This window comes from Streptomyces sp. NPDC032198 (genome assembly GCF_040636975.1).
Lineage (GTDB): Bacteria > Actinomycetota > Actinomycetes > Streptomycetales > Streptomycetaceae > Streptomyces.
The window spans coordinates 570,304-662,697 of sequence record NZ_JBEZVL010000003.1 but is presented as its reverse complement, the minus strand read 5'-3'; the positions used below and the strand labels follow the sequence as shown (position 1 = coordinate 662,697).

The 92,394-nt window shown below is 71.2% G+C and carries 58 protein-coding genes; 27 read left to right on the top strand and 31 right to left on the bottom strand.

Annotated features, from left to right (window positions below; translation table 11 throughout):
* Positions 1-3: 3 nt before the first annotated feature.
* Both AB0E78_RS10850 and AB0E78_RS10845 read left to right on the top strand, forming a co-directional pair.
* Positions 4-4,296: an SDR family NAD(P)-dependent oxidoreductase gene (locus AB0E78_RS10850; RefSeq protein WP_361830477.1), complete on the top strand. Its 4,293-nt coding sequence runs from the start codon at positions 4-6 to the stop codon at positions 4,294-4,296.
* Positions 4,293-11,858 carry a type I polyketide synthase gene (locus AB0E78_RS10845; protein ID WP_361830403.1) on the top strand — a complete coding sequence of 2,522 codons (7,566 nt, stop codon included), beginning with the start codon at positions 4,293-4,295 and terminating at the stop codon, positions 11,856-11,858. Before AB0E78_RS10850 ends, AB0E78_RS10845 begins: the two co-directional genes overlap by 4 nt.
* Positions 11,859-12,179: 321 nt before the next feature.
* Here AB0E78_RS10845 and AB0E78_RS10840 read toward each other — a convergent pair whose 3' ends face one another.
* The 4 genes from AB0E78_RS10840 to AB0E78_RS10825 all read right to left on the bottom strand — a co-directional run bounded on the left by AB0E78_RS10840 (position 12,180) and on the right by AB0E78_RS10825 (position 16,292).
* A complete protein-coding gene (locus AB0E78_RS10840; protein ID WP_361830401.1) occupies positions 12,180-13,721 on the bottom strand; it encodes a DHA2 family efflux MFS transporter permease subunit in 1,542 nt (513 codons plus the stop codon).
* A complete protein-coding gene (locus AB0E78_RS10835) occupies positions 13,714-14,250 on the bottom strand; it encodes a transcriptional regulator (protein ID WP_361830399.1) in 537 nt (178 codons plus the stop codon). Before AB0E78_RS10835 ends, AB0E78_RS10840 begins: the two co-directional genes overlap by 8 nt.
* 213 nt (positions 14,251-14,463) lie before the next feature.
* Positions 14,464-15,474: a ketoacyl-ACP synthase III gene (locus AB0E78_RS10830; RefSeq protein WP_361830397.1), complete on the bottom strand. Its 1,011-nt coding sequence runs from the start codon at positions 15,472-15,474 to the stop codon at positions 14,464-14,466.
* A gap of 56 nt (positions 15,475-15,530) precedes the next feature.
* Positions 15,531-16,292, bottom strand: coding sequence for an alpha/beta fold hydrolase (locus AB0E78_RS10825; protein ID WP_361830395.1), 762 nt, complete (start codon positions 16,290-16,292; stop codon positions 15,531-15,533).
* 452 nt (positions 16,293-16,744) lie between these two features.
* Here AB0E78_RS10825 and ccrA (AB0E78_RS10820) point away from each other — a divergent pair, with 452 nt between their 5' ends.
* The 3 genes from ccrA (AB0E78_RS10820) (at position 16,745) to AB0E78_RS10810 (ending at position 20,711) form a co-directional block, all read left to right on the top strand.
* A complete protein-coding gene (ccrA, locus tag AB0E78_RS10820; protein ID WP_361830393.1) occupies positions 16,745-18,088 on the top strand; it encodes a crotonyl-CoA carboxylase/reductase in 1,344 nt (447 codons plus the stop codon).
* An 83-nt stretch (positions 18,089-18,171) separates the two neighbouring features.
* A complete protein-coding gene (locus AB0E78_RS10815; RefSeq protein WP_361830391.1) occupies positions 18,172-19,932 on the top strand; it encodes a 3-hydroxyacyl-CoA dehydrogenase NAD-binding domain-containing protein in 1,761 nt (586 codons plus the stop codon).
* A 50-nt stretch (positions 19,933-19,982) separates the two neighbouring features.
* Positions 19,983-20,711, top strand: coding sequence for a DUF4232 domain-containing protein (locus AB0E78_RS10810; protein ID WP_361830389.1), 729 nt, complete (start codon positions 19,983-19,985; stop codon positions 20,709-20,711).
* Here AB0E78_RS10810 and AB0E78_RS10805 read toward each other — a convergent pair.
* Positions 20,677-21,732, bottom strand: a complete 1,056-nt coding sequence (locus AB0E78_RS10805; protein ID WP_361830387.1) for a biotin/lipoate A/B protein ligase family protein — start codon at positions 21,730-21,732, stop codon at positions 20,677-20,679. The genes AB0E78_RS10810 and AB0E78_RS10805 overlap by 35 nt on opposite strands.
* Before the next feature lie 161 nt (positions 21,733-21,893).
* Here AB0E78_RS10805 and AB0E78_RS10800 point away from each other — a divergent pair, with 161 nt between their 5' ends.
* The gene (locus AB0E78_RS10800) at positions 21,894-23,351 is read left to right on the top strand and encodes a basic amino acid/polyamine antiporter (RefSeq protein WP_361830386.1); all 1,458 of its coding nucleotides are present in this window, start codon (positions 21,894-21,896) and stop codon (positions 23,349-23,351) included.
* A 39-nt stretch (positions 23,352-23,390) separates the two neighbouring features.
* Positions 23,391-24,653, top strand: coding sequence for an arginine deiminase (gene arcA, locus AB0E78_RS10795; RefSeq protein ID WP_361830384.1), 1,263 nt, complete (start codon positions 23,391-23,393; stop codon positions 24,651-24,653).
* A gap of 24 nt (positions 24,654-24,677) precedes the next feature.
* Here arcA and AB0E78_RS10790 read toward each other — a convergent pair whose 3' ends face one another.
* Positions 24,678-25,343, bottom strand: coding sequence for a hypothetical protein (locus tag AB0E78_RS10790; protein ID WP_361830382.1), 666 nt, complete (start codon positions 25,341-25,343; stop codon positions 24,678-24,680).
* A 42-nt stretch (positions 25,344-25,385) separates the two neighbouring features.
* Positions 25,386-26,480 (bottom strand): chemotaxis protein, encoded by a 1,095-nt coding sequence (locus tag AB0E78_RS10785; protein WP_361830380.1) that lies wholly within the window; start codon positions 26,478-26,480, stop codon positions 25,386-25,388.
* Between the two features lie 229 nt (positions 26,481-26,709).
* On the opposite strand from AB0E78_RS10785, the gene AB0E78_RS10780 reads away from it, so the two are divergent.
* The 5 genes from AB0E78_RS10780 (at position 26,710) to AB0E78_RS10760 (ending at position 33,267) form a co-directional block, all read left to right on the top strand.
* The gene (locus AB0E78_RS10780) at positions 26,710-28,491 is read left to right on the top strand and encodes an alpha/beta-hydrolase family protein (RefSeq protein ID WP_361830378.1); all 1,782 of its coding nucleotides are present in this window, start codon (positions 26,710-26,712) and stop codon (positions 28,489-28,491) included.
* Positions 28,492-28,651: 160 nt separating this feature from the next.
* Positions 28,652-29,482 (top strand): inositol monophosphatase family protein, encoded by an 831-nt coding sequence (locus AB0E78_RS10775; RefSeq protein WP_361830376.1) that lies wholly within the window; start codon positions 28,652-28,654, stop codon positions 29,480-29,482.
* A 248-nt stretch (positions 29,483-29,730) separates the two neighbouring features.
* Positions 29,731-31,140 carry an NAD(P)/FAD-dependent oxidoreductase gene (locus AB0E78_RS10770; RefSeq protein WP_361830374.1) on the top strand — a complete coding sequence of 470 codons (1,410 nt, stop codon included), beginning with the start codon at positions 29,731-29,733 and terminating at the stop codon, positions 31,138-31,140.
* A gap of 138 nt (positions 31,141-31,278) precedes the next feature.
* Positions 31,279-32,751 (top strand): AlkA N-terminal domain-containing protein, encoded by a 1,473-nt coding sequence (locus tag AB0E78_RS10765; protein WP_361830475.1) that lies wholly within the window; start codon positions 31,279-31,281, stop codon positions 32,749-32,751.
* A 12-nt stretch (positions 32,752-32,763) separates the two neighbouring features.
* On the top strand, positions 32,764-33,267 hold the full coding sequence (locus AB0E78_RS10760; protein WP_361830372.1) for a methylated-DNA--[protein]-cysteine S-methyltransferase: 504 nt from the start codon (positions 32,764-32,766) through the stop codon (positions 33,265-33,267).
* A 31-nt stretch (positions 33,268-33,298) separates the two neighbouring features.
* Here the strand turns inward: AB0E78_RS10760 and AB0E78_RS10755 are convergent, their stop codons facing one another.
* Positions 33,299-33,790, bottom strand: a complete 492-nt coding sequence (locus AB0E78_RS10755; RefSeq protein WP_361830371.1) for an NUDIX hydrolase — start codon at positions 33,788-33,790, stop codon at positions 33,299-33,301.
* A 42-nt stretch (positions 33,791-33,832) separates the two neighbouring features.
* Positions 33,833-34,894, bottom strand: a complete 1,062-nt coding sequence (locus tag AB0E78_RS10750) for an ADP-ribosylglycohydrolase family protein (protein WP_361830369.1) — start codon at positions 34,892-34,894, stop codon at positions 33,833-33,835.
* 303 nt (positions 34,895-35,197) lie between these two features.
* On the opposite strand from AB0E78_RS10750, the gene AB0E78_RS10745 reads away from it, so the two are divergent.
* Positions 35,198-36,349: a glycerate kinase gene (locus tag AB0E78_RS10745; RefSeq protein WP_361830368.1), complete on the top strand. Its 1,152-nt coding sequence runs from the start codon at positions 35,198-35,200 to the stop codon at positions 36,347-36,349.
* A gap of 102 nt (positions 36,350-36,451) precedes the next feature.
* Here the strand turns inward: AB0E78_RS10745 and AB0E78_RS10740 are convergent, their stop codons facing one another.
* Positions 36,452-37,678 (bottom strand): helix-turn-helix domain-containing protein, encoded by a 1,227-nt coding sequence (locus tag AB0E78_RS10740; protein ID WP_361830366.1) that lies wholly within the window; start codon positions 37,676-37,678, stop codon positions 36,452-36,454.
* A 271-nt stretch (positions 37,679-37,949) separates the two neighbouring features.
* Here AB0E78_RS10740 and AB0E78_RS10735 point away from each other — a divergent pair, with 271 nt between their 5' ends.
* Genes AB0E78_RS10735 through AB0E78_RS10715 form a run of 5 tightly spaced genes read left to right on the top strand, consistent with a single transcriptional unit; the run spans position 37,950 to position 42,834 of the window.
* A complete protein-coding gene (locus AB0E78_RS10735; RefSeq protein ID WP_361830364.1) occupies positions 37,950-38,762 on the top strand; it encodes an ABC transporter ATP-binding protein in 813 nt (270 codons plus the stop codon).
* Positions 38,759-39,577, top strand: coding sequence for an ABC transporter ATP-binding protein (locus AB0E78_RS10730; RefSeq protein WP_361830362.1), 819 nt, complete (start codon positions 38,759-38,761; stop codon positions 39,575-39,577). The genes AB0E78_RS10735 and AB0E78_RS10730 overlap by 4 nt, the downstream gene beginning before the upstream one ends.
* The gene (locus AB0E78_RS10725; protein ID WP_361830360.1) at positions 39,574-40,464 is read left to right on the top strand and encodes a branched-chain amino acid ABC transporter permease; all 891 of its coding nucleotides are present in this window, start codon (positions 39,574-39,576) and stop codon (positions 40,462-40,464) included. The genes AB0E78_RS10730 and AB0E78_RS10725 overlap by 4 nt, the downstream gene beginning before the upstream one ends.
* A gap of 43 nt (positions 40,465-40,507) precedes the next feature.
* Positions 40,508-41,572 carry a branched-chain amino acid ABC transporter permease gene (locus AB0E78_RS10720; protein ID WP_361830473.1) on the top strand — a complete coding sequence of 355 codons (1,065 nt, stop codon included), beginning with the start codon at positions 40,508-40,510 and terminating at the stop codon, positions 41,570-41,572.
* Complete coding sequence (locus tag AB0E78_RS10715; RefSeq protein WP_361830358.1) at positions 41,569-42,834, top strand: ABC transporter substrate-binding protein; 1,266 nt, start codon at positions 41,569-41,571, stop codon at positions 42,832-42,834. The genes AB0E78_RS10720 and AB0E78_RS10715 overlap by 4 nt, the downstream gene beginning before the upstream one ends.
* A gap of 70 nt (positions 42,835-42,904) precedes the next feature.
* Here the strand turns inward: AB0E78_RS10715 and pssA are convergent, their stop codons facing one another.
* The 9 genes from pssA to AB0E78_RS10670 form a co-directional block, all read right to left on the bottom strand.
* The gene (gene pssA, locus AB0E78_RS10710; protein WP_361830357.1) at positions 42,905-43,759 is read right to left on the bottom strand and encodes a CDP-diacylglycerol--serine O-phosphatidyltransferase; all 855 of its coding nucleotides are present in this window, start codon (positions 43,757-43,759) and stop codon (positions 42,905-42,907) included.
* Complete coding sequence (locus tag AB0E78_RS10705; protein ID WP_160508247.1) at positions 43,746-44,402, bottom strand: phosphatidylserine decarboxylase; 657 nt, start codon at positions 44,400-44,402, stop codon at positions 43,746-43,748. The genes pssA and AB0E78_RS10705 overlap by 14 nt, the downstream gene beginning before the upstream one ends.
* Positions 44,403-44,571: 169 nt before the next feature.
* Positions 44,572-45,777: an acyl-CoA dehydrogenase family protein gene (locus tag AB0E78_RS10700; protein ID WP_160508249.1), complete on the bottom strand. Its 1,206-nt coding sequence runs from the start codon at positions 45,775-45,777 to the stop codon at positions 44,572-44,574.
* A 4-nt stretch (positions 45,778-45,781) separates the two neighbouring features.
* The gene (locus AB0E78_RS10695) at positions 45,782-46,294 is read right to left on the bottom strand and encodes a MaoC family dehydratase (protein WP_361830356.1); all 513 of its coding nucleotides are present in this window, start codon (positions 46,292-46,294) and stop codon (positions 45,782-45,784) included.
* Between the two features lies 1 nt (position 46,295).
* Complete coding sequence (locus AB0E78_RS10690) at positions 46,296-47,261, bottom strand: CoA ester lyase (protein ID WP_361830355.1); 966 nt, start codon at positions 47,259-47,261, stop codon at positions 46,296-46,298.
* On the bottom strand, positions 47,258-49,285 hold the full coding sequence (locus tag AB0E78_RS10685) for a protein meaA (RefSeq protein ID WP_361830353.1): 2,028 nt from the start codon (positions 49,283-49,285) through the stop codon (positions 47,258-47,260). The genes AB0E78_RS10690 and AB0E78_RS10685 overlap by 4 nt, the downstream gene beginning before the upstream one ends.
* 17 nt (positions 49,286-49,302) lie before the next feature.
* Positions 49,303-50,640 carry a crotonyl-CoA carboxylase/reductase gene (ccrA, locus tag AB0E78_RS10680; protein ID WP_361830352.1) on the bottom strand — a complete coding sequence of 446 codons (1,338 nt, stop codon included), beginning with the start codon at positions 50,638-50,640 and terminating at the stop codon, positions 49,303-49,305.
* 415 nt (positions 50,641-51,055) lie between these two features.
* Positions 51,056-51,868, bottom strand: a complete 813-nt coding sequence (locus tag AB0E78_RS10675; RefSeq protein WP_361830350.1) for a TetR family transcriptional regulator — start codon at positions 51,866-51,868, stop codon at positions 51,056-51,058.
* 124 nt (positions 51,869-51,992) lie between these two features.
* Positions 51,993-53,783 (bottom strand): 3-hydroxyacyl-CoA dehydrogenase family protein, encoded by a 1,791-nt coding sequence (locus AB0E78_RS10670; RefSeq protein WP_361830348.1) that lies wholly within the window; start codon positions 53,781-53,783, stop codon positions 51,993-51,995.
* Between the two features lie 345 nt (positions 53,784-54,128).
* Between AB0E78_RS10670 and AB0E78_RS10665 the strand changes: the two genes are divergently transcribed.
* The gene (locus AB0E78_RS10665) at positions 54,129-54,698 is read left to right on the top strand and encodes an adenylosuccinate lyase (protein WP_361830347.1); all 570 of its coding nucleotides are present in this window, start codon (positions 54,129-54,131) and stop codon (positions 54,696-54,698) included.
* A 28-nt stretch (positions 54,699-54,726) separates the two neighbouring features.
* Here the strand turns inward: AB0E78_RS10665 and AB0E78_RS10660 are convergent, their stop codons facing one another.
* Positions 54,727-55,119: a RidA family protein gene (locus tag AB0E78_RS10660; protein WP_361830345.1), complete on the bottom strand. Its 393-nt coding sequence runs from the start codon at positions 55,117-55,119 to the stop codon at positions 54,727-54,729.
* Positions 55,120-55,142: 23 nt separating this feature from the next.
* The gene (locus AB0E78_RS10655) at positions 55,143-56,192 is read right to left on the bottom strand and encodes an Rv2578c family radical SAM protein (RefSeq protein WP_361830343.1); all 1,050 of its coding nucleotides are present in this window, start codon (positions 56,190-56,192) and stop codon (positions 55,143-55,145) included.
* Between the two features lie 164 nt (positions 56,193-56,356).
* Here AB0E78_RS10655 and AB0E78_RS10650 point away from each other — a divergent pair, with 164 nt between their 5' ends.
* The 4 genes from AB0E78_RS10650 to AB0E78_RS10635 all read left to right on the top strand — a co-directional run bounded on the left by AB0E78_RS10650 (position 56,357) and on the right by AB0E78_RS10635 (position 62,917).
* The gene (locus AB0E78_RS10650; RefSeq protein ID WP_361830341.1) at positions 56,357-56,800 is read left to right on the top strand and encodes an SRPBCC family protein; all 444 of its coding nucleotides are present in this window, start codon (positions 56,357-56,359) and stop codon (positions 56,798-56,800) included.
* A 280-nt stretch (positions 56,801-57,080) separates the two neighbouring features.
* Complete coding sequence (locus tag AB0E78_RS10645) at positions 57,081-59,423, top strand: MFS transporter (RefSeq protein ID WP_361830472.1); 2,343 nt, start codon at positions 57,081-57,083, stop codon at positions 59,421-59,423.
* 185 nt (positions 59,424-59,608) lie between these two features.
* Positions 59,609-62,035, top strand: coding sequence for a SpoIIE family protein phosphatase (locus AB0E78_RS10640; RefSeq protein WP_361830339.1), 2,427 nt, complete (start codon positions 59,609-59,611; stop codon positions 62,033-62,035).
* Positions 62,036-62,191: 156 nt separating this feature from the next.
* Positions 62,192-62,917, top strand: a complete 726-nt coding sequence (locus tag AB0E78_RS10635; protein ID WP_361830337.1) for a class I SAM-dependent methyltransferase — start codon at positions 62,192-62,194, stop codon at positions 62,915-62,917.
* Positions 62,918-62,919: 2 nt separating this feature from the next.
* Here AB0E78_RS10635 and fdxA read toward each other — a convergent pair whose 3' ends face one another.
* The 3 genes from fdxA to AB0E78_RS10620 are packed head-to-tail and all read right to left on the bottom strand — an operon-like array spanning position 62,920 to position 66,168.
* On the bottom strand, positions 62,920-63,240 hold the full coding sequence (gene fdxA / locus AB0E78_RS10630) for a ferredoxin (protein WP_361830335.1): 321 nt from the start codon (positions 63,238-63,240) through the stop codon (positions 62,920-62,922).
* Entirely contained in the window at positions 63,237-64,310 is a 1,074-nt protein-coding gene (locus AB0E78_RS10625; protein ID WP_361830333.1) for a 2-oxoacid:ferredoxin oxidoreductase subunit beta, read from the bottom strand. The genes fdxA and AB0E78_RS10625 overlap by 4 nt, the downstream gene beginning before the upstream one ends.
* Positions 64,300-66,168 (bottom strand): 2-oxoacid:acceptor oxidoreductase subunit alpha, encoded by a 1,869-nt coding sequence (locus tag AB0E78_RS10620; RefSeq protein WP_361830331.1) that lies wholly within the window; start codon positions 66,166-66,168, stop codon positions 64,300-64,302. The genes AB0E78_RS10625 and AB0E78_RS10620 overlap by 11 nt, the downstream gene beginning before the upstream one ends.
* A 318-nt stretch (positions 66,169-66,486) precedes the next feature.
* Between AB0E78_RS10620 and AB0E78_RS10615 the strand changes: the two genes are divergently transcribed.
* The gene (locus AB0E78_RS10615) at positions 66,487-67,050 is read left to right on the top strand and encodes a TetR/AcrR family transcriptional regulator (RefSeq protein WP_361830329.1); all 564 of its coding nucleotides are present in this window, start codon (positions 66,487-66,489) and stop codon (positions 67,048-67,050) included.
* A gap of 313 nt (positions 67,051-67,363) precedes the next feature.
* Positions 67,364-69,112, top strand: coding sequence for an MFS transporter (locus tag AB0E78_RS10610; RefSeq protein ID WP_361830327.1), 1,749 nt, complete (start codon positions 67,364-67,366; stop codon positions 69,110-69,112).
* A 956-nt stretch (positions 69,113-70,068) separates the two neighbouring features.
* On the opposite strand, the gene AB0E78_RS10605 is transcribed toward AB0E78_RS10610, so the two are convergent.
* From AB0E78_RS10605 to AB0E78_RS10575, 7 genes are all read right to left on the bottom strand, one after another.
* Complete coding sequence (locus AB0E78_RS10605; RefSeq protein WP_361830325.1) at positions 70,069-70,758, bottom strand: TetR family transcriptional regulator; 690 nt, start codon at positions 70,756-70,758, stop codon at positions 70,069-70,071.
* Between the two features lie 189 nt (positions 70,759-70,947).
* Positions 70,948-72,714 (bottom strand): hypothetical protein, encoded by a 1,767-nt coding sequence (locus AB0E78_RS10600; RefSeq protein WP_361830323.1) that lies wholly within the window; start codon positions 72,712-72,714, stop codon positions 70,948-70,950.
* A gap of 27 nt (positions 72,715-72,741) precedes the next feature.
* A complete protein-coding gene (locus AB0E78_RS10595; RefSeq protein WP_361830321.1) occupies positions 72,742-74,406 on the bottom strand; it encodes a tryptophan 7-halogenase in 1,665 nt (554 codons plus the stop codon).
* A gap of 65 nt (positions 74,407-74,471) precedes the next feature.
* Positions 74,472-80,000: an SDR family oxidoreductase gene (locus tag AB0E78_RS10590; RefSeq protein ID WP_361830319.1), complete on the bottom strand. Its 5,529-nt coding sequence runs from the start codon at positions 79,998-80,000 to the stop codon at positions 74,472-74,474.
* A complete protein-coding gene (locus AB0E78_RS10585) occupies positions 80,000-88,714 on the bottom strand; it encodes a beta-ketoacyl synthase N-terminal-like domain-containing protein (RefSeq protein WP_361830317.1) in 8,715 nt (2,904 codons plus the stop codon). The genes AB0E78_RS10590 and AB0E78_RS10585 overlap by 1 nt, the downstream gene beginning before the upstream one ends.
* A gap of 107 nt (positions 88,715-88,821) precedes the next feature.
* Complete coding sequence (locus AB0E78_RS10580) at positions 88,822-90,171, bottom strand: tryptophan 7-halogenase (protein WP_361830315.1); 1,350 nt, start codon at positions 90,169-90,171, stop codon at positions 88,822-88,824.
* Between the two features lie 51 nt (positions 90,172-90,222).
* Positions 90,223-90,492 carry an acyl carrier protein gene (locus tag AB0E78_RS10575; RefSeq protein ID WP_361830313.1) on the bottom strand — a complete coding sequence of 90 codons (270 nt, stop codon included), beginning with the start codon at positions 90,490-90,492 and terminating at the stop codon, positions 90,223-90,225.
* Between the two features lie 204 nt (positions 90,493-90,696).
* Here AB0E78_RS10575 and AB0E78_RS10570 point away from each other — a divergent pair, with 204 nt between their 5' ends.
* Entirely contained in the window at positions 90,697-91,548 is an 852-nt protein-coding gene (locus AB0E78_RS10570; protein WP_361830311.1) for a 4'-phosphopantetheinyl transferase superfamily protein, read from the top strand.
* Positions 91,539-92,285, top strand: coding sequence for an alpha/beta fold hydrolase (locus AB0E78_RS10565; protein ID WP_361830309.1), 747 nt, complete (start codon positions 91,539-91,541; stop codon positions 92,283-92,285). Before AB0E78_RS10570 ends, AB0E78_RS10565 begins: the two co-directional genes overlap by 10 nt.
* Positions 92,286-92,394: the final 109 nt, after the last annotated feature.

The window sequence follows — 92,394 nt, the reverse complement described above, 5'->3', positions numbered from 1 at the left end:
GAGGTGTTGGCCCGGTTTGTGGGTCGGCGTTCGAAGCGGCTTGTGGTCAGTCATGCTTTTCATTCGGCGTTGATGGAGCCGATGCTGGCGGAGTTCCGTGCGGTGGCTTCTGGTATTGCGTATGCCGAGCCGGTTGTTCCGGTGGTGTCGAATGTGTATGGGCGTCTGGCCGGGCCGGGTGAGTTGAGCGCGCCCGAGTACTGGGTGCGGCATGTGCGTGAGGCTGTCCGGTTCGGTGACGGGGTGCGCTCGCTCGTCGGTCAGGGTGCGAATGTGTTCCTTGAGGTGGGTCCTGCCGGGGTGCTGACCGCGATGGCGCAGGACACCCTCGACGAGGTGTCCGCTGAGAGCATCGCCGTCGCGCTGGTCCGCAAGGACCGCGACGAGGTCGACGCGCTGGCCGGTGGCGTGTTGCGTGCCTACGCGCACGGCACCCCGCTCGACTGGGCGGCCCTCCTGCCGGGTGCCCGGCAGGTGGACCTGCCGACGTACGCCTTCCAGCGGCAGCGGTACTGGCTGGACGGGGACGACGCCACGGCCGCCGATGCGGCGGCCCTCGGCCTCGGGGACCCCGAACACCCCCTGCTCGGCGCCGCCGTGCCGCTCGCCGACGGGCAGGGCGCGGTGCTCACCACCCGGCTGAGCCTGCGCACCCACCCGTGGCTGGCCGGGCACGAGATCGGCGGGACGGTGCTGCTGCCCGGCGCCGGCCTGGTCGAGATGGCGCTGCGCGCCGGGCACGAGATCGGCTGCGACCGGGTCGAGGAACTGACCCTGGAAATGCCGGTGATGATTCCCCGCGAGGGGAGCGTGACCCTGCAGATCCGGGTGGGCGCCGAGGACGAGGCGGGCTGGCGCCAGCTGACGGTGCACTCGCAGGCGGGGCCCTACGAGGAGTGGGTCCGGCACGTGAGCGGCGCGCTGAGCGCCGACGCGGCGCAGCCCGAGGCCGACCTGACGGCCTGGCCGCCGCCGGGCGCGGAACAACTCGACCTGGACGTCGACGGGTTCTACGCCGCGTACCAGCGTCTCGGCTACAACTACGGCCCCGCGTTCCGGGGCCTCAAGGCCGCCTGGACGCGGGGCGAGGAGATCTTCGCAGAGGTGGCACTGCCGGACGAGGAGCGGGCCGCGGCGGGCGAGTTCACGCTGCACCCCGCGCTGCTCGACGCCTGCCTGCAGTCCGCCGGGGTCGGGTCGTTCTTCGACAGCGGCGGCTCGATGCGGCTGCCGTTCGCGTGGAGTGGTGTCTCCGTGTACGCGGGCGGCGCCTCCTCCGTGCGAGTGCGGGTGACGTCGTCGGGTCCGGACGCGGTCACCTTCGACCTGGCCGATTCGACGGGCGCGCCGGTGGCCCGGGTGGAGCGGCTGCTGATCCCGGAGATGACCCCGGAGCAGCTTGAGCGGGTCAGCGCGGAGGAGAAGGAGAAGCCGCTACGGCTCGACTGGGTGCCGGTGGTGGCGCAGAGCACACCGGTGTCCGCCGACCGGTGGACCGTTCTCGGCGCGCAGGGCCTCGCGGGCCTGGAGGGCGCGCCCGTACCGGAGTTCGTGGTCATCGAGTGCGCTGCGGACGACGGAGGGGACGACCTGCCGGCCGCCGCGCGGGCGCGGACCGGTGAGGCGCTGACGGCGTTGCGGACCTGGCTGGAAGGGGAACGGTTCGCCGACAGCCGGCTGGTCGTCGTCACGCGCGGCGCGGTCGGAAACGCCGGTGCCGACGCGGGCGACCCGGCCCAGGCCGCCGTATGGGGACTGGGCCGGGTCGCCCAGTCCGAGAACCCGGGCCGATTCCTGCTGCTCGACCTGGAACCCGGCGCCCACCTCACCGAGGTCCTGCCCACCGCACTGGCCACCGGCGAGATGCAGCTCGCCGTCCGCGCCGCCGAACCGCTGGCCCCGCGCCTGATGCGCTCCGCCGCCCGCGGCGCGCTGGTGCCGCCCACCGGCGCCGCGTGGCGGATGGACGTCACCACTCCCGGCACGCTGGACAACCTCGCCCTGCTCCCGGTCACCCGGGCCGATGACCAACTGGGCCCGCAGGAGGTACGTATCTCGGTGCGGGCGGCAGGCGTCAACTTCCGTGACGTACTGATCGCGTTGGGCATGTACCCGGGCCGGGCGTCCATGGGCGGTGAGGGTGCCGGTGTGGTCACCGAGGTCGGCGCCGAGGTAACCGGTCTGCGGGCCGGGGACCGGGTGACGGGCATCCTCTCGGAGGCATTCGGCCCGACGGTGGTGGCGGACAGCCGCTCCGTCGTGCGCTTCCCCGACGAGTGGAGCTTCGAACAGGCCGCTTCGGTACCGGTGGCCTTCGCCACCGCGTACTACGGCCTGCTGGACCTGGCCGGCCTGAAGGCGGGCGAGACGGTGCTCGTGCACTCGGCCGCCGGTGGTGTCGGCATGGCCGCCGTACAACTGGCCCGGCACCTGGGCGCCGAGGTGTTCGGCACCGCGAGCCCCGGCAAGTGGGACACCCTGCGCGCCGGCGGCCTGGCCGATGACCACATCGCCTCCTCCCGCACCACGGACTTCGAGCAGGCTTTCGGGGAGACAACCGGCGGCCGGGGTGTGGACGTCGTCCTCAACAGCCTGACCGGCGAGTTCGTCGACGCCTCGCTGCGGCTGCTGCCGCGTGGCGGCCGGTTCATCGAGATGGGCAAGGCCGACCTGCGGGACGCCGACCGCGTCGCCGAGCAGCACCGGGGCGTCGGATACCGGTTCTTCGATCTGATCGACGCCGGGCTCGACCGGTTCCAGGAGATCCTGGGCACCGTCATCGGGCTGTTCCGGGACGGAGTACTCGACCATCTTCCGCTCAGCACCTGGGACGTACGCCACGGGCCGGACGCCTTCCGGCACATCAGCCAGGCGCGGCACACCGGCAAGGTCGTGCTCACCATGCCCCCGGTCTGGGACCCGGAGGGCACCGTCCTCGTCACCGGTGGCACCGGCACCCTCGGCGCGCTGACCGCCCGTCACCTGGTGGCCGCCCGCGGGATGCGCCACCTGGTGCTGGTCAGTCGGCGTGGCGCCGATGCGCCGGGCGCCGCCGCCCTGCGCGAGGAACTCACCGCCGCGGGCGCCGACGTCACGGTCACCGCGTGCGACCTCGCCGACGCCGACGCGGTGCGGTCCCTGGTGGCCGGCCTGTCCGAGGCGCACCCACTGACCGGCGTGGTGCACACCGCGGGCGTGGTCGACGACGGCGTGCTGTCGTCACTCACCCCGGAGCGCATCGACACCGTGTTCCGCGCCAAGGTCGACGCCGCGGTCAACCTGCGGGCGGCGACCCGCGATCTCGACCTGGCGGGCTTCGTCCTGTTCTCCTCCGCATCCGGTGTCCTCGGCAGCCCCGGGCAGGGCAACTACGCCGCCGCCAACGCCTTCCTGGACGCCTTCGCGCACCGCTGCCGGGCCGAGGGCCTGCCTGCGGTCTCGCTGGCCTGGGGCCTGTGGGTCGAGGCGAGCGGCATGACCGGGCAGCTCGGCGGTGAGGACCGGGCCCGTATCTCCCGCGGCGGCCTGGTGCCGCTCACCAACGAGCAGGGGCTCGAACTCCTCGACGCGGCCATCCTGGAGGATCAGCCGCTGCTCGTACCGGTCCGGCTGGAGCGGTCCGTGCTGCGCAAGCAGGCGGGCGACGGCACCCTGCCGCCGCTGCTGAGCCGCCTGGTGCGGGCACCCGCCCGCAGGGCCGCGGCAGGCCCCGGGCAGAGCGAGGGACCGACCCTGGCCCAGCGGCTGAGCGGGGTGCCCACGACCGAGCACGAACGGCTGGTGGTCGAGCTGGTCCGCGGTGAACTGGCCGCGGTCCTGGGCCACTCATCGCCCGCGGGCGTCGATCCCTCCCGGTCCTTCCAGGAGATGGGCATCGACTCCCTCACCGCCGTCGAGCTGCGCAACCGGCTCAACGGCACGACCGGCCTGCGGCTGCCTGCCTCGCTGGTCTTCGACTACCCGACCCCCGGGGCCCTGGCGCGGCACATCCTCGAGGAGGTGGCACCGAACGGCGCCACCGAGGCCGTGGCCGCCGCGGGCTCCCTGACCGACGCCGAGATCTGGCGGTCCATCACCTCCGTGCCGCTGGACCGCATCCGCGAGGCCGGCGTCCTCGACGCCCTGCTCCGCCTCGCCACCGATGACGGTTCCGGCAACGGCACGACGGAGCACACGGACGAGCCGGAGGGGGCGTCCATCGCCGAGATGGACGTGGACGACCTCGTCCGCGCCGCCCTCGGCGACGCCACTGCCAGTGACACACCGAATGACACCGAAGGGACGTACGCAGAATGAGCAGCGCATCCGCGGACAAGGTGGTCGAGGCGCTGCGCGCGTCACTCACGGAGAACGAGCGCCTGCGCAAGCAGAACCGGGACATGTCCGAGGCATCCCGGGAACCCATCGCCATCGTCAGCATGGCCTGCCGCTACCCGGGCGGGGTCAGAACCCCCGAGGACCTGTGGCAGCTCGTGCTCGACGGCCGCGACGCCGTAGGCCCGCTCCCCGACGACCGTGGCTGGGACCTCGAGTCCCTGTACGACCCGGATCCCGACGCACAGGGCAAGACGTACGTCCGCGAGGGAGCCTTCCTGTACGACGCGGGAGACTTCGACGCCGAGGTCTTCGGTATCTCCCCGCACGAGGCACTGGCAATGGACCCGCAGCAGCGCGTCCTGATGGAAACCTCCTGGGAGCTCCTGGAGCGGGCCCGCATCGCCCCCGACTCACTGCGCGGCAAGCCCGTCGGCGTCTTCACCGGCGGCGTCGGCACCGACTACATCTCCCGGCACTACGCCATGGGTGCGCCCGAGGTGCCGGGCGGCGTCGAGAGCCACGCCATGACCGGCAGCGCCTCCAGCGTCTTCAGCGGCCGCATCGCCTTCACCTACGGGTTCGAGGGACCGGCCGTGACGGTGGACACGGCGTGCTCGTCGTCCCTGGTGGCGATGCACATGGCCGCCCAGTCGCTGCGGCAGGGCGAGTGCAGCCTCGCCTTTGCCGGCGGCGTCGCCGTACTGCCCAACCCCGGCACCTTCGTCGGGTTCAGCCGCCAGCGCGGCCTGTCCCCGGACGGCCGCTGCAAGGCGTTCTCCGCCTCCGCCGACGGTACGGGCTGGGGCGAGGGCGTCGGCCTGGTCCTTCTGGAGCGGCTGTCCGACGCGCGCCGCAACGGCCGACAGGTGCTCGCCGTGCTGCGCGGCTCCGCGATCAACCAGGATGGTGCCAGCAACGGCCTCACCGCCCCCAACGGCCCGTCCCAGCAGCGCGTCATCCGCGCCGCGCTCGCCAACGCCCGCCTGGGGCCGCAGGAGGTGGACGCGGTCGAGGCGCACGGCACCGGCACCCCGCTGGGCGACCCGATCGAGGCACAGGCGCTGCAGGCCACGTACGGCAAGGGACGGGACGCGGACAAGCCGCTGTGGCTCGGCTCCATCAAGTCGAACATCGCCCACCCGCAGGCCGCGGCCGGCGTCGCCAGCGTCATCAAGGCCGTGATGGCGATGCGGCACGGCATCCTGCCGAAGACACTGCACGCGCAGGAGCGGTCCCCGCACATCGACTGGTCCGCGGGCGCCGTCGGGCTGCTCACGCAGCAGCGCGACTGGCCCGAGGAGGGACGCCCGCGCCGGATAGGTGTCTCGTCCTTCGGGATCAGCGGCACCAACGCCCACGCCATTCTGGAGCAGGCCCCCGAGCCCGAAACCGAGCCCGAGCGCACCGCAGGGGTTCCCGAGGGCGGAGCGGTACCGTGGGTGCTGTCGGGTCGCAGCGCCGAGGCGCTGCGCGGACAGGCGGCGCGCCTTGCCGCGTACGTGGCCGACCGGCCGGAGGCGGACCTCGTCGACGTGGGCCACTCGCTGGTGACGACCCGATCCGCGCTGGAGCACCGCGCGGTCGTGGTCGCCGCGGACGGCACGGCGCAGTCGCTGCAGAGCAGGCTTGCCGCGCTGGCCGCCGGCCAGACCACCACCGGTGTGGTGCGCGGCGTGGCCCGCGGCGGAGTGCGCGCGGTGCTGGTGTTCCCGGGGCAGGGCTCGCAGTGGGTCGGCATGGCCGAGGGCCTGCTGGCGGCGTCGCCCGCGTTCGCCCGCCGGATCGCCGAGTGCGAGCAGGCACTGGCCCCGCATGTGGACTGGTCGTTGACCGAGGTCCTGACCGGCGGCGAGGCGACCGCACCGCTCCTGGAACGGGTCGACGTGGTGCAGCCCGTGCTGTGGGCGGTGATGGTGTCGCTGGCCGAGACATGGCGCTCGGTCGGCGTGGTCCCGGCCGCGGTCATCGGGCACTCCCAGGGCGAGATCGCCGCCGCGTGCGTGGCCGGCGGTCTCTCGCTGGAGGACGGGGCACGCGTGGTGGCGCTGCGCGCCCGGGCCCTGGTGGCGTTGCAGGGGCAGGGCGGGATGGCCTCGGTGGCGGCGTCCCGGACGCGCACCGAGGAGATCCTCCAGCCGTACGGGGACCGGCTGTCGGTCGCGGCGGTCAACGGCCCGGAATCGACGGTGGTCTCCGGCGACGCGGATGCGTTGGACGAACTGGTCGGATCTGCCGAGGAGTTGAGTGTGCGCATCCGGCGGGTGCCGGTGTCGTACGCCTCGCACTGCGGCCATGTCGACCGAATCCGGGCGGAGTTGGCGGACGTCCTGGCCGCGATCCGCCCGCGGACCTCCGCGGTGCCGTTCTTCTCCACGGTGACGGGGGACTGGCAGGACACGGCGGGCCTGGACGCGGAGTACTGGTTCCGCAACCTGCGCCGGCCCGTCGAGTTCGAGTCGGCCACACGGTCGCTGCTCGAACAGGGCTACAGCGTGTTCGCGGAGTCCAGTGCGCACCCCGTCCTGGTCAACGGCCTCCTGGAGACCATCGAGGACAGCGGCGTGCCCGGCATGGCCGTCGGTTCGCTGCGGCGCGGTGAGGGCGGCTGGGACCGGTTCCTGACCTCGGCCGCCGAGGTGTACACCCAGGGCGTCGACGTCGACTGGGCCGGGCTGCTGGCCGGCGGCCGCCCGGTCGATCTGCCTACGTACGCCTTCCAGAGCAAGCGGCTGTGGCTGACGACCGAACCGCCCGTGCGTCCTGGCGACGACACCCACGACGAGGCGACCGCGGCATTCTGGGAGGCGGTCGAGCGCGAGGACCTGGAGGGACTCGCCGCCACTCTGCAGCCCGGTGCCGGCGCCGACGTCCGTGCCTCCCTCGGGGCGCTGCTGCCGGTCCTGTCGGCCTGGCGGCGCGAGCGGCGCAAGGAGAACACCGTCGACGCCTGGCGGTACCGGGTCGCCTGGCACCCGCTGGGCGTCTCCGCACCCTCCGCCGACGCGCTCGCCGGCGGTACGTGGCTGGTCGTGCACCCCGCGGAAGGGCCGCGCGATGCCTGGGTCGACGCGGCGGTCCAGGCACTCGCCGCCGCCGGAGCCGATGTCCGCACGGTGGCCCTGGACACCGCGGCCCCCGATCGCGCGGACTGGGCGCAACGCCTGGCCGCCGAGGGAGCCTTGGCCGGCGTACTGTCCCTGCTCGCCCTGGACGACGCGCCGCTCGGCGGCAACCCGGTGCTGACCCGGGGCGCCGCAGCCGTACTCACCCTGTTGCAGGCGGTCGGCGACGCGGGTGTCGAGGGGAGGCTGTGGTGTGCGACGCGCGGCGCGATCGGCGTCAGCGGTGCCGACCGTGCGCAGAACGCGGCACAGGCTCAGGTCTGGGGCTTCGGCCGGGTCGCCGCGCTGGAGCAGCCGGCCCGCTGGGGCGGTCTGATCGACCTGCCGGCCGGCCCGGACACCAGGGCGGCCGGCCGACTGTGCGGCATCCTCGCCGCCGGTGGTGAGGAGGACCAGCTGGCGCTGCGCTCGTCGGGCGTGTTCGTGCGCCGGCTGGTCCGTGCGCCGCTGGCCGAGACGCCGGCCGGCCAGTGGCAGGCGCGGGGGACCGTGCTCGTCACCGGTGGCACCGGCGGTCTGGGCGGGCATGTGGCGCGGTGGCTGGCCGGCCAGGGTGCGGAGCACCTCGTGCTGACCAGCCGTCGGGGGCCTGACGCGCCGGGCGCGGCCGAACTGCGCGCCGAGCTTGAGCAGTCGGGCGTCCGCGTGACGGTCGCCGCCTGCGACGTGGCCGACCGGGAGGCGCTCGCCGACCTCCTGGACGGGCTGCGCGCCGACGGTTCACCGCTGACCGCGGTGGTCCACACGGCCGGTGTGCCCGGCCCGTTCGTGACGCTCGCCGACGCATCGGCCGACGATCTGGCCGAGACGCTCGCCGCGAAGGCGGGCGGCGCCGAGGTGCTGGACGAACTGCTGGCCGACGAGGATCTGGACGCGTTCGTCCTGTTCTCCTCCAACGCGGGCGTCTGGGGCGGCGCGGGCCAGGGCCCGTACGCGGCGGCCAACGCACACCTGGACGCGCTGGCCGAGCGGCGGCGCGCCCGCGGCCGGAAGGCACTGTCGGTGGCGTGGGGCATGTGGGCGGGCGACGGCCTGGCCTCGGACAAGGGGGTGGAAGACGCCCTGCGCCGGACCGGTCTGCTGCCGATGGAGCCGCTGCTCGCCGTCACGGCGTTGCAGCAGGCACTGGAGCGCGACATGACCTTCCTGTCGGTCACCGACATGGACTGGGAGCGCTTCGCCGCCGTCTTCACCGCGAACCGGCCGAGCGCGCTGCTGAGCGAACTGCCCGAGCTGCGCCGCCCGTCCGCCGCCGAGGCGGCCGGTGGCCGGGGCGTCGAGGGTGGCTCGGTCTCCGAACTGGCCGGGCGTCTGGCGGGCATGTCGACGGTGGAACAGCAGCGGGTCCTGCTCGACCTGGTCCGCGCCCATGCGGCGGCCGTCGTCGGGTACGACTCCGCGGACGACGTCGACCGCGAACTGAAGTTCCAGGAGCTCGGCTTCAACTCCGTCACCTCGGTGGAACTGCGCAACAGGCTCGGCGAGGCGACCGGGCTCAAGCTGCCCGCCTCCCTCGTCTTCGATCATCCGACCCCGATCGCGCTGGCCCGTCGGCTGCTCATCGACCTGGTCGGCGCCGAGGAGAGCGAGGTCGGCGAGGACACGGTCGCACCGCTCGCCCTCGTCGAGGACGACCCGATCGCCATCGTCGGCATGAGCTGCCGCCTGCCGGGCGGCGTCGAGTCACCGGAGGACCTGTGGCGGGTCGTCGCCGACGGTCTCGACGTCGTCGGCGCGCTGCCGGAGGACCGCGGCTGGGAGGCCGTCGAGAAGCTCACCGAGATGGGCATCGACATGCCGGGCGGTCGCTGGCTGACCCGGGGCGGGTTCCTGGCCGGTGCCACCGAGTTCGATCCGCAGTTCTTCGGCATCTCCGACGCCGAAGCGGTGGCCATGGACCCGCAGCACCGGCTGCTGCTCCAGCTGTCCTGGGAGGCCGTGGAACACGCCGGCGTGGACCCGCAGACGCTGCGCGGCACCGACACCGGCGTCTACGTCGGTACGTTCTTCCAGCCGTACTGGGCAGGTTCGAACCGCATCGCCGAGGACGTCAAGCCGTACCTGGGCATCGGCATGGTGCCGACCTTCGCCTCGGGCCGCGTCGCGTACCTGATGGGGCTGGAGGGGCCGACGTTCACCGTGGACACCGGCTGCTCCTCGTCCGGTGTCGCCCTGCACCTGGCCTGCCAGGCGCTCGCCCGCGGCGAGTGCTCGACCGCGCTGGTCGGCGGCGCGACCGTGCTCTCCAGCCCGATGGCCGTACCGGACCTCGGCGGGATGGCACCCGACGGCCGGTGCAAGCCGTTCTCCGAGGACGCCGACGGCACCGGCTGGGGGGAGGGTGCCGCGGTGCTGATGGTGGAGCGGTTGTCCGACGCGCGCCGCAACGGGCACGAGGTGCTTGCCGTGATCCGCGGCTCGGCCGTGAACCACAACGGTGAGAGCAACGGCATGGCCCCCAACGGCCCGTCCCAGCAGAAGGTGATCCGCCAGGCGCTGGCCGGTGCCGGGCTCACGGCCGACGACATCGACGTCGTCGAGGGGCACGGTACCGGTACCCCGCTGGGCGACCCGATCGAGGCGCAGGCCCTGCTCGCCACGTACGGCAGGAACCGGCCCGCGGACCGGCCGCTGTGGCTCGGCACGGTGAAGTCCAATATCGGCCACTCGCAGGCGGCTTCCGGCCTGGTCGGTGTGATCAAGACGGTTCTCTCGATGCGGCACGGAGTGCTGCCGAGGACGTTGTTCACGGACACGCCCAGCACGCGGGTCGACTGGGCCGATGGCGGAGTCGCGCTGCTCGCCGAGGACACGTCGTGGCCCGAGACGGGCCGGCCGCGCCGCGCCGGAGTCTCCTCGTTCGGGGCCAGCGGCACCAAGGTCCACCTCATCCTCGAACAGGAGCCGCCCGCTGAGCGCCCCGCCGCACAGGAAGCCGGCGACGGCCCCGCCGTCCTGCCGTTCCTGGTGTCCTCCCGGAGCGCCGAGGACCTGCGGGAGCAGGCGCGGCGGCTGCGGGAATCGGTGGCCGGCCGGCCCGCGACTGAACTCCGCGACCTTGCCTGGTCGCTGGCCACCACGCGTACAGCGTTCGCCCACCGGGCGGCGCTGTTCGCCTCCGGCCGGGACGAACTGCTCGCCGGCCTTGCCGCGCTGGAGAACGGCGGACCGCTCGAACAGGGCGTGCAGGCCGAGGCCGCGACCGGGATCGGCACCGCGTTCGTGTGTGCGGGCGGCATCCAGCCCGGCGTACGCGAGCTGTACGACCGGTTCCCGCTCTTCGCGGACGCCCTCGATGAGGTGTGCGCCCACCTGGACGCCCACCTCCACACCCCGGCGCACCCGGCGGCACTCGTGGCGGAACGCCCCGCGGACACGACCCTCGCGGCAGCGGTGGCCTTCGCTCATGAGGTGGCCCTCGCCCGGCTGGTGCAGGGCATGGGCGTGACGCCCGCCGCGGTCGCCGGGCATGGTCTGGGCGAGGTCGCGGCCGCGTACGTGGCCGGTGCGCTGCCGCTGCCGGACGCGGCGGGCTTGGTCGTCGCGGCGGCCCGGCTCCTGGAGCCGGCTTCGCAGCGGTCCGAGGCCGAGGACCTGTTCCGCCGCACGGTCAAGGGCGTGGCACCGCGGCCCGGTTCGGCGCCGCTGGTGCGAGCGGAGACCGGGGAGACCCTTACGGTCGACGCCTTGCTCGACCCGGCGCACTGGCAGGCGGTGCGGCCGCTGTCCGGGCAACTGCCCACGCCGGCCGGGGCCACCACCCTCGTCCGGCTGGACGTCGCGATGGAACAGGACGGTCGGCCGGCGGCCGAGCAACTCCTGTGCCTGCTGGCCGGGTTGCACGTGACCGGAGTTCCGGTCGCCTGGCGCGACGCGCTGGCCGGCGCCGGTGCCGAAGGGCGGGTCGTGGACCTGCCCACGTACGCGTTCCGGCGGGATACCTACTGGCTCAACGCCAACCCGGTGGCCCTGCTCGGCGAGACCCTGGAAGGCCGCAACGCGGGCAACTGGGCTGCTCTCGAAGGGGAGGAACTGCTCGACGAGGCCGACCGCAAGGCAGTCGTCGAGGAGTACTTCCGCCGGCTCAACGCGGCAGATCTGGAGGGCGCGGTCGAGATGTTCGCGCCGGACATCCGGATGGAGGACCCGGTCGGCAGCGCGCCGCGGGTCGGCGTCGAGGAGGTCGGGGAGTACATCGCCTCGGTCATCAGGGCCAAGTCCGAGATCGAGGTCGGCACCATCGTGGCAGCCCAGGACGGTTCCCGCGTCGCGGTGCCGCTGACGGGCCGCCTCAACCAGCTCGACACGGGTGAGGGCGCACGCATGGAGATCCCGTGCATCGACGTCATCCGCATCGGCGGCGACGGCAAGATCCGCGAGATCCTGGTGTTCTGGGGCATGACGGACATCACGGTGTAAGGCGCCGCTGCGGCAGGGCACTTCGGGCCCCTGCTCCGGTCGATGGCAGATGCCGTTGACCGGGGCAGGGGCCCGTGGCGTGGTGTTCGCCCTGGCCGACCCGTGTGACGAGGGACAGTCGAGTACCCGGGGCACGGGGTGGCTCGCAGGAGGCACCCCTGCGCGGGGCGGGCTCGTAGGAGGCCTCATCACTCTCGCTGTGACCGTCGTGTCACCCCGCGCCGTACGCAAAGGGCCCCGGTGTTGCGTCTTCGGGGGAAGGACGCAACACCGGGGCCCAGGGCGAACCGGTTCCGGCCGGGGGTGGCGGACCGGTTCGGCTCAGTGGGCGGAGAGTGGGAGTGCGGTGTCACTCTCCGGGACTTCGGTCTTGGACTGGGACCGCTTGGGCATGAAGATCAGGGCGAGCAGGGCAGCCGCCACCGCGATCACGCCGCACACGGCCAGCAGGGTCTGCATCGCGGTCATGAAGGAGTCCTGCACCGCGTGCACGACCTGAGTGCTCTGCATCTGCTCGCCCACGCGCATGCCGCCCGAGACGCTGCCCCGTGCCAGTTCGTCCGCCTCCGGCGGTACGTCGGGCAGCTTCAGGTTCGAACGGTACGCCGAGTTGGCGACCGTACCGAGCACGGCCACGCCGACGGAACCGCCGACCTGGCGCAGCGCGGAGACCAGCGCGGAACCGACGCCCGACGACTCCTGGGACAGCGCGTTGACGGAGGCCGCCATGGTGCGGGTCATGGCGAGGCCGAGACCGAGGCCGACCAGGATCAGCCAGACCGACACGTAGCCGTAACCGGAGGAGAGCTCGGTGCGGGTGCCCAGGAACAGGCCGCCCGCGACGAGGAGGAAGCCCAGTGCCGGCACCGCGCGCGGGGCCGCCTCCGGCGCGAGCTTGTTGACCACCGCGGCGCTCACCAGGACGCCGCCGATGAGTGGCAGCAGCCGCAGCCCGGTGCCGAGTGCGTCGGTGCCGTTGAGCGCCTGGAAGTACTGGGGCAGGGCGAACAGCAGGCCGAACATCGCGAAGCTGACGACGGTTCCGAGGATCGAGCCCCACACGAAGCCGCTCAGCCGGAACAGGGACAGGTCGATCAGCGGATTCCCGGTCCGGGTAATCCGCATTTCCCACAGCACGAACAGCACGAGGAGCACTGCGCCGCCGAGTAGCGGGACCAGTGCCGCGGAGTCGCCCCAGCTGGTTTCGCCGGCCTCGATCGCGCCGTAGACGATGCCCACCAGACCGAGCGTGGAGAGCAGGACACCGAAGAAGTCGATGGATTTGCCCTGCGTACCGCGGGAGTCGGGCACCAGGAACGCCACCGCGATGAAGGCGAGGACGATCAGCGGGAGGTTGATCAGGAAGACCGAGCCCCACCAGAAGTGATTGAGCAGGGCGCCACCGATGATCGGGCCGAGCGGGAGCCCGAGTGACTGGGAGACGGCGATGACGCCGATCGCCTTGGCGCGCTCTTCCTTGCTCTCGAAGACGTCGAGGAGGACGGAGGTGCACAGGGGTACGAGGAAGGCGGCGCTGAGGCCGAGCACCGTGCGCGCGGTGATCAGCATGCCCGACGAGTCGGAGTAGGCGCACCATACGGACGCGCCACCGAATAAGGCCAGCGCCGCGAGGAGCAGCCGCTTGCGGCCGAACCGGTCACCGAGCAGCCCTGCGGGCAGGAGCAGTGCGGCCATGGCAAGCGTGAAGGCGTCGGCGAACCACTGAAGGTCGCGTGTGGAGGCCTGCAGGTCGGTGCCGAGGGTCGGCAGTGCCACGTTGAGTACCGTGGCGTCGACGCTGACGGTGAGCAGGCTCAGCCCGATAGCCGCCAGTGCCCACCAGCGGCGCGAGTCCTTAGCCACTTTCTTCGCCCCTTACGTTGCGGTGTTCGTCAGTTGGAGCGTCCCGGTCCTCGATCCAGCGCTTCAACATGGGCTCTGCCTCGTTGTTGAGCCACTCGAAGACCTGGTGCGCCTCACGGAGGCGGTCGGCGTTCTCGGCCCCCGTCGGGAAGAGGGTCAGCCCGTTCTCGGTGATGTCGACGAACGACGCGATGCCCTCCAGGCGCCGTCGGACCATCGTGGCCCAGGCGTCCGGGGCGAGGCGGTAGTACGTGGCGCGGTTCCCGCTGCGGGTAACGGCCTGCACCATCCGGGCCTCGCTGAGCAGGCGCAGCGTGCCGGTGAGCGAGGCCCGGCTGGCATTGATGCCGGCCGCGATCTGCGCCGCGTTCTGCTCCGCTGGATCGCTGACCATGAGCCAGGCCAGGGCGCGGCCCATGATCGGGGGCCAGCCGGACTGCTGCATGAAGTAGGTGGCGACCTGCTCCACCCACGTCTCGACGTCGGATGCGTGGGCGGCCCCGTCGTTGTCCTCGGGCGTCGACGCCATCGCCATCTCACCTTCCGTGCACAGGACTGACTGCTATAGAGAGCAATGCTGTCTCTGTAGAGTGTGCTGAGCTCTACAAATTACAGCACTTACTGTAACAGCTGAATCCAGGTGTGCAACTCACGCCGGCGAACCGGCTCCGGGAGGGCGTTGTCGTACGAGTCCCCGATATGGACGGGCAGGCAATGGCTGCGTGCGAGCCGTGTCGGCCGGTCAGCAACCCCAGGTGAGCAGGGCGGTGGTCATCGTCATTCCGCCACCGAACCCGGCAAGGACGATCAGCTCGTCGTCGGCCAGACGACCGGCTCTGCAGGCGTGGTCCAAGGCCAGCGGGATGGAGGCCGCGCCGGTGTTGCCGTGGAACTCCACCGGCAGATGGGCCTGAGCCCCGCTCAGGCCGAGCAGCTCCCAGACGTCCCTGAGCATGACCCCGTTGGCCTGGTGCGGTACGAAGTGGTCGACCTGCTCCGGCTTTACGTCGAAGTGCTCCAGCAGTCCGGACACAGCTGACGGGAGGTGGCTCGTCACGTAGTCGCGGACGTTGCGGCCCTGCATCTGGAAATAGTGCTGGCCGAGGTCCACGGTCTTCTCCGAGGCGGGAAGCCTGCTGCCGCCGGCGGGAACGCCGATCAGTTCGTGCAGGTGGGCGTCGGTCCTCATGCCCGTGCCGAGGACGCCACGTCCGTCGGGCACCGGGCCGAGGACGACCGCACCGGCCCCGTCGCCGAAGAGCGGCGCGGTCCTGCGGTCTTGCCGGTCGATGATGCGCGAGTAGACCTCGGCCCCGATGACCAGGGCATAGCCGTCCTCCTGGACACCGGCCAGCAGACGGGTCGCCACCTGGAGTGCGGCGACGAATCCGGCACAGACCGCGTTCACATCGAACGCGGCGGCTCCAAAGGCCCCGAGCTGTTCCTGGACGAGGGTTGCGGTGGCCGGTTGCGGGTGGTCAGGGGTGGAGGTGGCGACGATGATCCACCGAACCTGATCGGGGCGTAGGCCGACGGCGTCGAGCGCCCGCCGGGCGGCCGTGGCGGCCAGGTCCGACGACGCCTGGTGATCGGCCGCGTAGCGCCGCTCACGGATGCCGGTTTTGCGTTCGATCCAGTCCGGGGTGACGCCGGCGAGTTCGGCGACGGTCGCATTGGAGACGACGTGCTCGGGCAGACAAGATCCGGTACCGAGGACTCCGACGGGGCTGAGGGCAGGCGAATAGACAGTCACAGTCCACGTCTTTCTGTCGAGGGCGACCGGGTGGCCGAGGCCCTGTTCCGGTGCGGTCAGCCGGCGCCGACACCAAGGAGACGGTCGATGACAACGCGCAGGACACGCGCCTGCTGGTTCGTCAGGTAGAAATGGCCGCCGGGAAAGACCTGAAGGTCGAACCGGCCGGCCGTGTGATCGCCCCAGTGGCGCAGTTCATCGACGGGCACGCGCGGGTCGGCGTCGCCGGCCAGTGCTGTGATCGGGCAGTTCAGCTTCGGCCCGGGCCGGTGGCGGTAGGTCTCCGCCGCGCGGTAGTCACTGCGCAGCACGGGCAGGATGAGGGCGAGGAACTCGGGGTCGTCGTAGATCGGGGTGCCTGTGCCGTCCAGGGCCTTGAGGTCGGCGATGAGGTCGCTGTCGGGGCTCAGATGCCATCCGTCGTTTCGGTTGCGGTGCGGTGCGCGGCGAGCCGAGACGAAGAGGGCATCCGGTGCACGGCCCGCGGCTTCGAGCCCGCGGGCCACCTCGTACGCCAGCGTGGCGCCCATGCTGTGCCCGAACAGGGCGAAAGGCCGGTCGGTCCAAGGCGTCAGCGCCTCGCCGATCCGGTCCGCGAGGTCGGCCAGGTCGGTGGCACACCCCTCCGCACGGCGGTCCTGCCGGCCCGGGTACTGCACGGCCAGCGCCTCCACCAAGGGTGACAACTCTCTTGAAAAGGGGTGGTAGAAACTGGCGGAGCCACCGGCGTGCGGAAAGCAGATCAGCCGAACCTCTGGATCTGCGACGGGGATGAACCGCCGTATCCAGAGTTCGCTGTCATGGTTGCCTTTGTGCATTTTTCCCCATCCAGAACAAGCTGCCCGACATTGCCGGACAGCTTCCCTGTCGCAGAAACAGTGAATTGCGTACCTGGTCGGCCTCATTGCACGCACCGGGCTCGCGACAGGAGAACTCTGTAGGACGCCTGTTGGGCGAGGCAACCCCTAGTCCGCCCCCTACCGTCGCGCGTTCACCGGACGGGACGCAGCGGCGGTTCCAGTAGCAACGCATCCATTCTTTACACGTGTCTGACTCTTCCAGAATTGACTGGCTCTTCATCTTCGGTGCAAACCTGCAGTGCGGCTGGCTAGGGGTAGTGCCGGCAGGTAGGGGGAGTAGTGCCGTGAGGTAGGGGTTTCCTCCGTCAATTCTGCTCCATACGCTGCCGCGACAAGCCCACATTCATCTTCTTCGGCGAACCCGCTGGAGAGGCTTGTTTCCTACGTCCGCGAAACGCAAGGGAAGTTACGTGAAGGACATCATCAACGCCATCCTGTCCGGCGGTGCAACTTCCCAGGACTTCACCGCTCTGCGGCTTCCGGAGAGCTATCGGGCCGTGGTGCTGCGCAAGGACGAGGCAGACATGTTCGAGGGCATGGCCACGGTGGACAAGGACCCCCGCAAGTCGCTCCACGTGGACAACGTGCCGGTGCCGGAACTCGGCCCGGGTGAGGCCCTGGTGGCCGTGATGGCCTCCTCGGTCAACTACAACACCGTATGGTCGTCGATCTTCGAGCCGCTCTCCACGTTCGTTTTCCTGGAGCGCTACGGCCGCACGAACGAGCTGGCCAAGCGTCATGATCTGCCGTATCACGTGATCGGCTCCGACCTGGCGGGCGTCGTCCTGCGCACGGGTCCCGGTGTGAATGCCTGGAATCCGGGCGACGAGGTCGTCGCGCACTGTCTGAGCGTCGAGCTGGAGTCGAGCGACGGCCACAACGACACGATGCTCGATCCCGAGCAGCGGATCTGGGGCTTCGAGACCAACTTCGGCGGCCTCGCCGAGATCGCCCTGGTCAAGTCCAACCAGCTCATGCCCAAGCCGGACCACCTGAGCTGGGAGGAGGCCGCTTCCCCCGGCCTGGTGAACTCCACCGCCTACCGTCAGCTGGTCTCGCGCAACGGCGCCGGGATGAAGCAGGGCGACAACGTCCTGATCTGGGGCGCGAGCGGCGGGCTCGGCTCCTACGCCACTCAGTTCGCGCTGGCCGGCGGCGCCAACCCCATCTGTGTCGTCTCCAGCGAGCAGAAGGCGGACATCTGCCGCGCGATGGGCGCCGACGCGATCATCGACCGCAACGCCGAGGGCTACAAGTTCTGGAAGGACGAGCACACCCAGGACCCCAAGGAGTGGAAGCGCTTGGGCAAGCGCATCCGCGAGCTGACCGGCGGCGAGGACGTGGACATCGTCTTCGAGCACCCGGGCCGCGAGACCTTCGGCGCGAGCGTCTACGTCACGCGCAAGGGCGGCACGATCGTCACCTGCGCCTCGACCTCGGGCTACAACCACGAGTACGACAACCGCTACCTGTGGATGTCCCTGAAGAAGATCGTGGGCTCGCACTTCGCGAACTACCGCGAGGCCTGGGAAGCCAACCGCCTCATCTCCAAGGGCAAGATCCACCCCACCCTCTCCCGCGTCTACTCCCTTGAAGAGACCGGCCAAGCCGCCCGCGACGTGCACCGCAACGCCCATCAGGGCAAGGTCGGGGTGCTGTGTCTCGCCCCCGAAGAAGGCCTGGGCGTGCGCGACCACGCCAAGCGTGCCCAGCACATCGACGCGATCAACCGCTTCCGGGATTCCGGGAACTGAACCCGCCGCATTCATCGATCAGGTCTCGCGGTCACCCCTGCGGATGCCCACGAGCACACACATTCAGGGGAAGGGAACACGTCATGGAGCAGGAGGCGCGCCCCCCGGTCATAGGGGTGGCCGGTCTGGGCAGTGTGGGGGAATCCTTGCTGCGCATGCTGTACAGCGGGGGGTACGAGGTCATCGGGATCGACTCCGATCCCGCTGCGCTGGCCAGGGTCGACGAGAGGCTGAAGGCGATCAGGTCGGCCGCGCCTGTGGCCCGTCCCGCCGACGGTCCGACGCTCAGCGACGACGTCGCTCTGCTGGGCAGAGCGGACCTGGTCGTGGAGGCGGTACCCGAGAACCTCGCCGTCAAGAAGCGGCTGCTGCGGGAGTTCGATGCCGTCTGCGAACCGAGCACAGTGCTGGTCACCACCACGTCGAGCCTGCCGCTCACCCAACTGGCCGTCGCCTCCGGCCGGTCGGCCCGGACGATCGGGCTGCGCCTGCTGGCGCCACCCCGGCCGGGTGGATCCGTGGAAGTGGTCCGGACGGCGATGAGCAGTGCTGCCGCTGTGAGTGCGCTCGACGAAGTGCTGGAGGGCCTGGACCTCGAGCGGACGGCATTCGGCGCGCGTCCCGCGGCCGATGCCACCGAGCTCGTCCACGCGTTCCTCAACCGCGCCGTGGCCTTGCTGGACCTCGGATACGCCGATCAGCACAGCATCGACACCGCCCTGCGGCTGGGCTGCGGCCTGCCCGCCGGCCCCTTCGAGATGTTGGACCGCATCGGTTGGGAGACCATCAGGTCGTCCCTGGCGGAGCTGTACGCGAACACGGGCAATGAGGCGTTCCGTCCCGCCGCCCTGCTGGAGAAGTCGGCGGGCACCGCCTCCGGCGGCCGGGCCACCGGCAGGGGTTTCCACTCCTACGACGAACTCGGTGCGCGCGTCGTTCCCGCACCGCGCAACGGTGACGGCGAGGATGGCGGGCTGAACGATGTGCAGCACATCGGGCGTGTGGGCGTGCTGGGTTCGGGCGCCATGGCCTGCGGCATCGCCGAGGTCATGGTGACCGCCGGCCTCCCCACGGTGCTCGTGGCACGGAGCCGGGCGAAGGCCGACCGCGCGCGGGACGTCGTGGCGGAGTCCCTCGTCAGGGCGGTGCGCAAAGGCAGAATCAGTCCGTCCCGGAAGGACGCGGCGCTCAGCCTGCTGCGCAGTGAGCAGGACCTGACGGCACTCGGCGACTGCGATCTGGTGATCGAGGCCGTCGCGGAGGAGACCGACCTGAAGCGGTCCGTCTTCGCCAGGCTCGGGCAGGTGTGCCAGCAGGGGGCGCTGCTGGCGACCACCACATCCAGTCTGTCCGTCGCGGACTGCGCCGATTCGTCCGGCCGCGGCTCCCAGGTCCTGGGCCTCCACTTCTTCAACCCCGCGCCGATGATGAAGCTGGTGGAGCTCGTGCGGACGCCGGCGACGAGCGAGCAGACCGTGGCGACAGCCCGCGCGTTGTGCGCGCGGCTGAACAAAACGGCCATCGTCTGCCAGGACCGCACCGGCTTCATCGTCAACCATCTGCTCTTCCCGTACCTCGCCGACGCGATCCGGCTGCTGGATCATCCACACGCCGACGTGGAGGAGATCGACGCGGCGGTGGAGCGGGGACACGGTTTCCCGATGGGCCCGTTCCGGCTGCTCGACGTCATCGGCCTGGACGTCTCGCTCGCCATCATGGAGCGCTTGCACAAGGAGTTCGTGACGCCTGACTTCGCCGCGCCGCCGCTGCTGCGCGATCTGGTGGCGGACGGTTGTCTGGGGCGCAAGTCCGGGCAGGGCTTCCGTGCCGTCGCTCCACGCTGACCTGCGTCACGTCACAGAGGGGAAAACCCTGGCCATGGCATGATCTCCGCGTGACCGTCATCCCGTTCAGACATGTCGCCGTCCTCGCCGCCACCGTGGCCCTGCTCGCCACCGGGTGCGGACTTTCGGAGGAGTTGGAGCGGGAGGCGGATCCCGGGCGTACGGCGTCCGCTCAGGGGGGCCGGTCCGGTACGGAGGGCGGCTTGTCGGCTCCGACCGGGCCCGATTCGCCAACGGGGGGTCCCGCCAGGGCGGGGGCGCCGGAGGTGCCTGAAGCGGCTTCTCCCGCCTGCCCCGCGTCCGGGGTCCGCATCGAGGGAGGCGTGGTCAGTGCCGCCATGGGCCTGCGCGCGATGAGCGTCACGCTGACCAACTGCGGCAAGGACACCTACCGCCTGAAGGGCTACCCGAAGCTGCGAGTCCTCGACGAGCACCGCGAGCCCCTCGACGTACAGATCCTCGAAGGTACCGAGCCCATCATGACGAGGGACGACGACCCTGGCGCGCACCACTCCGTCTCGCTCAAACGCGGGCAGCAGGCCTACACCGTCCTCGCCTGGCGCAACACCGTCACCGACACGACGACGACGGCCGTCAGTGGCACCTACCTCAAGGTCACCCCGGCCCCCGGCACCAGCCCGGCAACCGTGACCCCGGAAGGCCGGATCGACCTCGGCAACACCGGCCGCATCGGCACCACCGCCTGGCAGCGGAGCCCGGCGGACGAGACGGACTCCTCCAGGCCTACGGCACCCGCGCCGTCCACTCCGGCGAGCTGAACTTCGTACGGGCCAGCTCCCGCGCCCTGGCCATCTCCTCGTCCGTGGCCTTGCCCGCCGTCAGGCCGTACCGCGTGCGGAAGGAGTCGAGCATCCGCTCGATCACGGCCTCCCGGGGCAGACCCGTCTGGCGGCGCAGCGGGTCCACGCGCTTCTTCGCGCTCCTCGTGCCCTTGTCCGAGAGCTTCTCGCGGCCGATGCGGAGCACCTCGACCATCTTGTCCGCGTCGATGTCGTACGACATCGTCACGTGGTGCAGCACCGCGCCATGCCCGCCCGCGACCCGCTTCTGGGCGGCGCCCGCGACCTTCCCCGCGTCGGTGGCGATGTCGTTCAGCGGTTGGTACCACGCCGTGATGCCCATGTCGCCGAGGGCTTCCAGCACCCAGTCGTCCAGATAGGCGTAACTGTCGGCGAAGGACAGGCCCTGCACGAGGGCGTCGGGGACCGACAGCGAGTACGTGATGGCGTTGCCCGGCTCGCAGAACATGGCGCCGCCGCCGCTGATCCGGCGCACCACCTCGATGCCGTGCCGCTCGGCGCCCGCCGGGTCCACTTCGTTGCGCAGGGACTGGAAGCTGCCGATGACGACCGCCGGGGACGCCCACTCCCACACCCGCAGCGTCGGCGGGCGGCGCCCGGCGGCGACCTCCTCGGTGAGCACCTCGTCCAGGGCCATGAGCAGGGCGGGCGACTCGGGGGCCTCGTGGATCAGCTGCCAGTCGTAGTCGGTCCAGTCGGTGGCGTGCGCGAGGGCGCGGCGCACTGCGACGCCCACCCCCTCCGATGTGAGGCCGTACAGCACCGTGCCCTCGGGGAGCGCCGCGTCGACGCGGGCGGCGAGGCCCGCCGCGTCGGTGTCGGCGGGCGCGCCCTCCAGGGCGTGGCTCAGGGCGTCGAACGCCTCGTCGGGTTCCAGGAAGAAGTCCCCCGCCACCCGCACGTGCCGCAGTGCGCCGTCCTCGACCTCCAGATCCACGACGACGAGCTTGCCGCCGGGGACCTTGTACTCACCGTGCACGCTGCTTCCTCCGGGTGCTGCTGCTGGGTCTGGCCGCATCGCGAACACCGTCGGCCCGCGATTTCATATCAGGACAACTCGGTTCACTGGGGATAGATTCCCGCACAGGGTGGTCAGTCGTTCCCCCGGCGCCCGCCCCGACGGGAGCTGACGAGGAGTCCATGAGCCACGCGGAGACGAGTGACCAGACCACCGCCGGAGCATCACCGGCCGTCAAGCTGACCCTCACCACGCTGACGATGATGGTCGTCGGCTCCATGGTCGGCGCGGGCGTGTTCTCGCTGCCACGGCGGTTCGCGCAGGAAACCGGTGTCGCGGGCGCGCTGATCGCCTGGGCGATCGCCGGTACGGGCATGCTGATGCTCGCGTTCGTCTTCCAGACCCTCGCCGTCCGCAGACCGGACCTCGACGCCGGTGTCTACGCCTACGCGAAGGCCGGGTTCGGCGAGTACCTCGGCTTCTTCTCCGCCTTCGGGTACTGGGCCAGCGCGTGCGTCGGCAACGTCACCTACTGGGTGCTCATCATGTCGACCGTCGGGGCCATCTGGCCGAGCCTCGGCGATGGCGACACCCTGCTCGCCGTCGTCCTGTCCTCGTTCGGGCTGTGGGCGTTCTTCCTGCTGATCCGGCGCGGGGTCAAGGAAGCGGCGGCGATCAACCGGATCGTCACCGTCGCCAAGATCGTGCCGATCATCGTCTTCGTGATCCTGGCGCTCTTCTTCTTCGACGCGTCCGTGTTCGCGGACAACTTCGGCGGCGCCGACTACGCGGGATCACTCTTCAACCAGGTGCGCGGCACCATGCTGGCCACCGTCTTCGTCTTCCTCGGGGTCGAGGGCGCCAGCGTCTACTCCCGGCACGCCAAACGCCGCGAGGACGTCGGCAGGGCCACGATCCTGGGCTTCCTCAGCGTCTTCGCCGTCTTCGCCTCCGTCACCATCGTGTCGTACGGGATCATGCCGATGGCGGAGATCGCCGAGCTGCGCCAGCCCTCCATGGCGGGCGTCCTGGAGGAGGCCGTCGGCACCTGGGGCAAGGTCTTCGTCAGCGTCGGGCTCATCGTCTCCGTGCTCGGCGCCTACCTCGCCTGGACGCTGATGGCCGCGGAAGTGCTCTTCGTCGCCGCGAAGGACGACGACATGCCCCGCTTCCTGAGGAAGGCCACATCGGAGGACGTGCCGGTCCCCGCGCTCCTGATGACGACCGCACTGAGCCAGGTGGTCCTGGTCGTCACGATGTTCTCCGACGACGCGTTCAACTTCGCGCTCGACCTGACCAGCGCGCTCAGCCTCATCCCGTTCCTGCTCGCGGCCGGCTTCGCCGTCAAGATCGCGCTCGGCCCCGCAGGCGAGCAGGTCGCCGGGCGGAGCACCCGCAAGGAACTCGTGGTCGCGGTGATCGCCACGCTGTACACGGCGTTCCTGCTCTACGCCGCCGGGCTCAAGTTCGTCCTGGTCTCCTTCCTCCTCTACGCCCCCGCGACGCTCCTGTTCGTCAAGGCCCGGCGGGAACAGAACCGGCGTCCGTTCTCCCCGCGCGAGGCCGTCATCTGCGCCGTCTCGATCGCGGGCGCCGTCGTGGGAGTGATCGCCCTCGCGGTCGGCTGGATCGAACTCTGACCGTCCCGACCTCTGCCGCCACCGACCGAAAGGCGCCCAGTGACCAGCCACGACACCCCCGCCACCCCGAACTTCGGCGTCCACTCCGAGGTCGGCAGGCTGCGCAAGGTACTGGTCTGCGCGCCCGGACTCGCGCACCGCAGGCTGACCCCCACCAACGCCGACGACCTGCTCTTCGACGACGTCATGTGGGTGGAGAACGCCCAGCGCGACCACGCCGACTTCGTCATCAAGCTGCAGCAGCGCGGCGTCGAGGTCGTCGAACTGCACGACCTGCTCGCCCAGACCATGGCGATCCCCGAGGCGAAGTCCTGGCTCCTCGAACGGAAGATCACCGCGAACGAGGTCGGCCTCGGACTCACCGACGACACCCGCGCCTTCCTGGAGACACTGGAGCCCCGGCGACTCACCGAGTACCTCATCGGCGGCCTGGCCACCGCGGACCTGCCGGACGAGTTCCGCTCCGACTACGTCTCCCTCGTGCGCGAATCCACCGGCGTACGCGAATACCTGATGCCCCCGCTGCCCAACACCCTCTACACCCGCGACACGACGTGCTGGCTGTACGGAGGTGTCACGCTCAACCCGCTGTACTGGCCCGCCCGGCACGACGAGACGCTCCTGATGAAGGCCGTCTACCAGTTCCACCCCGACTTCACCGGCGCCACGGTGTGGTGGGGCGACCCAGAACTCGACTGGGGTCAGGCGACGTTCGAGGGCGGCGACATCATGCCCGTCGGCAACGGCGTCGTCCTGATGGGCATGAGCGAGCGCACCTCACGCCAGGCCATCACCCAGGTCGCCGCCTCGCTGTTCAAGAACGGTGCGGCCGAGCAGGTCATCGTCGCGGGCATGCCCAGGCTGCGCTCCGCCATGCACCTCGACACCGTGTTCACCTTCGCCGACCGCGACATCGTCACGCTCTACCCGAAGATCATGGACGCCGTGCACTCCTTCACGCTGCGCCCGAGCGACAAGGCGGCGGGCGTCGAGATCACGGACGAGGGCTCGCGCCCGTTCGTCGACGTCGTCGCCAGGTCGCTCGGCCTGCGCGAGCTGCGCGTCATCGAGACGGGCGGGGACGTCTACGCCTCCGAGCGGCAGCAGTGGGACAGCGGCAACAACGCCGTCGCCCTGGAGCCCGGCGTGGTCTTCACGTACGACCGCAACACTCAGACCAACACGCTGCTGCGCAAGGCCGGGGTCGAGGTCATCACCATCGTCGGCGCCGAGCTCGGGCGCGGTCGCGGCGGCGGGCACTGCATGACGTGCCCGCTCGTCCGCGACGCCGTGGACTTCTGAACCGGGCCGCGGGGCCGGCCGGGTTCAGTACCGCTGGGCCTTGACCAGCTTCGCGGTGAGCTTCGGCTCCGGGGGCTCGTGGCTGATGGCGTACCGCTGGGCCCGCTTGCCCGGTGAGAGGTCCTGCGTGCCGACGTAGCGGGTCTCCACGGTCTTGCCCGAGGAGTCGACGAAGTCGACCTGCACGGCGAAGTCCGCCTTCTTGTCGGTCCGGTTGGTGAAGGTGACCACGGAGGCGAGCACACCGCCGGTGTCGGCGCGCGGCTTGCCCGTCATGGAGACGTCGGCCGTGGCGTTGCCCCGCCCGTCGACGTCCTTGAGGGCGTCCTTCGCGGCCTGGTTGGCCCGTTCCGTGTCGGCGGACACGGACGCCTCGAACTCGTCCGCGCGCTCCGACGCGGAGGCCTCGGCGGCGGACGCCGAGGCGCGGGCGGACTCGGCCGCCTCCGAGGCCTGCGACTTCAGCGGCGACGCGGTCTTCTCCGAGAAGGACGACGCATCCGGGGCCGTCGGCCGTTCACTGACCGAGCCACTGCTCTCGGCCGAAGGGGAGTCGTCGTCGGAGCCGCACGAGACGAGGGCGGCGGCGGCCGTCACCGTGGCGGCCAGCGTGAGGGCGGCGGACACCGCGGGCCCGCGGCGTGCGCGGCGCGTGGTGCGTCGTTTCCCGAGGGGCGGCAGGGGGTTCATTCGCTGCGGTCCTTTCCCTGATCTCTGAAGCGGGGCCTGGTGTCAGTACCGAAGGACGCAGGCGATCCGGCCCCGGTCGGTGAGCGTGCCCTCGGGTACGAAACGGACTTGTGCGCCGGTGTCCAGGGCCCGCTCGACGATGTCGTCGACCACGTCGTCCACCGCGTCGAGATCGTTGTCGCCGGCCGGGACGAGATGCCCGCCGTCGTCGCGCACGGTCGCCTGGTAGCTGTCCTCCACGGCGAGGAGGCGCACCCGGTCCGTGGTCACGTTCTGCCAGACCTCGTCGAGGCCCGCGGCGTACTGATGCCGTCCCTGCGCCGCGTCCAACTCGTGTACCACGGAGTCGAGTTCGGACTTCTCCCGGGCGGCGAGGAAGGGGCGAACCGCCTGCCGCACCGCGTCCACCGGGCCGTGCGCGAGGCCTCCGTGCGGCACCGCGGTGGCCCCTCTGATGACCGCGCCGACGTCGTCGAGGAGGGAGAGCGCCGCGGCCTCACCGGCCACGAACAGGGGGCGCGGATGCGCGTGCAGCACACGGGCCGCGGCCAGGTCCGCCTCGCGCAGGAACTTGCGGGTGTGTTCGTCGCGGAAGGTGCTCGGCACGTCGCCGATCCGTTCCTTGCGCTCGGCGTCGGGGTCGTCGAGGCTCCGGGTCAGCGGGAATCCGTCCGCCGTGTGCTCGACGACCCGCTCCGGGGTACCGCTCCACAGCGAGACGCGGTCGGCCGAGACGGCGAGGACCCAGTACGGGCGCTCGGCGGCCTGGGCCGCGACGACGTTGCGCGTCAGGAAGGTGTCCGAGAACACCACGCGCGACGGCACCGTCCTGGCCAGCGACCACACCTGGTGCTCCCCGGGGGCGGCGAAGACGGCGAGCCCGTCCTCGGCGTGCACGAGGTCGATCTCCGCCACCGCCCGGTCCAGCTGCGCGGCCACCTCGATCCGCTGCTCCCTGGCCACGGCGGGGTCGGACTTCAGGCGCTCCTTGGCCTCGGCGACGAGGTTGCGCAGCCGCACGGGATCCTGCGCGTTGTCCGGCTCTCTGCGGTGGGTCGGCAGCAGGACCGTGACGGCGGGGTAGGGGCGCGGCCGGCGCAGCCCGGCCAGCGTGGCCGGGTTGAGGGAGGGATGCATGGGTGACCCTTTCGGGGCGGGGCGGCGGGCGAGGAGCCTCCCGGAGGGGCATGCCTCACGCCTCACGGAGGGCGTTACGCCATGAAATGCACCCTATGCCGGTTCTGGGGCTGTGGCATGTCCCCGGGACGCTTCAACCACGTGACGACGGCCCGAAATGAGGCCCTGCGTCGCGTCGTCTACGTATGGTTTGCGAACTATGCGTGGAATTGGCGGGGCGGCGAACAGCATGACCGGGAGAGCGGACACCTGGCGGGAGACCGTGCGGCGGTGCGTGCGGGGCGTCGCGCGGCGGGCCGGGGCGGTCGCCAGGAAGCCGTACTGGGAGCGGCCCGACCCCACCCACCTCGTCCGGCGCTGGCCTGACCTCACCGCCGCCTGCTTCGCCACCGTCTTCTTCTGGCTCTCGCTCACACCGTCCCTCGTGCCCCGCCCCTGGCTGCTCCAGGGCGTCGTCGGAGGGATCACCGCGGCCATCGGCTACGGCCTGGGCTCGGTGGTCGCCACCGCGTGCCGCGCACTGTTCCGGTGGCGGCCGGGCGAGAAGGCGCGGGCCCGCCTCTGGCAGGCGTACTGGGTGCTCGGGCTGGTCCTCACCGTCTGGCTGATCACCGAGAGCGACCACGCGCAGCGCCGGCTGCGCGAGCTCCAGGGGCTGCCGCCGACCATGGCCTGGCACACGCCGGTCATCATGCTGATCGCCGTCCTGCTCTGGGCCCTGCTCCTGCTCGCGGCCCGTGGCGTCCGGCTGGGGTCGCGCAGGCTGATCCGCGCCCTGCACCGGTTCGTGCCGCTGCCCCTGGCCATCGGGCTCGGCCTCGCGCTGAGCGCGCTGATCGTCACGATCGGGCTGCGGGACGTGGTCTTCCAGCGCGGCGTCATCGACCTCGCGGACCGCATCGCGTACGCGACGAACGGCGGCACCGAGAAGGGCGTCCGGCGGCCGGAATCACCGCTGGTCTCGGGCGGGCCCGGCTCGCTCCTGCGCTGGGAGGACCTCGGGTTCCAGGGCCGCAGCTTCGCGGGGTCCACGCCGACGAAGCAGCAGATCACCTCGTACACGGGCCGACCCGCGAAGGACCCCGTCCGTGTCTACGTCAGCGCGTCGGCGCCGGAGGTCTTCAGCAGCCGGGACCCCTTCGAGGCCAAGGCGCACCTCGCCGTGGACGAGCTCGAGCGGACCGGCGCCTTCGACCGGGACGTCCTGGCCATCGCGGGGACGACGGGGACCGGCTGGGTCAACGCCGACATCACCGAACCCCTTGAGTACATGCACGACGGCGACACCGCCGTCGTCGCCGTCCAGTACTCCTACCTGCCCAGCTGGGTCTCCTTCCTCGTCGACAAGGAACGGGCGGCGCAGGCCACCCGCCGGCTCGTCGACGCGGTCCTCGCGATGTGGTCCGCCCTGCCCGCGGACGACCGGCCCAGGCTCGTGGTCACGGGGGAGAGCCTGGGCGGGTTCGCGATCGAGTCGTCGTTCGACGGCGTGGACGACGTGCTCGCGCGGACGGACGGAGCGCTCATCGTCGGCACGCCCAACTTCGCCCCGATGTCGCGGGAGATCCGGGACCACCGGGACGCCGGGAGCCCCGTCTGGCGACCGCTGTACGAGGGCGGCAAGAACGTGCGGTTCGCCCAGTTCCCCGAGCGGGACCTGAGACGGCCGAGTCCCTCCGCCGCCTGGAAGCACCCGCGGGTCGTCTACCTGCAGAACGCGTCCGACCCGGTCGTCTGGTGGTCGCCCGACCTGTTCCTGCACCGCCCGGAGTGGCTCGACAAGCCGCTGGGCCCGGACATCACCCCGGCGATCCGCTGGTTCCCCGTCGTCAGCTTCTGGCAGACGTCGGTGGACATGGCGGTGTCGTACGGGGTGGAGGCCCCCCACGGCCACCGCTACGGGACGGCCCCGGTGGACGGCTGGGCGGCGATCGTCCCCCGGGACGGCTGGACCCCCGAGGACACGCGGCGCCTGCGCACGCACATGCAGACCAGGGAGTCGCCCCACTGACCTCGGGGGTGGGGCCGGCGGGACACGTTCTGCCTGGTGGGACGGCAGAGAAGCGTGAGAAGCAAGGCCCAGGGGTCAGGTCACGTGGGATTCATCTCGAATCCATGCCCCCTTCCCCCGACCCGTACGGATTGTCAGTCCGGCGTGCTCTCATGGATGCATGATCGAAGTGATCGAAGACTTTCTGGTACGTGGCGTTCCCGACGTCGAAGAAGCCCTCCGCAAGGCCGCCGCGGCCGAGGTCATGCCGAGGTTCCGGCAGCTCGCCGAGGGCGATGTCGTCCAGAAGAGCGGCCCGCACGACCTCGTGACGGTGGCCGACCGCCTCGCCGAGGAGCAGCTGACGAAGGCCCTCACCACCCTGCTCCCGGGATCGGTGGTCGTGGGCGAGGAAGCGGTGCACGCGGACCCCTCGATATACGAGGCGATACGCACCGACGCGCCGGTGTGGATCGTCGACCCCGTGGACGGCACACGCCAGTTCGTGCACGGCGACCCCGGATTCTGCATGCTGATCGCCCTGGCATGGCGCGGCGAGGTGATCGCCTCCTGGACGTACGCCCCCGCGCTCGACGAGATGGCGGTTGCCCTGCGCGGCAAGGGCGCCTGGCTCGACGGAGAGCGTCTTGTGGCCGGTTCGCCGCAGGAGGCGATCGAGGTGGCGACCTCGCACCCGGACTTCACCACGCCCGAGCAGAAGCAGGCGCTGCTCGGCCTGCGCACGGAGGGCGTCGTGCCCAGGCCCTGCGGTTCGGCGGGACTGGAGTATCTGGCCATCGCCAAGGGTGAGTTGGACGCGGTCGCCTTCTCCTGGGAGCTCGCCTGGGACCACGCGGCGGGACTGCTCCTCGTGGCCGAGGCCGGCGGCAGCAACCTGACCATCGCCGGTGAGCCCTTCCGCATAGAGGGCGGGAACGCGCTGCCGTTCACGGCCGGCCGGGACGCCGCCACCGTCGACCGGGTGGTGGAGCTGCTGTCGGCCGCAGCCTGATCCGCGGGGTGCTGCCGGAGTCTCGAACTTGCCGTGGGCCCAGGCCGGTTCGTCCGGCGATCCCGTCGTGCCCCGTCTCGGACCAGCCGCCGGTCCGGTCGCTGGTCCGGTCGTCGGAGCCCGCGTCAGCGCGGCGCAGCCGATACGTCACCCGCTGGAGGCCACCCGCGCTCACGGCGCTGTCGGTGGTCCGGCCTATCCTGGCGGCAGAGGCCATCGGCTGACAAAGGAGTCCGAAGGTGCCGTCGATGCTTGATGCCGTCATCGTGGGGGCGGGACCGAACGGTCTGACCGCTGCCGTCGAGCTGGCCCGCCGCGGCTTCTCGGTGGCCGTGTTCGAGGCCAAGGAGACCGTCGGCGGCGGGGCGAGGACCGAGGAGCTGACGCTTCCCGGGTTCCGGCACGACCCCTGTTCCGCCGCACATCCGCTGGGCATCAACTCGCCCGTGTTCCGGACGATGCCCCTCGACCGGTACGGCCTTGACTGGCTCCAGCCGCAGCTGCCCATGGCGCACCCCTTCACGGACGGCACCGCCGCCGTGCTGTCCCGCTCCGTCGCCGAGACCGCCGCCTCGTTCGGGCCGCGTGACGCGGGGGCGTACAGAAGGCTCGTCGACCCCTTCGTCGGCAAGTGGGACGACCTCCTGCGGGACTTCATGGCGCTGCCGTCGACCGCGCTGCCCCGCGACCCCGTGACCCTCGCGCGCTTCGGCCTCACGGGACTGCCGCCCTCCACCTGGCTGATGCGCCGCTTCCGCGACGACCGGGCCCGCGCCCTGTTCTCCGGCCTGGTCGCCCATGTCATCGCACCGCTCGGCGGGCTCGCCACCGGCGCCGTCGGCCTGGTCTTCGCGCTCGCCGCACACGCCCGAGGCTGGCCGGTCGCCCGGGGCGGCTCACAGTCGATCTCGGACGCGCTCACCGCGTATCTGAAGGACCTCGGCGGCACGGTCCACACGGACTACGAGGTCAAGCGGCTCGACGACCTCCCCCCGGCGCGCGCGTACATCTTCGACACCTCGCCCACCGCGCTGGCCCGGATCGCGGGCCTGGGCCGCAGCTATCAGAACTATCGGTACGGCGCGAGCGTCTTCAAGATCGATTACGCCCTCGACGGGCCCGTGCCGTGGACGGCGAAGGAGGCCCGCACGGCGGGCACCGTGCAGGTCGGCGGCGGCAGCGCCGAGATCAGCGCCGCGCTGAACGCCGCGTCGCGCGAGAACCGCGCGCCCGACCCGCCGTTCCTGATCACCGTGCAGCCCAGCCTCGTCGACCCGTCCCGCGCCCCCGAGGGCAAGCAGGTCTTCTGGGCGTACGGCCATGTGCCGAACGGCTGGGACGGCGACCTCACCGACGCGATCGAGCGCCAGCTGGAGCGCTTCGCCCCCGGCTTCCGCGACCGCGTCCTGGCCCGCGCCACCGCGGGCCCGCCCGAGCTGGCCGCCCGCAACGCCAACTACGTGGGCGGCGACATCGCCTGCGGCGCCGCCAGCGGCCTCCAGCTGCTGCTCCGCCCCAAGCTCTCCCTTTTTCCGTACGGCACCGCGCACCCGGCCGTGTTCATCTGCTCCTCCGCGACCCCGCCCGGACCCGGCGTGCACGGCATGTCGGGGCACAACGCGGCGAAGGCAGTGTGGCGCAAGCTCCGCGCGTCCTGACGAGACCCCGGCCGACCGCGGCTCCCGGACGCCCCGCGGGACCCGCGCAGCACCCCAAGGGCCATGTCGGATTCTCGCCAGCCACCCGCACCCCCCATGCCCGATCCTTGAGGCATGACCACCACCCCGCCCCCCTCGATGCACACCGACGCCGACCGTTGCGTACGGGCCGTGCAGTCGAAGGACGCCCGGTTCGACGGATGGTTCTACACGGCGGTCCTGACCACCCGCATCTACTGCCGCCCCAGCTGTCCCGTGGTCCCCCCGAAGCCCGAGAACATGAGCTTCTACCCGAGCGCGGCAGCCTGCCAGCAGGAAGGGTTCCGGGCCTGCAAGCGGTGCCGCCCCGACAGCAGCCCCGGCTCGCCCGAGTGGAACCAGCGCGCCGACCTCGTGGCCCGCGCGATGCGCCTCATCGGGGACGGCGTGGTGGACCGCGAGGGAGTACCCGGCCTCGCCACCCGCCTCGGCTACAGCACCCGCCAGGTGGAACGCCAGCTCCTCGCCGAACTCGGCGCGGGACCCCTCGCCCTGGCCAGGGCCCAGCGCGCCCAGACCGCCCGGCTGCTCATCGAGACGACGCCCCTGCCCATGGCGGAGATCGCCTTCGCCGCAGGCTTCTCCTCGATCCGCACGTTCAACGACACCGTCCGCGAGGTCTTCGCGCTTGCCCCCGGCGAACTGCGGTCCCGCGCCCCGAAGTCCCACCGGAAGGCATCCGCCCCCGGCGCGCTCTCGCTCCGGCTCCCGTTCCGCGCCCCGCTCAACCCCGACAACCTCTTCGGCCACCTCATCGCCACCGCCGTGCCCGGCGTCGAGGAGTGGCGCGACGGCGCGTACCGCCGCACGCTCCGCCTCCCCTACGGCCACGGAGTCGTCGCCCTGACCCCTGCCCCGGACCACATCGCCTGCCGCCTCAGCCTCACCGACCTGCGCGACCTCACGATCGCCATCAGCCGCTGCCGCCGCATGCTCGACCTGGACGCGGACCCGGTCGCGGTGGACGGCCAGCTGAGCACCGACCCGCTGCTCGCACCCCTGGTGGCCAAGGCGCCCGGCCGCCGCGTGCCGCGCACGGTCGACGAGGCGGAGTTCGCCGTACGCGCGGTACTGGGCCAGCAGGTCTCCACCGCCGCCGCCCGCACCCACGCCGCCCGCCTGGTCACCGCGCACGGCGAGCCGGTCGACGACCCCGAGGGCGGCCTCACCCACCTCTTCCCCGCGCCGGAAGCCCTGGCCGCGCTCGACCCCGAGTCGCTCGCGCTGCCGCGCAGCCGCCGCACCACCCTGACCACGCTCGTACGCCACCTCGCCGACGGATCACTCCGGCTCGGCGCGGAGAGCGGCTGGGAGGAGGCCCGCGCCCGGCTCACCGCACTGCCCGGCTTCGGCCCCTGGACGGTCGAGGTCATCGCGATGCGGGCGCTCGGTGACCCCGACGCCTTCCTCCCCACCGACCTCGGGATCCGGCGCGCGGCCCAGGAGCTCGGCCTGCCGCACACCCCGGCGGCGCTCACCGAACGGGCCGCGGCCTGGCGCCCCTGGCGGGCGTACGCGGTCCAGTACCTGTGGGCCACCGACGCCCACCCCATCAACCGCATCCCGGCCTGAGAGGCAGCATCCGTGCACCGCCAACACACCCTCATCGACAGCCCCTACGGCCCCCTGACTCTCGTGGCCACCGACGGCACCCTCAGCGGCCTCTACATGACGGAACAGCGCCACCGCCCGCCCGAGGAATCCTTCGGCGACCGCGACGCCGAACCCTTCGGCGAGACGATCGAGCAGCTCGATGCCTACTTCGCGGGCGAGTTGACGCAGTTCGACCTGCCGATGCGCCTCGACGGCACTCCGTTCCAGCGCACCGTCTGGCAGCAGCTTCAGCTCATCCCGTACGGGGAGACCCGCACGTACGGCGAGCTCGCGACCCTGCTGGGCAAGCCCAACGCGTCACGCGCGGTCGGGCTCGCCAACGGAAAGAACCCGATCGGGGTCATCGTGCCCTGCCACCGGGTGATCGGCGCGGGCGGCTCCCTGACCGGCTACGGCGGCGGACTCGACCGCAAGCAGCGGCTGCTGGCCTTCGAGGGTGCGACGACGCCACGCCAGGAGGATTCCCTCTTCTGATCCGAAGGCAGGGTCGGTCGGTGCGCGGGGGTCAGCCGACCCGCAGCCCGTCCTCCAGCTCGACCGGTCCCGTCCCCGCATCGAGTGCCTCAAGTCCGGCCCGCACGCGCAGCCCCAGCTCGCCCGGCAGGAACGCGGGCAGGTCCTCGCGGGCCACCAGACGCCAGGAGAGCAGCTCGTCCTCCTGGAGCCTGATCGACTTCAGCCGGTCGTCGCCGAGCACCCCGCCGTCGTACAGGTAGGCGACCAGCGGAGGCCGCGACACACCCTGCACCCAGTCCACCGCGAGCAGCGCCCCCAGCTCGACGTCCAGGCCGATCTCCTCGGCGGTCTCGCGGCGCGCCCCCTGCCGCGGCGTCTCGCCCTCGTCCGACTCGACGGTTCCGCCGGGCAGGGCCCACCCCTCGCGGTAGTTGGGCTCGACGAGCAGCACCCGCCCCTCGGTGTCCCGGAAGAGCGCGGCGGCCCCGGCGATGATGCGGGGCAGGCCCGCGATGTACGTGGCGTAGTCCTGATTGGTCACGTGAAAAGGGTAGGGGCGGCGCACCCCCGTCCTCGCCATCCGTCACTCCGCCGCCAACTCCACGGTCCGTGCGGCCAGTTCACTGACCCTGGCCCCGTCGAAGCCGAACACCGCACTCCGTACCCGGTCCTCCAGAGGGTCGCGCCACTGCGAGGGGATCGCCTTGGCCCCGCACAGCACCCCCGCGACGGACCCGGCGGTCGCACCGTTCGAGTCGGTGTCGAGGCCGCCGCGCACCGTCAGGGCGATGGTCCGGGTGAAGTCGCCCTCGCCGTAGAGGAGTCCGGCGGTCAGGACGGCCGAGTTCGGCACCACGTGGATCCAGCTCAGCCCGGAGTTCTCCGACTCGGCGGTGGCCAGCGTCTCCTCCCAGCTGAGCCCGGCCCCATGGAGCGAGACGACCCGGCACACCGTACGGGCGAGCCGGCAGCTCGACGGGATCACGCGGAAGGCGGCGTCGAGCGCGGCGCGGGGCGTGGCCGCGGTGAACGCGGCCGCGACGAGCGCCGCCGCCCACATCGCCCCGTAGACACCGTTGCCGGTGTGCGAGAGCACGGCGTCCCGGCGGGCGAGAGAGGCCGCGCGGCGCGGCGCGCCGGGGTTCGTCCAGCCGAAGATGTCGGCACGGATGAGGGCGCCGATCCACTCCTGGCAGGAGTTCTCGTACGTCGCGGTGAGCGGCGGCTTGAGCCCGTTCACGAGATTCCGGTACGCGGCGCGCTCGGCGGTGAACGTCTGCAGATAGGGAAGGCGCGTCAGCCACAGCTCGCCGACCTGCTCGGTGCTGAACGTGGACCCGTGGGTCTCCAGGAGGTGCAGTCCGAGGATCGCGTAGTCGACGTCGTCGTCCCGGCAACTGCCGTGCACCTTGCCGCGTACGCAACTCTGCCACTCGGGCCGCAGCTGGAACTCCTCCACCCAGGAAGGGGGTTCGGGCAGGTAGTCGGTGAGCGGCAGCGCGTCGGCCTGCCGCAGATAACGCTCGATGCGCTCCCGCGTCCAGTAGTCGCCCCGCTCGATGGGTTTGCCGAGCATGTTGCCCGAGATCCGCCCGATCCAGCCGCCGAGGACACGGTCGGCGAGTTCCGTATGCACTGGGGTCATGCGTCCGGTCTACCGAATTCGGGGCGTTCGTGCGCGGTCAATGTGACCGGTTCGGCGCGGAGCGTGAGAGGTTCGTCTGGTTTTCGTTCCGCGTCCCCTGCTCTGGGGCTCCCTTTGGAGCGCCTGATCGATCATTCCCATGATCACGTTGCGTGCTTATGGGGCGTTTTAGAGTGATTTAAAGGGGAGGGCTGAGGCTCCGATATGCGGACGGCCATGGGCAGGCGGCCCTTCCTGCGGTTATGGTCGCAGCGGCGCGACTGCCTTGACGCGAGCAAGGCCCGGAAAGCAAGGGGATGCAAGGTGGCGGACGCTGCTGGGACGGCGGGGCATGTGCTCATCGCCGCGGACAAGTTCAAGGGCTCACTCACGGCCGTGCAGGTCGCGGAGCGGGTGACGGCCGGGCTTCGCCGTGTCGCCCCACAGGTGAAGGTCGAGGCCCTGCCGGTGGCCGACGGCGGCGACGGCACGGTCGCCGCGGCGGTCGCGGCCGGTTTCGAGCGCCGTGAGGTGCGGGTGACAGGGCCGCTCGGCGAGGAGGTCACCGCGGCCTACGCGCTGCGGGACGGCACCGCGGTGGTGGAGATGGCGGAGGCCTCGGGCCTTCAGCTGCTCCCCGAGGGTGTCTTCGCCCCGCTCACGTCCACGACGTACGGCTCTGGTGAACTGCTGCGCGCCGCGCTCGACGCGGGCGCGCGGACCATCGTCTTCGGCGTCGGAGGCAGCGCGACGACGGACGGCGGCGCCGGGATGCTGGCCGCGCTCGGCGCGGCCTTCCTGGACGCGGCAGGGGAGCCCGTGGCGCCGGGAGGCGGCCCGCTGGCTTCGCTGGCCACGGCGGACCTGTCCGGCCTCGACAAGCGGTTCGCCTCGGTCGACCTGGTCCTGGCCAGCGACGTGGACAACCCGCTGACCGGCCCGAAGGGCGCTCCGGCGGTGTACGGGCCGCAGAAGGGGGCGACCCCGGAGGACGTCGCCGACCTGGACGCGGCCCTCGCGCACTTCGCGCAGGTGCTCTCCGGATCGGTGGGCTCCGCCGCGCTCGAGTACGCGGAGTCCCCGGGCGCCGGAGCGGCGGGCGGCATCGGCTACGGAGCCCTGGTCGGGCTCGGCGCGAGCTTCCGCCCCGGGATCGAGGTCATGCTGGACGTCCTCGGCTTCGCGCCCGCCCTCGCGCGGGCGTCGCTGGTGATCACGGGGGAGGGCTCGCTGGACGAGCAGACCCTCCACGGCAAGGCTCCCGCCGGTGTGGCGGCGGCGGCCCGCGAGGCGGGCGTCGAGGTCGTGGCGGTCTGCGGCCGCCTGGCACTTCCTGCGGAGGCCCTCGGCAAGGCGGGCATCCGCCGCGCGTACGCCCTCACCGACGTGGAGCCGGATGTCGCCCGGTGCATCGCCGAGGCGGGGCCCATCCTGGAAACGGTGGCGGAGGGCATCGCCCGGGACTTCCTGGCCTAGGCGCCGGGCTGGGCTAGCGCCGGGCAGGTGCGGTGACGGACTCGGGCGGGCTGGATCTTCAGCCCGCCCGGCGTTCGAGGAAGAACTCGGCGGAGCCGGTGATCAGCGCGGCGCCCCCGGGACACCGCCCTGGCCCGGCGCCAGCCGATACGCGTCCAGAGCCAGCGTCATCTCCATCAGGTCCCGAGGCCTGGCCAGCGACCGCGAGGTCAGCTGCTCAAGCCGTCGCAAGCGGTTGAACACCGTGTTCCGGTGGCAGTAGAGCCGCCCCGCGGCCCGCCCCGCCGACCCCTCGCACAGCAGCCACACGTCCAGCGTCTCCAGGAGCACCGCCCGGTCCGCCGGTTCCAGCGCGAGCACCTCGCCGAAGACGTCCGACACAAGCCGCCCCGCCAGCTCCGGCTGGCTCACCACCAGGGCCGTCGGCATCCGCTCGTCGAGCCGTACGATCCCGGTCGCGTCCGGCGGACACGTCCGCAGGGCCAGCTCGGCCAGGCGTCGCGCGTGCCCGAGTTCGGAGAGCCCCGCCACCACCGGGCTGATCCCGCCGGGCCCGGGGCACCGACCCTCCAGCGCGGCGGCCAGCTCGTCCAGGCCCTCCTCCGCGCCGAGCGCCACCACACCCACCTCCCGGTCCGTCCGCATACGCCAGACGAAGCGGAACCCGGCCCGCTGGATCTGCCGGTGGAACGCGGCGCGCCCGTCCCGGCGCTCGGCGCGCAGCACCACCACCGCGTACGGCCCGCGCTCCGGCACATCCAGACCCGCGGCCACCTGCGCGACGAGTCCGGGCGCGGACTGGCCTTCGAGGAGGGCGTCCAGCAGCGCCTGCAACTGCTCGTCGGTGCGCTGCCGCAGCTCCAGCTCCGTCGCCCGGTACGCGTCGGACGCGGCCGCCGCCTGCGCGTCGACCGCCGACCACACCATCGTCGCCGACCGCATCAGGACGGCGAGCTTCTCCGGGTCCTGCCCCACCACGCCTTCGAGCAGCGAGTCCCAGACCAGATAGCCCGCGTTGCGGTACGAGTGCACCACCAGGTCGAGCGGCATCCCTTGCTGGGCGCGGCGCCTGCCGGCCTCCTCCGCGTACTCCAGATCGCGGCGCGGTGACGCGCGCGGCGCCGAGATCGTCTCGATGCCGATGCGCATCGCCTCCTCCGCCTCCCGCCACTGCTGGTCGTGCGGCAGCACGCGCGCGTACACCGGCGAGTGCTCGGAGAGCTGCCGCAGATGTTCGTCCACCAGCTCGGGAATGCGGGGCTTCAGCGCCACGCACGCCTCCTCGAGCACCTTCCAGTCGTGGCCCGTCCGAGGCCTGCGCCCGCTCATGGATCCGCCCCCCATCGCCGCCGCCCGCCGTGCCTCCGTGCTGCGGAGGATGCCATCGCCCCGCTGCCCTGGCAGGCCCCTGACACGGGGTGTTGTGCCCGTGCACAACCGGCGGCCGGTCCCGCTGGTCACCCGCAGCGATTCGGAGACAGGCCGTGGACGGGCGGGCGCGGCGGTGCTGGGCTGAGCGCCACGCGGAGGGCCCGGTAGCAGAGGCGCCCCTGCGTGACGAGCAGGACAGGCACAGGACAGACAGGACAGGGGGTCCCAGGTGGGTGGTTCCGGACTGGTCGTACAGGACGCGTCGGTCGGGTACGGGCCGGTGCGCGCGCTGCGCCAGGTGTCGCTCGAAGTACCGGACGGCGCCGTCGTAGCCGTCCTCGGCGGCAACGGCGCGGGCAAGTCGACGCTCCTGCGCGCCATTTCACGCACCCTCGCCTTTCACCGGGGGGCGCTGACCACCGGCTCCATCCACTTCGGGGGGCGGCGCATCGACGGGCTGCACCCGGACCGGGTGGTCGCCGCCGGAGTGTCCCAAGTGCCGGAAGGCAGGCATGTGTTCGCCCGGATGACCGTCGCGGACAACCTGCGGGCGGGGGCTCTGGGATCCGCGGGAAGCCGCGCCGTGAAGAGCACGGCCATGGACCGCGTCCATGAACTCTTCCCCGTGCTCCAGGAGCGCGCGGGCCAGCGGGCCGGGCTCCTCTCGGGCGGCGAGCAGCAGATGCTCGCGGTCGCCAGGGCGCTGATGGCCTCACCGAAACTGCTGCTCCTGGACGAACCCTCCCTGGGGCTCGCCCCGTTGATGGCGGCACGCATCGCCGACACCATCCAGGAGATCAACGCCCAGGGCACCTCGGTCCTCCTCGTCGAGCAGAACGCCGCCCTCGCGCTGCGCCTCGCTTCGAGTGCGTGCGTCCTGGACGTGGGCGAAGTGGCCCTGTCCGGCGCCGCGGACGAACTGGCCGCCTCCGACGAGGTGCGCCGCCGCTACCTCGGCGTGGTCGACGAGACCGCCGCCGACGACGCCTCACGCGGCGTCAGCGCCCATCCACAGCTGAGCCGTTGGGCGGGCAGGCGATGACCGAGAACCCCTCGGCGGCCGACGCGCCGCCCCGCGCATCTGACGTACCCGCCCTGGAGGTCCGGGAGTTGACCGTCCGCTTCGCGGGCCTCACCGCCCTCGACGCCGTCAGTTTCACCGTGAGGCCCGGCACCGTGCACGCCATCATCGGACCCAACGGCGCCGGGAAGTCCACCTGCTTCAACGTCCTGTCCGGCGTGTACCGCGCCACCGGCGGCAGCGTCCGCTTCGGCGAACACGAACTGACGGCGATGCCTCCGCACCGCATCGCCGGCCTCGGCGTCGCGCGGATCTTCCAGAACCTCGCCCTGCCGCCGCGCGCGACGGTCGCCGACAGCCTGATGCTCGGCCGCCACCGGCTGACCCGCACGGGATTCCTCGCCGCGGGACTCCGCCTCCCTTCGGCGGCCCGCGAGGAGAGGCTGCACCGCGAGCGGGTGCGGGAGATCGCCGCGTTCGTCGGCATCGAGCATCAACTCCACGCTCCCGCAGGCTCATTGCCGTACGGGCAGCAGAAACTCGCCGAACTGGCGCGCGCCCTGTGCATGGAGCCCCGGCTGCTCCTGCTCGACGAACCGGTCGCGGGCATGACCGCGGACGAGCGGCAACGCACCGCCGCCGTCATCGCGGGCGTCCGCGACAGCCTCGGAATCTCGATCGTCCTGGTGGAACACGACATGGGGGTGGTGATGCGGCTCGCGGACGCGGTGACCGTACTGGACTTCGGACGCCGGATAGCCGACGGAGCTCCGGCCGACGTACAGAACGACCCGGCGGTCGTCCGCGCGTACCTGGGAGAGGGGGCCACCTCGTGACCACCTTCATCGAGCTCCTCCTCAACGGTCTCTCGATGGGATCCGTCTACGCGCTCATCGCCCTCGGTTTCGTCGTCATCTTCCGGGCCACCGAAGTCGTGAACTTCGCGCACGCCTCGCTGCTCCTGGCCGGCGGCTACTTCACCGCGTCCCTCCACGACGACATCGGCTTCTGGCCGGCGCTGCTCGTCGGCATCGCGGGCGCGGCCGTCGTCGGCGCCGCCATCGAGTTCTTCGTCATGCGGCGCTACCGGGGCTCCGACCACAGTGTCCTGGCCATCGTCACCATCGGCGTCGACATCCTGCTCACCACCGAACTCACCCGCCGCCTGGGCACCGACGTGCTCGCCCTCGGCGACCCCTGGGGCGACTCGGTGCTCACCATCGGGTCGGTCTCCATCGCCCACACGCGGATCGCCGCGTTCGTCGCCGCCGCGCTCCTCATCACCGTCTTCCTGCTCGCCTTCCGCTACACCTCCTGGGGCGTGGCGATGCGGGCCGCCGCGGAGAGCCCGGAGACCGCCGCCCTGATGGGCGTGCGTCTTGGCCGGGTATCGCTCGGCGCCTGGGCGGTGGCGGGAGGCCTCGCCGCCGTGGCCGCGCTCTTCCTGACCGTCTTCCCGACCCCGGGACTCGAACGGGCCACCTCCCTCGCCGCGCTCAAGGCGTTCCCCGCCGCGATCCTCGGGGGCCTCGACTCCACCACGGGCGCGCTCGTCGGCGGACTCGTGGTCGGGGTCACCGAATCCCTCGCCACCGGGTACCAGAGCGAACTCACCTTCCTGGGCAGGGGACTCGGCGACCTCGCGCCCTACCTCGTGATGACCGTCATCCTCCTCGTCCGGCCCGCCGGACTCTTCGGCACGAAGGAGCTCGCCCGTGTCTGAAGTCCTGGCCCGCGGGAGGGAGTTGCGCTCCCGAGTCCGTACGATGCCGACCCGCCCCCGCAGGTACCTCTGGATCGCGGGCGCGGTGCTGCTGCTAGCCCTGCCCTTCTACCTCGACCGGTTCTGGCTCCAGGCGGGTCTCTTCGCCATGGCCGCCGCGATCGGCGCGATCGGCCTCAACCTCCTCACCGGCGCGACCGGCCAGCTCTCCATGGGGCACGCCTTCTTCCTGGCGATCGGCGCGTACGGATACTGCGTCTTCGCGGGGGACGGGAAGGACGGCCTCACCGGCCTCGGCCTGCCCACCTGGATCGCGGCCGCCCTGGCCGTCGGCGTCGCGGGGATCGCGGGCGGCCTCTTCAGCCCCATCGCCGGTCGCCTGCGCGGCGCCTACCTCGGCATCGCGACCCTCGCCCTGATCTTCATCGGGCAGCACGCGCTCTTCAACGCCCACGACCTGACGGGCGGCTCCAACGGACGCGACGTACCGCCCCTGAACGTCTTCGGGATCACCTTCGACGACAGCGAGCTCGTCGTGGCCGCCGTGCCGTTCGGGGCGTCGGAGAAGCTCTGGTACGCGGGGCTCGTCCTCCTCGTCGGCTGCGGGCTCTTCGCCCGGGGTGTGCTGCGCGGGCGCCCCGGGCGCGCCATGAACGCCATCCGGGACCACCGCATCGCCGCCGGAGTCATCGGGGTGCCCGTCGCCCGCTACCGCGCGGGTGTCTTCGTCCTGTCGTCGATGTACGCGGGCCTGGCGGGCGTCCTGCTCGCCCTGGTCTTCCAGCGCACCGTGCCGGACTACTTCGGCATGACGCTGTCCCTCGAATACCTCGCCATGATCGTCATCGGCGGCCTCGGCTCGGTGGCAGGCGCGGTGGCCGGTGCCGCCGTGGTGTCCCTGCTGCCGCAGCTCCTGACCCGGTACAGCGACGCGCTGCCCCTGGTCTCGGCCCCCGGCAGTGGCGGAATCACACCGGGTGAGGCGTCCCGGTATCTGTACGGCGCCGCCGTCGTGGCGGTGGTGCTGTTCCTGCCCGGCGGCCTGGCCAGCATCGCCGCCCGGCGCTCCAGGCCGACGTCCGGCCCAACTCCAGGGGAGGAACGATGAGTTCACGCAGGTCGAAGAGGACCACCGCGACGGCGACGGCGCTCGCCGCGCTGCTGGCGGTGGCCGGTTGCAGCTCCAAGGCGGGGGACGACAAGGCCGACAAGGAGGGTGCGGGCGGGGTCAAGTCCGGCGTCGGTGTCTCCGCCAAGACGATCAACCTCGGTGTGCTCACCGACATGACGGGGGTCTACGCGACCCTCGGCAAGAGCGTCACGCAGGCCCAGCAGCTGTACGTCAAGCAGACCAACGCCGACGGCGGCATCTGCGGCCGCAAGCTGAAGCTGACCGTCCGCGACCACGGCTACGACCCCCAGAAGGCGGTCGCCGCGTACACCGAGCTGGAGCCGGACGTCCTCGGCTTCGCCCAGTTCATCGGCTCCCCGTTCGTCGCCGCGGTCAAGCAGCGGGTCGACGCCGACAAGGCGCTCGTCCTGCCGCAGGCCTGGTCGGCGAACCTCCTGGGCAGCTCGTACGTCCGGGTCGTCGGCTCGACGTACGACCTGGAGACGATCAACGCGATCGACTTCCTGATGAAGAAGAAGGGCCTCAAGAAGGGCGACAAGCTCGGCCACGTCTACTTCGAGGGCGACTACGGCGAGAACGCGCTGAAGGGCTCGCAGTACATGGCCAAGAAGGCGGGCCTCACCGTCGTCGAGCAGAAGATCAAGGCGACCGACAACGACATGACGGCGCAGGTCGCGGCCCTGAAGAAGGCGGGCGTGAAGGGCATCGTCATCAGCGCGGGGCCCCGGCAGGCGGCCTCCCTGGTGGGCGTCGCGGCGGCCGGCAAGTTCGACGTCCCGATCATCGGCAACAACTCGGCGTTCGCCCCCCAGCTCCTGGGCACCCAGGCGGGCCCGGCGCTGGCCAAGAACTACTACGTGGCCTCCCCGACCCTCCCGATCGGCGCGGACACCCCCGCGGCGAAGAAGCTGGTCACCGACTACAAGGCGGCCTACCCGAAGGACTCCCTGGACAACGGCGTGACAGCCGGCTGGACCGCGGCGTCCATCTTCGGCGAGGCGCTGAAGAAGGCCTGCGAGAGCAAGGACCTCACGCGTGACGGCGTCGACAAGGCGCTCCTGACCATCAGCGACTACGACACGGGCTTCGGCGTCTCCCAGGACTTCAGCGACCCCAAGGCCCCGTCGTCGAAGGAGAGCGTGATCCTGCGCCCCGACAAGAGCGCCACGGGCGGCATGAAGGTGGTCCGCGAGCCGGGAGCCGCCGACGCGGTGGAGGGCTACACACCGGGGGCCTGAGATCTCACGGCACGCGAAGGGGGCCCGAACCAAGCGGTTCGGGCCCCCTTCGCATGTCGTACAAGCGCCGCTACGGCAGCTGCGCCGCCCGTGCCTCACGCCGGTTGTCCCGGAAGTTGTTCACCCGGCGGGCCGTGGCGAACAGCGGGATGACCGCGCCGAGCACCAGCTGCAGCGCGCAGCCGGTCTGCAGCAGGAGCTGGCCGCCCGGAGCCTCGAAGGCCCAGGCCGCGAGCAGCCCCATGGCCGCGACGATCCACGCGAGCATGGCCACCGCGAGGGGACCCCGCGGCTTGGGGTACTCGACCCGGCTGACCATGAGCCAGGCCGTACCGATGATCGCGAGGAGCGTCGCCACGAAGGGCAGCTCCAGGAGCACGATCGAGACGACCGTCAGCGCGCCGAACGGTGAGGGCATGCCCTGGAAGGTGCCGTCCTTCACGGTCACGCAGCTGAACCGCGCAAGCCGAAGCACCACCGCCAACAGCACGACGATCGCTCCGACCGCGGCCACTCTCTGGTGCGCGTCGTCGGCGACCATGCCGTAGACGAGCACGAAGTACGCGGGGGCCAGACCGAAGCTGATCAGGTCCGACAGGTTGTCGAGCTCCGCGCCCATCGGCGAGGACCGCAGCTTGCGCGCCACGAGCCCGTCGAAGAGGTCGAAGACGGCCGCGCAGAGCATCAGGATCACGGCGGTCGCGGCGGAGTGCCGCGCCATGCCGCTTTCGTTGCTGCCCTGCAGGTGCGGGATGAGGATGCCCGTGGTCGTGAAGTACACGGCCATGAACCCGCACGTGGCGTTGCCGAGGGTGAGGGTGTCCGCTATCGAGAGGCGGAGTGAGAGAGGCATCTCCTCGTCGGCCTCGTCATCAGCCGCCTCGGGCACCCAGCCCGCCTGTGTCTCAGGATCAACCACGGTCAATTCGAGTCACCCCAGCCACGGTCTTCTGACCGACCTCGACGTCCACGTCGACACCCTCGGGGAGATAGATGTCGACACGGGAGCCGAAGCGGATCAGGCCGATCCGTTCACCTTGCTCCACCTTCGTGCCCTGCGGCACGTAAGGAACGATGCGCCGCGCGACCGCGCCCGCGATCTGGATCATCTCGATGTCGCCGAGCTCGGTGTCGAAGTGCCAGACAACGCGCTCGTTGTTCTCGCTCTCCTTGTTGAACGCCGGGACGAACCCGCCGGGGATGTGCTCCACGGACGTCACCGTGCCTGCGAGGGGCGCGCGGTTGACGTGGACGTTCAGCGGGCTCATGAAGATCGCGACGCGGGTGCGCCCGTCCTTCCACGGCATGATGCTCTGCACCACGCCGTCGGCCGGGGAGATGACCCGGCCCTGGGCGATGTCGCGCTCGGGGTCGCGGAAGAACCACAGCATGCCCGCCGCCAGAGCGGTAGCAGGTACAGCGACGGCCGCGGCGCCCTTGGAGCGACGCGCGCGGACGAGGCTGAGTGCCGCGGTGGCGACAGTCGGCAGGAGCCACGGCGATGCTCCGCGCGCAAGGCGTACGCCAGCGAGGCTGTCGCGTGGTGCAGAGGTTTGGCTGTGGGGCATGGATGACCTTCGTAGCGGATGATGCCGCGCACTAACGGGGGACGGCGGCTTTTTCCGGATGGTATCGGTTGCGAGCCACAACTGGGCAAGCCAGGAAGCGGAGTCGACGGCCGAAGAGTGTTGACAGGGTGTGACCTTCTTCTCGATGAAAACACCCCAAATCGGGCATCTAGCCCTGGAATCGATACTCTTCGAGCAGTCGCCGCCCAATGATCATTTTCTGGATCTCGGCGGTGCCTTCGCCGATCAGCAGCATGGGAGCTTCACGGTACAGGCGCTCGATCTCGTACTCCTTCGAGAAGCCGTAACCGCCATGAATCCGGAACGCGTCCTCTACGACTTCTTTGCAGTATTCGGATGCGAGGTACTTCGCCATCCCGGCTTCGAGGTCGTTTCGTTCCCCGGAGTCCTTTTTGCGTGCGGCATTCACCATCATCGCATGGGCGGCCTCGACCTTGGTAGCCATCTCGGCCAGCTTGAACTGGATCGCCTGGTGCTGAGCGATCGCCTTGCCGAAAGTGTGACGTTGCTGGGCATATGAGACACCGAGCTCAAATGCACGCTGAGCGACTCCGCAGCCACGCGCCGCGACATTGACCCGGCCGACTTCGACGCCGTCCATCATTTGGTAAAAACCGCGTCCGGTGGTCCCGCCGAGCACGCGATTGGCCGGAATTCGTAGCCCGTCCATGATGAGTTCGGTCGTGTCGACGCCCTTGTAACCCATCTTGTCGATCTTGCCGGGGATGGTGAGGCCCGGCCGGACCTCTCCGAAGCCGGGCTCCTTCTCGACGAGGAAGGTCGTCATCGACTTGTGGGGCGCGGTGCCCTCCGGGTGTCCTTCGTCACTTCGGCACAGAACGGCCACCAGCGTGGACGTGCCGCCGTTCGTGAGCCACATCTTCTGACCGTTCAGGACGTACTCGTCGCCGTCCTTGACGCCCTTGGACGTGATCGCCGACACATCGGAGCCGAGCGCGGGCTCCGACATGGAGAACGCGCCGCGCACCTCGCCGGCCGCCATGCGCGGCAGGAAGGTGTCCTTCTGCTCCTGCGTCCCGTGCTGCTTGAGCATGTAGGCGACGATGAAGTGGGTGTTGATGATGCCGGAGACCGACATCCAGCCACGCGCTATTTCCTCGACGCACAGCGCGTACGTGAGCAGCGACTCGCCCAGACCGCCGTACTCCTCCGGGATCATGAGCCCGAAGAGGCCCAACTCCTTGAGACCGTCGACGATCTGCTGCGGGTACTCGTCACGGTGCTCCAGCTCCGTGGCGACCGGAATGATCTCCTTGTCGACGAAGTCCCGGACGGTGGACAGGATCTCCTGCTGGATGTCGGTGAGACCTGCGGTCTGCGCGAGTCGGCTCATGGCGTCACTTCTCCTGGGACTTGAGCTCCGGGCGGCCGGGCTGCTCGCCGCCGCGCTCCTTGATGTACGTCTCGGTGGGGACCATCACCTTGCGGCGGAACACGCAGACCAGCGTGCCGTCCTGCTTATAGCCCTTGGTCTCCACGTAGACGATCCCGCGGTCCGACTTGGACTTCGACGGAGTCTTGTCCAGGACCGTGGTCTCGCCGTAGATCGTGTCGCCGTGGAAGGTCGGCGCCACGTGCTTGAGCGACTCGACCTCCAGGTTGGCGATCGCCTTGCCCGAGACGTCCGGCACGGACATGCCCAGGAGCAGCGAGTAGATGTAGTTCCCCACGACGACGTTCTTCCCGAAGTCCGTCGTCTTCTCCGCATAGTTGCTGTCCATGTGGAGGGGGTGGTGGTTCATCGTCAGGAGGCAGAAGAGGTGGTCGTCGTACTCGGTGACCGTCTTTCCGGGCCAGTGCTTGTAGACGGCGCCGACTTCGAACTCTTCGTAGGTGCGGCCGAACTGCATCTCAGGCCTCCGGGATCTCGAACTTGGAGGTGCGGGTCATGCCGGCGGCACGGCCCTTGCCCGAGATGACGAGCGCCATCTTGCGGCTCGCCTCGTCGATCATCTCGTCGCCGAGCATCGCCGAGCCCTTCTTGCCGCCCGCCTCGGAGGTGCAGTAGTCGTAGGCGTCCAGGATCAGCTCGGCGTGGTCGAAGTCCTCCTGGGAGGGCGAGAAGACCTCGTTGGCGGCGTCGACCTGGCCGGGATGCAGGACCCACTTGCCGTCGAAGCCGAGCGCGGCGGCGCGGCCCGCGACCTCGCGGTAGCCGTCGACGTTCTTGATCTGGAGGTAGGGGCCGTCGATCGCCTGGAGGTTGTTGGCGCGGGCGGCCATCAGGATCTTCATCAGGATGAAGTGGTAGGCGTCCGCGGGGTAGCCGGGCGGCTGCTCGCCGACGACCAGGGACTTCATGTTGATGGAGGCCATGAAGTCGGCCGGGCCGAAGATGATCGTCTCGACGCGCGGCGAGGCCTGCGCGATCGCGTTGACGTTGTTGAGGCCCTGCGCGTTCTCGATCTGCGCCTCGATGCCGATCTTGCCGACCTCGAAGCCCATCGTCTTCTCGATCTGCGTGAGCAGGAAGTCGAGGGCGACGACCTGGTCGGCCGTCTGCACCTTCGGCAGCATGATGCAGTCGAGGTTCTGGCCCGCGCCCTCGACGACCGTGACGACGTCGCGGTACGTCCACTCGGTCGTCCAGTCGTTGACGCGCACCACTCGCGTCTTGCCCGCCCAGTCGCCCTCGTTGAGGAACTTGACGATGGTGTGCCGCGCCTCCGGCTTGGCGAGCGGCGCGCAGGCGTCCTCCAGGTCCAGGAAGACCTGGTCGGCGGGGAGGCCCTGGGCCTTCTCCAGGAAGCGCGGGTTCGAACCCGGTACCGCCAGACATGAGCGGCGGGGGCGCAGGCGGTTGATGGGCGCGGTCATGCGGGGACCTCCAGAGGGTCGAGCTTGTTCGCTTTCCGGATCTCGTCGACGATACGGCCGATGATCTCGGTGATACCGAAGTCCTTGGGGGTGAACACGGCGGCCACACCCGCCGCCTTCAGGTCCTCGGCGTCGCTGTTGGGGATGATGCCGCCCGCGATGACGGGAATGTCGGGCGCCCCTGCCTCGCGCAGGCGCACCAGCACGTCCGGCACGAGCTGCGCGTGGGAGCCGGAGAGGATCGAGAGGCCCACGGCGTGCACGTCCTCGGCGAGCGCGGCGTCGACGATCTGCTCGGGCGTGAGCCTGATGCCCTGGTAGACCACCTCGAAGCCGGCGTCGCGCGCACGCACCGCGATCTGCTCGGCCCCGTTGGAGTGCCCGTCGAGACCCGGCTTGCCGACCAGGAAGCGCAGCTTGCCGGTGCCGAGGTCGGCGGCGGTCCTTGAGACCTTGTCGCGGACCAGGGCGAGCGCCGTACCCGCCTCCGCGGTGACGGCCACCGGAGCGCTGGAGACGCCCGTGGGCGCCCGGAACTCCCCGAAGACCTCCCGCAGGGCGCCGGACCACTCCCCGGTCGTCACACCGGCGCGTGCGCACTCCAGGGTGGCCTCCATGAGGTTGCCCGTGCCCGCGGCGACCTCCTTGAGCTTCTCCAGGGCCTTGCAGGGGCGCGGGTGGTTGAACGGCGGCTGGTAGCGGGTGTCGCGCCAGGCTCCCAGCGCCTTCACGACGCGGTTCTCGACGGCCGGGTCGACCGTCATGATCGCGGTGTCCAGGTCCGCGGTGAGCGGGTTCGGCTCGGTCGACTCGTAGGCGTTGACGCCGACGATCTTCTCCTCGCCCGACTCGATGCGCGCCCTGCGCTCCGCGTGCGAGGAGACCAGCTGCGACTTCAGGTAGCCGGACTCGACGGCGGCCATCGCGCCGCCCATCTGCTCGATGCGGTCCATCTCGGCGAGCGACTCCTCGACGAGGGACTCCACCTTGGCCTCGATGACGTGCGAGCCCTCGAAGATGTCCTCGTACTCCAGGAGATCGCTCTCCAGGGCGAGCACCTGCTGGATGCGCAGCGACCACTGCTGGTCCCACGGCCGGGGGAGGCCCAGGGCCTCGTTCCAGGCGGGAAGCTGCACGGCACGCGCGCGTGCGTCCTTGGAGAGCGTGACGGCCAGCATCTCCAGGACGATGCGCTGGACGTTGTTCTCGGGCTGCGCCTCGGTCAGGCCGAGGGAGTTGACCTGTACGCCGTAGCGGAAGCGGCGCTGCTTGGGGTTGGTGATGCCGTACCGCTCGCGCGTGATCCGGTCCCAGATGCGGCCGAACGCCCGCATCTTGCACATCTCCTCGACGAAGCGGACGCCCGCGTTCACGAAGAAGGAGATACGGGCGACGACGTCACCGAACTTCTCCTCGGGCACCTGGCCGGAGTCGCGCACGGCGTCCAGGACGGCGACGGCGGTGGACATCGCGTACGCGATCTCCTGGACCGGAGTGGCCCCGGCCTCCTGCAGGTGGTAGCTGCAGATGTTGATCGGGTTCCACTTGGGGATGTGGGCCACCGTGTACGTGATCATGTCGGTGGTGAGGCGGAGGGAGGGCACCGGCGGGAAGACGTGCGTCCCGCGCGAGAGGTACTCCTTGACGATGTCGTTCTGCGTCGTCCCCTGGAGCTGCGTGATGTCCACGCCCTGCTCCTCCGCGACCACCTGATAGAGCGCCAGGAGCCACATGGCCGTGGCGTTGATCGTCATCGAGGTGTTCATCTGGTCCAGGGGGATGTCCTGGAACAGCCGCCGCATGTCGCCCACGTGCGAGACGGGGACCCCGACCCGGCCGACCTCGCCGCGGGCGAGGATGTGGTCCGGGTCGTAGCCGGTCTGCGTGGGCAGGTCGAACGCGACCGAGAGGCCCGTCTGACCCTTGGCGAGGTTGCGCCGGTACAACTCGTTGGATGCCTCGGCCGTGGAGTGACCGGCATAGGTCCGCATGAGCCACGGCCGGTCCTTCTGACGCTCTGTCATGTGCGAACCCTCAGCCCTCAGACGTTCCGGAAGCGGTTGATCGCGTCGATGTGCTTGGCCCGCATCTCCGGGTCGCGCACGCCGAGGCCCTCCTGGGGCGCGAGGGCGAGGACGCCGACCTTGCCCTGGTGGAGGTTGCGGTGCACGTCGTAGGCGGCCTGCCCGGTGTCCTCGAGGGAGTAGACGCGGGAGAGGGTGGGGTGGATCTTGCCCTTGGAGATGAGGCGGTTGGCTTCCCAGGCCTCGCGGTAGTTCGCGAAGTGCGAGCCCACGATCTTCTTCAGGGACATCCACAGGTAGCGGTTGTCGTACTCGTGGTTGTAGCCCGAGGTCGAGGCGCAGGTGACGATCGTGCCGCCCTTGCGCGTGACGTAGACGCTCGCGCCGAAGGTCTCGCGGCCCGGGTGCTCGAAGACGATGTCCACGTCCTCGCCGCCGGTCAGCTCGCGGATGCGCTTGCCGAAGCGCTTCCACTCCTTGGGGTCCTGGGTGTGCTCGTCCTTCCAGAACTTGTAGCCCTCGGCGTTGCGGTCGATGATCGCGTCGGCGCCCATCGCGCGGCAGATGTCCGCCTTCTGCTCGCTGGAGACGACACAGATGGGGTTGGCGCCGCCGGCCAGGGCGAACTGGGTGGCGTAGGAGCCGAGCCCGCCGCTCGCGCCCCAGATCAGGACGTTGTCGCCCTGCTTCATGCCGGCGCCGTTGCGCGAGACGAGCTGGCGGTAGGCGGTGGAGTTCACCAGGCCGGGGGACGCGGCCTCCTCCCAGCTCAGGTGGTCCGGCTTGGGCATGAGCTGGTTGGACTTGACCAGGGCGATCTCGGCGAGGCCGCCGAAGTTCGTCTCGAAGCCCCAGATGCGCTGCTCGGGGTCGAGCATCGTGTCGTTGTGGCCGTCGCTCGACTCCAGCTCGACGCTCAGACAGTGCGCGACGACCTCGTCGCCCGGATTCCAGGCATTCACACCGGGACCCGTGCGCAGCACGACACCCGCCAGGTCGGAACCGATCACGTGGTACGGCAGGTCGTGGCGCTTGGTGAGCTCGCTCAGACGGCCGTAGCGCTCCAGGAAGCTGAACGTGGAGACGGGCTCGAAGATCGAGGTCCACACGGAGTTGTAGTTGACCGAGGAGGCCATGACGGCCACCAGGGCCTCGCCCGGGCCGAGTTCGGGGACCGGCACGTCGTCCAGGTGGATCGACTTGCGGGGGTCCTTGTCGCGGGTCTCGAGCCCGGCGAACATCTCCGCCTCGTCCTTGTGCACGGTGATCGCACGGTACGAGTCGGGGAGCGGAAGAGCGGCGAAGTCGGCGGACGTGGAGTCCGGCGACTGGATCGCGTCCAGGATTTCCTTCACGGTGATGCCTCCGGCGAAGTTCGTGCCCCCTTTGAGGGGAACACGCTCTTGAGGGTTACGTCGGGTGCTGCTGGTGCTTGTGAGGGGTTGCCGTCGGTTCGGCGAAGGTGTTGCTCGGCAGCGCTTGGTGTGGCGCGGGAGGTTGCCTGTGACGCAGGCGTCCGGGCGCACGAGCCGTGGCTTGTGGGGACAGCCGGCGTACGGAAGTTCTCTGCACGCCGGCCGCCCGGACAACATCAACGTATGACACCGCGTGCCAGCGAGCAAGACACTGAGTGCCATCAATTTTTGATAGATGATCGATCAGTGCAGGTCAGAGGGTGTGGCGGCATGACGGAAGGGGCGCTACCGGTGGGTAGCGCCCCTTCAAAAGCCCAGGACAAAAGGGCGGAAAACCGGATCTCGATCTAGGAATTCACTGGGAATCCCGCTCCCGCAGCGCCTTCTCGATCGTCCGCATGATCTCGTCGAGCGGTGCGTCCGTCCGGGCCACGGTGACCAGGACATCGCCCCCGGTGCTCACCGAGGCCGCCGGAGCGGTGGTGGTGTCACGCCCCGCCCCGATGCCCGAACCGAAGGTCCTGCGGACGATGGCGAAGGCGTGGTCCAGCTGGGTCTCCACGTCGCCCTGGCCGCCCGCGCGGAGCCAGCGCCGCAGCACGTGGTTGTGTGCCGTCACGACCGCCGACGCCGCGACCTCCGCGAGGAGCGGGTCGTCGTTGCCGTCGTGGTGGGCCTGCTCGTCGAAGTGGCCCAGGAGGTAGCGCGTGAAGAGCCGTTCGTAGCGGGCCACCGAGGCGATCTCGCGCTCGCGCAGCGTGGGCACCTCGCGGGTCAGGCGGTACCGCTCGACGGACACGGCGGGCGAGGCCGCGTACATCTTCATGACTTCCTTGATGCCCCGGCACACCGTGTCGAGCGGGTGCTCGTGCGGCGGCGCCGCGTTCAGGACCGCCTCGGCCCGGATCAACGTGTCGTCGTGGTCCGGGAAGATCGCCTCTTCCTTGGAGCGGAAGTGCCGGAAGAAGGTCCGGCGGGCGACCCCGGCCTGTGCGGCGATCTCGTCGACCGTCGTCGCCTCGTACCCCTTGGACGCGAAGAGCTCCATCGCGGCGGCCGCCAGCTCCCGGCGCATCTTGAGGCGTTGGGCGGCGGCGCGGCTGCCGGCCGCGCTCTCCGGAGCGTCGGGCGTAGTGGGCGTACGTGAGGACTTGGCGGCCTTGGGCATGACCCGAACGTACTGCATATGCGCAGCCGAGTGCTCCTGCGGGACGGGGCCGCCCGGGGGTTCGAGCAGCCCGCCCCAGTCCGTGCGCGGTCTGCCGTCAGGCGCGCCCCCGTCCGCTTCCGGCCTACCGTCGGGCATATTCGCGGAAGCCGCGGCCGGTCTTGCGGCCGAGGCAGCCCGCGGCCACCAGGTGTTCGAGCAGGGGAGCGGGGGCGAGGCCCGGGTCGCGGAACTCGCGGTGCAGGACCTTCTCGATGGCGAGCGAGACGTCCAGGCCGACGACGTCCAGGAGCTCGAAGGGGCCCATGGGGTAGCCGCCGCCGAGCTTCATCGCGGCGTCGATGTCGTCGAGCGTCGCGTAGTGCTCCTGGACCATCTTGATCGCGTTGTTGAGGTAGGGGAACAGCAGCGCGTTCACGATGAAGCCGGCCCGGTCGCCGCAGTCCACCGGGTGCTTCTTGATGGTCGCGCAGACCTGCCGGACCGTCGCGTGCACGTCGTCGTCCGTGAGGACCGTGCGGACCACCTCGACCAGCTTCATCGCCGGGGCCGGGTTGAAGAAGTGCATCCCGATCACGTCGCCGGGACGCGAGGTGGCGCGGGCACAGGCGACCACGGGCAGGGACGAGGTGGTGGTGGCCAGGATCGCGCCCGGCTTGCAGACCTTGTCGAACGCCGCGAACAGCTGCTGCTTGATCTCCAGGTCCTCGGCGACCGCCTCCAGGGCCAGGTCGACGTCGGCGAACGCGTCGTACGTCCCGGCCGGGACGATCCGGTCCAGCGTCTTGGCCGCGGTCTCCGCTGTCATCCGCCCCTTGTCGACGGAGCGCGAAAGCGACTTGGCGATACGGGACTTGGCCTTCTCCGCCTTCTCCTCGCTGCGCGCGGCGAGCACCACGTCGTAACCGGCCTTGGCGAAGACCTCGGCGATGCCGGACGCCATGGTCCCCGAACCGGCGACACCGACCGAGCGGATGGTGCGCCCGCCGCCCTGGCGCCCGTCCTCCGGCGGGGTCAGCGCGTCCCGCACGACGACCGAACTGCCGGGCGCTGCGGCCTTGTCGTATGAGTAGAATCCACGCCCCGACTTGCGGCCGGTCAGGCCCGCCTCGCTGAGCTGCTTGAGGATGGGGGCGGGCGCGTGCAGCCGGTCGTGGGACTCGGAGTACATCGCGTCCAGGACCGTGCGGGCGGTGTCGACGCCGATCAGGTCGAGCAGGGCGAGGGGGCCCATCGGCAGTCCGCAGCCAAGCCGCATCGCGGCGTCGATGTCCTCACGGGACGCGTACTTGGCCTCGTACATCGCTGCGGCCTGGTTGAGGTAGCCGAAGAGCAGGCCGTCGGCGACGAAGCCGGGCCGGTCGCCGACCGCGACGGGCTCCTTGCCCAGCGCGTACGCCAGGTCGGTGACGGAGGCGACGGCCGCGGGCGCGGTCAGCACGGACGACACCACCTCGACCAGCTTCATCGCCGGTGCCGGGTTGAAGAAGTGCAGGCCGAGCACCCGCTCGGGGCGCTGCGATTCGGCGGCCAGGCGGGTCACGGACAGCGCGTTCGTGCCGGTCGCGATGATCGTCCCGGGGCGCACGACACCGTCGAGCTCACGGATGATCTGCTGCTTGATCTCGTACGACTCCGGGGCGACCTCGATCACCAGGTCGGCGTCGGCCGCGGCCTGCAGGTCGGTGAAGGTGCGGACGCGGGCGAGCGCGTCCCGCCGCTCGTCCTCGGTGAGCTGCTCACGCCGCACGGCCCGCGCGGTGGACGACTCGATGGCGGCGACGGCCTGGGCACCCGCGCTCTCGCTGATGTCGATGCCGATGACCTCGCGTCCCGCGCGGGCCAGGACCTCGGCGATGCCGGTGCCCATCGTGCCGAGACCGATCACGGCGACGGTGTTCAAGGGAGTGTCCATGCGTGGACTCCAGGAAGTGAGTGACGACTGAGGGGCGCACGCGGTGCGCGGCAACTGAGGCGCGGCGTACGGAAGGTGAGCTGCTGCGTGTCGTGACCGGGCGGCGAAGCGCGCACGCCCGTGAGGAGTCGACCGGCTCTGTCCCGGAGCCGCGTCGTACTGGATGGAGCTGAGGTGCTGAAGCACCGAACCGACAAGCATTCGCACCGGCTGCGTCACCAGGCCGCTGCGAGGTTGGGGAACTGCTGGCAGGGAGTGTGCCCCGCTCACATGAGATTAACCGGCGAGTAACGAGCGCGCCAGTCCCCAGGGTTTGTGATCTACATCGCGGATAGGCTCCCCGTCATGGACGTGGAGTTGCGCACGGTGACGGAACGCTTACGCCGCGAGGCGGGAGTCTCGGAGAGTTACGAGAGGCTGGTCGCGACCGGCGATGTGGAGGAACTGGCGGAGGTGCTCGCCGCGGCGGGTCAGCCACTGTGGGCACGGGAGCTGGCGGCGGTCCGCCTCGGCGCCGCCGGGGACAACCGGGCCTTCGAGTCCCTGGTGCTGCTCCTGAACCACCGGGATCCCTCGCGCTGCGCGGCCGCCGCGTACGCCCTGGCCAGGTTGCGTGATCCGCGTACGGCGCGTGCGGCAGCCGCCCTGGCCACCAATGAGCTGCGGGTCGCCTACGCCCTGTACCCCGTGCGTCTGCTCACCGAGCTGCGCGCGCCCGAATCGGCGCCCGCCCTCATCACCACGCTGGGGCGCAGGCTCGCCCCGCACGATCCGTACGGGAAGATCGCGCTGGCCTGCGTGGAGGGCCTGGGGGCGCTGGGGGACCCACGGGCCCGGCCCGTCCTGACGCGGGCCATGGGCTATCCGCGGCTCGCGGCGGCGGCCGCCGCGGCCCTCGCCCGACTGCCGGGCTAGCTCCCCGGCCTGCCGGTGTCCGCCGTGGTCACAGGACGGCGTACGCCTCGATCTCCATCATGAACCGCGGCGAGACGAGAGCGGCGACCTGCACGGCGGAGGACGCCGGGAGCCGCTCCGGGTCCATGTGCACGTCCCGTGCCGCCCGGATCGCGGGCATGTACGCCATGTCTGTGACGTAGTACGTCAGCTTCACTATGTCGTCGAAGCCGCCGCCCGCGGCCAGCAGGCAGCGCCGCAGATTGTCGAAGACCTGCCGCGCCTGGGCGGCCGCGTCCCCCTCGCCGACCAGCTCACCGTCCTCGTCCAGGGGGAGCTGCCCGGAGATCGCCACGAAGCGGCCGGTGCCCATGACGACATGCGTGTACGCGGTGGCGGGGAAGACGCCGTCGGGGGCGTTGATGTGGGTCAGTCGGCTCATGGGGTCCATCCTGGACGGTGGGTTCACAGCAGGGTGAGCTGGGTGCCGCCGGGCGGGGCGGGGGCGGTCTCGGCGCTGGTTTCTCGAGGTGCGCGGATGCGTCGGGTGGCGTCCGCGCGTGCGGGGCCGATGCCGAACTCCTCGGCCAGCTCGTGCACTTGGCGGGTGATCCGGCGCTGGTACCACTTGGGTGCGTAGGCGCCTTCCGCGTACAGCCGTTCGTAGCGCCGCACGAGATACGGATGGTGCTGCTCCAGCCAGGCCATGAACCACTCGCGCGCCCCCGGCCGCAGATGCAGCACGAGCGGCGTCACGGATGTCGCCCCCGAGGCGGCGATGGCCCGTACGGTCGCCCGCAGTTGCTCGGCCCGGTCCCCGATGAAGGGGATCACGGGCGCCATGAGCACCCCGCACCCGATGCCGTGACCGGTCAGTGTGCGAACGACGTCGAGCCGCCGCTCCGGAGCTGGCGTGCCCGGCTCGACCGTGCGCCACAGCTCCTGGTCGACGAAGCCGACCGACACGGAGATCCCCACGTCGGTGACGGCGGCGGCCTGCCGCAGCAGGTCGAGGTCCCGCAGGATCAGCGTGCCCTTCGTGAGGATGGAGAAGGGGTTCGCGTGGTCGCGCAGGGCGGCGATGATCCCCGGCATGAGGCCGTAACGCCCCTCGGCCCGCTGGTAGCAGTCGACGTTCGTGCCCATCGCGATGTGCTCGCCGTGCCAGCGGGGTGAGGCGAGCTGGCGGCGCAGCAGGTCGGGGGCGTTGACCTTGACCACGATCTGGCTGTCGAAGCCGAGCCCCGTGTCCAGGTCCAGATAGCTGTGCGTCTTGCGCGCGAAACAGTAGACGCACGCGTGCGTGCACCCCCGGTACGGATTGACCGTCCACTCGAACGGCATGCGGGACGCACCGGGCACCCGGTTCACGATCGTCCTGGCCCGGATCTCGTGGAAGGTGATCCCACGGAACTCCGGGGTGTCGAAGGTCCTGGTGGTGACCGCGTCCGCGCCGAACAGCGCGGCATCCGCGACACCCCGTGACGGCCCGTCGGCGAGGTTCTCCCAGCGCATGACGCCTCCTCGGTAGCACTGACCACAGAATAGAACACATGTTCCCTTGATCGTGCGAGGGGATACCTCGGGGGCCCCGAGGGGACCCCGATTTGGGAGCCCGGTGCGCAGGGTGGTTGGCTTCCGGGGATCACCCTGAACAACCGAGTGCTGGAGGAAGTGCCATGGCGCAGGTCGAGGCGACCACGGAGCGGATCATCGCGGCGCAGCCGGAGGACGTCTTCGACGCGCTCGCCGACTACGAAGGCACGCGTCCGAAGATCCTGTCCGAGCACTTCAGTGAGTTCGAGGTGCGTGAGGGCGGCGACGGTGACGGGACGCTCGTCCACTGGAAGCTGCAGGCCACCAGCAAGCGCATCCGGGACTGCCTCCTGGAGGTCAGCGAGCCGACCGACGGCGAGCTCGTCGAGAAGGACCGCAACTCCTCCATGGTCACCACCTGGACCGTGACCCCGGCGGGGGAGGGCAAGGCGCGCGTGGTCGTCTCCACCGTGTGGAACGGCGCGGGCGGCATCGGCGGCTTCTTCGAGAAGACCTTCGCGCCCAAGGGACTCGGGCGGATCTACGACGCGGTGCTCGGCAAGCTCGCCGCCGAGGTCGAGAAGTAGGTCCTCAACTGCGGTAACCCATAAGGGTTGTTGTCACGCTCACCGTTTCGAGTGGTTTTCTGTTCGGGCCAATTGTACGGCGTAGGGCTCCCACCGGCGCATACGTGTGCCGGACCCCACGCAGGGGCGACTCGTCGCGCTTGCTCGCAGTTGTCGCGTAATGCGAGAAATGCGGCGCAGGCGCTGACGAGGGGAGCAGGACGTGGGTGGCACGACGCTGGTGCAGGGCGCCGAGCAGGAGGACGCCGAGGGGGCGGCGGTGGCCACGGTGCCGCCGGGCATCGAAGAGGCGCCGCCACCCCAGGAGCACGTGTCGGCGACGGCCGGGCTCAGCCCCGGGCGCGTCCGCATGGTCTTCGTCGGGCTCATGCTCGCCCTGCTGCTCGCCGCGCTCGAGCAGATGATCGTCGCCACCGCGCTCCCGAAGATCGTCGGTGAACTGCACGGCCTGGACCGGATGTCCTGGGCGATCACCGCCTATCTGCTCACGTCCACGATCGGGCTGCCCATCTACGGCAAGCTCGGGGACCTCTTCGGGCGCAAAGGCGTCTTCCAGTTCGCCATCGTCATCTTCGTCATCGGCTCCGCACTGGCCGGCTGGTCGCGCACGATGGACCAGCTCATCGCCTTCCGCGCCATCCAGGGCATCGGCGCGGGCGGCCTCATGATCGGCGTACAGGCGATCATCGCGGACATCGTCCCGCCCCGGGAACGCGGCCGCTACATGGGCCTGATCGGTGCCTCCTTCGGCCTCGCGTCGGTCGCGGGACCGCTGCTCGGCGGGTTCTTCACCGACCACGTCACCTGGCGCTGGTGCTTCTACTTCAACGTGCCCTTCGGGCTCGTCACCCTCCTCGTCGTCAGCTTCGGGCTCAAGCTGCCCAAGCGCGCGGTGAGGGCCCGACTCGACGTCCTCGGCGCGCTGTTGCTCGCCTCGGCCTCCACCTGCCTGGTGCTCGTGACCAGTTGGGGCGGCACCGAGTACGCGTGGGGATCGCGCGTCATCCTGGGGCTCGCGGCCGGAGCCGTCGCCTCGGCCGCGCTCTTCGTTGTCGCCGAACACTTCGCCGCAGAACCGATCATCCCGCTGCGGCTGTTCCGCGACTCGGTCTTCAACATCACCGGCGTGGTGGGCATGGTCGTCGGCGTCGCCCTCTTCGGGGCGGCCAGCTATCTGCCGACCTTCCTGCAGATGGTGGACGGCGCGAGCGCCACCGAGTCGGGCCTGCTCATGCTGCCGATGATGGGCGGCGTCGTCGGCGCCTCGGTCCTCTCCGGACAGCTCATCAGCCACACCGGGCGCTACAAGATCTATCCGGTCATCGGCGGCATCCTGTCCGTCATCGGCATGTGGCTGCTCTCCCGGCTCGAGGCCGACACACCCCGGCTGCACTACAGCATCTGGATGGCCGTGCTCGGCGCGGGCGTCGGACTCGTCATGCCGGTGCTCATCCTCGCCGTGCAGAACGCGGTACGCCCCTCCGACCTCGGCACCGCCACCAGCGCCAACAACTACTTCCGGCAGATCGGCGGCAGCGTCGGCGCCGCGATCTTCGGCACGCTCTTCGCCGACCGGCTCGCGGACTCGCTCGCCGACCGCATCCCGGCCGGGGCCGGTCTCCCGGACCCCGAGGCCATCACCCCGCAGCTCGTCCACGCGATGCCCGCCCCGCTGCGCGAGGGCTACATCCAGGCGTACGCCGACGCGATGCCCCGCATCTTCCTCTACCTGGTGCCGGTGCTCGTCCTCGGCATGCTGATCACCTTCTTCCTCAAGGAGACACCCCTGTTGTCCAGCGCAGCGTCCCAGGACGCCCCCACGGCCGAGCCCACGAACATCCCCCAGGCCCGCACCTCGTACGCCGCCGGGGTCCCCGTCTGCGGCACCGTGCAGCACCCGGACGGCACCGTGGTGCCCCGCGCCGCCCTGACCCTCATCGACGTCGGGGGCCGGCAGATCGGCCGCGGTGCGAGCGGGGACGACGGGCGGTACGCGCTCTCCACGCCGGGCTCGGGATCGTTCGTTCTGATCGCGGCCGCCGGGGGCCATCAGCCGCAGGCGGTCACCGTCACGGTCGGCGAGCGCCCCGTGGAGCTGGACGTGGTGCTCGGCGGCGCGGGACGCCTGGCCGGCAGCGTGGTCACCGCCGACGGGACGCCGGTCAGGGACGCCGCGGTCACCCTCACCGATGTCCGCGGGGAGGTCGTCGCCACCACCCGCAGCGGGCGCGAAGGCGGCTATGTGATCACCGAGTTGGTGGCGGGCGAGTACACCCTGGCCGCCAGCGCGCCCGCCTTCCGGCCCGCGGCCCTGCCCGTCTCCGTGCAGGCCTCCCGCGAGACCCGGCAGGACGTCGAGCTCGCGGGCGGCGCCGTCCTGCGCGGGACCGTGCGGGCCACCGGCGGGCGGCCCGTGGAGGACGCCCGCGTGACGCTGCTCGACGCGGCGGGCAACGTCGTGGACACCCTCACGACGAGGGAGGACGGCACCTTCCGGTTCATCGACCTGTCGTCCGGCGAGTACACGGTCATCGCCGCGGGCTACCCGCCGGTGGCGACCGTGCTCCAGGTCGCGGGCGGCGGGCGCACGGAGCGGGATCTGCAACTGGGCCACGCAGACTGACGCTGACTAACGCAGACTGACGCTGCTGGACGCCGGCTCCTTCTGGCGCCTCCGGCGGAAAACACCCGCCGGAGGCGCCCCCGCGCGGCCCAATTCCCCTATTGAGCCCCACGGCAACCTGGGTCGGTCGTACGGTGGTTGGGGCGGCGCAGGTCTTCGCGGTGCCGCCGGAAGGAGCGTTGGCCATGGAATACGGCACCCCGGGCGGGCCGGTGGGGCAGTTCGCCGTGGCCGGCCGGATCCCGCTCGCCGTGGTCGTCGTCGACGGCGCGGGCCTCGTCTCGCACTGGAGCACCGGCGCACGGAAGCTGTTCGGGTACGCGAAGGAGACGGCCGTCGGAAGTCCGGCGGGCGACCTGCTTCCGGTGGCGGGCGCGATCCCCGGGGGACACGCGAACTACGGCGAGTACGACGGCCTGGGGCCCGACCTGGAGACCTCCCTCGACGGACACATCTCGTACCCGGCGGCCGGGCGCGCGCGGCTGTCCGTGCCCGGCGGCGAACAGCACCGGGTCGACGTCCTGTGGTGGGCGTACCCCCTCGTCGGCCCTGGGCCCGAGCGGCTGCTCGTGCTCGCGGCGGACGCCGACCGGCTGGCCGACGAGGACGACCGCGAGCCGGGACAGGTCGAGCGGATAGCACCGGGCTTCGCCCTGCACACGGACTTCCCCGGAGCGGACGAGCTGGCCGAACGGCTGCCCGAGATCCTGCCCAGCATGAGCGTGGGCGAGAGCTCCCGCATCGTGGCGCAGATCCTCGAACTGGGCTATCCCGTCCTGGAGTTCAGCAAGCACGACCGGGTGCCCGTCACACCGGACTGGGGCGTACCGCGGCGCGCCGAGCGCAAGGCGCGCAGGCTGCGCGCCCAGCAGGAGGCCGCCCACGGCGTCGCGCCGGGACCCGCCGCACCCGACGAGGTCGAGGACCTGGAGTACGCGGCGGTGCGCGAGCACCTGGAGTTCCTGAACGAGGTCAGCGGGCGCATCGGTTCCTCGCTCGACCTCTCGCAGACCATCATCGAGGTCAGCCGGGCCGTCGTGCCGCGGTTCACGGACGTCGCGGGCACGTACCTGCGCGAGCAGGTCGTCGCGGGCGAGGGCTTCCCGGAAGGGCCGCCGGACGAGACCACGATGTGGCACAGGGTCGCCCTTGAGCACACGGACGAGCCGGGCCGCTGGGACGACGTCGTACCCGTCGGCGAATCGATGCCGTTCCCGTCGCACACACCGTTCTTCCAGTGCATGACCTCCGGCGATCCGGTCCTCGTGCCGCGCATCACCGAGGAGATGGGCAACGCGATCGCCTCGCAGTTCGAGAAGCGCGACATCCGCCCGCTCATCAACCACCGCTCGATGCTCGTCGTACCGCTGAAGGCCCGCAATGTGGTGCTCGGATTCATGATCCTGCTGCGCCACCAGGAGCGGCCCGTCTTCAACGACATGGACCGCGTCACCGGCGCCGAACTCGCCGCCCGCGCGGGCCTCGTGCTCGACAACGCCCGCATGTACACCTACCAGGAGAGCGTCGCCGACACCCTCCAGGACAGCATGCTGCCGCACATCGAGCCGCGCATGACGGGCTGTGACATCGCCACCCGCTATCTGCCGGGCACCCTCCTCGGCCGGGTCGGCGGCGACTGGTTCGACTCCGTGAAACTGCCCGGATCGCGCACCGCGCTCGTCGTCGGCGACGTGATGGGCCACGGCCTCAACTCGGCCGCGATGATGGGGCAGATGCGCACCGCCGTGCAGACCATGGCCGCCCTCGACCTGCCGCCCGCCCAGCTCCTGCGCAACCTCGACGACCTGGCACAGCGGCTCGGCGAGCACTACCTCGCGACGTGTCTGTACGCGGTCTACGACCCCATCGCGAGCGAGCTGCACCTCGCCAACGCGGGACACATCCCGCCCGTCCTCGTCCGCGCCGACGACGGCCGCAGCGAACTCCTCGACCTGCCGACCGGGGCACCCATCGGCGTCGGAGGCGTGCCCTTCGAGGCGGTCACCGTCCGGGTGGCGCCCGGCGACCGGCTGCTGATGTGCACCGACGGCCTCGTCGAGGTCCGCGGCGAGGACATCGGCGTCGGACTCGCCACGCTCACCGAGTCCGCGGCCCACCCGGCCGCCTCCATGGACGACGCCTGTGACACCATCATCCGCGCCCTCAACACCCGCGGCGGACGCAAGGACGATGTGGCACTCCTGATGGCCCGCCTGAACGGCGTCGCGGACGAGGACGTCGCGCACTGGCGGCTCGCACTGGACCCGAGCGAGGTGAGCAGGGCGCGCGAACTGGTCCGCGACCAGCTGCGCACCTGGTCCCGCGACGCCCTGTCCGAGACCGCCGAGCTCCTGGTCAGCGAGCTGGTCACGAACGCCGTGCGGCACTCGCGCGGCGGCCGCGTCGACCTCCGCCTCGTCCGCTCAGGAGCCACCCTGATCTGCGAGGTCGAGGACGACGACCACACCCTGCCCACGCTCCTGAACGCGGGCCCCGGCGACGAGTTCGGGCGCGGACTGCGGATCGTCAGCGTGCTCGCCAAGGAGTGGGGGACCAGCCGTACGGCCTCCGGCAAGACCGTGTGGTTCGAGCTGGTGCCGCCTAGTAGGTGAGAACCCCGGGCGTCTCTCGGGGGCGTGCGATCGGCAGGGAACGCGTGAAGGCGCGGCGAATGATTGCGCCGGTGACTTGTCCGCGCACCCCGGGCGCGATAGACCGATCTTGCCGACGGCTTCGACGGTCGTCGTCACGACCCTGGGGAGCTGTCCATGAGTGTCACGAGTCGGTACAAGGAGGCGTGGGAGGGGTTCTGGCGGGATGCCCCCGACGAGGAGGGCGCCGTCTTCTGGGACGCCGAACCCGTGCTCACCGTCGGCATCCACCTCGCCCTCTTCGAGCCGCACATGACGGCCGCGGGCCTGCCCGTCGTGGACCTCGGCTGCGGCAACGGCACCCAGAGCCGCTTCCTCGCCGACCGCTACCCGCGCGTCCTGGGCGTCGATCTGTCGGCCGCCGCCCTGCGGCACGCACGGAACGCCGACCCGGCGGGGCAGGTGGAGTTCCGCCAGGTCGACGCGGCGGAGAAGTCCGAGGCCGAGCAGCTGCACGCGGAGCTCGGCGACGTGAACGTCTATATGCGCGGAGTGCTCCACCAGTGCGATCCCGATGACCGTCAGCCACTCGTCGACGGCATCGCGACGCTGCTCGGCGAGCGCGGCAGGGCGTTCGTCGTCGAGCTCGCCGAGACCGCGGGGGCGGTCCTCAGAGGCCTCGCCACGAGCCCGGAGGGCCCGCCGCCGAAGCTGGCGCCGGTCTTCTCGCACGGCCTCACGCCGGGCGAGGTCGCGGACGCCGCGGTGCCGGAGTACGTCACGGCGGCGGGCCTCTCGGTGCTCGCCGAGGGTGAACTGCCGCTGACCACCACCGAGTTCACCCCGGACGGCACCCGGATCGAACTGCCGTCGAAGTGGCTGGTGGTGGGGCGGGCGGGCTGACCTCAGAGGAGCGGGGCGGGCAGCGCGGTGACCACGGGGTGATCCGTGTCGAGGGGCCCGAGCCGGGAAGCACCGCCCGGCGAGCCGAGCTCGGCGAAGAACTCCAGGTCCGTCTTGCGGTAGTCCTGCCACTCGTCAGGAGTGTCGTCCTCGAAGAAGATGGCTTCGACCGGGCAGACGGGTTCGCAGGCACCGCAGTCGACGCATTCGTCGGGCTGGATGTACATCTTCCGCGCGCCCTCATAGATGCAGTCGACGGGGCATTCGTCGATGCAGGCCTTGTCCTTGAGGTCGACGCAGGGCTGGGCGATGACGTACGTCATGAGGATCGCTCCACGGTCCAGGTGTCATTGCCGGTGAGGAGGGTGGTGAGGTCGCCCTTGCCGTTCTGCTCGATGGCGGTGTCGAGCTGGTCGGACATCAGGGTGTCGTAGACGGGGCGTTCGACGTTGCGGAAGACGCCGATGGGGGTGTGGTGCAGGGTGTCCGGATCGGCGAGGCGGGACAGTGCGAACGCGAGCGTGGGCGAGGTGGAGTGCGCGTCGTGGACCAGGATCTGAGACTCGGTCTCGGAAGTGACCGGGACGACTTTGAGATCCCCGGTGGCCGCATCGCGCACGACGCCCTTGGAGCCCAGACCGTTTTCCAGGGGTGGGCCGAAGCGGATGGGCTGTCCGTGTTCCAGGCGGATGACGGCTTCCTCGGCCTGCTGCTTGTCCTTGAGGACTTCGAAGGCGCCGTCGTTGAAGATGTTGCAGTTCTGGTAGATCTCCACCAGGGCGGTGCCGGGGTGCTCGGCGGCCTCGCGCAGTACCGAGGTGAGGTGCTTGCGGTCCGAATCCACGGTGCGGGCCACGAAGCTGGCCTCCGCGCCGATCGCGAGGGACACCGGGTTGAAGGGTGCGTCGAGGGAGCCCATCGGCGTGGATTTGGTGATCTTGCCGACTTCGGAGGTCGGGGAGTACTGGCCCTTGGTAAGGCCGTAGATGCGGTTGTTGAAGAGCAGGATCTTCAGGTTGACGTTGCGGCGCAGGGCGTGGATGAGGTGGTTGCCGCCGATGGACAGTGCGTCGCCGTCGCCGGTGACCACCCAGACGCTCAGGTCGCGGCGTGAGGAGGCGAGTCCGGTGGCGATGGCGGGGGCGCGGCCGTGGATGGAGTGCATCCCGTAGGTGTTCATGTAGTACGGGAAGCGGGAGGAGCAGCCGATGCCGGAGACGAAGACGATGTTCTCCTTGGCCAGGCCGAGTTCGGGCATGAAGCCCTGCACGGCGGCCAGGACGGCGTAGTCACCGCAGCCGGGGCACCAGCGCACCTCCTGGTCGGACTTGAAGTCCTTCATGGACTGCTTGGCCTCGGCCTTGGGGACGAGGGTGAGTGCCTCAGCGGGCATGGAGGGCCTCCTTCAGGACGGTGGCGAGTTGCTCGGCCTTGAACGGCATCCCGTTGACCTGCGTGTGCGATACGGCGTCCACCAGGTAGGTCCCGCGGATCAACAGGGCGAGCTGGCCCAGGTTCATCTCCGGGATCACGACCTTGTCGTAACGCTCAAGGACCTCGCCCAGGTTGTGGGGAAAGGGATTGAGGTGGCGCAGATGGGCCTGGGCGATGGACAGGCCCTCGCGGCGCAGGCGGCGTACTGCCGCGGTGATGGGGCCGTAGGTCGAACCCCAGCCCAGGACGAGCAACTTGGCGTCGCCGGTCGCGTCGTCGACTTCGAGGTCAGGGACCTGGATGCCGTCGATCTTGGCCTGGCGGGTGCGGACCATGAAGTCGTGGTTGGCGGGATCGTAGGAGATGTTGCCGGTGCCGTCCTGCTTCTCGATGCCGCCGATGCGGTGCTCCAGGCCGGGCGTGCCCGGGATCGCCCACGGACGGGCCAGGGTCTGCGGGTCGCGCTTGTACGGCCAGAAGACCTCGGTGCCGTCGTCCAGGACGTGGTTGGGTCCTTGCGGGAACTGCACCAGCATCTCGGGCAGTTCATCGGCCTGCGGGATGCGCCACGGCTCGGAGCCGTTGGCCAGATAGCCGTCGGACAGCAGGAACACCGGTGTGCGGTAGGTGACCGCGATGCGGGCCGCCTCCAGCGCCGCGTCGAAGCAGTCCGCCGGGGTCTTGGGTGCCACGATCGGCACCGGTGCCTCGCCGTTGCGCCCGTACATCGCCTGGAGCAGATCCGCCTGCTCGGTCTTGGTCGGCAGACCGGTGGAAGGGCCGCCGCGCTGGATGTCCACGATCAGCAGCGGCAGTTCCAGCGACACCGCGAGCCCGATGGTCTCCGACTTCAGCGCCACACCGGGGCCGGAGTTGGAGGTGACGGCCAGCGAGCCGCCGAACGCGGCCCCCAGCGCGGCGCCGATCGCGGCGATCTCGTCCTCGGCCTGGAAGGTGCGTACGCCGAAGTTCTTGTGCCTGGACAGCTCGTGCAGGATGTCGGAGGCCGGAGTGATCGGATACGAGCCAAGGAACAGGGGCAGTCCCGTCTGGCGGCTCGCGGCGACCAGGCCGTAGGAGAGGGCGAGGTTCCCGGAGATGTTGCGGTACGTGCCGGCCGGGAAGGCTTCGGCCGCCGGAGCGACCTCGTACGAGACGGCGAAGTCCTCCGTCGTCTCGCCGAAGTTCCAACCCGCCCTGAAGGCAGCGACGTTCCCCTCGGCGATCTGCGGCTTCTTGGCGAACTTCGTCCGCAGGAACTTCTCGGTGCCCTCGGTCGGGCGGTGATACATCCATGACAGCAGGCCGAGCGCGAACATGTTCTTGCACCGGTCGGCGTCCTTGCGCGAGAGGTCGAACTCCTTGAGCGCCTCGACTGTCAGCGTCGTCAACGGCACCGGATGCACCCGGTACGCGTCAAGGGCGTTGCCCTCCAGCGGACTTGAGGCGTACCCCACCTTCTGGAGCGCTCGCGGCGTGAACTCGTCCGTGTTCACGATGATCTCCGCGCCCCGCGGCACGTCACCGAGATTGGCCTTCAGCGCCGCCGGGTTCATCGCGACGAGCACGTCCGGCGCGTCGCCCGGCGTGAGGATGTCGTGGTCGGCGAAGTGCAGTTGGAAGCTGGAGACTCCGAGCAGCGTTCCCGCGGGGGCGCGGATCTCGGCGGGGAAGTTCGGCAGGGTGGACAGGTCGTTGCCGAAGGATGCCGTCTCCGAGGTGAACAGATCCCCGGTGAGCTGCATGCCGTCGCCGGAGTCACCCGAGAACCGGATGATGACTCGATCGAGCCGCTCTGTCTGCTTCGTCACCGGCACAAGTCCTCTCTCGCTAGGGGTGGTTGGACGGTCGGACGGCTGTCCGAACCGCCACCCGGCCCGAGCGTAGAAGCGCCGTCAGGATATTTCAATAGGCGTTGAATTCATCCTGGGTCACCGGCCGACCGGCAACGTACCGCCGTTCGGGCGCCGGTCGGCCGTCGTTCGAGCGGCATTGGACCGGCACCGGATCCGCGGGCGGTCGCCGACGAGGTGGCGGCGCGGGGCGATGGCTGGACCGATGAACTCACTCTATGTAGACTTCATCGGCAGTTGAATTGATTCCGTGCGGGCTCGTGATCGAGAGGGGCTGGCGCAGTGGGGGACGAGAAGGGTGTGCCGAGCACGCGGGAGGCCATCATGCGGTCGGCCGCGGACCTCTTCGCCGAACAGGGATTCCGCAGGGCCTCCGTGCGCTCCATAGCCGCGAACGCGGGCTGCGATCCCGCCCTGGTCGGGCACTATTTCCCCTCCAAGGAGGCCCTGTTCACCGCCGTGGTGGCGGAGACGGTCCGGCCGGCCGAGGTGCTTCGCGAAGCCGTCGGGCGGCGCGATCCGGACGCCGCGGAGTGGCTGCTCCGCAACGCGGTGGCCGACTGGGACGACCAGGTGCAGCGCACGCGCATCCTCGGCGTCCTGCGGTCCGCGCTCGATCTGTCCGCCGCCGAGTCGCGGCTGCGGCAGTCGCTCGTGCCCGAGGGGGTCGCCGACGACGAGGACGGCGAGATGCGGCTCGCGCTGATCAGCAGCCTGTTCGTCGGCGTCGTGATGGCACGTCATCTTGAGCTGCTTCCGGCCGAGTTGGCGAAGGAGGGCGGCTCCGACGAACTCGTCCGCGCACTCATGCCGGTCGTCGCCGGCTATCTCGAGGCCGGGCGTTGATCCGGTCCGGCAGGCGCAAGGGACCGCAGCGAGCGTAGGGCGGCCCGTTTCGTGAGGTCTTTGCGTTCATAAACGCAAAGGCCCCCTTTGGCATGTCTCGGTCCGGGGTCTCTCGGCGCCGGTGGAATCAAGCCAACGTCTCGACCCGGCAACGTAACTGCGCCTCAAACCTCCCCACGCGGCATCGAGTTGAGCGGAGCCCGGATGTCCGGAAGCAGGCCTTCAGGGTTGCGTGAGGAAATTCAATGCTCGTAGACTTCATTGGACAGTGAATAATCCAGCAGGCCGCAGTCAGTGGGCCCGAGGAGGGAACATGGAAGCAATGAGTACCGATGTGAAGGCGGGGAATCCGCCGGGTACTTCGTCCGGGTCAGGGTCCGCCGGACACTCCGCGCGCTGGGTGGTCCTCGCGGTCACGCTCTCCGCGATCTTTATGCAGATGCTGGACACCACCATCACGATGGTCGCCCTGCCGTCGCTGCAGAGCGACCTGGGCGCCACCTTCGCCGAGATCCAACTGGTCGTCGCCGTCTACTCGTTGGCCTTCGCCTGTGCGCTGGTGACCGGTGGCAGGCTCGGCGACATCTACGGCCGCCGGAAGATCTTCCTCATCGGCATGCTGGGCTTCACCGCCGCATCGGCACTGTGCGGCGCGGCCCCCACGTCGACGTTCCTGATCGGATCCCGGGTACTGCAGGGCCTGTGCTCGGGCCTGATGTTCCCTCAGGTCCTCTCGATCATCCAGGTCACCTTCTCGACGCGTGAGCGCCCCAAGGCCCTCGCCATGTACGGGGCTTCGATCGGCCTCGGCACCGTGCTCGGGCCCGTGCTCGGCGGCTGGCTGATCGATCTGGACGTCCTGGGCACCGACTGGCGTGCGATCTTCTACGTCAACCTGCCCGTCGGCCTGGTGGCACTCGCACTCGGCCTCGCCAAGATCCCCGAGTCCAAGGCCGACGGCGCCCAGCGCCTCGACGTCGTGGGCGCGACGATCCTCTCCGCGGGACTCTTCAGCCTCATCCTGCCGCTGGTCATCGGCCGCGAGCACGACTGGCCGGCCTGGAGCCTCGCACTGCTCGGCCTCAGCCCGCTGATCCTGATCGGATTCGCGCTCTACGAGGCCAAGCTGTCGAACAACCCCGACAAGTCGCCGCTGGTGCCGATGAGACTGTTCAAGGAACGGTCGTTCTCGGTCGGGCTGCTGATCAGCGTCGTGTTCTTCGCGGGCATCCCGTCCTTCTTCATGACGTTCTTCATGAGCCTGCAGGTCGGGTTCGCCTACACACCGATCTCGGCGGGTCTGGTGAGCCTCGGCTTCGCCGTTCTCATCGCGGCCGGTTCGGCGCGCTCCACGGCCGTGGTCAAGAAGCTCGGCACCAAGACGCTCGCGCTCGGCACCGGTCTGCTGCTCGTCGGCATGACCGGGGTGATCGCGACCGTCCACTGGGCCGGATCGGACCTGCACGGCTACCAGCTGATCCCCTCGCTGATGGTGGCCGGCCTCGGCGGCGGCTTCTTCCTCGCCCCGTGCACCGGCATCATCCTGGCCGGCATCCGCTCCCGCGAGGCGGGCTCGGCGTCCGGCATGCTCGCCACCGTGCAGCAGGTCGGCATCGCGATCGGCATCGCGGTCGCGGGCATCCTCTTCTACGGATTCCTCGGCACGAACGCCGACGACTCCAGCCAGGCGGCCGTGTCCGCGCTGCGCAGCGACCTCACGGCGGCGGGTGTCGTCGACGGCCAGCAGGACAAGGCGGTCGCCGGATTCCAGACCTGCTTCCACGACCGCATGAACCAGAAGGACCTCACCGAGACACCGGAGAGCTGCGCGGCCATCGAGAAGGAGATGGCGAACAACCCGGCCCCGCAGGAGGTCAAGGACAAGGTGCGGGCCGCGGTCCTGGAGAAGGCGGTGCCCGAGGCGCGCAGGACCAACTTCAGCGAGAGCTTCGAGCAGGTCGTCTACTGGCAGATCGGCTGCTTCGGCCTCTCCTGCCTGCTCGTCCTCGCCCTGCCGAGGATCCGCCCGGAGGACGTCACGGACGTGCCCGGAGGCGCGTGACACCACCCTGAGGGACCGGATCCGGATCGGGGGCCGGGGGGAGACCCCGCGCCCCCGGTCCGCCGGGTCCCCGTCTGCGAAAGGAAGCCGCGGTGGACACCGTCGTGCCGGTTCTGTCGCTCGGCATCGTCTCGGCCCTCGCCTACGCCGCCGCTGCCGTCGTGCAGCGGCGGGTGGCGGCGCGAGGGGCCGGTGGTCTCTTCCGTACGGGGGCCTGGTGGGCCTCCGTCCTGTTCAACCTGTCCGGCGCGGCGCTCCACGTGGGGGCGCTGCGGCACGGACCGCTCATCACCGTCCAGACCCTCGGCGTCCTCACGCTCGTCGCGGCGCCCCTCCTGTCCGCCGCCGTCTCGCGTACGAGGATGACCTCGGCCCAGTGGGCCGGTACGGCGCTGACGGTGACGGGAGTCGCCGGGCTGCTCTCCCTCACCGGGTCCGCCGCCGCGAGCCGCACGCTGCGTACGCCGGAGGTGCTCGGCGTCATCGCCGCGACCGCGGTGGCCCTCGGCCTCGCCATGACGGCGGCGGCATTGTGCCGCGGCCGGGTCGGGCGGAGCCTCTGGTACGCGACCGCCGCCGGGATCGCCTTCGCCACCGCGTCGGCGCTGGCACAGACGGCCGTCCTGAAACTGTCCGGCGGCGACACCGCCGACTCTGCCGCGCTGCCGCTCTGGGTGGCCGTGGTCATCGTCGCGGTCACCGCGGGACTCGGGACGGCAGGGCTGATGCTCAGTCAACTCGCTTTCAGGGACAGCCTCGACGCGCCGCTCGCCACCGTCACGCTCGTCAACCCGGTCTTCGCGTCCCTCATCGGGACCGTCGTCCTGGGGGAGCGCGGGGTGTCCGGCCCCGCCGGCCTCCTGGCCGCGCTCGCCGCCGCGTACCTGGCGGGATGGGGCGTGCTCGTCCTCGCGCGGTCCGAGGCGGCCGTGCGGGAGCGGGAAACGCCGACGGACCTAGCCCTGCGCCAGCTTGTCGAAGTGCACATTGAGCGCGGGCACGAACCACGTGAGCAGGTCCTCGAAGTCGACCGAGGCCAGCGGCTCCACCTTGAGGACGTAGCGCAGCATCGCGAGACCCGCGAGCTGCGCGGACATCAATGAGGTGAACACCTCGGTGCGCTCGGTCACTTCGGGCACCAGCCGCAGCACGAAGTTCCCCATGCTGGACTCGATGCGGTCCCGGAACGTCCTCGACGTCGACTCGTCCGCCAGACCCGTGCGGTAGATGGCGACCATCGCGGGCCGCGTCGACTCGTCCTCCCAGAACGACAGGAACGTACGGGCGACCCACTCGGCGCGGTCCTCGGGGGCGGGCCGCGAGTCGTCGTCCGCCAGGGCGTCGAAGAGCGACGACACGCTCAGGCGGGAGTTGACCGCGGCGTGGAAGACGCCTTCCTTCGTGCTGAAGAAGTGGTGCACCAGGGCCGGATCGACACCGGCCTCGCCCGCGATCGCCCGGATCGTGGTGCCCGAGTAGCCCTTGGCGGCGAAGAGGTCGAGTGCCGCGGTGAGGATCTGGTCCTTGGTGCTGTTCTCCCCAGGGCGCCGGCCGCTGCGGGCCGACGGGGGGTGCCCGCCGCGCGTCGCGCTCCGCCGGCGCGGCTCGGCCTTCTCCGCGTAAGGGATCCCGTTACCGGCGTTCATAGGGGGCCCTCCGTCAGGTGTCCACGGCTCGCGGCGATCAAAGTTACCACCCATTCACGCACGGCTCGCTGGTTGGTGTAGAGCATCCCGGTACCCCGCGGGAGCGTCCAGAACGCGTCGGCTTCCAGGGGGAGTTGTTGGCCTGAACGCACCAACGGGCCGCCCCGCGAAGGGGCGGCCCGCCGACTGTTATTCGGTGACGCTCGGCTGGATCGTGGCGCCCTTGGTGAGCACCCTGCGTACCAGGTGCGGGGCCTTGCGCTTGGCCCACAGCAGGACCTTGACCCGCTTGAGCGGAGTGAAGTTGTAGTAGCGGTCGGACGGGTCGCCGAAGCCGAAGAGCGGCGGGATGAATGCCGCGCTCCGCATCTGGCCGAAAATCCGCTCGGCCGCGGCGCCCGCGGTGACGCGCTCGTCGGCGACCTGGCGCAGCAGCCGGTACGTGTCGTCGAACAGAACCCCGAAGCCCGGGTAGGCGGGGTACCACATGCCGTTGCCGCGGTAGCCCTCCAGCTCTGCCCACTGGTCGGCGGCGCCGGGCCTGGCGAGCGCGTCGTTGCGGGCCCGCTTGAGGGAGAGCGCGGCGAACATGGAATGCAGTAGCCAGACGCGGCAGAAGGCGTTCCACAGGCGGAAGTCGGTGGTGGCGGTGAGCGCCGTCTGGAGCAGACGGTCGCTGTGCTCGGTCAAGGACGCCTGGAAGGACTCAAGACCCCGGAAGCGCTCGACCGACCAGTCCCCGGCCTCGGCCGCGCCGAGGATGCTCACCGCCGCCTCATGCACCAGCTCGGCGGTGAGCGTGACGTCGCGGGACAGCGTGAAGTCGCAGCGGACCGCCGAGCGGTCGAGCACGACGAACCCCTCGCCCGCCGTGGCCGACGCGCCGTACTGCCACTGCTCGCCGCCGGACCAGGGGCGTACCGGCGTGGCCGCCGCGAACTGCCATTCCAGGTCCGGGAACTGGCGTATCAGATCCTTGAAGTCCGCGTCCGGTGACGCCGAACGCTGCGGCCACCGCTTGGCGTCCAGGCTCACCGACACGCTCGTCAGCGCCTGCTCGCCGCCCCGCTCCTCGCCGAAGGGGATCAGCTGCAGCCAGCCGCCGGGAAAGACCACCTGCGTGGTGCCCCCGGTCCAGGCGGTACCGCCGTCGCCGGGGTCCACCCGCCGCTCCAGCGGGCGCACGCCGCGCAGTTGCGCCGTCAGGACCCGCGACGAGTGGCGCAGCGGCCGCAGGGCGGTGCCCAGGCGGCGCAGCATCGGGGCGTCCGGGCCGGACATGTCGACCACGAACCCGGCCCGTACGGAGCGTCCGTCGGCGAGCTGGACGGTGAAGTCGCCGGGGCCGCCCCGTACGTCAGCCAGGGGCGCGCGGCTCGGCGGGACCTTGCTGCCGTACGCCACCGCGAGCTGGTGCACCCAGGCGTCGACGTCGGGCCGGTACAGATGCGATTCGCCGTGCTCGCTCGGCACGTTGAACTGCACCTTCTGGCGCGGACGCACCGGCTCGCCGGGACGTGCGTAGACGAAGCCGATGCTCTTCTTGACGCCGGACGTCCTGCGGATCTCCGGCGGCAGCTCCCCGAAGTGGCCGAGCGCGGAGAGCTCGGGGACGTCGAAGCGGCGGGCGAGCAGCTCGAAGACCTCTGCCGTGTACGGCACCGTGCTCTCGCCGGCGGGCGCGGTCGCGTCGTGCGGCGCGTCCACCAGGACGACGTCCACGCCCGCGCGGGCCAGGACGGCGGCCAGCATGCCGCCGCCCAGGTGGGCGCCGAGCACGGCCACCGTGTGGACCGGCCCCGGCTCCGGCGCCGGATCGTCGAACGGCTCGTCGGGGAGGGCCGACTCCGACGGCCCCACCGCGTCGGCACCCTCGCACCAGGCGGGGTCCGCCGGGAGCCCCGCGTCCGCCGGGACCCCCGCCCCGGCGCGCTTCTCCTCGTGTGGGTCAGACATCTTCCCGTCCTCCTTCGTCGGCCGTCGTCAGCTCTTGTGGAACCGGGAGCGCAGGAATCCGCCGAGCGCGCTGGCCAGGACGGGGCCGGTGTCGGCTGCGGCCGGGCCGCGTTTGGCCCAGAGCATGGTGCGGATCATGCGCGCCGGGTTGGGGTTGTAGAAGCGGTTCGCGGGGTCGTGCAGGCCGAACGGGGGCGGGGCGTAGCTGTCGTCCTGGAGCAGGTCGAAGAGTTCGCCGGTGGCGTGGTCGGGGGTCATCAGGCCCGCCTCGACGTCCCGGCAGGCGGACCAGGCGGCGTCGGTGATCTTGTTGAAGCCGACGCTCGCGGGGAAGAGCGCGCCGGGGTGCGGCTGCGCCTCCAGCTCGCGCCAGACCATCGGGTCCCGGCCGCGCTGGAAGCGTACGAGCTTGTCCTGGGCGTTGAGGGTGCCGAGCACCGTGCCCAGGGCCCACATGCGAAACGTGGCGTTCCACATGCCGTAGTCCCGGAAGGAGGTGAAGGAGGACGCGACCACGTCGTCGTGGGCGCGGACCAGGCCCTGCTGGAGCGTCTCGATGTGGCGGAACCGCTCGGCGGAGAAGTCGTCGTCCTTCACCGCGTCGATGAGCCGCCAGGCGAGGGAGTTCACCACGTCCGTGGTGTTGGTCAGACCGCGCGAGTACAGGGCGTCCACGAAGCCCGCCGCGTGCGACGTCAGGCAGAAGCGGTCGCCGACGACCTGGCTCGAGGAGTACTGGAGCCGGCCGGTGGACACCCAGGGGCGGGCCGCCTTGGCGTGCTTGAACTGCGGGGCGATGTCCGGGAAGCGTTCGAGGAACTGGGCGAACTCGACGTCCGGCGCGAGGTCTGTCTTGGGGTGGCGGCGCGGGTCCAGGGTCAGGCCGACGCTGCAGAGGCGGTTGGTGGCGCCCCGGTGGTTGTCGAAGGGGATGACCCACACCCAGCCGCCGTTGAAGACGTGGTGCAGGGTGCCCTGGTGCCAGGGGCTCGGGTTGTCGTGCTTGCGGCCCGCCGGGCTGGTGTCGAAGGGGGTGACGCCCACCATGTGCGTGAACAGCGTCCGCGAGTGCGTGCGCTGCTGGGGAACCTCGTCCCGCAGCCCGAACTTCTTCGCCAGCGGTGAGCTGTGGCCGCCCGCGTCCACCACGTACCGGGCCCGGATGTCGGGCCCGTCCGAGACGGCGAGGGTGGCGCCCGAGCCGTCGATGGCGACGTCCGTCACCCGGGTGTTCAGCCGCGGCACCGCGCCGTAGCGCACCGCCACGTTGAACATGTAGGCGTCGACGTCCTGGCGGAACATGTGCGACTCGGTGGACAGCGCCACCGGGATCACGAACTGGTTGATCTCCCGCGGGTCCTGGGGCTCGCCCTCGCGGTGGTAGACGAAGCCGAAGTTCTTCTTCTGGCCCGAGTTCGACGAGACCTTCGAGCGCATCGTGGAGAAGTGGCTCAGGTGTGCGATCTCCGGCACCTGGTAGCGCGCCGCCAGGATGCGCAGCATCACCGACGTGTACGGGATCGTCGACTCGCCGACGGCGAAGCGCGGGTGGGCCCCGGCGTCCACCAGGACGGTCCTGACCCCGTGGCGGGCGAGGATGGCGGCCAGGATCGACCCGGCGATACCGGCGCCCAGGATGGCGACGTCGTGGTCGGCCTTGCCGGGCGAGTCGGACACGGGCAGCGGTTGCATGATGCTCGTCCCTTCGGGGGCTGTGCGGGCTTCGGAAGACGGGGCTTGCTCGGGGTGCGCGCCGGTCATGCGGTGGCCGCCTGGCGCTGCGGGGCCGACGGGTCGGCGACGGGGTACTTCTCCTCGATCAGCTCGTGCAGGAAGGAACCCCAGTCGATGCCGGGGCAGGCGAAGAAGTCACGGCTGTTGATCTCCAGGCCCAGGTCGTCCCGGCAGCGGCTGATCAGCTCCATCACCATCAGGCTGTCCAGGCCCATGTCGGCGAGCCGGGTGTCCGCGGTGAGCGTGTCGAGTTCCATCCGCAGGATCCCGGAGAGCTGCACACGGACGTACTCGTTGATCTCCGCGAGCCGCTCGTCGCGGGGCAGGCCGAGCAGCCGCGCGGTCAGCGATCCCGGTTCGGCGCCGCCGCCGGAGGCGCCGGCGGCGGGCGCGGACCGGATGCCGCTCAGGATCGGCCGCTCGCGCCGCGCCTCCATCAGGTCACGGAACAGCGCCCAGTCCGCCGAGCACACCGTGCGGTTGGCGACCCCGTCGACCATCGCCTCGCCGAGCAGTTCCAGGGCGTGGGCGGGGTTGAGCTGGTGCAGGCCGATGGAGCGCAGGAAGGCCATCACGGAGTCGTCGGCGAGCCCGGACCGGGCGCCCCACGGACCCCAGCTCACCGTCGTCGCGTTCAGGCCCCGCAGCTTCCGGTAGTACGCGAACGAGTCGAGGAAGGCGTTGGCCGCCGAGTACCCCGCCAGGTGCTGCGAGCCCCACACCGACGCGATGGAGGAGAAGCAGACGAACAGGTCCAGGTTCTGGTCGACGGTGGCGTTGTGCAGCGCCCAGGTGCCCGCCGCCTTCGCGTGCATGACCCGGTCGTACGTTTCCGGGTCGCTCTCCCGCAGGAACTGCGGCTCGGAGAGCCCGGCCGCGTGCACCGCGCCCCGCAACGGCCTTCCTGCCAGGCCGAGTTGGTCGGTCAGCGAACGCAGCGCCGTCTCGTCGGAGACATCGAGCGCCACCACGCGTACGTCGGCGCCCAGCGCCTCGATGCGGCGGACCCCGGCGATCTTGGCGGCCGTCGCGTCGTCGAGCTCCGGGGCGTCCCAGGCCGAACGGTCCGGCAGGCCGCCGCGTCCGACGAGCACGACGGTGCCCGCGCCGAGGCTCGCCAGCCATTCGCCGACGAGCAGTCCGAGGCTGCCGAGGCCGCCGGTGACGAGATAGCTGCCGAGGTCGCTGAGCTGCGGCACCGGCCGCTCGGCGGCGGACTCCGCGACGGGCGCCGGGACCAGGCGGGGCACGAGCAGCGCCCCCGCCCGCCGTGCCGTCAGGTCCTCCGCGGTCTCCGTCGCGAGGAGGGCCGCGATCTGCGCCGCCTCGTCCGGCGAACCCGCCGGGTCCAGGTCCAGGAGACCGCCCCAGAGCTCGGGGTGCTCCAGGGCCGCCACCTTGCCCAGGCCCCACAGCGGCCCCGCGGGCAGGCAGATCTCGGACTGGCCGGAGCCCGTGAATTGGGCGCCCCGGGTCACCACCCACACCCGCGTGGCGGACTCCTCCGTCGCCAGCTGCTTCACGGCGGCCAGGAACACGTACTCGGCCCGCTCCCTGGCCTGCTGGATCGCGGAGGAGTCGTAACCGGCCACCGGAAGATCGAGGCCGCTCAGGAGGACGAGATGGTCGTACGAGCCCTCGGCCGAGCCCGCCGCGAGCGCCGCACGGGCAGTGTCCACGGACGCCTCCGCATGCGTCACCAGTGCGCCCCGCAGGGCGAGTTGGCCGGTGGTCTCCGCCACGATGCCGCTGCGCACGCTGTCCGCGCCGCCGCCGAGCAGGAGCACCCGCTGTCCGCGCAGCTCACGCTCGCCGGCCGTCGCCGCCGGGTCCACGGGCTGCCAGACCTGCTCCCAGACCGTGTCCTCGCGGGGGCTGCGCGGCAGGTCGTCGAGGTCGGCCGACGACGAGTGCAGATGGACGTGCCGCATCATGATCAGCGGGCTGCCGTCGGCACCCAGGATCTCCAGGCCGCCGCGGAGGTCGCCGTCCTGCGCCTCGGGGTCCTCGGGGTCGAGCCAGCCGTGGATGTAGCGGCGTACGCCGACGGGCGGCGCCTTGGGTGTCTTGGCCTCGGCGGCCTCCCCGACGTGCGCGGACTGCCGGAGCAGCCCGATCGTCAGGTCGAGGAGCGCGCCCCTGGGCAGCTGCTCGGCGGCCGAGTTGACCTCGGCGAGCACCTCACCGGGGCCTTGGTAGACCTCGTTCAGGACCGGCTCCGCCCAGCCGGGGACGGTGACGTCGGCCGGGGCGACCGGCAGGCACCTGGCCCGCACCGCGGCGAGGTCGCCGCCGCCGGGACGGGCGTCCGGCGTCCGGCGGGCAAGTACGCCACGGGCGTGCAGCCGCCAGCTTCCGGCCTCCACGGAGGCGCCGCCCTGCAGCGAGAAGCAGAGGAAGAGCGAGCGCCCCTCGTCGTCCTGCGGCAGGACGTAGACGCGCACCTGGCCGGGCCGGTGCTCGGCGTCCAGCAGCAGCGGCTCGCCCACCACGAAGCGGTCCACGACACGGGGCTGCGCGCCGGGCAGCTTCGTGGCGCCGGTCAGCGCCCAGTTGCAGAAGCCGCCCGCCGAGACCGAGCGGCGGCCGTCCTGGCCGGTCTGCACGAACTCCGCGGGGAGTTCGTCGAGTTCGGGGGAGAAGGTGGGCTGCCCGGACAGCAGGTGCCCGTCGAAGAAGGCGCCCGGCGAGTCGTCGGGCGTGGTGGCCGCCGGTGAGGCTCCGCCCGGGCCGTCCTCGTTGAACCAGTACCGCTCACGCTGCCAGGGATAGCTGGGCAGGGCCGAGCGGCGCGGCTCCTCGGCGCGGTGCACGGCCGCCCAGTCGACCGGCACGCCCCGGTGGTGGAGGGCGCCAAGGGCCTGGGCGACGATGTGTCCGTCCTCCCGGTCCCTGCGCAGGGACGGGATCCAGCAGACGCCGTCCTCCGGCAGGCTGCGGGCGCCGAGGCCCAACAGGATCGGTGCCGGGCCCAGTTCGAGGAAGGTGCGGCAGCCCGTCTCGTACAGCGTCGTGATGCCCTCGGCGAACCGGACCGGCGCCATGACGTGCTCGGACCAGTACTGCGGGCGCAACTGCTCGGGGCCCCACTCCTTGCCCGTGACGTTCGAGATGATCGGATACGTGGGCTGATGGAACGTCAGTGTCTCGGTGACCGCACGGAATTCGGCCAGCATCGGCGCCATCAGCGGCGAGTGGAAGGCGTGCGAGACGGCGAGCGGGCGGTGCTTGACGCCCTGCGCGGCGAGCAGTTCGACGACCTCGCCGACCTCCGCCACGGGACCCGAGAGCACGACGTCCGTGGGCCCGTTGACCGCGGCCACGGAGACGTCGTTCGCCCGGCCCGCGTCGGCGATCGCGGCGCGCACCGTCTCCTCGTCGCAGACCAGGGTCTCCATCACGCCGCCCGCGGGCAGCGCCTCCATCAGCCGGGCGCGGGCCGTGATGAGCTTGGCCGCGTCCTGGAGGGAGTGCACGCCCGCGACACAGGCCGCGGTGATCTCACCCAGGCTGTGCCCGATCAGCGCGCTGGGCCGCACGCCCCACGACTCCCACATCCGGGCGAGGGCGTACTCGACGGCGAACAGGGCGGGCTGCGTGAAACCGGTCCGGTTGATCCGGTTGACGTCCCCGCCACCGGTCCCTTCGAGGACCGGCCCGAGCGGCTCCTCCAGATAGGGGTCGAGCGCGGCCACGCACTCGGCGAGCGCCGCCGCGAACACCGGCTCGCTCGCCGCGAGTTCGGACGCCATCCCGGCGTACTGCGAACCCTGCCCGGTGAACAGCCAGCCCAGGCGGCGCGCCTTCGCGCCGGTCGGCGCGTGCACCGTCACCTGCTCGGCCCGCTCGCCCGCCGCGAACGCCGCGAGACCGGCGACGAGCTGCTCACGGGTGCCGGAGACGCTGATCCCGTGCTTCATGCGGGCCCGGCCGATGTGCGTGGTGTAGCAGATGTCCGCCAGGGTGCGCGGATCCGCGTCCCGCACGCGTGCCTCGTACGACGTGGCCATCGCCCGTAGCGCCGGGAGGCTGTTGGCGCTCAGGGTCAGCAGGCCGGTGTCGCGGGTGGTGCCGCCGCGCGGCGCGGGCTTGGGGGCCTCGCCGATCACGGTGTGCGCGTTCGTGCCGCTCGCGCCGAAGCTGCTCACCCCGGCCAGCCGCGGGCCCGCCGGCCAGCGGGTCTCCTCCGTGGTGACCTTCAGATGCAGATCGGACCAGGGGACCTGGGGGTTGGGGTTGTTGAGGTGCAGATGGCGCGGAAGCGTGTCGTGCTTCAGAGCGAGGACGACCTTGAGGATCCCGGCGGCGCCCGCTGCGGGCTCCAGGTGACCGATGTTGGTCTTCACCGAGCCGACGAGCAGCGGCCGGTCGGCCGGGCGGTCCGTGCGCGTGATGGCGTCCAGGGCCTTCAGCTCGATCGGGTCGCCCAGCGGGGTCCCGGTGCCGTGCGCCTCGACATAGCTCAGCTCGGCGGGGGCCGCCCCCGCGTCCTTGAGGGCGGAGCTGATGACGCTCTGCTGCGCCGACGGATTGGGCACGGTCAGGCCGCTGCTGCGCCCGTCGTGCTCGGTCGCGACACCGCGGACGACGGCCAGGATGCGGTCGCCCGCCGCCTCCGCCTCGCTCAGCCGCTTCAGCACGAACAGGGCGCCGCCCTCACCGCGCGCATAACCGTTGGCCGACGCGTCGAAGGTCTTGCAGCGCCCGTCGGGTGACAGCGCGCGCAACTTGCTGACCAGCACGAAGCCGTACGGCGACAGCATCAGGTTCACGCCGCCGACCAGCGCCATGTCGCAGGCACCGGACCGCAGCGACAGGCAGGCCTGCTCCAGGGCGACCAGGGAGGAGGAGCAGGCCGTGTCGATGACCATGCTGGGGCCCTGGAAGCCGAAGGTGTAGGAGATCCGGCCCGCGAGGAAGCTGGGTTCACCGATCAGCTGGTAGGCGTCGACGTCCGCGATCGCGCCCTCCTGCTGGCGCATGCGCACGTAGTCGCTGGTGCTCGCGCCGAGGAAGACGCCGACCTGGTTGCCCTCCAGGTCGGCCGGCGGCAGGCAGGCGTCCTCCATGGCCTCCCAGGCCAGTTCGAGGACCAGGCGCTGCTGGGGGTCCATGCCCGCGGCCTCGCGGGGCGAGATGCCGAAGACGGTCGGGTCGAAGGTGTCCACCGGCCCGTCGAGGAAGTTGCCCGCCAGGGTGTAGGCGGTGCCCGGGTGGTCCGGGTCGGGGTGGTAGAAACCGGCGACCGGATGCCGCTCCTCGGGGAACTCGGACGTCGCGTCACGGCCGTCGGCGAGGGACTCCCAGAACTCCTCGGGCGTCCCGCCGCCCGGCAGCCGGCAGGAGAGCCCGATCACCGCGAGGGGCTGGGGCTGCTGGAGCTCCTGGACCCGGGCCCGGAGGCTGCGGATCGTGCCGAGCGACTCCTTCAGACGGCCGCGGAGGACGTCCTGGCTCGGCTGGGCCGGCTTGTCCGGCCTGTCGGGCTTGTTGGTGGGCCGGTTCGCCGCTTCCGTGGGCCGGTTCGGCTTCTCTGCGGGGTTGTTCGTCATCAGTTCTCCTCGAAGCCAAGGGCTGTGCCGGAGATCTCGGCCTCCAGCTGGCGAAGCAGTTCGTCGTCGTCGAGTTCGTCCATGCCGTCCGGGTCACCGGCTTCGCCGGGCCCGGCGCCGTCCGCCGGAGCGGAGGGTCCGGCCGCGTCCGGGGCGTCGGCCGGGTAGCCGAGGCGGTCGAGCAGATGGGCGGTGAGCGCGAGCGCGGTGGGGTGCTCGAAGGCGACCGTCGACGACAGGTCCGTCTTGAGCCCCCGCGAGAGCCGCAGCCGCAGCGTGAGGGACATGACCGAGTCGAGGCCGAGGTCGAAGAAGCCCTGCTCGGCCTGGAGGTCGTCCTCCGGGAGCCCGAGGACCGCGGCGACCTGGGCGCACACCCAGTCGAGCATCCGGTCGCGGCGCAGCGCCGGGTCGAGCTCGCCGAGCCCGGCCACGAACTCCGTGCCGCCGTCCCGCTTCGCCGACCCGAGCACCGGCGCGAAGAGCCGCTGGTGCGGGGAGTCCACGAGCGCGGCCCTGAACAGCTCCCAGTCCACGTCGGCCACCGACACGTGCACGGCGCTCTCGCGGGCCAGCAGGCCGAGGGCGCCGACCAGGTCCTCCTCCTGGAGGGGCGCGATCCCACTGCTCTTCAGCAGTAAAATCGTCCGTTCGTCGAGGAGTTCGCTGCCGTCGAGAGGCATGAGCTCCAGGTGGGCGACGGGCAGGCCGCCCGCCCTGCGCCGCGCGGCCAGCGCCCGCAGGGCCCAGTCGGCGGGCGCCGCCGCCCCGGTCACGGCGCCGCCCCAGGTGCCGGGCACCGAGCCCAGCAGGACGAAGAGGCCGAGCGGTTCCTTGACGGTCAGCTCGTGCAGCAGCTCCGCGGTCGTGGCGCGCCGCAGCTCCGCGTGGACGGCGGCGTCCGTCGTCTCGTCCAGGAGCGTCGCGGCGCCGGGGGAGTCGGCGCAGACGACACCGGCGATACCGGCGTCGGCGCGCAGCCGGCCCACCAGGTCGGTGAGTTCACCCCGGGTGGCGCCGGGCGCGCGGTGGATCTCCACTCCCTGGGCGCGCCAGGCGTCGAGGCGCGCCTCGTCCCAGGGCAGCAGCTCGTCCGACACCGGCCCGGTGTCCGCGAGGGCGATGCGCCGGGCCCCGGCCGAGATCAGCCAGTCCACCACGGGCGGCGCGAGCTCGCGGCGCGCACCGGTGACCAGGTGCCAGCGGTCGGCGGAGAGCGGGGCGTGGCTCGAGGTCTCGGGCGGCCTGCTCTGTGTCAGCTCCCCGACCTGCAGGGACGAGTGCTCGACGCGGAGGTGTTCGTCGCCGGGCGCGCAGCGCAGCCGGGCCACCAGGGTCCGTAGCTCCTCGGCGCTGCCGTGCGTGAGGTCGACGTGCCCGCCCCACGCGTCGGGACGCATCATCGCCAGGGTCCTGCCGAGTCCCGCGTGCGCGCCCTGTGCGGCGACGGGGAACCCCGCGTGGCCCGCGGGGACGAGCGCGTGCCGGGTGACGAGCCAGAGCCGCGGTGCGGTTCCTTCGAGGCCCGCAAGGGTGGCGGCGAGCGCCGTGGTGGCGCGCCAGGAGTCGGGGCGTGCGTCCAGGTCCTCCAGGGGCCAGAGGTCACAGACGGCGGTGGTGTCCGCGACCGCCTCGGCCTCGGGCCCGGTGAACAGGCGGTGCCACGCGTCGCGGTCGGTCGGATCGAGCGATACGTCAGCGGGGCTCTCGGAACTCTTGAGGCTCTCCGGGCTTTCGTGTGCCGCCCGCGACGACCGCACCCGTACGACGTCAAGTCCCGCCGCCCGCAGCTCGGTTGCCACCGCGCCCGCCAGGTGCTCGGTGTCGCCGCAGACCAGCCAGCGGGTGGCGGGCGCGGGGCCTTGCGCGTCGAGGTCGGTGGGCCGCAGCGGGGCGGCGCGCCAGGCCATGCGGTAGAGGAGGCTCTCCAAGCGGTCCTGGACGGCGTCGGCCCGCACCGGGGTGCCGGGTGCCGCCAGGCGCAGGCCCGCCAGCTCCACCACGGCCCGGCCCGCGGGGTCGAGCACCGCCACGTCCGCCTCGCGCAGTCCGTCCGCGGAGAGCCTGACCGGCCCGCGGCACACCCGTACCGTGCCGTCGGCGGCGGCCTTGACCCGGACCAGGCCGATCGACGCGGGCAGCGGGTCGGCCTCGGCGGGCTCGGTTCCGGTGCCTTCGGCGACCAGCCGCAGCGCCAGCCGCAGCAGGTCGGCGGGCAGCCTGCGCCGGGACGCCCCGTCGGGCAGCTCCACGGAGACCTCGGCGGCACCGGCGGCGGAGTCCGCGGACAGGATCCGCAGCGCGGGGAACGCCTCGGCGAGGGTCGCCCGCAGCGGTTCGTCCACCGCGAGCCCGCCGGGCTCGACCACCTGCGCCGCGTCTACGGCCTCGGTGTCCGTCGACGCCGTGAGCGCGGGATCGGAGGGGGCGTCGTCGGCCAGGGAGCGCAGTGTGACGGAGGCCTGCCGGGTGTCGACCATGGCCTGCAGCTCCGCCCGGCTCTCGGCGTCGGTGCGGGGGGCGGGACCGAACCGTACGCCGGCGAGTGCCGGGATCGGCGCGCCCGTCGACGCGGCGCAGTCCAGCGCCGCCTCCAGGAGCGCGGGCGCGGCGACCGTGTTCGACGCGGTGATCTGCCAGGGTGCGCGCACCCCGTCGACCGTCACCGGCAGCAGCGCGGTCCACGAGGCGTTCGCCGGACGGACCGGAGCACCGACCAGCGCGCCCGAACCGCTGCCACGCTCCTTGGGCTGCTCGGGCAGCCAGTGCTCCTTGCGCTGCCACGGGTAGGCGGGCAGCTCCACGATGCGGCGGCCGGGCCCGGCGAACGCCGCCCAGTCGACCGGTGCGCCCTGTGCGTGCAGGGCGCCCAGACTCGTGAGCAGCGCGCCCACCTCGTCCTCGTCGCGCACCAGCGAGGGCAGCACGACCGGAGCCGTGACACCGGCGGCGGTCAGGGACTCCTCGGCCCCCGACACGAGCACCGGATGCGGCGAGATCTCGATGAACACCCGGTCCTCCGGGTCCTCGACCGCGCTCACCGCGTCCTGGAAGAGCACGGTGTCGCGGAGATTGCGGCCCCAGTACTCGGCGGTGAGCGAGGAACCGTCCACCTCGCCGCCCGCCACGGCGGAGTAGATCGGGATGCGGGCCTCGGCCGGCACGAGAGTGGCGAGCCCCGTCACCAGACGCTCACGCAAGGGCTCCACCAGCGGGGAGTGCGGGGCGACCGGCACCTTGATGCGGCGCACGAAGATGTTCGCCTCGCTCAGCTCGGCGGCCAGCTCCTCCAGGGCGCCGTCGTCACCGGCGACGACCGTGGTCCGCGGGCCGTTGATGGTCGCGATGCTCAACTGGTCCTCGTACAGGGCCAGATAGGGCGCGAGCTCCTCGCGCGGCAGGCCCACCGCGATCGACCCGCCCGTCCCCACGACCGTGTCGAGCAGCCGCGAGCGCAGGCAGAGGATCTCCGTCGCCTGGGCGAGCGTCAGCGCGCCCGCCGCCCAGGCGGCGGCGACCTCGCCCATGCTGTGGCCGACGACGGCCTCGGGCAGGACGCCCCAGCTGCGCCACAGCTCGACCAGGCCGACCTGTACGGCGAAGATCAGTTCCTGCGGGATGCCCTCGTCGAACGGCCTGCTGCCCGGTTCGCCGCGCAGCGAGGCCAGCGGCGACCAGGCGATCCACTTGCGCATCTCCTCCTCCACGGCGAGCACCGCGTCCCTGAACACCGGCTCGGTGTCAAGGAGTTGGCGCCCCATCCCGGCCCACTGGGAGCCGAAGCCGGAGAAGATGAACACGCAGGAGCGTGCGGCCTCCGCCGTGCCCGTGAGCAGACCCGGGTCCTCCTCGCCGGCCGCGAGCGCGGTCAGTGCGGACCGGACGTCGGCGAGGCTGCGGCCGACGGCCACCGCGCGGTGGTCGAGCCGACTGCGGCGTACGGACGCGGTGTACGCGAGGTCCGCGAGCTCCGTCTCGTCGATCCCCTCGGTCCGGGCGAGATGGGCCTCGGCGGCCGGGGCGAGCGCGGAGGGCTGCGCGGCGGAGAGGGGGATGGCGAACCGGGTCGGGGCGGGCGTCGGGGGAGCGGGGGCGGTCTGCGGCGGCTCGGCCACCAGGATGTGGGCGTTGGTGCCGGTGAAGCCGAAGGAGCTGACGCCCGCCACGCGGGGCCGGCCGGGAGCCGACGGCCACTGCTCGGTGCCGCCCGCGATGGCGAGGCCCAGCTTCTCCCAGTCGACCTGTGTGGTCGGCCGGGTGGTGACGCCGATATGCGGGGCGATGCGCCCGTGGTGCACGGAGAGGACCGCCTTGATGAGCCCGGCCATTCCGGCGGCGGCTTCCAGGTGCCCGATGTTGGGCTTGGCGGAACCGACCAGGAGCGGCGCGGCCCCGGCGTCCTGGGTGGCGGAGTGCCCCGGGCGCAACGCCTGCGCGAGGGCCCGCAGTTCGATCGGGTCGCCGAGCGGGGTGCCGGTGCCGTGGGCCTCGGCGTAGCCGACCGCGCTGCCCGCCAACCCCGCCTGGTCCAGGGCCTGTTGGATGAGCGCCTGCTGGGCCGTGCCGTTGGGTACGGTCAGGCCGCTGCTCGCGCCGTCCTGGTTGACGGCGCTGCCTGGCAGTACGGCGTAGACGCGGTCGCCGTCGGCGATGGCAGTGGAGAGCCGCTTGAGCACGATCGCTCCCGAGCCCTCGCCGCGCAGATAGCCGTCGGCGGACTCGTCGAAGGTGTGGCAGTGGCCGGTGGGCGAGAGCGCGCCGCCCGCCGAGACCGACACGGGGATCACCGGGCTGAGGATCACGTTCACGCCGCCCGCGACCGCGAGGTCGCTCTCCCCCTGGCGCAGGCTCTGCGCGGCCAGGTGCACGGCGGTCAGCGAGGAGGAGCAGGCGGTGTCCACCGCCAGGCTCGGACCGGTCAGGCCGAGGAAGTACGAGAGCCTCCCGGACGCCCCGGCGAAGGAGTTGCCGGTGCCGTAGTACAGGTCGACGTCCTGGAGGTGGCTGCTGACGTGCTGGGCGTGGTCGGAGCTGTTCATCCCGACGAACACGCCGGTCGCCGAGCCGCGCAGCCGGTCCCTGGTGGCCCCGGCGTCCTCCAGTGCCTCGTAGGCGACCTCGAGGAAGAGCCGGTGCTGCGGGTCGAGGCTGCGTGCCTCGCGGGGCGAGACCCGGAAGAAGGCGGCGTCGAAGCCGCGTACGTCATCGAGGTAGCCGCCCCGCAGCGAGGTCATCGTGCCGGGCGTCCACGCTCCCTCGGAGAGGAAGGCCTTGCCGTCCCAGCGGTCCGAGGGGACGTCGCGGATGACCTCGCGTCCGTCGACGAGCAGCTGCCAGTAGTCGCGCACGGAGGGGCTGCCGGGGAAGCGGCAGCTCATGCCGACGACGGCTATGGGGTCGTCGGCGGGCGCGGGCGCGGGCGCTTGCGGAGATGCGGGTGCGGGGGCTGCCGGCTGCTGCACACTGCCGGGCGCCACGGCGGCCGACGGGGTCTGTGCCTGGGCCTTCGCGAGGACCTCCGGCAGCAGGAAGTCCACCAGCTCGTCCAGGCACGGCCGCTCGAACGGCGTGGACAGGGCGATCTCCAGGCCGAGCGTGATGCCGAGCCGGTCGACGAACTCGACGATGGAGAGCGAGTCGAGGCCGAGGTCGGCGAAGCCGCGGCGGGGTGAGATGCGGCGGGTCGGGTCCTGGCCCAGTATCTCCGCCAGGACGGTCGACGTGCGGCGCATCAGCTCGCGCCGGTCGCGTGCCGTCGCCGCCCCGCCACCTGCTGGTTCCGTCCCGTCCGCCGTCGCCCCCACTGGCCCGTGCGGGGTGACGGCGGACGGTTCGGCCTCCCGGTCCGGCCCGTCGGGGGTCGGGACCGTGGCCGGGGAGTCACCGGCGGAGAGGGGGATCCCCGTCGGCGTCAAGGGGGCGCCGGTGGTGGCACCGGCGCCGATCCGGAGCTCCTGGGCAGGACCCAGCGGACGCCCGTCCGGGTCGATCAGCTGGACGGCGAGCCTGGCGGACGTCGCCTGGAGGGCGCCGGGCGCGACCGCGCCGGACTGCGCACCCCGGGACACGTCGGGCAGCCAGAACGACTCGTGCTGCCACGGGTGGCGCGGCAGCTCCGCCGGACGGCCCGGAAGCAGGCCCTCCCAGTTGATGTCGGCGCCCGCGCAGTGCAGCTGTGCGAGGGAGCCGAGCAGTGTCGCGGGCCCGTCGGCGTCCCTGCGCAGCGAGCCGACGGCGACGCCGTTCCGGCGCGTGGTGGTGAGCGCGTCGGTCAGCGGGCGCACCAGGGTCGGGTGCGGGCCGATCTCGATGAAGTCGGCGCCGCGGTCGTCCAGGAGGTGACGTACGGCGGGCCAGAACCGGACGGGGTTCAGTACGTTCGCTGCCCAGTACGCGGCGTCGAGGACAGCCGGGCGTTCCTCGGTCAGGGCGGTCGACACGAAGGATTCGGGTGTGGCGACGGCAGCCAAGTCGCCGAGTTCGGCGTGCAGTTCTTCGGCATAGGGCGCCATCGCCGGACTGTGGAACGCGTAGTCCCCGGGGACGAAGCGCGCGGTGACCGACCGTTCGCGGAGCAGTCCCGCGATCGCCGTCAGGTCGTCCTCCGACCCGGCGAGCACGGTCGCGTTCGGTCCGTTGACCGTCGCGACGGTGACCGCGCGCCCGGTGCCGGCGACCGTCTCGACGGCCTGGTCCTCGGGCAGCGCCACCGCGAGCATGCGGCCCGTGCCCGCGGCCCCCGCCATGATGCGGCCGCGCCGGACCGCGAGGTCAAGGGCCGTCGGCAGGTCGAGCGCGCCGGACCAGCACGCCGCCGAGATCTCGCCGAGGCTGTGGCCGATCACCTTGTCGGGCTCCACGCCGCGCTCGCGCCACACCTCGGCGATCGCCAGCTGCAGGGCCACCACGGCGGGCTGGGCGAGCTCGGTGGCCGCGAGGTCGGCCTGGCCGAACAGCTCCCCCAGCCCGGGAAGGCCGGCCGCGCGGATCACCTCGTCGCAGCGCTCCAGGCACCGCGCCGCGGCAGGCTCCCGGTCCCACAGGTCGAGGCCCATGCCCCGCCACTGCGAGCCCTGCCCGGAGAAGACGAAGACGGTGCGGTGGCGGCGGCGCGGTTCCGCGATGCCGGTGAGGGTGCGTTCGTCGGGGGTCCCCTCGGCCAAGTCGCCGAGTGAGGAGCGCAGTTCGTCCAGGTCGGCGCCGATGACCGTGGCGCGGGACTCGTGGTGCGTGCGCCGGACCGCCGCCGTGTGCAGGACGTCCGCCAGGGGCTGTTCACCGTCGAGGGTGGTCAGCAGGTCCCGGGCGCGCTCGTGCAGGGCGTCGTCGGTGGAGCCGGACAGGAGGAGCACCTTCGGCGAGGCCTCGGGGCTCTCCTCGCGGGGCTCCTCGGCCGCGGGCTCGGGTGCGGCGGACAGCAGGATGTGGGCGTTGGTGCCGCTCAGGCCGAAGGCGCTCACGCCGAGCAACTGGTCGTCGGGACCGTCGAGTTGGCGGGCCTCGGCCGAGATCTGCAGTGGCCCGTCCGCCCAGGGGATCGCCGGGTTCGGCGTGTCGAAGTGCAGCTGCGGCGGAACGAGCCGGTGCCGTGCGGTCAGGACGGTCTTGATGAGCGCGGCCACACCGGCGGCGGCGTCCGTGTGCCCGAAGTTCGCCTTGTGCGAGCCGATGTGCAGCTTGCGCGCGGGATCACGGCCGGGTCCGAACACCTCGGAGAGGGCGTACGCCTCGATCGGGTCGCCCAGCGGTGTGCCGGTGCCGTGCGTCTCCACATAGGTGACGTCGTCCGGCGTGGCGTCGGCGCGGCTCAGCGCGTCCCGCAGCAGGGACGCCTGGGCGGAGGCGTTGGGCACGGTCAGGCCGGCGCTGCGGCCGTCGTGGTTGAAGGCGCTGCCCCGGATGACACCGAGCACCCGGTCACCGTCGGCGAGCGCGTCCTCCAGCCGCTTCAGTACGACGACTCCGCAGCCCTCGCCCCGGACGATGCCGTCCGCCTCGGCCGCGAAGGGCTTGCAGCGGCCGGTGGGGGAGAGGGCCTGCACCTTGCTCATGAAGATGGAGAGTTCGGGTGCGGCAAGGACGTTGACGCCGCCCGCGAGCGCGGTGTCGGCCTCGCCGCTCGCCAGGCTCCGGCAGGCCAGATGCACCGCGACCAGGGACGAGGAGCAGGCGGTGTTCACCGCGAGCGCCGGCCCGTGCAGGCCGAGGGTGTAGGCGACCCGCCCCGGCGCGAAGCTGAACTCCTTGCCGCTCGCGTAGTAGGGGTCGATGCCCCGGACCCCCCGCGTCTTGGAGTGCAGGAGCGTGTAGTCCATGCCGAGCATGCCGAAGAAGACGCCGGTACGTGAACCGGCGAGCTGAGGCTTCGTCAGGCCCGCGTGTTCCAGGGCCTCCCAGGAGACCTCCAGGAGGAGCCGCTGCTGCGGGTCCATCTCGCGGGCCTCGCGGAAGGAGATGCCGAAGAAGTCCGCGTCGAACTGGTCGAGCCCCGGCAGGACTCCCGCGTAGCGGCAGTATCCGGTGCCGGGTTCCGCCCCGTCCTCGCTGATGAACTCGGGACCCCAGCGCTCCGCCGGGATCTCGCCGATCACGTCTACACCGTCCCGCAGGACCTGCCAGAAGGACGCGAGGTCGACCACTCCGCCCGGGTAACGGCACCCGATGCCGACAAGGGCTATGGCCGGATCGGTGACTGGTCCGCTGCGGACGGGCATGGGTCCCCCTCAAGGAGTGCGACGGGAGTGCGGCAAATAGGTGCGGGAAAGAGGTCCGGGTGGCGCGAGTGGTGTCCGCGCCACCCGGTGTGCGGCGGCCGTGCGGTCTAGAACTTCGCGGCAGCCGTGGGTGCCTTGAGCTCCCCGAGATACTTGTGCCAGAGGTGGTTCGGATCGTTCTCGACCGCCGTGACGATCTCCCGCATCGCGGCCAGCGCCTTGGGCTCCCCGTCGTACACGTCGCCCTGGAGCATCTTCAGCACGTCCAGGCGGTAGCGGGGGTCCTGGACGAACGCCGTGAACAGGATGTTCAGGCGGTAGTAGATGGAGATGAACTCGTACCAGTTGTGTACGGCGCTGCGCAGGGTGTCGACGTACGTGTCGAAGCGGGCCCTGCGGAAGTCACCCGCCTCGTGTGCCGCGATGATGTCGTTGGCCGCGAGGCGCGCGCTGTTGAGGGCGACGCTGACGCCGCTGGAGAAGATCGGGTCGACGAAGCGGGCCGCGTCGCCGATCATCAGGAGCGAGTCGTCGGCGATCTGGGTCAGCGCGTAGCTGTAGTCGCCCTCGGACTTGAACTCCTTGACGCGCTGAGCGTTCTTGAGCGCGTCGCACAGCGCCGGACGTGAGCCGACGGTGTCCCAGAAGAAGGTCTCCAGGTCGTCCTTGGCTTCCTTGAAGCGGGACTTCTGGGTGACGACGCCGACCGAGGTGATGGTGTCGGTGATCGGGATCTGCCAGACCCAGGTATCGGTCAGCGGCAGGAAGTGGATGAAGATGTAGTCCGACTGTTCCTTGTTGACCGCGAGCGCCTTGCGGTCGAAGTTGTCGAACCAGGTGTGCACCGCGTACTGGTTGAATACCGGGTCCGGCACCTTGACCTTGAGCTGGCTGCCCATCATGGTGCGCCGGCCGCTCGCGTCGACGACCATGCGGACGGGCACGCCGATCGGCTGGTTGCCGACCTTCGCCTGGATGATGGGGCGGTCCCGCTCGGAGAAGTCGACGCGGTTGACGCGGACCCCGTGGTAGACCTTCGCGCCCAGGCTCTCCGCGTGCTGGAGGAGGATCTGGTCGAACTTGCCGCGGTCGACGTGGAAGGTGTAATCGCGGTCGACGCCCGCCTGGTCGCGCTCGCTGAAGAGCACCTCGGCGGCGCGGAAGTCGTGGTCCAGGCCCTGGAAGCCCATGTGGTCGATGTCGCGGTCCTCGGCCGACGTCCAGGCGGCGCCGTACTTCTTGGGGAAGCCCGCGGCCTCGACCGCGTCTATCGCGCCGGTCTCTATGAGCACCGGCGTGGTGGCCGGCACCAGGGACTCGCCGACGTGCTCACGCGGGAAGGTCTCGGACTCGAAGACCACGACGGAGAGGCCCGCCTTGGCGAGGTAGGCCGCGGCGGTCGCGCCGGCCGGACCCCCGCCGATGATGCCGATGTCGTAGTCGTAGTTTGCGGACAACTTGATCTCCTCTTCAAGGGTTCGGTCGGTGTGGCTGCGCCGTGGACGCGGTCAGTGCACGGGGGAACGGAGGGACAGCAGCAGATCGGTGATGCTGTCGAGGTTCTGGAAGTTGGTCCCGGTCAGCTCGGTCGGCGGGATGTTCGTGCCCAGCTCGTCCCGGATGAAAGTGAGCAGCTGGGCGGTATTGATCGAGGTGAGGATCCCCCACTCGAGCAGCGGGGTGTCCGGGGCTATGCCCTTGGGGTCGGGCTCCGACAGGAGCCGTTCCTGGATGAACTCGGTGAGCCGGCCGAGCAGTTCGTCACGGTCACTGGCCACGCCGTACCTCCTGAAGATGCTGATGACGGGCGGGACGCTCCGCTGCCGGGGAGGCACTTGGAGCCGCCGGGGGAACTCCGGGAAAAGAGTTCAACACTCGGGGAGTTCAACGCCCGGTGATTTCATTTCCTGATGAACTCTACTAGTGTTGAGCTCATCGTCAAGGGCCCAACACAAAGCAGCCATCGTTCAGTTGGAGGCGGCATGAGCGGGGTACAGCACGGTCCACCCATCGGAGAAGCGCACGTCTGGGCGGTGCGCGAGCCACCCCCAGGGCCGGGGCGAGAGGCGGTGGTCCAGCGCTGCCTCGCGCTGCTCACACCCCCGGAGGTCCGGCGCTACGAGCGCGTCGTGCCGCCGCAGCAGGTCCTGCACGCCTGCGCGCACGCCGCGCTGCGCGCCGTCACCGCCGCGTACACCGGGCTGCGCGCACCCCGCGTCGCCTTCACCACGGGCGAGTTCGGGAAGCCGTACGTGGCATCGGACCCCGGCCTGCGGGTCAGCCTGGCGCACACGGCCGGCATGGCCCTGGTCGCGGTGACCCGGGACGGGCCCGTGGGCGTCGACGTCGAGCGCATCACCGCCCTGCACGACCCGACGGGCATGCGCCGCCAAGTGCTCTCACCCTGGGAGGCGGCGCGCTGGCCCGAGAGCGCCGAAGACAACGCGCAGAGCGGCCTGTTCACCCACTGGACCTGCAAGGAGGCCGTCCTGAAGGCGATCGGCAGCGGCCTCGCGGGCGACCTGACGGCCATTCAGGTCGCCCCCGGCGCCCGACGCTCAGGGCCGGTCCCGGTCCACGCGCTGCCCGCCGCCGCGGCCACCCGCACCTGGGCACTCCAACTGATCGATCTGGGCCCGGAGTTCAGGGCCGCCGTCGCCGTCGCGGACGGCGGCAGCCTCGTGCGCGCCTTCCACATGGCGCCCGGCAGCATCCCCAGCGTCCCGCCGGCCCTGCCCACGCCCGTTCCGCCGGTGCTCCCCGAAGTCCCCGGGCTCCCTGATGTTCCCGGGCGCCAGACCGTCCCCGACCGTGGAGGTCCGTCATGCAGCTGAGCAGCCCCCGTTCGCCCGATCCGATACCCGCCCCGCCCCCGACCACCCCGCTTGCCCTGGTCTGCCTGCCCCACGCGGGCGGCTCCGCCCGCGTCTTCGCGAGTCTCCAGGCGGCTCTTCCGCACGTCGATTCCGCCCTCCTTGAGCTGCCCGGCCACGGCACCCGGATGCGCGAGGCACCGCGGGACGACTTCGGCGCCGTACTCGACGACCTGGTCCGCACCTCCGCCCCGCACACCAGCGGCCGCTACGTCCTGCTCGGGCACAGCATGGGCGCGGCCTTCGCCTACGAACTGGCCCGCTACTGGTCCGCGCTGGGCAGGCCGCCGGTGGCCGTCGTCCTGGCGGGACGCAACGGCCCCACCGCCCGGCGCACCCTGCCCGACATCCACCCGCTGGGGGCGCCGGAGTTCCTGGACGCGGTGCGCAGGCTGGGCGGCACCCCGCCGCAGGTCTTCGCCAACCCCGAGCTGGTGAAGCTGTTCATCCCCATGCTCCGGGCCGACTTCACCATGTCGGAGACGTACGAGGCGCTGCCCGGCGCCCCGCTGGACTGCCCCCTGTGGGTGTGCGCGGGCCGCGACGACCCGATGGTCGACGACGCGGGACTGCACGACTGGGAGAACCACGGCACGGGTGAGGTGCGCACCGAGTGGCTCCCCGGCGGCCACTTCATCCTCGACACACCGGAGTTCCACGCCTACGTCGCCAAGGTCCTCGCCGCAGAACCCGGTTGAGTGGACTGAGTCGAGCCGAAACGCCGTCGGCCTTCCCCGGGGGGGGGGGGGGCGCGGGGGGCTTGGGGGGGGGGGCCCGGGGGGGGAGACCCCCGGCCCCCCCCGCGGG

What these genes read in the sequence shown, in the direction of transcription:
- AB0E78_RS10845 (WP_361830403.1), top strand. Translation starts at nt 4,293, where the DNA reads ATGAGCAGCGCATCCGCGGACAAGGTGGTCGAGGCGCTGCGCGCGTCA.
- AB0E78_RS10835 (WP_361830399.1), bottom strand. Translation starts at nt 14,250, where the DNA reads ATGGCGTCGACGCCCGAGGACAACGACGGGGCCGCCCACGCATCCGAC.
- AB0E78_RS10825 (WP_361830395.1), bottom strand. Translation starts at nt 16,292, where the DNA reads ATGCACAAAGGCAACCATGACAGCGAACTCTGGATACGGCGGTTCATC.
- AB0E78_RS10815 (WP_361830391.1), top strand. Translation starts at nt 18,172, where the DNA reads ATGGAGCAGGAGGCGCGCCCCCCGGTCATAGGGGTGGCCGGTCTGGGC.
- AB0E78_RS10800 (WP_361830386.1), top strand. Translation starts at nt 21,894, where the DNA reads ATGAGCCACGCGGAGACGAGTGACCAGACCACCGCCGGAGCATCACCG.
- AB0E78_RS10790 (WP_361830382.1), bottom strand. Translation starts at nt 25,343, where the DNA reads ATGAACCCCCTGCCGCCCCTCGGGAAACGACGCACCACGCGCCGCGCA.
- AB0E78_RS10785 (WP_361830380.1), bottom strand. Translation starts at nt 26,480, where the DNA reads ATGCATCCCTCCCTCAACCCGGCCACGCTGGCCGGGCTGCGCCGGCCG.
- AB0E78_RS10780 (WP_361830378.1), top strand. Translation starts at nt 26,710, where the DNA reads ATGACCGGGAGAGCGGACACCTGGCGGGAGACCGTGCGGCGGTGCGTG.
- AB0E78_RS10775 (WP_361830376.1), top strand. Translation starts at nt 28,652, where the DNA reads ATGATCGAAGTGATCGAAGACTTTCTGGTACGTGGCGTTCCCGACGTC.
- AB0E78_RS10770 (WP_361830374.1), top strand. Translation starts at nt 29,731, where the DNA reads ATGCTTGATGCCGTCATCGTGGGGGCGGGACCGAACGGTCTGACCGCT.
- AB0E78_RS10765 (WP_361830475.1), top strand. Translation starts at nt 31,279, where the DNA reads ATGCACACCGACGCCGACCGTTGCGTACGGGCCGTGCAGTCGAAGGAC.
- AB0E78_RS10750 (WP_361830369.1), bottom strand. Translation starts at nt 34,894, where the DNA reads ATGACCCCAGTGCATACGGAACTCGCCGACCGTGTCCTCGGCGGCTGG.
- AB0E78_RS10740 (WP_361830366.1), bottom strand. Translation starts at nt 37,678, where the DNA reads ATGAGCGGGCGCAGGCCTCGGACGGGCCACGACTGGAAGGTGCTCGAG.
- AB0E78_RS10730 (WP_361830362.1), top strand. Translation starts at nt 38,759, where the DNA reads ATGACCGAGAACCCCTCGGCGGCCGACGCGCCGCCCCGCGCATCTGAC.
- AB0E78_RS10720 (WP_361830473.1), top strand. Translation starts at nt 40,508, where the DNA reads ATGCCGACCCGCCCCCGCAGGTACCTCTGGATCGCGGGCGCGGTGCTG.
- AB0E78_RS10715 (WP_361830358.1), top strand. Translation starts at nt 41,569, where the DNA reads ATGAGTTCACGCAGGTCGAAGAGGACCACCGCGACGGCGACGGCGCTC.
- AB0E78_RS10705 (WP_160508247.1), bottom strand. Translation starts at nt 44,402, where the DNA reads ATGCCCCACAGCCAAACCTCTGCACCACGCGACAGCCTCGCTGGCGTA.
- AB0E78_RS10700 (WP_160508249.1), bottom strand. Translation starts at nt 45,777, where the DNA reads ATGAGCCGACTCGCGCAGACCGCAGGTCTCACCGACATCCAGCAGGAG.
- AB0E78_RS10695 (WP_361830356.1), bottom strand. Translation starts at nt 46,294, where the DNA reads ATGCAGTTCGGCCGCACCTACGAAGAGTTCGAAGTCGGCGCCGTCTAC.
- AB0E78_RS10690 (WP_361830355.1), bottom strand. Translation starts at nt 47,261, where the DNA reads ATGACCGCGCCCATCAACCGCCTGCGCCCCCGCCGCTCATGTCTGGCG.
- AB0E78_RS10685 (WP_361830353.1), bottom strand. Translation starts at nt 49,285, where the DNA reads ATGACAGAGCGTCAGAAGGACCGGCCGTGGCTCATGCGGACCTATGCC.
- AB0E78_RS10675 (WP_361830350.1), bottom strand. Translation starts at nt 51,868, where the DNA reads ATGCCCAAGGCCGCCAAGTCCTCACGTACGCCCACTACGCCCGACGCT.
- AB0E78_RS10670 (WP_361830348.1), bottom strand. Translation starts at nt 53,783, where the DNA reads ATGGACACTCCCTTGAACACCGTCGCCGTGATCGGTCTCGGCACGATG.
- AB0E78_RS10665 (WP_361830347.1), top strand. Translation starts at nt 54,129, where the DNA reads ATGGACGTGGAGTTGCGCACGGTGACGGAACGCTTACGCCGCGAGGCG.
- AB0E78_RS10660 (WP_361830345.1), bottom strand. Translation starts at nt 55,119, where the DNA reads ATGAGCCGACTGACCCACATCAACGCCCCCGACGGCGTCTTCCCCGCC.
- AB0E78_RS10655 (WP_361830343.1), bottom strand. Translation starts at nt 56,192, where the DNA reads ATGCGCTGGGAGAACCTCGCCGACGGGCCGTCACGGGGTGTCGCGGAT.
- AB0E78_RS10650 (WP_361830341.1), top strand. Translation starts at nt 56,357, where the DNA reads ATGGCGCAGGTCGAGGCGACCACGGAGCGGATCATCGCGGCGCAGCCG.
- AB0E78_RS10640 (WP_361830339.1), top strand. Translation starts at nt 59,609, where the DNA reads ATGGAATACGGCACCCCGGGCGGGCCGGTGGGGCAGTTCGCCGTGGCC.
- AB0E78_RS10635 (WP_361830337.1), top strand. Translation starts at nt 62,192, where the DNA reads ATGAGTGTCACGAGTCGGTACAAGGAGGCGTGGGAGGGGTTCTGGCGG.
- fdxA (WP_361830335.1), bottom strand. Translation starts at nt 63,240, where the DNA reads ATGACGTACGTCATCGCCCAGCCCTGCGTCGACCTCAAGGACAAGGCC.
- AB0E78_RS10625 (WP_361830333.1), bottom strand. Translation starts at nt 64,310, where the DNA reads ATGCCCGCTGAGGCACTCACCCTCGTCCCCAAGGCCGAGGCCAAGCAG.
- AB0E78_RS10610 (WP_361830327.1), top strand. Translation starts at nt 67,364, where the DNA reads ATGGAAGCAATGAGTACCGATGTGAAGGCGGGGAATCCGCCGGGTACT.
- AB0E78_RS10605 (WP_361830325.1), bottom strand. Translation starts at nt 70,758, where the DNA reads ATGAACGCCGGTAACGGGATCCCTTACGCGGAGAAGGCCGAGCCGCGC.
- AB0E78_RS10600 (WP_361830323.1), bottom strand. Translation starts at nt 72,714, where the DNA reads ATGTCTGACCCACACGAGGAGAAGCGCGCCGGGGCGGGGGTCCCGGCG.
- AB0E78_RS10595 (WP_361830321.1), bottom strand. Translation starts at nt 74,406, where the DNA reads ATGCAACCGCTGCCCGTGTCCGACTCGCCCGGCAAGGCCGACCACGAC.
- AB0E78_RS10590 (WP_361830319.1), bottom strand. Translation starts at nt 80,000, where the DNA reads ATGACGAACAACCCCGCAGAGAAGCCGAACCGGCCCACGGAAGCGGCG.
- AB0E78_RS10585 (WP_361830317.1), bottom strand. Translation starts at nt 88,714, where the DNA reads ATGCCCGTCCGCAGCGGACCAGTCACCGATCCGGCCATAGCCCTTGTC.
- AB0E78_RS10570 (WP_361830311.1), top strand. Translation starts at nt 90,697, where the DNA reads ATGAGCGGGGTACAGCACGGTCCACCCATCGGAGAAGCGCACGTCTGG.
- AB0E78_RS10565 (WP_361830309.1), top strand. Translation starts at nt 91,539, where the DNA reads ATGCAGCTGAGCAGCCCCCGTTCGCCCGATCCGATACCCGCCCCGCCC.